Here is a 94,475-nt window from a genome sequence, read left to right as displayed (position 1 = left end):
AAATTCTTTATTTGGAATTTCAGGGTTGTCATGTTGTTAATTTTTCAAGGTTCTTTGTTTTCGCCTGTACCAGTAAAACTTAACGGAGAAGGAGGGATTTGAACCCTCGCGCCGCTATTAACGGCCTACTCCCTTTCCAGGGGAGCCCCTTCAACCGCTTGGGTACTTCTCCTAGTATCAAGCGCTTGAACTTTCCATCTTTGTTTATTGAAAAGTCAGCGGAGAGAGAGGGATTCGAACCCTCGCGCCCTTTCGGACAAACGGTTTTCAAGACCGCCTCGTTATGACCACTTCGATATCTCTCCATCCAGTTGTTTAAGTCTCCTTTTGACCGGCGACTTGTATATATTAGCACTTCTGTTTTTCTATGTCAACACATTTTTTCAAATTATTTCATTTTTTTGTGACTGGTATTTTCAAGTACTTCTTTACCCCTGTTTTTGCAGAAATTCCTGTCCAATACGCATATCTTCCGGTGTCGTAATCTTTATATTTGTATAGCTGCCCTCAATCACTTTCACCTGTATCTTACCGTATTCTTCGACCACCATCGTATCATCCGTCACTGCTATTGCTGCCCCATCTGCCCGTTTCTTCATCATCTTCTGATAACACTTCATCAGACATTTATAATCAAAGCTCTGTGGGGTCTGGATCTGCCACAGGTACTCTCTTGCAGGAGTCGCCATTCCAATCCGATTTTCATTTACGATCTTTATCGTATCCTTTACAGGCATCCCCACCGTACACGCTTTGTAATCTGCCAGTGTCTGGATCGATCTAACGACCATATCCTGTGTCACAAATGGTCTTGCGCCGTCATGGATCATGACATAATCGGTCTCCGGACATGCACACAAACCATTATATACAGAATCATACCGATTTTCACCGCCCTCTACTACAGATACAACCTTTGTAAAATGATATTTCTCTATGATCTCATGCCTGCAATATTCCACACTGTTTTTTCCTGTTACAAGAATGATGGAATCCACAGGACTTTCTTCAAAAGCTTTTAATGCATAATAAATTACAGGATAGCCTCCAAGCTCCATGAACTGTTTTTCAATTTTACTGTGCATTCGGCTGCCTTTTCCTGCCGCAAGTATGATCGCCGTTGTCTTCATGTTTTCTCTTCTATCCTTTTATCTTTTTTGCCTCTAATATTTGTTTCATATTGTATTCTTTCACCATATATTTACAAACACTCACAAAGCAGCAGAGCAATCTGCATTCACTTCTTACTGTATCCTTCTACCGCTCGCCTAATTTCAGATTTGGAACTGCATTCAGATCCAGCCCGTGTCTGGTACCTTTTATGAATTCATAATAACCAGCCGCTCCGATCATGGCTGCATTATCGGTGCAAAGGATCGGTGCCGGATAATATAACTGAATTCCTGCTTTTTCGCAGGCCGCTTTCATCGATGCACGAAGTGCTGAGTTGGATGCAACACCGCCTGCCAGCGCAACTTTATCCATGCCATATTTCCTGGCTGCATAGATGGTATGTTCTGTCAGTACATCCGTTACCGCTTTCTGGAAGGATGCCGCTACATCTGCGCGGTTGATCTCCTCATTCTTCATTTCCTTCTGATTGATATAATTTAAAACTGCAGACTTCAGACCACTGAAGCTAAAATCATATGCAGAATCGGAAATCTTTGCTCTAGGGAATTCAATTGCATCCGGATTTCCCTCTTTTGCAAGCTTATCTACCTTCGGTCCACCCGGGTATCCAAGTCCGATAGCTCTTGCTACTTTGTCAAATGCTTCACCTGCCGCATCATCTCTGGTCACACCAAGGATCTCAAACTGCCCGTAGTCTGTCACCTTTACCAGATGGGTATGCCCGCCGGATACAACCAGACACATAAATGGCGGTTCCAATGTCTTATCTTCTATAAAATTAGCAGCAATATGTCCCTCTATATGATGAACGCCTACCAATGGGATATTCTTTGCATAGCTGATCGCCTTTGCTGCTCCTACTCCAACCAGCAAAGCTCCTACTAAGCCCGGCCCATATGTAACTGCGATCGCATCTATATCATCCAGAGTACAGTCTGCTTCTTTCAGTGCAGCCCTTATTACCTGATTCACTTTCTCGATGTGTTTTCTTGACGCTATCTCAGGAACAACGCCGCCATACAGTGTGTGAATGTCAATCTGTGAATATATGATATTTGATAATACTTCCCTACCGTTTACGACGACAGCCGCTGAAGTCTCATCACAAGATGATTCAATTGCCAGAATCTTTATATCTTTTTTCTCCATTTTCATCTTCCTCTTTTTCCTGTTTTACCGTCTGTATCAGTCTGCAAATTTTAACGTTGTCTCCATCCGGTCTTTTCCTGCAACCGCAGCCGGGAATATTTTTCTTACTTCATCCATGTACTGCATCGGCTTGATCAGGGACGGACTATAATGTGTCAGCCACATCTGTTTTACTTCTGCCTCTTTCGCAATCTCCGCCGCCTCATACATTGTCATATGCTTATGGGAAACTGCCTTTTCGTATTTGTCCGGTTCACCATACATTCCTTCGCAGATAAACAAGTCTGAGCCTGCCGCATGTTTTGTAATAAGTGGTGTCGGACGAGTATCTGTACAATATGTGACCTTAAGCCCTTTCCGATCCGGTCCCATAACCATATCCGGTGTATAGAGCCTGCCGTCCAGTTCTATCGTCATGCCCTTCTGCAATGTATTCCAGATCTGCATCGGAACCTCCTGTGCACGTGCACGTTCCACATCGAATTTACCAGCACGGTCAAGCTCAAATGAATATCCATAACAGGTAACATTATGATTTACCCGGTACGCATTTGCACGTAAGCCACACACTTCAAATTCTTCTTCTTCCTCTGTCAGTTCTTTAAACTGTATCTCAAATGGAAGCTCCGGTGCGATCACGCGCAGAGAGTTCACTACCCGTTCCAACCGTTTTGGTCCAACCATCAGAACCGGATCCTTTCGTTCTGCATTTCCGATTGTCAGGAGTAGCCCAGGCAATCCGCTGATATGATCTGCATGAAAATGTGTGAACAGGATCACATCGATCGGTTTGAAGCTCCATCCCTGCTGTTTGACTGCTACCTGCGTTCCTTCACCACAATCAACTAATATAGAGCTGCCATTGTATCGTATCATCATGGATGTCAACGCTCTGTACGGAAGTGGCATCATTCCGCCTGTACCAAGCAAACATACATCTAACATATTCTATCCTCCAACTTCTGTTTCCACTCTGTCTGTAAACCATTTCTCCTGTAAGGAAAAAAGAGTCATTTTATATTCAAATGACTCTCTGGTTCTACATATATTCTGCCGTTTCGTCTCTCTGTACCGGTACTGCAAAGCTGTCTGCCAGCCGGTCATAACAATCTTCGCATATACAGATCCTGTGGGTTTCTCCATCTTTCTTTGAGAAGTATCCCCACTTTTTTGAAATTATAATTGCATCTTCCATCAAAATGTCATTTCTGACTGACAATTCTTTCCCACACATATTGCAACGTATTACATCCATCATAATTTCCTCCTGATCTTCCGGTTTCCCGGCGATCTCTGTATCTTTTCTATTGTCGATTATAATAGAAAAAATGCATCTTTTGTAGTGGGAATTCCTGTCATCTATGTATTATGAATGTGAACACTTCAGTTCCATGATAACAGCATCTTCTGTTGGTTTTTTATAATAATCTTTCCTTCTGGAAATCTCATCGAAGCCTAGTGATTCATACATTGATATTGCTGCGTCATTAGACTCACGAACCTCCAAGAAGATCTTTTCTCCATTGTCTTCTACACACATGCGGATCATTTCTTTCATCAGTCTGTGTCCGATTCCACATTTCCTGTAATCTTTATCAACAGCAATCCGAAGCAGTTCACAATCCTCACACGGTGCAGTAAAGATACAATAACCAACCACCTTGTCATCCTTCGTTGTGTCAACTGCTGTAAGCACGGTATCATACGTTCCATACATGGATGTCGCAACCATCTGCTCATTCCAGGAACTCATAAATACTTTTTCTCCCAGAGAAACAATATCAAGCAACTGTTCCTCATCGCCTTCTCTTATCTCAATGTTGTCTAAATAGGGCCCCGCCGCCCCGCCATCACTGACGCTATTACTCATTTCTTTCACCTTTCTCTTTTCTTTCTCTTTCTGCCTGAGACATTCTCAGATATTCAGGAGCAAAATCATCTCCATTTATATATTGTTCATGCGCATACCGGTAAGCGCCGGCATATGCGACTGATCCAGCCTTCTGTTTGTTCAGATGTGCCGGTGCCAGACGTGCATGCTTCATCTTTGACAGGATCTGAGATCCATACACCTGTATGCCATCACCTGTAAACTGCACTTCTTCATCTTTTTCAAGAAGCAGATCGATCAACTCATTTACATCCATCGGTATCTGATCCATCTCTGTAACCAGATTACCTGCTTCGTCAAATCTGTACAATCCAGTATAGACCTGATTTCTTCTGGCATCCATGATCGGACAGATCAGCCTGTCACTTCCCCAGAAATTGTATGCAAGTCCTTCCAGTGTCGGAACAGGCACAACCGGCTTATCAAGTGCAAGCGACAGTCCTTTTACCGTTGCTGCTCCGATACGCAGTCCGGTAAATGACCCCGGACCTGCTGCGATCGCGATCGCATCTACTGCATCAAGCTCAATACCTGCTGCGTTTACAACCTCGTCCAGCATCGGAAGCAAGGTCTGTGAATGTGTCTTTTTGTTATTTACTGTAAATTCTGCAACCAGATTGTCATTCTCTAATAAGGCAACGGATGCAACCAGCCCTGAGCTGTCCAGAGCGAGGATCTTCATATCTTTAAACCTCTTCTATCGTTATCTTTCTATAATCTGTCCCTTTTTCAAGGTCTTTTTCAATCGTTATCTTCTGATAATGATCCGGAAGGATCTCTTCGATCAGATTTGCCCATTCGATCAGGCATACTCCATCACCGTATACCATCTCATTGTAGCCGATTTCTTCCATCTCATCCACATCTCCGATCCGATAGACATCAAAATGATATAACGGAAGCCGTCCGTTATCATATTCTTTCACGATCGTAAATGTAGGGCTGTTCACAATATCATCGACTCCAAGACCTTTGGCAAATCCCTGTGAAAATATCGTCTTTCCTACGCCCAGATCTCCAAAGAAACAGAAAACCTGTCCCGGAACCGCCTGTTCGCCAAGCTCCCGTCCGATCCTGTATGTGTCTTCTCTGCTGTTGCTTTCTTTTACAATCATCATAAATCTATCGTTATCTTCTTTCCTTTTACTTCATATGGCCGATAAGTAACTCCTGCCATATCAAACATTCTCTTGGATGCCATCGTGCTGTCGGTACTGGCATATTTATCCGACAGATAGATCACCTCTTTTATCCCACACTGAATGATTGCTTTCGCACATTCATTGCAAGGGAATAAGGTCGAATAAAGTCTTGCGTCCTTTAAGCTACCGCCTCTGTAATTCAGGATGGCATTCAATTCTGCATGACACACAAAGAAATATTTATTGTTCAAAGGATCACCGATTTTTCCCCATGGCATGATATCGTCTTCACATCCGGCAGGCATACCATTATACCCTTCCGACAGAATACGATTATTATCGTCTACAATACATGCACCAACCTGAGTGGAAGGATCTTTGCTTCTCTCTGCTGACAACAGTGCAATACCCATAAAATACTGATCCCAGCTAATGTAGTCGGCTCTTTTCATCGGTGTCCTCCTTTTCTTTTCATCTGATCATCCGGTTATTTCCATATAGTGATAACCCGTTTTTACATCGGCCATCTTATGGTTATACAACTTTTTTCTCTAAAATGCTACTCTGATTATGCTGAAAATTTTATCAATTTTAGCTGTAATATCAGCAAAACTGCCCTCAGTCATGGACGAAGTGATAAATGCAAGCTCTCCGTCCACACCTTCTGCTGTTACATATGTCACATCACCAAACAGCTTCTGGATCTCATCTTTTGTGATCGCATCTGCACTTACCCGTATGAAGAAACGATTAACCGCATCTCTGAAATCACCGATCGGAAGTGCTTCTGCATCCCAACTTGCCATAATATTCTTACCCATATGTTTTACTTCGTCTACAACATCGGATACAACGGCGGATGCTGTTGGAAGCTTTCCGGCTCCTCTTCCATAGAACATGATATCATCTACAACATTTCCATGTACAAATATGCCATTGAATACATCATGGATACCGGATAATGGATGGTTCTCGTCCAGCATCATAGGTGCAACGAAGGAGTATAAGGTATCTCCTTCCTTTTTAGTCGTACCTACTAATTTGATCGATACACCAAGTGCATCTGCATATTTGAAATCTTCTGTTGAGATCTTTGTGATTCCTTCTGTATGGATCTTAGTGTAATCCAGATGCTTTCCATATACGATAGAAGTCAGGATAGCGATCTTTCTACACGCATCTCCACCTTCTACGTCTGCTTCCGGATTTCTTTCTGCATATCCCAGATCCTGTGCCTGCTTCAGCACTTCATCATAAGATGCACCTTCCTGATCCATCTTGGTCAGGATATAATTTGTTGTTCCGTTTAAGATACCTGTGATCTCTGTTACTTCATCTGCTGTGATAGAGGTATTTAATGGACGGATGATCGGAATACCACCGCCAACAGATGCCTCAAATAAGAAATTCACATTGTTCTCTTTTGCGATCGCAAGTAATTCCGGTCCGTGAGAAGCTACCAGTTCCTTATTGGATGTTGCTACACTCTTGCCTGCTGCAAGGCACTGTTTTACAAATGTATAGGCAGGATTGATTCCTCCCATTACTTCAACAACAACCTTTACTTCATCATCGTTTAAGATGTCATTGAAGTCATGTGTCAGTATCTGCTGTACAGGATCTCCCGGGAAATCTCTCAGATCAAGAACATACTTGATGTTAATCTCTTCTCCCGCTCTCTTATTAATGATCTCGTGATTTGTATTGATTACTTCAACCACGCCTGAACCAACTGTACCATAACCTAATACTGCTATATTTACCATGTGGGTGTCTCTCCTTTTTGCATTCTTTTTTGTATATTACGACTCACTCCGGCTGCACCATTTTAAATATGCATTCATAAATCCGTCGAGTTCTCCATCTAAAACTGCGGCAACATTTCCGCTTTCTTCACCTGTCCGGTGATCCTTCACCATCGTATACGGCTGCATAACATAAGACCGGATCTGGCTTCCAAATCCATTCTCCAGTATCTCACCCCGAATATCCGAAATCTTATCCAATTTCTCCTGTTTCTTGATCAGATACAGCTTAGACTTCAGCATCTGCATAGCCTTATCCTTATTCATATGCTGTGAACGCTCATTCTGGCATTGTACTACGATACCGGTCGGAATGTGCGTGATACGAACCGCCGATGATGTCTTATTGATGTGCTGTCCACCGGCTCCGCTCGATCTGTAAGTATCGATCCGGAGATCATCTTCATTGATATCCACTTCCAGGTCTTCCTCTATCTCCGGTATCACATCACAGGAAGCAAATGAAGTCTGCCGCTTGCCCGCTGCATTGAACGGTGAAATACGAACCAAACGATGTACTCCTTTTTCTGATTTCAGATATCCATAAGCATTCTGTCCACTGATCTGTATCGTAACCGACTTAATGCCAGCCTCATCACCCTCCAGATAGTCAAGCACTTCCACCTTGAAACCGTGCTTTTCCGCCCATCTGGTATACATTCTGTATAACATCGATGTCCAGTCACAGGACTCTGTCCCGCCGGCTCCTGCATGAAGCGTCATAACGGCATCGTAACCATCAAACTCATCCGACAGCAGAAGACTGATCCTGTAATTTTCGAATTCCTTCTGAAATGCTGTCAGCATCTCACCGATTTCCTCTATCATAGAGGAATCGCCCTCTTCTTCCGCCATCTGAATCAGGGTTTCAATATCTGAAAAATCCTGTTCCAGCTTCTGATATTCCTCCAGCGAATCCTGCAGCTCCTTTAACTGTCTGGAAACACTGGTTGACTTTGCTACATCATCCCAGAAGCCCGGCTGTTCCATCTCATATTGTAATTTTCCTATGCTGTCTTTTCTGCCAGCGATGTCAAAGTGAATCCCTTACTTCCATTAATGGTTGTCTGTACTGATTCAGTGTGAACTTAAACTGGTCTGTCTCTATCATTAATTTCTCACCTACTTTATCGGTTGCATCCGCAACACATTATTTCTATTCGTTCCGTCCGCAGCAGTTCTTATATTTCTTACCGCTGCCGCATGGGCACAGATCATTTCTTCCGATTTTTTTTGCTTTCTTTACAGGCCCTCTGGATACAGTATCATCCTTGTTTGTTCCTGTAACTTTATTTACTTCCTCACGTTCAACCTTCTGTTCAACCTTAACACGAAGAAGCAGTTTTACTGTATCCTCCTGAATTGCTCTTGTCATTTCATTGAACATGTCATAACCGGCAAACTTATATTCTACAACAGGATCTCTCTGACCCAGTGACTGAAGTCCGATGCCCTGCTTTAACTGTTCCATATCGTCGATATGGTCAGTCCATTTTCTATCAATTACCTTCAGAAGGATAATACGCTCGATCTCACGCATATCTTCCGGACTTGGGAATTCTTTTTCTTTCTCATGGTAGAGTTCCACAGCCTCATTATACAATCTCTCTTTGAGTTCTTCTGTGTCACCCTTTTTGATCTCATGCTCAGTAAGTGCGATTGGTTCTGTAAATGGAATGATTTCACGGATCATATTGTCAAGCTCTACAATATTCCACTCTTCCGGTGCAACTTCTGATGAGCATACAGTATCTACACATGCATTGATATCATCCTTGAGCATCTTCAGGATAACTTCATGCATATCTTCACCGTCTAAGACTCTCCGGCGCTCCTTATACATGATCTCTCTCTGTTCATTATTTACACGGTCATACTCTAACAGATTCTTTCTGATCGCGAAGTTGTTGCTTTCGATCTTCTTCTGGGCCTTCTCTACGAAGTTCGAGATTGTCTTATGCTGGATCTCTTCGCCCTCCGGGATCTTCAATGTATCATAAAGGCTCATAACTCTCTCAGAACCAAACAATCTCATCAGATCATCTTCCAGAGACAGGTAGAACTTGGATTCACCCGGATCTCCCTGACGACCGGAACGTCCACGGAGCTGATTATCGATTCGTCTGGACTCATGACGTTCTGTACCAATGATACGAAGTCCGCCAAGTTCAGCAACGCCCTCGCCAAGCTTAATATCCGTACCACGACCAGCCATGTTCGTTGCGATCGTAACTGCATTCTTCTGACCTGCTTCTGCAACGATCTCTGCCTCAAGCTCATGGAACTTTGCATTTAATACCTTATGTGGAATTTTTTTCTTGCTGAGCATGTGGCTGAGTTCCTCAGATGCATCAATATTGATTGTACCAACCAGAACAGGCTGTCCTTTTCTGTAACTCTCATTGATCTGCTCAACAATAGCGTTTAATTTCTCTTTCTTTGTCTTGAAGATAGAATCCGGGTGGTCAATTCTCTGTACCGGAAGGTTGGTTGGGATCTCTACAACATCCATACCATAGATCTCTCTAAATTCTTCTTCCTCTGTACTTGCTGTACCTGTCATACCTGCTTTCTTCTCAAACATATTAAAGAAGTTCTGGAATGTGATCGTAGCAAGTGTCTTGGACTCTCTCTTAACCTTTACATTTTCCTTTGCTTCGATCGCCTGATGCAGTCCGTCTGAGAAACGACGGCCCGGCATGATACGTCCTGTAAATTCATCAACGATCAGAACCTCGTCATCCTTTACAACATAATCACGGTCACGGAACATCAGGTTATGTGCACGAAGTGCAAGAATTATGTTATGCTGGATCTCGATATTCTCAGGATCGGACAGGTTCTCGATATGGAAGAACTGCTCTACTTCCTTCACACCGTTTGCTGTCAGCATAACGTATTTGTCTTTTTCATTTACAAGAAAATCTCCGTCTTCCTCAATTGCTGTATTCATCAGCATATCCATCTTGGAGATCTCGCCATCACCTTCACCACGCTTCATACGTCTTGCAAGGTAATCACACATCTTATAAAGCTCTGTCGATTTGCCGCTCTGTCCTGAAATGATCAGAGGTGTTCTCGCCTCATCGATCAATACAGAGTCGACCTCGTCGATTACACAATAATGAAGCCCTCTTAACACAAGCTTTTCTTTATAGATAACCATGTTATCTCTTAAGTAATCGAAACCGAGTTCGTTATTTGTTACATAAGTAATGTCACATGCATATGCGTCACGTCTTTCATCATTTGTAGATGAATTCAAAATAATACCAACTGTAAGTCCAAGGAACTCATGAACCTTACCCATCCATTCAGCATCACGCTTTGCCAGATAATCGTTGACTGTTACGACCTGAACACCTTTGCCTTCCAGTGCGTTTAAGTATACAGGAAGTGTAGACACAAGGGTCTTACCTTCACCGGTTCTCATCTCGGCGATACGTCCCTGATGTAATACAACGCCACCGATCAACTGTACTCTATAATGCTTGATGCCAAGCACTCTGTATGCAGCCTCTCTTACAACTGCAAATGCTTCTACCAGCAGATCATCAAGCGTTTCCCCATTTGCAAGTCTCTCTTTGAATTCTGCTGTCTTTGCTCTTAATTCCTCATCGGACAATGCCTGCATGTCAGAATCAAGTGCTTCTATCTTGTCCACAATAGGAGCGATCTTCTTCAGTTCTTTCTCACTATGTGTGCCAAATACTTTTTCAAATAATCCCATTCTATTATTCTCCTAACTGTTTTCTTGGTTTCATATCCAAATCTTATTACTCAGGGTACATAATACCATCATATGAAATTTATATCAAGAATGAATCTGAAAAGCTTTGGTAAAGCATTTATGAAATAATGATGAATAATCAACATTCATTCTTTAAATCTGACCACAAAAAAAGAGCCGCCAGCGTTAATTGTCTGGCGACCCTTCTTTTTATCCGAAAATCTCAGGCAGACATTCTTCAGACTATAGCTTCTGAAAATATCTGTCCCTGCTCAGCAGGTACGAGATTAAAATTCTGGTTCGATCAATCCGTATGTATTACCCTTTCTCTTGTAGACAACATTTACTTCTTCTGTCTCTGCATTTCTAAATACATAGAAGTTATGTCCAAGCAGATCCATCTGGATGCATGCATCGTCCGGATACATAGGCTTTACTGCAAATCTCTTGCTTCTAACGATCTTAATCTCATCATCTTCATCTGTTTCTTCTTCTACAAATGAATTCTGGAGATATGCTGCATTCTGCTCCTTGTCGATCAATTTCTTCTTATGCTTGTTCACCTGTCTCTCGATTACTTCTAGCACAAGATCGATCGATACATACATATCATCACTTACCTGTTCTGCACGAATGATATGTCCTTTCATAGGGATCGTAACTTCTATCTTCTGTCTGTCTTTCTCTACACTAAATGTAACCTGTGCAACAGCATCTTCTGCGAAATATTTCTCAAGCTTGGACAGCTTGTCATATACTGCATTCTTTAAACCTTCAGTAACATCGATGTTTTTTCCACTAATTATGTAATTCATGTTGCCCAACTCCTTCTTTTTCGGGTGTCCCCGAATTGATAATCTTATTATAACATAAACCACCATTTTTTCAAGTCATTTTAAACAAAAGGAAACCGTTTGTTTTTCATTTTTTAGTCAAATTAACAACTATTTTATATAATTTATGAAAACTACACAAATGCATATGTATCTTTTTTCTATCTCCCATATTTTCTTAATTTACAGTCTTGTATTCATCGAATGCAAAAAAAGAAAGCCGATACATACCGGGAGAAACAAGAACCTGTTCACTCACCATGTACCGACTTTTCTTCTATTCTGTTTATCCTTTATTGTCCAAGCAGTCTGACTGCCTTGATCGGAGTTCTGTAATTGTATACAGATGTCTTGATTCCTGTTGCTTCTGTACTTGCATGTACGATCATGCCGCCACCTGTATAGATTCCAACATGTCCGATATCTCCGTCTGTTCCGTAGAATAACAGATCACCCGGTTCCAGCTCTGAAAGACTTACTTCTGTTCCGTAATAAGACTGAGCAGTTGCGGAATGTGGAAGTGAAATTCCGAAGTGTGCATATACGGATAATGTAAATCCTGAACAGTCAGCACCATTTGTAAGGCTTGTACCGCCATATACATAAGGATTACCAACAAACTGTAATGCATAATTTGCAAGGTCTACACCAGTTGAACCGCTGGATGGCACCGGATCCTCAGAAGGTGCTTCCGTAGGAGCCTCAGTTGGTGCTTCCGTAGGGGCTTCTGTTGGTGTCTCAGTTGGTGCTTCTGTAGGAGTCTCCGTCGAAGCTTCCGTAGGGGTTTCTGTTGCCTGCTGCTCTTCCTCCTGCTGCTTCTGCTGTTCTTCCTGTTGTCTTCTCAATTCTTCCTCTTCTGCTGCTCTTGCAGCTTCAGCCTCTTCTACCGAGATAGCCTTTACTGTATTATATGAAATTTCAACATAATCCGAACTTACATAACCGGCAGTCTCATCATCAACCTTTACTTCTGTCCAGCCATCTGCCTGACCGATTACTGAATATGATTCTCCACCAGGGATCATTGTAAGACATTCACTGTCTGCATCTGCCTCGGCACGTACATTCAAGGTTTCTGTTGTAACAGTTGCCAACTTGCTGCAATGTTCTTCTGCATAAGCACCTGCATCGTCATCATATACAAGGAAATCGTTCTTTATGTATCCTTCACAGCTACCGGATGCAACCTTTGTCCACGTATCACCTTTTTCCTTTACAAGGGCAATACCATTTGCTCCAAGTGTTCCGACCAGTTCACCGTCTACACTTGCTGTAGCACGGATATTAACCTCATCCGTTACAGTTGTAAGACACTTTCCTTCAAACTGTGGATACTTACAGGTTTCCTCTGCCGCTCCCGTTTCCTCTGTCGCAGCTTCTGTTGTTTTTTCTTCTTTCTTGGTACTCTTTTTTGATGTCTTCTTTGTCTCAGTCTTTGCTGTTTCTGTCTTAACTGTTTCAGAAGAAGCATCCGTCGGTGTACTTCCATCTCCGGCTGAAGCCGTTTCAAGCTGAACAGATTCTACATATCTGTCAAGCGCTGATGAGAGTCCGATCGTTGAATCATCATATATGTTATTTGCTTTGATCACGCCAAATGCCGTTGTAGCTGCCAGACTGACTGTTACTACCGCAACGGATATCTTTCTGGTTCCTTTGGACATCTTATTACCTCCCTGACATGGAAATGCCATGTCATCAAACATTTGTTACGAAATTGTTACATTTCTGGTTCATTATAACAACAATTCAAATGCTTGTCAACATGGCATTCCCGTGTTTTTGCTTGTTTTTCAGCGTTTTTTTAAAAATTAAGATTTATTACATTTGTTACAAACTTAAGAAACAACTACTCCATCTTTGGCTTTTACTGTAACGATGGCACCTGTTTTTAATATCTGGGTCGCATTCTTTGCTCCGATGATAACCGGAACATCACGGCTGAGGCCTACGATCGCAGCATGTGAATTTTTCCCATCCTTTTCACACACGATCGCAGATGCAGTCTTTAACTGTTCCATGATATTATTGCTGGTCTCTTTCATTACAATAATATCTCCCGGATTGTAATTTTTCTGAAGATCTTCTTCTGTTTCTGCTACACATAAAGGAGCACATACCGACTTCTCGTTTACAGAAGTACCTTTTACAAGGATATGTCCAACAACATGTACCTTGATCAGGTTGGTTGTTCCGGCAACACCAAGTGGAACGCCGGCAGTGATAACAACGATCTCTCCATCCTTGATGTAATGATTTCTCTTCGCAGCTTCTACAGAATGCTCAAACAGATCATCCGTATTATTCTCCTCTGCAATCAGAAGCGGCTGAACGCCCCATGACAGATTTAACTGACGACATACCTTTTCAACCGGTGAACATCCGATGATCGGACATTTCGGTCTGTATTTAGAAATCATGCGGGCTGTTTTTCCTGATTTTGTTACGGTTACGATCGCTGCTGCGCCAAGATCGATTGCTGTTGTACAGGTTGCATGGGAGATTGCGCTGGTGATATCCGGATTCTGGATATTTCCTCTCTCATAAAAACGTTTTGTATAATCAATATCTTCTTCTGCACGTTCTGCGATCTTAATCATAGTATGGAGTGCTTCTACCGGATACTTGCCTGCGGCTGTCTCACCGGAAAGCATGATCGCGCTGGTTCCATCATAGATTGCATTTGCAACGTCTGTTGCCTCTGCTCTTGTCGGTCTTGGGTTCTTGATCATGGAATCAAGCATCTGGGTTGCTGTTACAACCTGCTTGTCTGCATTGTAAACCTTCTTGATGATCATTTTCTGGATTACAGGAACATCCTCTAACGGAATCTCTACACCCATATCGCCACGTGCTACCATGATACCATCTGATACACGGATGATCTCGTCGATATTTTCCACACCCTGCATATTCTCGATCTTGGAAATAATATTTATATTATCACAGCCATGCTCATCTAAAATCTTACGGATCTCCAATACATCATCTGCCGTTCTTACAAAGGACGCTGCAATAAAATCAAAGTCATTCTCAATACCAAATATGATATCTGCACGATCCTGCTCACTGATGTATGGCATGGACAGATTTACGCGTGGTACATTTACGCCCTTGCGATTGGATACCGGACCGCCATTTACTACACGACAGACGATCTTATTCTCGGATACCTGCTCTACCGTCATCTCGATCAGACCGTCATCGATCAGTATCGTATTCCCCGGTTTTACATCATTTACAAGATTCTTATATGTGATTGAAACCATCTTCTCATCACCTTCAACCTCATCGGTTGTAAATGTAAATGTCTGCCCCGGCTTCAGTTCAATCTTTCCATTTTTGAAATCTTTTACACGGATCTCCGGTCCCTTTGTATCCAGCAGTGTTGCAACCGGAAGGTTCAGCTCTGTTCTGAACTTCATGATACGTTCCATGTTGCGTTTATGCTGTGCATGATCTCCATGTGAAAAGTTGAATCGGGCAACATTCATTCCCTCGATCATAAGCTTTCTCAAAATATCATCATCATCTGTTGATGGCCCTAATGTACATATAATTTTAGTTTTACGCATAATGCCTCCTAATTTGTTGTTTTTATACTAAGAAACTATTATCAGTCTCCATAATACTCTTCATCCGGCACATGATCTTCCTGTTCTCCCGCTTTTGTTTCCGGTTTCTCCGGTATCCGTAGGATCTCATCTGCATATAATTTGACTGCTGCGATCAGATAGACAAATGTTATGATCACACACAGAATATACATAAATACAAACTGTCCCTTTAATACAAATCCTGCGATCAGGATCGCCGCTATAAACCACGGAGTTCTGATAAGTGTGGACGCCTTTACGATATCCGAAAAACCGATCTCATCACTGATACCAAATACATGCTTGAGTGCATTTATGATAAATCCCCATATCAGGGTTCCGACATAGTAGACAAATATCAGCAATACCGCCAGCACAAGTGTAATCCCAATCAATAACGGAGTATCATATTTTCTTGTCAGATTTAATAATGTATCCTTATCATATACATCCCGCTTCTCGATCGAACGCAGGTGCGAATAAACACTGTTCCAACTGATCCTGGTCGGTGAATCATCGCTGTACAGCAGAATCTCCTGATTGCTGACCACTACCATTGTCTTATAATGTCCAACCTCAAGAAGTTCATCGATCTCATCTGATTCCGTATCGTAATCCGTAGAATCGATTCTGATATATGCTTCTCCCGGACGTTTTAATTCATACTGCTTCTTACAATAAAATCCGTCTTCACTTACACTGAAATATGCAATTCTGTCATCGATCGCATCTGCCAGGCGGTTATATCCGATTCTCTTGCTGACCGGCATATAAAATACTAACGTCGGAAGAATCACGCATACAAGGATCACCATCAAATGGATGGAAAACCATGTTGCACTTTTTCCTGTCTTAATATATTCTGCCGGGCGGACCAGTCCTTTTAACATACCGCCTAATGCCCCAAAAAATCTTGTTTTTTTCTCCATATGATGTTCCTTTCATTTTTTATTACCGTGTTGATTATAACACGTCATCGCCTGACTTGGCACTACAAAAATGCTTTTTTTGTGCAAATTTCTGGTAAAGATTTTATCTGATCTTTTACCTGTTTTTTTCATAGTTCTTAAATTTCCCCAGATTATTGACATTTATATGTAAAAAAAATATTATAAATTAGTTAAGGATAAATAAAAATTGGAGGTTGCTTATCGTGAAAAAATTTATTACCACGGTATTGTGCAGTGCTGTCGCCGGTCTCACGATCTTCAGCGCACCTAAGATCGCCGGTCAGACCTATGCGCAGTCACAATATGCGTACACAACAGTTTCTACCCAGTCATCCAACATTTCATATGCTGACGAGATTGATGAAATGGTAGAAACAGGAACATTTGACAGTTCTTCATTAACAAAGGAACAGATTGACCTTATCAATAAAAAATACGGAGAAGATCCACAGGCAATTCAGGAGCTTCAGAAAAAATCTGACAGCATCAAGAATCCTTCTCTGGCTTCCATTGATACCAGCATCTATGCCCATGATGCACAGTTCAAGGGCTATGACATTATAAATGGTATTGATATCTCCCGCTGGCAGGGCAATATCGACTGGAAGAAGGTCAAGGCAGACGGAATTAATTTTGCTCTGATCCGTGTCGCACTCCGTACCACAGAATCCGGTGTGCTGGAAGCAGACGCATTATATAAGGAAAACATCGAAGGTGCTCTCGCCGCAGGACTGGATGTCGGCGTATATGTCTATTCCCAGGCGATCACAACGGCCGAAGCAAGAGCAGAGGCCAACTACACCATGAAGCTGATCAAAGGCTATAACATAAAGCTTCCGGTTGTTATGGACTACGAATACTACATCAATCATTCCGGCAGACTTGCACGGGCAAACTTAAGTCCTGCTGCCGCAACTACGATCTGTACTGCTTTCTGTGAAGAGGTAGAGAAGAATAATTACACCGCTATGGTCTATGCAAATAAATCTTTACTCACAGATGATGTATATGCAGATGTACTGGCAAAACGGTTCCCGATCTGGCTCGCCCAATATCCGGGATGGGATTCTGCAACCAACAGTGTGCATGCATCTTACGAAGGTAAATATTCCTACTGGCAGTACACATCTTCCGGCTCTGTAGCCGGCATCAGCGGTAATGTTGATATGAATTTCCGGTACATCAAAAAACCGGAAGCCGTTAAGAATCTGCATATCACTTCAACTTCCATGCAGAAGGCATCCTTGAAATGGAATAAAGTACCGTATGTATATGGTTATAAGATATATCGTCTTGACAAGAGCACAAATACATATAAGCATGTCGGAACGACAGTCGGCGCAAGCAATACTTCATTTACAGACAAGGGTCTGGAGGTAGAAACCTTATACAGTTACAAGGTACTTGCATTCTACGGAACAAATTCCGGTGCTTACAACGGTGGAGAGTCCAATATCGTTCATGCCGCTACACAGGAAAAGAATATTGATAAAGTTTCAATCGCCAAACGGGCAAAGGATTCTCTTACTTTAGAATGGACTCCGCAGACCGAAGTTTCCGGATACCACATTGTACGTTTTAATCCGGCAACCGGTAAATACAAAACCGTTGCTTATGTAAAAGGAGCCAAAAACAATACTTACACAGATACCAAGCTGGCAAGCGGAACAACTTACACTTATAAAGTGCGTGCTTACTTTGAAGAAGGCAGCCGCCGCGCATTTTTCAAATACTCCTCTTCCATAAACGGAAACACCCGTCCCGGACAGGCCACAGGTGTAACTGCTTCCTCTACAAAGAATACCGTAACCGTTAAATGGAATGGTCAGATAAATGTTGCCGGCTATATCGTTTACCGTTTAAACGACAATGGTAAATGGGTACGCGTTAAAACGATCACAAATAAAAACACAACCTCATATACAGATAAAAAATTAAGTGGCAATACCATTTACAAATACTGTGTTGTTGCTTACTACAAGAAATCCGGCAACAATGTCCGTACAGATCGTTCCAAAACAGTATCTATTATGACAAAACCGGCAAATGCCAGAAGCGTGTCCGTTATCCCATCCAAGAATAACTCTGTAAGTATTTCCTGGAAATCTTCTAAGAATATTTCAGGTTATCTTGTTTATATGAAAAACGGAACCACAGGTTCTTCCTGGAAACGGATTGCAAAATTATCTTCCGATAGGACTTCCTGGACACAAAAGGGACTGTCCGCAAACGGAACCTATAAATTCAAGGTTAAAACCTATTACCGCGGAAACGGTGCTACTTCGATCAGTGATGCAGCTACGATAACCGTTAAGATCCCACCGAAAAAGGTAACAGGAGTAGCTGTAAACAGCTACGGTTCCAAGCAGTTAATGACATGGAAGGCTCAGACAGATGCAGATGGGTATTATATCTATCGTTATACAAATAAAACAAAGAAGTATACAAAGCTGAAAACGATCACCAACTCCGCCGCTTCTTCCTATATTATCAATGAAGCCGGATCATCCAAATACAGCTATTGCATCGTTGCCTACAACAAGTCAAATGGAAAGGCTTACAAGGGAACCAGATCTACACTTACCGCTAGTAAGAAAGGCAGCCAGAAGATGCAGGTTATATGCAGTGTCTTAAATGTAAGAAAAGGTCCCGGAACCGGATATGATATTATTCAGACAGTTTCTTATGGAACAGAGCTTACACTCAAAGGCTTATATCAAGACTGGTATCAGATTTCCTTCACAAAGGACGGCAGAACCTACAACGGCTATGTTTCAGCCGCTTATGTAAAATTGAAATAAGCAATAACCATATATAAAACGGCAGGAATGCATTCCAAGCACTCCTGCCGTTTATTTCTATTACTGTTTTTACTTATTTGCTGAGTCCGGAACAAACATATAACCAATCCCCCGAACAGTACGGATATATGCCGAATCCTCTTCCAGCTTATCTCTCAATCGTTTGATATATACCGACAAGGTATTATCATCCACAAATGACTCATCGACATCCCACAACCGTTCGATCAACTGTCTCCGTGTCATAACCTGATTCTCATGAAGCGTCAGTTCCCGAAGCAAACGAAATTCACTTGGTGTACTGTCGATATTCCGTTCATTCCGGTAGATCTTATACTGTTTATTATCTAGTCTGGTGTGTCCGAAAATGAAATCTTCTCCTGCTTCATTTTCCAAATCTGTTTTTTTGATATTGTTATACCGCTGTCTTCTCAGGATCACAGAGATCCGTGTCAGCAGTTCCTTTACCCGATATGGTTTTGCTATATAATCATCTGCACCAAGCTCCAGTCCCTGCACCAGATTCACTTCATCTGATACTGCTGTAAGAAATATGACCGGAACATAATTATCTGCCTCACGGATCTCTCTGCAGAAATCATAACCATTTCCATCCGGCAGCATAACATCAAGCAGCACCAGATCGATATCCGGCTGCAGACACTTTCTCGCAGTCTTAAGATCCGAAGCATGCACCACTTCATAATGCTCTGTCTTTAATGTATATTCCGTCCCCATTGCCAAAGCAAAATCATCCTCAACTAACAGGATCTTCTCATTTGCCATTTCTCACACCCCTGTTCTATTTTATTCACGATCCAGTGCAAAGAAACACACCGCACTGACCAGACTGATAATGATACCTGCCAGAAACAGATAGAAGCCCAGCCGGTATCCTGCAAAGCCTTTATAGCCATTTTCCTGCATACTGCGTGTTGTTTCTTCCATAATCCCATGAATCGCCCGAATCGTCTTACTGTGTGTCAGCAGGAATAATTCAATACCGGAAAGAACAGCCGGTATAAAAAACATCAGATTGAAGATGTCCCAGGTATCCCGGTCTCCACGCAGATAGATCACAACCAGTACAATTCCCGCTATCCCGGTAAGGATTGCCAGATAAGGCAATATCCGGACAAACAGATTGATATCTCCCATCGCCTGATAACGGTCTGCAAGCTTTTTCAGATTTAAAAGCGGAAACCATTCCTTTACATCCTGATAATCCTTCATGGTAAACCGGTATCCCAGGAATGGGAAACATCCGGATATCAGGATCATAACCATCCCAGCCAGATACGTCAGGCTGAATTTATTTACCTTCATACACCCTCCATGCCAGCAATTATTTGATACGGAACGTCGCTTTTACATAACCATCTGCGAACAGCACATGATCTCTTCCGTCAAATGCCCACTTTAACTCTTCTTCTGCATAAGATGGCTCTACAAATTTAACATCAATTCTGGATACGTCCTCTGATTTTACAGCCGCTGTACGAAGAAGCAACATACCCTGAACAACCGGATGATCGGTCAGATGAATCTTATTCTGATCACCTGTCTCCTTGCTGAAGCTGTAAACCTCTTCTTTTGAAAATGTGTGGAACTCCTCTGCATTATCATATGATGCAGCCTCTACGCGCTTCAATTCCTTCTCTTTATCGGATGGCTTTACAAGTGTCACGGTAAATTTCTCTACCGGTGTCTCTACGCCATCCACATAACCGAGGATCGGAAGGATGTACATAAATGCATTCTCCTTTACAGCCCCGAATTCATAGCGGATACTGTCTGCCTGTCCAGCCTGTTCCTTCTCTGCCATATATGAGATCTTGCCGATAAATGCTCCCTGATATGTCGATGCATCCATCTCCGTCATCTTTGTTCCTATCGCCATCATTCTGTCATAAATATTCATATTGTACCTCTTTCTTTCTATAATTATTAAAATCGCCTGATTTTCAATTAAATATATCTAAATAATTTTCCTGATCACATTTAAACCTGATTCTATGTTCCAATCATATTCATAATATATGTTTCTCTCAGAAAATTCAACAACCGGTAATTTCATTTTAAAAGTCCATGCGGGTGCCGGGCTCTGGTGCTCCAATCTCGTATCCCTGTTCACGGATCATCTGCAGGTCAGTTTCAAATGTGATTCCGGTCGTTGTCAGAAAGTCACCGCTGATCACGGCATTTGCCCCGGCACGAAGAGCTGCCTTGCCATTATCCGGCAAATAGGCTCTGCCTGCCGCCAGACGGATAAAGGTATCCGGAAGGATAAAACGAAAAACAGCCACCGTCCGGAGGAACTCCTCCTGCTTCATCGGCTCCTGATGTTCAAAATACGTTCCCGGAATCGGATTCAGCATATTGATCGGAACCGAGTCCACATCCAGCTCTCTTAACGAAAATGCCAGATCGATCCGATCCAAAAGCGTCTCTCCCAGTCCGATCAGTCCACCACTGCATACTTTCATCCCAGCCGCCTTGGCTGCACGGATACTCTTTCTCTTATCATCTGATGTATGCGTCGTGCACAAGGTCTTAAAGAACGCATCCGATGCTTCCATGTTATTATGAACCATTGTCATACCAGCTTCATGAAGCTTTATGAAATCCTCCTCATCCAGCATACCAAGAGATGCGCAGACATGGATATCTGCTGTCTTCCTGATATCCTCCACATTCTGAACTGCCAGTGCTACCTCCCGTTTCGACAGCCGCCGTCCAACAGATACAAGCCCGTACCGGTAAGAACCACGGCTCTTATCCTGAACCGCTATATCGGTCAGGATCTGCTCACCCAGTACACATTCCGCCGGGACCTTCTCCTTTGCTCTGGTTGACTGTGCGCAGTACAGACAGTCCTCACCGCACTGTCCAACCTTAACAGCCGCCACAGAACAGACATCGCAGACATTTCCACAGAAATGCAGTCGGATCCGGTCTGCCGCCTCAGAAAGCTCTGACAGATCTACATCGATAAGCAGCTCTGCTTCCTCCCTTTGGATTCGATAGCCATTCAGAATCTTTTCCTCTAATTCTTTCAGTTCTTCCTTTTTCATCATTTGCTTATTGTCCTTTATTAAGAAATATTGCCCTTTTTAACCACACAGTGTATCCATTTTCATCCAATCTTTATTAATATACCATCTAAACAACATCTTGTGAACTACCCAATGTTCCGCATTGCCACGCCCGGCTTGTCCTCGCACCTACCCACTACCGGCTATGTATTACCCAACTTCGCGCCTGCCTACTACCGGCTGGATTCTTTGCATATAAACATAAAGCAATATTTTCGTTATGAACTTGTACCTTGCCAGCGAATGCGGGTGCATGTTTGAGCCGAATGCGAGTTTGCGCAGGAGCATGAGCAAATAAGACAGGTACAATTCATAGAAAATATGCGAGTTTATATGCAAAGAATCCAGCCGGAAGGGGCAGACATGAAGCGGGGCAATACACAACCGGGAGGAGCCGGGCGAAACCTTAAATCTCTTTTTTTCGGCATTATTCTCTTTCAAGTTTTTGTAAAATATAGTAGAATTACAGGGTATGGGGTCATTGGAAGGTGAACCCCTTTGGAGGTTATATCTATGATTAATATACTAGTAGTTGAAGACGAAAAACCTATTGCAAACCTGATCAAAATGAGTCTGACAAAGGCAGGCTATTCCTGTACCTGTATTTATGACGGACTTGCTGCCGCAGACATACTGGAAGAAACCCCTTTTGATCTGGTTCTGCTCGACATCATGCTTCCGGGTGCATCCGGCTATGATGTTCTTGAATATATCAAACCATTAAAAATACCGGTTATCTTTATTACAGCAAAAAACTCCCTGAACGACCGTGTCATGGGTCTGAAGATGGGAGCCGAGGATTATATTGTAAAACCATTTGAGATCGTTGAGCTTCTTGCAAGGATTGAAGTTGTTCTCCGGAGATATAATAAGCTGAATACAACGATCACCGTCCGCGATCTTGTTATTGATACAGTTGCGATGAGCGTCACAAAAAATGGAAAAGAGATTCCACTGACGAACAAAGAATATGAGCTGTTATTGTTATTTGCACAAAATCCGGGAGTTGCGCTCTATCGTGAAACGATATATGAGCGTATCTGGGGCGGTGACTATCCTTGTGACAGCCGGACGGTTGCTCTTCATGTCCAACGTATGCGAAAAAAACTCGGACTGGAAGACTGCTTAAAGACCATCAACAAGATCGGATACCGTCTGGAGATTTAAAAAGGAGTTTCTATGAAATTTAAGCATAAACTTGTATTATGTATGGTTGCACTTCTGGGACTGTCCTTCGGTCTCGGAGGAACCATGCTGATCCACCGATCATTCAAAACCTCGTTATCTTCCACCATCGACAGTGACCTGCAAAATTATGAGAGTATTCAGAGTACTCTGCTGATTGCTGTTGATACAAATTCTGTATCATCTTATATCGACATGTCTAATATCATTAACCAGCTTTCAGCTCAGGGAAACTCCAACCGTAAGAATATCATTCTTCGAAATTCGGATATGGAAGTCGTAAGCATCATGAATTCATCCTTTACATATAAAGAAATGAAACCATCGGATGAAAATACCTGTAATTCGATCATTTGGAGAGAAAATAATAACTACTATCTGCAATTATGCAGTTCCATGGATATCAATACAGAAAATCTGGACATCTCACAGATGGACATTGTCTATGACATCACTTCCGTGTATGCTGCTCGTGCGCAGGAACAGAATACATTCCGTCTGCTGTTGATCGCGATCTTCGTTGTCGGAAGTATCACATCCATGATCGCAGCCAGCCTGCTTACAAAGCCGTTGGAAAAATTATCATCACTTGCGCAGCATATCTCCCACGGTGATTACTCTGCCCGTCTGCACATCCACTCCGGCGATGAGATTGAGGCACTCGCAAATGATTTCAACAACATGGCAGATACTATCGAAGATAACATCTCAGAACTTCATTTCTCTATGGAAAAACAGGAACAGTTTATGGGAAGCTTCGCACATGAATTAAAGACCCCAATGACTTCGATCATCGGTTATGCCGATCTTCTGCGAAGCCAGAATATGAGTGAAGACGAAACAAATGAAGCAGCCAACTATATCTTCTCAGAAGGAAAACGTCTGGAGAGCTTATCTTTAAAATTACTGGATCTTCTGGTTGTAAAAAATCAGGAAACCATATTAACACCGACCGATCCTTCCCTCGCGATCCAGAATGTGATCAATGTTATGAAGCCGGAGCTGGCAAAGGAACATATAACATTAAAGTCAAGCTGCCGAAAGGGCTGCTGTATGATGGACATCGACCTCTTTCAGTCTCTGATCATCAATATCATTGATAACGCCAGAAAAGCGATCGACGACAATGGTCTTATCCATGTAGCCGGAACTGTAAGGGATGATAATTATGTAATCATTATCAAAGATAACGGACGGGGAATGCCACCGGAAGAAATCACACGAATCAGTGAAGCTTTCTACCGAATCGACAAATCCAGATCCCGTGCGCAGGGCGGAGCCGGACTCGGACTTGCTATTTGCAGCAAGATTGCAGAGATCCATCAGGCTAAGATCAAATACAAGAGTGCCGTCGGACGCGGTACGGTTGTCACTATTACATTACCAAATATAAAGGAGGCGGCACATCATGAGTAACGAAGAAAATAAAGAATCTGTCATTGCTTCCTATGAACTGACCGCTGCCCATAAGGAAGACGATGATATCTCTGAATCAGAAGTAAATGATATGATAAATGAGAGTGAAGAAGGTACTGTTCCCTCTGTCGAACATACCGGAAAAGCACGCGGTATTCTTCATTTCCTATACAAGAATCTTCTCTGGTTTATAATATGCATTGCAATTTTTGTGATCTGTATCATTGCCTCGAATCTGTATTTTCGTATTCAGGACAGGAAAACATTGAATTCCGTATCCAGCCATGAGATCAGTCCGAACAATCTCGATGTAACAAATAAACTGACACTGCTTGAGAAGATCAACATCATAAACGGAGAATGTTATTACACCGATCTGAACTTTGATTATACGGACAAACATTCCTACAGTGAGATCCATGATGTAACCGTAAATGAACTGACATCGTATTTCTCTGATTATTTCTCCTGTGATTTCACTGTAAATGGTATCTATGAGATGTATATATCCAAATATCTTGCAACGTCAGACGAAAATTCTTACCGCAGTTTTACGATATGGGTGGTTAATATCTACTATTTTGGATTTGAAATGAATTGTTTTCTGGATTATGACACGAACAAACTGATTACATTTACAATGAATCTGGACCCTAATTCTAACACTTTCTACAATAAAGAAAGTCTGGTAGAACTGGAATATTACAATGATTATATACTTCCACTGTATAACTTTTTAGGAAGCCATGTCGGTAATTCAACTACGTTCAGTGACACTTGTTTTGACACTCTATACGATATATTAGTCTCTTATTATGAGCTCAGCTTTGAGAAAGGATCCGGAAACGGTGCAGGTATGACTCCAACAGAGATACCGGATTCTGATCTGCAGTTATTTGAAAAGCTGACAGGAACACCTCTGACCGCTCATACCTATTATACTTACACTACTGAGATTAGTATGGAATTAGAAGCCGATACAACAGAAGAATACAACTTTTATATGAAAAACGGATTGTTCTTCTACCAGATGAATCGATATTTTTATAATTAACAGATGCTTAATACTTCTTTAGAAGAAATATGCAGAATAGATGCATTTTTTTGCAAATTATGATGCATCCATCCTTTATAGTAACATCATCAAGACAAGGGATGGTGCTTATGAAGTATTCAAGCAGAGAACAGAACAGGATTGAGCGCAGCACATTTTTTAAGACAGAGAGGTCTTTTACACGCTGCAATTATCTCAAAGTTAAGTTTGGTATCTTTGCCACATGTTGTTTTATTTTGTTTGTTGCCATTTTGCTCAAAGGTACCATCCTGTGATTTCTTGAGCCCCCTCATATTTCAGACTAGCTCCAGATGCGTTTCCCGGCATCTGGAGTTTTTCATTGTTTCTTATCATCTGTCTGCTCTTTTAATCTGCCCTGACGTTCCAGCTTATACTGTGTCTGCCGCCTTTTCGCAGCAATCCGTTTCTGCAGCTTTGCTGCCTCCCGTTCCGCCGAACGATCCGGCAGTATTCCACACGCTTCCAGTGCTCTTGGCCAGGGTCCAAAATAGGATTTTACCGCGGCTACCTCCTCCACCGTGAAGTCTGATTTTTTCGGATAGCGTTCCAGTTGTTTATATGTAGCACGCAGCATTTCCATACAGTTTTCTTTTGTCAGATCGTTTTCTGCCATAATCAGCTTTCCTCTTTCCTGTATTTTCCTACAGCTATATGCTGTATCTGTCTTCATAGATTATCTTCTATACCATACAATGTTTCCCGGTATATTGCAAATACCGGCTGCCATCCGTTCGTTTTACAACGCTTCCGGATAACAGCCGGTATTCCTTTTACTGACAGATCAATGTTTGTCCGTAATACATATCACCTTACGGCTTCATGTATCTTTTTTATTATTTTGTCTTTACAGATGTCTTACCACTGTAAACACTGTAGAACTTCTTTCCATTGATCTTCTTATATGCTCTTACCTTGACATAATATTTCTTACCCTTTTTCAGGTTCTTGATCACAGCACTTGACTTCTTGCTGCTTACATATGTACTCTTTGCATTCTTGAATGCTTTATTTGTTGCATATGTGATCTGGTAACCACTTGCACCTGATACCTTCTTGTAAGAAACCTTGATTGCCTTGGTCTTATATGCAGCAGCCTTCTTTACAGTCGGTGTTGCAGGTACAACAATCAAGGTGATCGTTCCTGTACTCTTCTTGTAATTTGCTGTTGCTGCGGCTGTTACTTTGATCTGTACCTTACCTGGCTTCTTTGCGGTAACAAAGCCGGTCTTCTTATTTACAGTTGCGATCTTCTTATTAGAAGATGTATAAGTAACCTTGCCCTTTGCAGAAGCCTTCATCTTCACATACTTACTGTATGCATATACTGTCTGCTTCTGGATCGTCTGTGATGCTTTCTTGATCACAAATGTGCTTTCTACTTTACCGGTATAGTTGCCCTTACCGGTAATAACTACCTTTGCGATTCCTGCATTCTTGTTATTTGAATATGCTACAGAATAATCATCGGTTGATAATGCCTTGCCGGATACTGTAACCTTTACAGCCGGTTTCTGTGCCTTACCTGTATATGTAACACTTGGAACTGTTACAACAGTGTTTTTGGCAGTCAGTGTAACCTTCTGATCCGGAGTCTCTGTAGTTGGCTCTTCTGTACTTGGTTTCTCTGTTGTCGGTTCTTCTGTAGTTGAATCAGAAGAATCTTCTGTTGTCTTATCAGGATCTTCTGTATCCGCCTTTTTCTTAACAGTCAGACGAACTACTGTTTCTGCAGCTTCGTAATTTGCTGTTCCGGCAGTCTTGACCGTAATATCTGTAAATCCTGCTGCCTTTACTGTTACAAGACCTGTATCATCGATCTCTGCAACTGCAGGTGCCGATGAAACGAATGTCAATGTACCATGACCATCGGCTGCAAGAACAAACGGATCTGTACCTTCTGTTACCTCTATGCTCTTAGATGCAACCTGGATTTCCTGTTTTGCCTTCACAATTTCAAATGTAACTGTCTGTGAACCTGCATATCTTCCATCGATTCCACGAATCGTTGCTGTAGCCTTTCCGACAGATACACGCTGTCCTGAAACCGTATAATCAACATCCTTTACAAGCTGATATGTGCCATCTGTGATTGTAAGTTCCGGTACGATCACCTTTCCGGTATATTCTACAGAAGCAACCGGAGCAATTGTTGCCTTGCTCAGATCTCCCATAACTGTAACCTTAAAGGAAGCTGTAGCTGCCAGATAATTGTCACTCTCCGGTGCTGTAATTGTAATAACTGCTGTTCCGACACCATTGATCTGAAGCTTGCCATCTTCTGTTACTGATATAACATCTTCTTTATCAGATGATAATACAGGAGTTGTCTTTGCTTCTGCTGCAACTTCGATATCTGTCTGCTGTCCGTATACGACCTTCCGGTCTTCCGGTACATTTGTGATCTGCTGTTCTGCTTTCTTAATCTCGAAGGTTGTCTGAACCTGTCCGGAGAATTCGCCCTTACCTGTTACCGTACAAGTAGCTGTTCCGGCATTCTGCGCATTTTCAAATACGACATCATAGTTTTCTTCTGTTATCAGATTACCGTTTACATATACCTTTACTTCCGGTTTTAATTCTTCTCCGGTATAAACTGCATCTGCAACTACTACCTTTGTATTTGCATCTGTCAATGCCTTTTCTGTCTCTGCTGTTGCAGTGATCTTGTACCATGCAGTTCTTCCTGCTCCGGATGTTACATGACACAGCACTCCATCTGTCAGATCCATAACATCGGAAAGTCCATCAACTGTTACATAATGTGAATCTGCCTCTGTCTTATAGCTGACTGGCAGAGCTGTAAGGTCTGTGTCCTTGAATAAATCTACGTTTACAATAAATGGATCATTCTCTGTACCGGTTCCGGCAAGTTCTTCTCCATTCATCCTATAAGTAATGATCTGATTCCACTGAGCATCGTATGTAGATGATACCTCAAAGTTCATCTGACTACTTCCAATTATAAGCTCTTTCAATGTTGGAAGACCTGAATATGCAGATGCAACATCGCCACCTGTAAGCTGATAGTGGAATTCTAATACATCTCCATCCTGGATCGTTGTAGCTGATAAGCCCATATTGGAGAAATCATCTTTGTTGTATGAGAACATCCATCCTGACATCGTATATTCAGCCTGAACTGTCAGTCCATTGATGGATTCCATATATGGTCCATATCCTGTATCTGCCAGAACATATGGAATGTTGTTCTCCTTTAACGCCTTCTCAACTGCATCCACTGCAGTCGCTGCATCAACTTCTACATCATCAAGGATCACACCATTTTCAGATGCACCCTTAATTCCCGCTGCTGTTGCTGTATAGTCATATACACCGACTTTAACATGCTTCTGATCAGCAACCGCTGCCTGTAACTCTTTATAAAGATCTACAAATGTCTGATCTTCTGCTGATAACGGAACATTTGCAAGCACATTGATAACTGGAGCTATACGATCCAGCGTATCCTTATCAGCTTTCTTTGAAACTGTTTCTGCTGTCAGCTTCTTTACTGCTGCTATATCAGCAGGAGATACATATACTGCCTGATCCTCTGTAAATGTGCTGCTTGCTTCATCTGCACATGAATAAACAGAATCAGATAATGTCATATATGCTGACTGTCCTGCAAATATTGTCTGTTCCTTTGTCTGGCTGGTGCTCAGAATTTCTCCGCCACTATAACAACCTGACATCTCTACACCTGCGTTGTTTGCTGCCTTGCCTTTAAAGCATCCGGCAATTCCACCTACATTTGTCTGACCTGATACTGAACCGGCATTATAGCAGTCAATGATCTTACCGGCAGGTGCTTTTGAACTGGCTTCATTATGAATACCAAGAATACCACCTACGTTATTCTTTGCTATAACCGTTCCATAATTTGAGGAATTCTTGATTGTAACATTTCTATTTGTCATTGCACCAAGAATACCACCTGCGCAACTGCCATTTTTAGCAGTGATCGTGCCGTAATAGCTACAGTTGTCAATCACATTTGTACTGGTATCTGAATTTGCTCCGCAATATCCAACGATACCACCTGCATAAACATAATTTGAAGTTCCTGTAAATGTGATATTAACCTTTGAAACACAATTTGAGATCAATACATTTTTTCCTGCATTTTCCTTAAGCATACCTGCAATTCCGCCGGCATGTGTTGCTGTGCTTGCAGAAATATTTCCTTCTACTGTCAGATTCTTGATCTGACCTGTTACTGATCCGAATAAACCTGCATCCTGAACATTGTCCACATACAGATTCTTGACTGTATGCCCCTGTCCATCAAATGTTCCTGCATAACCATAACTTGAACTATTCGGTTTGACAGGGATCCACTTATATCCTGCAAGATCGATATCTGCAGTCAGAACCGCATTGATCGTGTATTTTGTCTTTACTTCATTTGCGAACCAGTAAAGTTCTGCTCCGGTTCCAATCTGGTATACACCATCTGACTGTTTCGGTTCAGTCATAGTCTGTCCATCCCACGCCTGAGCATCGGCAGGTGTCAGACGGATCGTCTTTGTAATACTGTCTGTATCCTCCGGAATCTCAATCGTTCCTGTCTTATATATATAACCTGATGCACAAATGACATATGAATATGTTTTTCCTACAAATCCCTTGAAAACTCCATCCGTTACTTTTGTTTCTTTCTTATCTTCATCTAAGATCTGAATTGTATAATCTGTAACCGGTTTTTTCGTCTGACTGTCTGTTATATTCAATGTTACCGGTACGAAATCAGAAGCTACAAGCTTGAATTCTACATCCGGAAGATTACACATATAAGCGGTATGACGGCTGGCTGCCATCTGTACCGGTACACCTGTGTCATGGCGAACTGCCCGATGAGAACCGTATGGTGAACCATAAGCACTCCATCCACCTATTCCGTTTTTCAGACATCCTGTCAGACGGAATGTATCACCTGCAAAATAAGTCGGGATCGTAACCGTAATCGTCTGTGAAGCCGGTGTTGATGCAAACATATACTGGTTTAGTTTTCCAACATATTCTGTTCCTGTTGTGTCAAAAAAGCAGATTGCTGCATCCATATTATACACACCTGCTAATTTACTGGCAGGATTGTATAAACCATTATAAGAACACTTACCGTCTTCGCTTCTTTCTCCATAGCTGATCTCAATGGAATCACCTGCTGTCAATTCATCTGCGGTTATTTCATTTCCATCTGCATCTTTATATTTGTATGATACTGCAACTTCTTTTGCACGTATCACCTGATAAGTACTGACACCATTCTTTGTAACTTTAACAATATTTGGTCCTTCTGTAAGCCCTGCGACTGTATAACTGCCATCTGAATTTCTTGTGATGTTCTTTGCAGAAAATCCGCCGTATGTCAGCTTATTGTCTATAATCTCCGGACGAAGGACAGATACGGATACTCCACTCTCCGGTGTAAATGTATACTCAGCTCCATCTGTTCCTGCCTCATAATAAAGAACATCCAGCTGTGCATCCAGTCTGTCGCCAGTTACTTTTTCCTCTTTTTTATTTTTACCTTCATTTATGGTCATGTTGGTCTGAATAGCTGTGCCATCCTTATCAACAGTAACCACTACAACACCGGTATTTTCAGGCCATATTGCACTAAACTTGGTATACTTCGTATATCCCTGCATATTAATCTGTGCATCGTAGGTCACAAGCAGAATTGCTGTTCCTTCGGATTTCGCCTGAATCTCCGCTATTTCTGAATGTGCTCCCGGTGTAACTGTGATCACGTCATTTGACGGATTTCCATTCTCATCAATAACCGTGTAATGATAATCCGGTTCTGCACTTTTAGCATTCGAAGTACCTTCGATCGCCTGCCAGTTACGGAAACATTCCAGACTGTATGTCTCACCCTTCTTCATAGAAAGGTATCCACGTTCATCTGATGTAAGATAAATATCTGCTACATCATACTTATTCTGAGACATATCATGATATATAGTATCCGGATTAAACGAGTCATCCCCGATATACATATCCGCCTTACTAACCATATAATCTGCATCTTTATTGGTAGAGAACCAATCCCAGTAGGTAACACCACCGGCACCTGTCACACGATAGTAATATGTAATACCGCCTCCGACCGTAAATTCATATGTCTCATATCCCGGCTCTTTGGCTTCTATCTTTGTTCCCGGTTCATCTTTATAAATATAATATGTAGACAATGTTCCCAGTCTAAGCTCTGCTCCTTCCGGGAAAGTCACACTTACTTTTCTGGCTTCCGGTGCACTGATCGAATACCCATATGAACTGTTTGCTGTAAGTGTTTTTGAAACTGTCTTTTCTATATAATTCTGTGCATGGTCTCCCTCAGGTGTTACAGTTACAGATACCATATCCGCATAATAAAAAGGCACTGCATACTGAGCTGCTTTCTGACTTGTTCCCGCCTGCATCAAACCAAGTGTAGCATGACGATCAACATTATCAGGAGATACTACCTTTATATTAAAAGTAAAATCTTCTCCTTCTTGCCAAAATTTTCCACTGCCGGCATCCTTATTTGTACATGCAATACCTGACAGACTATATACTGCATATGACTGCTCTGCTTCATCGGTTACGATCAGGTCAATTGAACCCATATCAACTTTATTAGTACCACTCATTTTATATGTTGATAAGCGATAAGTACCTTCTGCAAGCTTCACTGTGTATACATAATTACTATCCGGATCTCCAGCCGCCACTGTATTTCCATCCGCATCTGTAAGTGTCATATATGGAACACTGCTGTTCATCTTGATCGATACCTGTTTCTCTTCTAATGCTTTGATCTTCTTTACAGCAGCTGCCACATCATCTGCTGATGCATCCAGATCTGCCATAACTGCCTGAAGTTCCGCATTTAATGAGGCATCCTTTGCGATCTTTTCTTCATTCTCTGCATAAAGTGTATATAACTCTGTCTTGTCTTGGGTTACATAATATGCTTCATAGCCTTCAAATCCACATCCAATATCTGCTCCATAACCGGCAAGTGTAAACTGCCAACGGAGAACATTGGTATTTGCTCCGGTTCCCTGATCTACAAGATATGCGCCTGCGCTTGTATTGCAAGGCACATTATCAACTGTGATCATCCAGCCGGACCATGATGTGTAATCATGTTCTGCAAGGTCTGTACCTGTCTTCTCCTCCAGTTCCAGATCATTTCCATTGTTACGTGTCTTATATGCATCCAAGAGTGCTGTTGGAACTTTTACAGTTCCTTTATCAATGCCTTTGATATTTGCCAGATAAAAGTTGCTGTCATTATAGGCACTTGATCCTGCAGGCTCTGTCTGAAGCCCTGCTTTCTTGAAAAATGCATAAGTTGCCTGTGAAACGGTCAATTTAGACAGATCAATGTCTATCCCTTCCTGTTTCCAGACATTTCCAATCTCTTCATAAGACATACGAGTCGGTGTGATATAAAATCCCTGTCCGATCGTAAAGCCCTCAAGAGACAGCACAACATATTTTGTGCTATAATCGGTCGTACTTTCATCTTCTTCCGCTGCCGCAACATTCTGAATACCATAACCTGCATTTACTGCAAATGGCACGAATAAAACTGCGCACGCAAATAAAAACGAAAGCACCAGTGTCCTGATTCGTTTCATTCGTTTCGATTCCTTTCTTCTATTGTATATTTTTTATAAGCTGGGAATTAAATCTTGCTTTTCCCTCGCCCAAAAGCTGTATGTAGAATAAATCTGCGGGTATTCTGACTGAAAGACCATCTTATGATCTTAACACAGTAATGGCGGTTGCACCGGATTCTCACCGAATTTCCCCCTGATCGGACATTTAAAGACACATCCGAGCAGATTCAATATAGAACATACATAGTTTATCTTATAGCCTTGTATGCGGAATGTCAACAAAATCCACAGGCATTGACCGGAATGTTTCTGCATATTTATAGAAAGAAGAATTCTGACAGGTGATCCTTTTATGAAACCTGAACTCCGGTCTCTTATTCCAAAACTAAATCGTTATCTTCTTCTACTCCTTGTATTTATCTGCTCTCTTTCTGTATTTTTGCTATTGTATCCAATATCGTCAAAATCACCTCAGTCCGATCTGGATAATAAAGCCACGCTGCCGGGTGTCAGAGATCCAGAGTCTGATCCAAATGACGAAACACAAAGTGACACCACAGAAACTGCATTTTCCGGCTATATTATCACACTCGATGCCGGACATGGCGGATACGATCCTGGGAAAATAGGAATTAACGATTCAAAGGAGAAGGACATCAATCTTCAGATTGCTTCTTATCTGCAAGAGCTTCTGGATTCTCTCGGTTTTGAAGTCTATATGACCAGAACGGATGACTCCTCACTGAATACAGAAACTGCCGAAAGCTTAAAGACATCCGATCTGAATCATCGGATTGAGATTGTGGCATCCCATAACTCCGACTTTTTTATCAGTATCCATCAGAACAGCTTTTCTGATTCTTCCGTACATGGAGCTCAGGTTTTTTACTATGCGAATTCTTCAGACGGTGAACAGCTTGCAAAATCAATCCAGGCCTCGATCCATGCGATCCTCGATTCTGATAATGAGCGTCCGGTCAAAGGTAATCTGGACTATCTTATTCTGAAAAAAAGCCCCTGTCCTGCTGTTATCGTTGAATGTGGCTTTTTAAGTAATCCGGATGAATGCAGCAGTTTAAATACTCCAGACTATCAAAAACAGGTTGCCGCTGCGATCGCAGATGGGCTTGTTAATCATATCCAGGCGGGCACAGAATAGGCAGGGGGCTGTAACCCCTGCCACTGTTATTTTGTGCATGAATGTAACGGTTCTTTTTTATCGATACATTTTTTCATTTTATTCCCATTTGCTTTTTTACATATTCGTGCTGTGATGTGTCAATATTAATCTTATATACAAACCAATGGCACAAATACACCATTGTTTTCGTGTTTCTTTTCATATCTATATGTAATAAGCAATATCTGTCTGCCAGAAACGGAATTATGCAGACCGGAATCTGTCTGCAGCGAACCGATGAAGGGTTCATAAGATGTCTGCTCTTATATTACATTATATTTGTACGCCTGCCAATCACTTTATGAAAAATTAATCTTTTCTGATATTTCCTGTCCTATTCTGCTCATTTGCACATTCTAATCCATATATACATAATTTATACTGTGGAATTATTTTTTATTCATATTCGACAGGATTTTATAAATTATTTTTGAATTTTTCACATTATATCCTATTTACTTGTCAGTTAAATATGGTAAACTATAGGTGCGTTTTAATACACAATTGTATGACTTATTTTCTACCCTTCATGGGTATTCTATCAGAAATGGGGTGATTCTATTGAAGATTGAACGCTTAAGTGAAAATCAGATCAGATGTACTTTGAATAAAGCAGATTTAGCAGACAAACAATTAAAGATTTCCGAGCTGGCTTATGGATCTCCAAAAGCAAAAGAACTGTTTCGTGAGATGATGCAGCAGGCATCAAACGAACTCGGATTTGAGGTTGATGATATACCACTGATGATCGAAGCTATACCGATTTCATCAGATTGTCTTATTTTAATTGTCACAAAGGTAGAAGATCCGGAAGAATTGGATACACGTTTTTCCAGATTTACCAGAAATAATGACGATGACGACACCGATTATGACGATGATATGGATGATGAATACGAAGATGAGAACTATCCCCCATCTGATGATAATGTAATATCCGGTCATATCGATATCGGTATAAATGGCGATGAATCCCAGATTCCGGAGGCAATTTTTAATGCTCTGGAAGGTTTTGTAAATAATCTGACAGGTCTTGCAGGTAAGAATATCGAGATTTCAACCGATATTCCATCCAGTGCAAAAGCACCTGTAAAACAGACACAACAGGAAGAGGATGCTCCACAGACTTTAACGAGACTGCTTGTATTTGACTCGTTAAATACCGTTATCAACGCATCCAAACAGGTTGCAAGTTTTTACTTCAGCAGCAACACACTCTATAAGAATCCGGTTAATAAACGTTTTTATCTGTTATTTACAAATGATAAGAATACTATTCCCGAATTCAACCGGGTATGTTACATTCTTGGAGAATACGGCACAGCACAGAAAATAACAGATGCCATGCCATATCATTTCAAAGAGCATTTTAAAACGATCATTGAAGAGGAAGCAGTTCAGACTCTGTCTGCTCTGTAATTTTTAAGAAAACTGATTTGACAAAACAAATACGGCGGATCCTTTTTTTCATTGGATTCCGCCGTATTTTTCGTCTGGCCAGATACATATTCTATATGAATTATGCCTGTGCCTGCTCTTCTTTCTTTGCAAGGTAGTCATTGATCTCAAGTTCAAGCTCTACCGGATCCAGACCATGAACGGCTGCTGCTTCCTCAAGAGTTTCACCTGCTGCTGCAAGACATCCGATACAATGCATACCTGCTGCCATAAGAATTGCTGCATTTCCTGCATCTACTGCTAAAATATCATTTATAAGCATATCTTTACTGATCTTTGCCATGTGTATATTTCCTCCTGTTTCCTATAATCTTTCTTAATCTGATATGACATTTTTCGATTTTAAAAATATCTTCATCATTATAGTATACACATTTTTAAATGTCTATCCCTTTATAGGAAAAAGATAGGCAGACTCAAGTTAGCAGGAACTAATTTTTTACAAATCATCTCAATTCACTTGATATAAGAAACTTTTTGATTTAAAATAGGTAACGAGATGTGATTATTATTACTAAAAGGAGGACAATCATATGGCATTCGTAATTGGTGATTCATGTATCGGTTGTGGTTCATGTGCAGGTTCATGCCCTGTTGGAGCTATTAGCGATAACGGTGGTGTTTTCGTTATTGATGGTTCACAGTGTATTTCATGTGGTGCATGTGCAGGTTCATGTCCTGTTGGAACAATTTCAGAGGAGTAATCCACACAGAACGTTGTTATCATAATATAGAAAAGCTGCCGGAATCGGCAGCTTTTCTTTTTGTCTTATACAGAAAAACAATGATGTCCTCAGACGGATCTGTTTTTCTGTATATCTTTTTATTTCTACTCCTGAACATAGGAATACAGTTCATTATTTCCCTGACTCATGGCAGCTTCATATTCTTTTCTTGATACCCGGACTTCCGTATCCAGTACCGGATCATAATAACGAACCGCTTCACTGTTATAGCTTACGACCATTACATATCTTCCATCATTGATACGACTGATAACCGGAATACCATTACTGATATATCCAAATACCAGATCCAGCGAGATTCCTGAAATATCTGCTCCCGGATATTTTCCAAGCTCTGTCAGCACCTGTACCGGATCTGTACCGGATGCTTTCATATCTTCATATGTGAGATCAGTCACACCCTCATAGATCAGTGTCATATATACACAATCCCACAAGGATGCATCCACACTGCCGGAGCTTTGGTGATAGATTGACGATGCGATCGTATTATATGCCTGCATCTCCGACTGCCTGTATACGATTTCTCCATCCTTGGAAACAACAATACCTGCGATCTGCGTTGCCCGGTTGATTGCATCTCCTGCCTTTTCATAGATTCCGGTCAGTCCCAGATTATCATATACCATATAGCCTGCATATTCATCTTCTACCGTGATCAGCATATCCGATGAACGATCTCCCACCGTGTTCTTTGTGATATTCAGATACGGAATATAGGTCAGATATATGTTTGACGGTACTGTAAAATACAGCTTCGCAATTCCTGATGTTGTTTTTGTCGTGATATCAACTCGTTTTACATCGTCGCTTTCTTTATAGGTGATAAAGTCATCCTCTGCCAACCGAAATCTGTCTGTTTTCTTGGATCCTTTGGTCATATAGATCAGATCATCCTCTACGCTGATATCTATGATATAATTGTCGTCCTTCTGATATTCTTTGATCTGGTTTCCATTTTCATCCACGATAAATAATTTGTATGATGGGATCCGGCTGTATACCTTTTCACTCAGATTCTTTTTTGCAAAGGAATCTTTATCTATAGATATATCACTGTCAGCCGTATTACAGATCCCATATATCAGATCCCGGTTCTTAAATCCATAGCAGACCAGACTCTTTCCTGCTCCCGCATCCAGCGTATAGGTCTGTCCGGTTGCAAAATTAACCAGCGTTAATGTCGCATTATCGGCTGCCTGATCCGATGAATCATATGCCATTACCTGCATATCATCGGATACATATACATGATCGAGCGATACATGATCTACATAATAGGATAACTGTTTTGCTTCCACGTTAATGCAGTTCACCTTGTTGCCAAGCATAAAATAAAAGTTTGTTCCATCATAATAGGTCAGTCTGGACACTTCATCTTTCATGGCTGCATATGGTTCATTACATTCTGCAAATACCAGCTCCGTAACCTCCTGCTCTGCTGCATCGTAAGAACACAGACTGATTCCCAGCTTTCCTTCATGAGCACCACGGTTCATATAGCCATATACTGCAAATATCATATTGCCATCGTCGTCCATGGAGATCATATTGATACCATAATTGTTGTATGTGTTTCTGACATTTTCCACGTCATCCATCCAGAATCCAAATACCATGGAGATCTGGTTTTCTGAGTAATTATACAGCCAGAGCTGTCCGTTTCTGACAAAACCGATCTTCTTATTATCCGAGCTGTAACGGTAATCCAGCTTTTTATCAAGAACAACCCCGATCTCATACACATTATTTTTATTATCGACACCTGTCCGGTTGAAATACTCGTCGATATAACGATCAAAATTCATAACGGATATTGTGCCTGCGTTATCTGCTTCCCCAGTATCCTCTGATGCTTCAGCATCCTCTGCTCCGGTGGCTGTTTCTGTATCGTCTTCTGTCCCCGGTTCTTTATAACTGACACGATAATATTCCCTGACCGAATAATAATCCGACTCACCATCGGTGTTTTCTGCCGTGGTCACATAATCCAGTTCAATTACTGCATAATTGACATCAATTTCCTTGATCTGTGGAATGATCGAAGTTATCCGGACCGGATTCACTCCACTCCAGACAAGCTCTTTGTAGCTGCTTGTCAGATTCAGATGTCCCATAGAAAGGCTGTCATCATCCTGTCCTTTGTATGCCTGCATGTATGGATAGATAAAAGAGCCTTCTTCATTTGCCTCGTAGTCAAATGTCGAAGCATTAAACTGTTCCACAAAGTCCAGAAGCTCGGACGCATGATAATTGTCATTTACAACGATACGGGTATAGTAGCGTACGGTCTGTCCATCCGCTCCATCTAATTTGAATATCAGCATGTATTCCGTATCCGGCTTGATATCCATACGGATATCAATATCAAATATCCGGTATCCATTCTCCTCTGTATCGGATGTCAGATCCCCGTTCTCGATCAGAGAATCGCTTGAGATTGACCGCAGCTCATAGCTGTAGGTCTTTGCATAACCATTTTTGTCATCTACTGCAAACGTTACTTTTTTGTCATCTGTCACCGGAGTAATACAGTCACGAAGCATAGTTGTATCGACTACGGTTGTATAGCCATGAAGGCAGTTGATATATCTGCCCTCATAGTCTACATATACTAAAGGCAAGGTGGCATTTTCCATCTCCATTGCCAGATTCTTATACTGTCTATTCTGAAATTTATCAACTAAAAAAATAGTAATCACAAAGAAAACTGCCATTACTATTATTCTTATAACAAGTGTTCCTATTTTCTTCACAGGTAAAATCGTCTCCTACATCTTCTGTAGCGTTCCCGTCTACAGTAAAATTCATTACAGATCAATGTTTCTATCAGATTCCGCATCATGCAGTTACCACAGCCTTTTCCTTTTGGAACATACGGTGGTTCAGATGGCGCAGCCTCCATATCCAGATGAATATCTACATATGGATCCGGAAGCTCTGCATAGACATCCCGTGCGATCTTACGGATCACCTCCGGATCTGGATATTCCGCAAACATCGGGCTTCCTGCATATTCTAATTTATCACATTCTTCTTCCACCATTGCACTGATACGCCGTACCCGTTCCGGATACATTTCCTTCAGATATGCCCAGTCCTTTTCTGCTCTTGACTGTTCCTCATTTGGATCATCCGGCAGCAAAAGCCCCGACATGCTCCGTGTCAGATTATATACATTTCCATTTTTTATCAATCCACGGATATTCGTATCCTTTCTGTCATATGGAATGTATTTAAATTCATTCTGCATATAAATCTCCCTGCCTGCATTCTTATTCCTATATAGTATATATGCAGACAGAGAGATTATGTTACTGCCATTTCTTATTTGAACTGAAATTAATCACCAAATGAGATACCTAATGTCTTTGCTGCAAGAACGGTATCATCGTCCGGAGATACATATTTGAGTTTTCCTGCTGACTCTGATAACGGAATCGCAGTTACTTTATTGTCCTTGAATACAACGAGTTTTCCAAAATCCTTTGCTTTGATCAGCTCGGCTGCCTTTGCCCCGAATCTGGATGAAATCACTCTGTCATATGGACATGGGCTTCCGCCTCGCTGTGTATGACCAGGAATCGCAATGCGGATATCCTGTGTTGTGAACTCCTTGAGCTTGTCCGCCATCTCATATGCAACAGATGGATACGGAGAATTTGCAATTGCTTCTTTTCTCTTCTTCTTTGGAAGCTCTGCAACCTCTTTGGAGATTGCTCCTTCTGCTACTGCAACAATCGTAAATCCTTTATTATTCTTTGTTCTCTTGTCGATTGCCTCGTATACCTTCTTGATATCATACGGAATCTCAGGGATCAGGATAACATCTGCTCCACCTGCAATACCGGCATGTAATGTGATCCAGCCAACCTTATGACCCATAATCTCTACGATAAAGATACGGTTATGGGATGCTGCTGTTGTATGGATACAGTCAATCGTCTGTGTTGCCACATCTACCGCACTCTGGAAACCAAATGTCATATCGGTTCCCCAGAGGTCATTATCGATCGTCTTTGGAAGACCAATTACATTTAAGCCCTCTTCACTTAACAGATTTGCTGTCTTCTGGGAACCATTTCCTCCTAATACACATAAACAGTCCAGTTTGAGTTTTTTATATGTGTCCTTCATGGATTTCACCTTATCAAGACCATCCTCTGTAGGCTCACCCATAAGCTTAAATGGCTGTCTGGAACTTCCAAGAATCGTTCCACCCTTTGTCATAATGCCTGAGAAGTCATCCGGCATCATCTTGATATACTGTGCTCTCATCAAGCCCTTATATCCATTCAGGAAACCATAGATCTCTACTTCATCAAATAACTCGTACAATCCTTTTGCTACACCACGCATGGTTGCATTCAGTGCCTGACAATCGCCACCACTGGTAAGTAATCCAACTCGCAACATCCCTAAACACCTCTTTCTTCTTTTTTATGTAAAATGCTATTTAATTGTCCCTATAAATATACGCGTCCTTCCAATGCCCGGAGCAGTGTCACTTCATCAATACATTCCAGATCTCCGCCAACCGGTACACCGCTTGCGATCCTACTGACCTTGATCCCTGCCGGTTTGACCAGCTTTGATATATACATCGCCGTTGCTTCTCCCTCCGGACCGGAGCCTGTTGCAATAATCAGCTCATCCACATCCCCCTGCAACCGCTTCATCAGTTCTGCGATCTTGATATCCGCAGGTCCGATTCCGAGTGCCGGATTGATCACTCCATGAAGAACATGATATACACCATCGTACTGATTCGTCCGCTCATATGCTGCAAGATCTCTCGGTGTTTCTACCACCATGATCACCTTATGATTCCGATTTGCAGATCTGCAGATCGGACAAAGATCACTGTCTGTGATCGTATAACAGTTATTGCAGTATCGAATCTTCTTCTTTGCATTTACGATTGAATCGGCAAGTGCCTGTGCTCGTTCTTCCGGCATACTGATGATATAAAATGCCAGCCTTTGTGCTGTCTTTGCTCCGATACCGGGAAGTCTGCCAAGCTCTTCGATCAGACGGTTTACTTCTCCACCATATATATCCATTAGAACGGTAAGCCTCCAAGACCCATACCGCCGGAGATCTTATTCATATTCTCCTGATAATCTTCATCCTGCATACGGAATGCTTCATTTACTGCAGAAATGATCAGATCCTCTAATGTCTCGATATCATCCGGATCAACAACCTCCGGATCCAGCTTGATCTCCATCAGTTCTTTCTTACCGGAAACCTTTGCTGTTACAACGCCGCCACCAACGGAAGATTCATAGATCTTATCCTCCAGCTCCTTGGTTGTTGTCTCCATCTGCTTCTGCATTCTCTGTGCCTGCTTCATTAAGTTGTTCATATTGCCAGGCATCATACCCATGTTATAGCCGCCTCTTTTAGCCATCTTATATATCCTCCTTGATTCTTAGCTCTTTTTTATATTTTTATTCATACTGAATAGCAAAATTAATCTTCGACAAGTCATTCGCCTCGATCTCCTGTGCCGCTTCACTATTCTTCGACACGACCTTCAGTTCGATCTTCACCTGTCTGCCGGTCACCTGTTCGATGTGCTCTCGCAATGCCGCCATCCGCTCTTTTCCTTCAAAATAAGCGATTGCCTGCTTGTTCTCTTCATTCTGGACATATGCCAGATACAGACCATCTCTGGCTTCGTTCATATTGATCCTTGCTTTTTCCAGAAACTTCTTCGTAATATTCTGATATCCTTCCATAATGATATCCCATTGTTCTACGAATTCTTTTAATTCATTGTAATTTGCTTCCGGAAGTTCTTTTTTCAGTTGCTCGGACAGCTTCTTCGATGCCGCTTCTATCTCTGCACCTCCCATCGCAGGTACATTTCCTATCTGCATTCCTTCCTGCTTCAGTCTTGCACAGATCTGATCTAGCAGTTCCTGTGATACTGCTCCGGCTCCCTGCACTGCCTCGCCTGCCAATGCTGTAACGCCTGCCGATGCCGAGCTTCCTTCACCGTTATTATTCCCGCTAACCACCGATCCGGCGGCTCCATTCTCTAACTTCTGTTCCAGAACTCTGACCCGGTCAAGAAGCGCGCTGTAATCGGTTTCCATCTCAGGCTTGCATAATTTGATCACTGCAAGTTCTAAAACAATACGCTTCTGTACTGCATATTTGATATTTGCAGAGGTATCCGAAAATATATTGATATACCGGATAAGTGCATCTGTTTCGAGCTGTGCAGCAAGCTGTCTTAACCGTTCCAGATTCTCCGCCGACATATCAAGCTTCTGATCAGCCTCCGGTGAAACCTTCACCAACAATACATTTCGAAGGAACCATGTAAATTCTGATACAAATCTGGACAATTCCCGTCCCTGCCATACTACCTCATCCACCAGATCGATGGCACCGACAACATCCAGCCGAATCACACAATCTAACAATCTGGCAAATACATCGATATCAACTGCTCCGATCGTATCCAGTACATTTTCATAAGTAAGCTCCTTGCCAATGTTGAATGCGATACACTGATCCAGAATACTGAGTGCATCACGCATTGATCCATCTGCAGCCTTGGCAACATAATCAATTGCTTTTTTCTCTGCCGCAATCTGTTCTCTTCCAAGCAGCTCCATCAGACGGTCACTGATTGTTTCCACCGAGATCCGCCGGAACTCGTATTTCTGACACCTGGAAGATATTGTGATCGGAATCTTATGGGATTCTGTTGTTGCAAGTATAAAAATGACATAAGACGGTGGTTCCTCCAATGTCTTTAACAGAGCATTAAACGCTCCCTGTGTCAGCATATGAACCTCATCTATAATGTATACCTTATATTTTCCTTCTGATGGTGAATACTGTACTTCCTCCCGGATCTGACGGATATTATCCACACCATTGTTTGATGCTGCATCAATCTCGATCACATTCATAGATGATCCATCTGCGATCGCACGACATGCCGCACATTCATTGCATGGGCTTCCGTTTACCGGATGCTCACAGTTTACTGCTTTTGCAAACAACTTTGCTATCGATGTCTTTCCGGTTCCTCTTGTTCCGCAGAAGAGAAATGCATGTCCGATCCTGTTATTTATAATCTGATTCTTTAGTGTTGTTACAACATGATCCTGGCCTTTTACTTCTTCAAAAGTATCCGGTCTCCATTTACGATATAATGCCATATAAGACATGACGGTTTCCTCCAAAATACAACTAAAGATATTATATCCGAAATGGTGATTGATAGCAATTATTAGTTTTTGTCCTCTTTTAAATAATATATCCATAATAGCGCACTTATTTACTTTACAGGGCAGCCTTTTCTATATAGTAAAAATGCCGGACGCCTCTGTTTCAGGCATCCGGCATTGGAGATGAACATGAAGTTCACGAACGAACCATATTATATAATTTTAAAAGTACCGTTTTCATTCTGTCAATGTTTCCTGTTTCCCGGTCTATCTTTTCCATGTTTTCCCTGCCGTCTTTTTATGATCACAAGAATTACTGCGCCAAGCATTGCTCCAAACCCGATATATGAAAACAGGATCACTCCTGACGAGTCACCGGTTCTGACCGGTGGTTTCTTCCTGTCCCCGGTGTCCGGTTCGGTCGTCAGCTCTGTTGTAGTTTCTGTTGTGATCTCCGTCGTCTGTTCAGTCGTCAGTTCGGTTGTAGACTCGGTTGTGGTTTCCGTTGTGTCCTCGGTCGTGATCTCAGTCGTCAGTTCGGTTGTAGACTCGGTTGTGGTTTCCGTTGTGTCCCCGGTCGTAGCTTCGGTTGTTGTCTCCGTTGTGTCACCAGTCGTGGTTTCGGTTGTCGTCTGTTCTGTTGTATCTTCCGAAGACTGATTTTCATATGTACCAAGCTCCCGGATTGTCTCTGCATTATCAATGTCCACGATCTGACGCTGCATTATTACAAATCCCCGGTTACCTTTACAAGGCAGCTCCTCGATCATGTAAGTTCCCGGCAGCAACGCTCCCAGATCCGCTTTTTCTGTTTCTGAAGCTTCTCTTATGGATGTGTTTTCTTCGCTTTTTGTAGCTCCGTCTGCCATAATATCTTCATCGAAAACTTCCCTCTGTGTACTCTCATCTCCACAAAACCAGATCCCGGCTGTCATATCATATTCCTTCCATGCACTTTCTTCCTGCGTCTGGTTGTATTCATAGATAACATCATTGATATTGAATTTACCACTTTCCTTGCGTCCGGCCGAATCAAAACGTCCATTTGCTCCGGTTACCGCAATATGGCTCTCAACAGGATTTCCTGCTTCATCCAGCAACGAAATACGAAATACGATTCCCTGCATGGATTCTCTGGTTCCTGCATTGATCTTGTCAAATGCAATATCCACCCGTTCTGCCTGCTCGTACACCTTTATCAGTTCCGCTTCTATGACATTCCCACTCTCCACAGAAAAAGTCTGCAGCTCTTTATTCGGATTTCCTGCATCCAGATGAAGTACAATTTCATTTCCGGTAATTTGCTGTTTCTCTCCTGTCAGTCCGGTTACTTCGATATACCCCTGTCCATGTCCCGGCAGCATATACCCCTTTGGTGGCTGGTATTCTGTTATGACCACGGTTCCAGCCGGAAGAATTACTGCACCTGTCTTTTTATCCGTAAATAGAGGATCACTCTGTCCGGTAAGATAAGCTGCATCCAGCTTTGCCTCATAACTTCCGGTCTGCTCGTTATATACTGTCTTAATATACCAGGTTCGGTATGCAGCAGATGCTGCCAATTCTGTTTTTTGCAGGAGTCCCTTATAATACCGCACCTGAAAGACTGCATCCGCAAGAGATGCTCCATATTTTACAGTTCCGGTTCCATTCTCTCTGTCATATTTTGTTAGTGACAGTTTTCCCTGATATACCATTTCTTTCTCTGCAAGCTGCATGGTTGCATTAATCTTGTTTTCCACCGTATCCGGGGATATACAAATATAATGCACATCCGCATCCAGTTTGTAATTTTTTGGAGCACGCTTTTCCTTTACTGCATACCAGCCAAATGGCAATCCGGTAAAACAATGCTTACTCTTATCTGCCTGAATGGAAACGACCTCTCCTGATATCATTCGGAATGCATTTCCGGTTCCGCAGGAATTCCTAATCTCCGGTATTCCGATCACGGTATTTGCCGCATTCATTTTTTCTGTCGTAAATATGCCAACCTGATTTTCTTCTTTATATGGAGCATTCTTTCCTGACACCATATAAACACTATATTCTGCATGTAATAACGAATATGCTGTATTTTCATCCGTCCATTCTTCACCGGCGCTCTTCTTTTCCAGATACAGTTCTCCGGTATTTGGCTGATCTGTAACTTCGATCACATGCTCGATCTCTTTTTTTCCTGTTTCTCTTCCGCCACTGGACAGACATTCTTTTTTTACCGGATCTGTATTCAGCCTGTAATAGCGGTTTGTTTTTGTTTCCTTTGCATAATAGCTTCCACATGGTAGTCCGGAGATCGTATCTGTCCCTTTTTTCTTAAGCGAAACGATCGTTTTATTTCCTCCGGTCGGAATAAATTTCGTGTTTATATCTGTAACAATTCCCGTTCCATCCTTTTGCACTGTAAATGTACCTACATAGAGATTTCCGGTTCCCGGCCTTCCATTCTTGTCCGCCATGTATACCTGATACTGAATATCGGCAAATGTATATCCACCCATATCGGAAATTTCTTTCATCGCACTGCTTTTATGAAGCTGAATTCCGATCGTAATCGGCGATTCCAGTACATCGATCTGCTGCTTGGGATATTTCTCCAAATTTTCTGAAACTCCGATTCCACCATCCTCCTTATCCAGATAGATCCACTTCTGATAGTAGGAAGCCGCTTTTTTATCCTCTTTATTTACAATATAACCTCCGGCATAGGAATATTCATTTCCATTCCACCCTTTCTTTTTCCCTGTTTCCGCAATGTAATACCAGCAACCAACCGGAACTCCGCGCACTTCATATATCCGGTTATCAGAACCATATACCGGATAATATCCTGCATCCGAATTATATTTTGTAACAATTCCTTTTCCGGATGCATCGGTTGTAAAGGTGCAGACATAAGCATCGGTTGATGTATCATTCTTTTTCCCAACCTTATACACATTATATCTGGCTCCCTGCAGACTATATGCATCCGTTTTGCCATCTGCTCCTGTAAGTTCCGGAGAGTCACTGGTTTTTTGAAGACTGAGCCCGCCCCGGACATTCTGAATGACAAACTCATATTCCAGCTGGTTATCTGTAATTTCATAATAATGGTCTATCGCGGGCAGATATCCTCTTGCCAGTGCCAGTTCAGCATCCTCATGCAGCATATAATAGCCCGGTGGCAGATTGTAGATATTCCGGCATGTGGATCCATCTATATCCTCTCCGGCATAATTACTTTTTGCTCCATAAAATCTGCCTTTTTCCGTAATATAAGTTGGCACACCTTTTCCTTTGGAATTAACCGTATATGTTCCGATCTTTACCGCTTTCCCCTCTGACAGATCTGCAAATGGCTCGTCCAGTTTATAAAGGTAAAATTTTATTCCTTTCAGATTATTCAAGGAACCATCACCAAGCTTTGTCAGATGCAGTTTTCCGGTTTTTAATTCACTTCCCCAGTTAATCACCATCTCCATTGCATATTCATAAAGCACACCTGCAAAGCAGGTCTGAATCTCTTTGTTGTCCGGGCAGACAGCATAAGCTGTAAACCCATCCCGTTCGGCAAAGGTCTTTGACAGTCTGCTCACACCCTTCTTATCCGTACCGGCAGTAAAGAAATATCTGCTTCCTGCCTTTAATACAGCTTCTTCTCCTGACCGGTATGCTTTCCAGTCCGTATCTGCAATCGAACCTTTCCAGTCCGTACATACCCACAGTTTAATATCTGTATCCGGCACTATGATACGAAACGCATTCTGACCTCCTGTGACCGTACGCATCTTCGTTCTTTTTGCATATACTCCATCCGGAGACACAGTGCTTAACAAACTCTCTTCTTCCATGTGTATGGTATACCGGTATTTCCATCGCGTCTCCGGCTGCCCCGGTGATATATCAATCTGCTCTGTCTTTGGAGTTTCTGTTCCGATCCGGATCTCTGCCTGTGCTCTCGTATATGGAACTTCTCCGCTCATGCTTTTTCCATGATGCCGGATAGCATTCAGATTATCCTGTAATGCGCTTTGAGACTGCCTGTTCTTATATCCCTGATACAATGCTTTCCGGATATCGGCTGTTAACAGTCCGCTGCCTGCATGTATATAACCATCTGTCGTATCATCACTGTATACAGTTGCTGCTGTTCCCTGCAAATGCTTTCCATCCGAAACATATTCTCCATACCACGGAACATCCAGCTCCTTGTCTCCACAATATACGGAAAACAGCTTCTCACAATCCGTAATACTATGATACCTGAAGATCCGGAAATCTCTGCAGGTATCTCCCGCTTTTGTTCTTCCCAGTCTGTATCCAACGACAAATTCTGAATATAACATCGGAAAGGACATTACCGTCGCCAATGCATCTATATTAAATATATACGACTTTTTCTCTTTCTTTATTTCTACTTTCATATCCGGAGTATATACATCTCTCGATATAGCATCTGAGATCGTAGCGATCTGTTTTGCCTGATCTTCATATGATAATGCTATATCCTGCGTGGTCATCGCATCTGCATCTTCCGAGGTTGCTCTGTCGGTATCTTCTGCAGCCACCCCATCTACAGCTTTCGCAGCCACCCCATCTGCATCTTCCACAGTTGCTCTGTCTGCATCCTCCGGAGTTGCCCTGTCTGCATCCGTATCCGTTGCTGTCGCATTCTTTTCAAACAACTGCGTTACCGCCTGCTCCGCATCTCCTCCCATGGATGCTGTCTGAAGGATCGCATGGAATGGCAGATTTATCAGCAGAAGAATTCCCACCAGTACGATCAGTAAAATTTTATTTCCGTATTGTTTCATATATTTCTGTCAGCTTCCCAGAAAAAGCTGTTTCCTCCTTCCTATATTTGAGCCCGCAGCTCATATTCTATATTCCCAAATGAAATAATATCTCCGGGCAATACCACTGCCGGATAGTCCACTCGCAGTGGATAACCATTTACATATGTCCCATTTGTCGAACCCATATCCTCCAGTACATATTTATGATCGACATATCGGATCCTGCTATGAACCCGACTCACAGACTTATCGGAAATACAAAAATCTGCCATATCCCCACGTCCAATCAATCTTGGAAGTGTATCCAGACAGATCACCGGATTCGATGTAGCTTCCGCTTGCCCTCCAACCGGAACTAACATGCATACCGGATCGGTTGCCGGAAGTATGGTTGTCTCCTGTTGTGTATCACCGGCTGTGGGTTGTCCATTTCCATCCGCTGCTGCCGGAAATATAGTTATATCCTGTTCCTGTATACAAGGTTCAACAACCTCCTCTTCTTTTTCAGTCTGATCTGTTAAGAACAGCTCCATCCAGACAAATAATTCCACTGCCAGTAAGATGCATACACCGAATAAAGGTTTCATATGTTGGATCCGTCCATTTGCCCGGTACTGCATCCATCCATAGCTGATCCCAAACAACGCCGTTGCAAGCATACAGGCAATAACGACCGTCTTATACACGATCGTCCGAACCGATGTCTTATCATCGTCAATGTCACTCTGTACTATCGTCCTGTTCCGGTTCGATTTCTTCCATTTATTCCGGTTTGGTTCTTTTCTCAAAAATGCAGCCAGTCCTGCTGCCTCTTCCTCTTCCTCAGTTTTGCCCGTTTCTTCCGTTCTATATATATCTGTATTTCCCGTACCATCTGTATCGCCGCTTTCTTCCGTGCGGAATTCTGTAAAAAAATCTACCAGCTTTTCAAGATCATAATTTGCATCCATGATCTTCTGATACAGATCATATACCCGGTCACTGCCCGCCCGGTCTGCATGATCCATCCTGCATATCATCTGATCTAACAGCCTCCGCATCTGCTCCCGGACCCCACTCTGATATCCCGGAAGATAGATAAAACCAAAGCATTTCTGCGCTATATCATAAAAGATACAATCTTCCACCAGGATCAGATTATTAACGGACAGCAAATATCTGCCAAGCTGGTGAAATACCATAACCAGTTCCTGAAACAGTTGTAATATAAGCACCGGAGTTATCGTGATCGTCTGCTCTATTACTGCAAATTCTGTCAGTCCGTTAACCTCATAACAAGGAATCGCATCTCCATCTATGAACATCACGTTAAATGGAAGAACATATGGGATGAAGTTGTTCTGAAGCATTTTGGTTTCATAGGAGACCTGATAATCGGTGTCGGTAAGCATCAGATATACATTTATCCCATCAGTGTCATAATGTTTTTCCATACAACTGCCACCTCCTGAGATTATTGCTGATATCCCGGATTTCTTTCTCAATCTTTACTTTTCTCTGTGTTGCCTTTTTATCTGTCAGCAGTCCAATTCCCGGGTGCAGCTCTTCATATTTGATAACTGCATCTATGGTTCCTGTTATACCGGAAAGTAACGCATTTCCAGAAGGACGAAAGCGCACGCTTGTTTCCAGTTCATCCAGATGCTGCATGGATGGCCTGACCATCTGATCTAACGCCTGATTCAATGTATCCTCTGCGCTGTTTCCACTTCCAGACATATATCGTTCCCGATTACAGACCACATGATATGCCTCGCCGGTTGCAATTCCGTTATTCAACTGCACAATCATCATATTGATAACAACAAATATAACAGTGATCACGATTGGCATAATAATGCACATTTCGATCACGATCGTTCCACGATCATCCTTTTTCCCAGAATTCATATCTTTCACCTTTCCTGTTCCTGCACCCTTACAAGAATTTCATCCGTTACCACAGTTGCTGCATGGTGGTATGTTTCCAACATTCTTTTGTTTGACACGCATAACCGTTCGTTTTAATCCAGAACAGGAAACAGAGAGATGGTATCGGTCTCCCGTCTCCGTTATATATACCGTTCCATCCGTCGTCCTGCCCTCCGCACACCGCTCACAAGGAGACAGATTCTGATACCTATCAGAAAGCTCTCCATCCGGAATCTGCCGGATCGTAAGTTTTATATGATAACAGGTTCTGCTGGTATGATAGACCTCTCCGGTCTCCGTGATATAAACGTATCTATTTTCTTCTGTCTCATTATTTTCTAATTGCATACCGATAAATGCACGCTGCCGGATCTGTTCCTGAACCTTCCAAGTCAGTTCTCCAAAAAATGGGACATTGATCTGCAGTTTATATCGCAGCTTAAGATCAATGCAGCCATCTGCTTCACTGTAAGCTGATCTTGTAACCAGAATCCCTCCGGTTCCACCCACAATACAGGAAGCATCCACCGGGGATATATCCAGATAATGCTGCAGTCTTTCTTTTGCTGTCAGAACATTGACACCGTTCCCCGGTAAATCCACTGTTTTTTCATCCTGTACATATGAATACGCATATTGATATTCCGCCAGGCACTGCGCAGTGTCCTGCATGGCATCATAGACGATCAACCGTGTCTGCAACAGATTTCCCATCCAGAAAAACACAACTGCTGCCATGATAAAAAGCGGCAGGATCAGGGCTGCCTCCACCGTGGCACTACCCTCCTGCCTGTTCCATATACAAAATATCCTCTGAAAGAAAGGAATGGTCTTATACACTCTCTTACCATACTGTCTGCTCAAATGTTTTCTGTTCAGGTCTTGGAGAGACGGAGAAATTCTTTTGATTTTATTATTTTTGGAAATGGAATATGCCACCGCATGGATAATAGACTGCAGCCAAAATATATAATAAGAGAGCATATAACACCATCCTTTCCATCTGATATTTCTATGTTTTATATTTAATAAACTGCACTGACCGAAGTTGCATACGACCGTTTCCCTTTTGTAATATCAATATCGATCGTAAATGCATCCACACAGTTTGTAATAAGAAATCCATCCTGGACAAGTGCAGTATTTAATTGGATCAGATCACACATCCGATAGTACATTCTGTTATTCTTCTCTGCTAATAACAGCATCAGAAACGCTTCATAATCCAGTCCTTTTTCTGTCTGACCGGATGCCGGCTCTACACTGGTGAGATTCCCTATATGCGCAAGATCCAGCTTCCAGTCTGCTGCCTTCTTGATCAGGGGAATCTTTCCTCCCGCCAACAATGTCCGTATCTCAAGTATCGTTTCTCCATAGGAAAAACAGGCTGCAAGCAGATATTTTGCTGCTCCATATGTAATGCCCGGTACAAGTGCAAGTGTCGCTGCCATACTGCTTATTTCCGCCATTTTCTCTGCATCCGATAACAGTACCGCCATATTAACCGGAAGTCTGTGAAGTATGATCTGGTTTACAACACAGGTCAGATTATCATAGTCATTGTCCTTCCCTGCGATCAGATATTCCACTTCACACTGGAATACGCAGTTATCCAGCTCCGCGTCCGTAACATTTTTAAAGCACTCCATCGCGTAAAGAATCCCATTGATATCCGTGCCTAATTCCGATTTTCCTGTCCCACGAACCTTTCCAAGCTCTGCTTCCAACCGGTCAATATCCGAAAAAGAAGTGTCCATGCTCTCCTGAACATTTTCCTTTCCACATGCAGTCGATGGTACATCCTGCATGGATACTTTCGTTTGTGATACAGATTTTCCGGATGGAAGAACGAGCTGTAGCAATCCGATCCCAAGCTCCTGTTCCAACAGTTTTCTGGGATCCTCTCCCTGCCAGTTACCTTCCTGTTCTGTTTCCTCGCTCTTTCCATTCCGTATCTCCTCTGCTACCTCTTCAGCATCCGCATTGTCATATGCCAGATCTTCACTTATCGTTTCCAGTGCCTTTGTTTCCAAATACAGCGTCATATATTCCTCTATCTGTTTTTTTAAGTCATAGCAATCATCAGCAACCACCGTTCTCACATCTGTCAGGCAGGCATCCTCTACAGCAAATCCATAGCCGGAGAGTGTATAGTCCATATAATCAGATACCCGTTCCTCCAGCATTCCTTCACCATAACCCATATAGCTTTTATCCAGTAATAACAAGTGATACCGATCAAATATCCGGGACTGGTACTCTGCCTGTATATGGAGGGATGCACCACGGGCAGCTTCTGCCACCCGTGCCCTGTTCATGTAGATTCCTGTAATCTCAACTGCTGCCAGAAATAATCCCAGCAGGCTGACCAGCACCAGACTTAAAAATACTGTAATCTGTCCGTTATTTTTCAAATCTGCAGAGTCTCCTTACTAATAAATCTTCTTCGCACTCTTACCGATCGAGGTCCAGATCTTGTTCACAAGACTTGTAATCTTCTCCTGAAAGATAAGTACCATGGCGATCAATACAACTGTGATCAAAAGGATCTCTACAACTCCCATTCCACTTTCATCTAATAAAAAATTCTTCACATTTCTCATACTCTTTATTGTCAGCAATGACTATTCCACTGCCGTTTCCTCCTTCTTTTTGTTCTTTTAAAATCCCAGCAATGCCGGGGCTATCACTATGATCATTACAATTCCTAACTGAAGAATCATCGGAAATAAAAGCTTTGTTCCCGCCTCTTCTCCTTTTCGTTTTGCCAGCTCCTTTTTTAACTGCAATGCAGCAGCCTCCTCTTCTGCCAGCAGATTCAGGATATCCCTTGTCCCTTTTTTGATATTCTGTGACAAAAGAGTAAATATCTTCTGATAAACCGGAAGGCCCAGCCGGTTGCTCAGCCGGTAATAGCCTTCTGTTTCCGGAATTCCCGACTGTATCTCATTCAATGTATAATTCAGCTCCTCTGCCAGAACCGGGCTGTCACTTTGCACCACAGCTCTACTCAGAGACCCCTTCACCGTTAATCCGGCTCCCATATAAAGGCTCATCAGATCCACAAAAGATGGGTACGCCATAAGCAACTCCTCATTTCTCTTTTTCTCCTTCGTCCGTATATCCGAATATTCTTTATAGACGAGCAAAATACTGAATATCCCTCCAAGAACAAATACCAGTACCGGAAGCCGCATCGTACCGGTATGCTGCAGATGATATCCCGCAACTGTCTCCGGAAGAACCAATGATGAAGTATCTGACTTACGCTGTAGCATATCTAACGCCTCCTGAATCGTCTCTATTGCCTTTTCCGTCTCATTCTTTTCCCTGCCTGCAACCTTTACAGGATAGTTTCTGGATGCCGAAAAATCTTCATAAGACAGAGTTGCCACCAGATTTACAAGAACCGGTTCATCCAGCCGATGATCAATGATCTCGCCTCGGTAATCAACAATATCGCTTTCATCTTCAATCTCCCATGAAACCCGGAGTCCCAGTTCATCAACAGAATCGATCAGCTCCAGATCCTCCGTAATATGATCTGCATTCTCGTTTGTTCCCAAATATACGGAATCAATGTAAGCAAATCCTTTATCAAAAGCCTCTTCAATGCTCTCTGCATCATAGGTCAACGGAAGCACATCCACAGATATCATCTGCTTTTCACCATTGATCTCTGTTTCCAACTGCGTGACTGTTTCATCTCCACCGTAGGATTCCCTGTTCAATACAATCGAAGTCTTTGTCCGGTTCATATATACTGCCAGACCAACGGATAAGACCAATGTTCCAAAAAATACCAGCAGACTGTTCGACAGGATTCGGATACAATATTCCTCACATAACCGAGTCAGTTCATCCTCCGGTACAACATGGATCTTTCGCATCCGTTCCCGGATCGTTCTCATATTCAAAAACCTATGTATCTTCCGGTACAGAAAGCTGCCAACCGGTCTTTTTAATTCTCTCATCATCCATCACACTCCAATATTGATCAGTTTTCTGCTCCAGAAATATGAAATGATTCCTGCCAGCAGACATAATGTCATCACGATCCGACCTGCCACTCCTTCATATAAAATACAGATATAACTCTGGTTCACCATACGAAGATATCCAATGATCAGAAAAGGAATGACCAGCATGATCCTCTGTTCATACCGTTTTGCTGCGATCATAGTCGCAATCTCCATTTCCACTTCTACCTTTCGGGCAATTCCAGCCGCAGTCGTTTTCATGATCTGTACCATATTGCCGCCTGTCCTTTTTGCCACAGCAACCAGTTGGGAAAAATTATGGATCTCGCGGATACCGGAGCGTTCTCCAAAATCCGCAAGAACATCTTCTATGTTCTTATGTAAGCGGATCTCATGCATGATCAATACAAGCTCCCGGACGATCAGCGCATCTTTTCCGTATGTCCGTGTCAGCTCCTCATGTGCTGCTATAAAAGCATTCTCAAATGAATATCCGACGCTGAGACTGGCGGCAAGTGCCTGCACCATATCCTTAAACTGAAGATATAATTCCTGCTGCCTCCTCTTCCTTTTGTATTCTTCAAACAGCCTTCGCACATATACACCCGTGGGCAGCATCAGAATCAGCGGAAGAAATGAATCATAAAATATAATGCATACCACTGCTGCCGCAACCAGATATCCCATTCCAAAAACAATGTTTTCCATCAAAGATAACCGGTATCGTGTATAATCTGTTTTCACATCCTGGCCCCTCCTTTCCTATTCCAGCCCTGCCCGTTTCAATTTCTCCTTGTTCTGCAAAGCTGCCTTCTTTTTCAAATATCCCTGAACGGTTTTCCTGCCTTTCTCTGCCTGTTCTTCAAATTCATAAAGTGACGTCAACTGAACCTGTCCATTCTCTATTCCTGTTACTTCACAGATCTCTGTTACCTTTCTGGATCCATCCCGGAGTCTTCCCAGATGAATGATAATATCCACAGCCGAAGCGATCTGCCGCCTAACAGCTTCCATCGGAAGTTCTATTCCCATCAGCACCATAGATTCCAGCCTTGTGATCATGTCATATGCTGAGTTTGCATGGCCGGTCGAAAGACTTCCATCATGCCCGGTATTCATTGCTGTCAGCATATCGATCGCTGCCGAATCCCGGACTTCACCTACGATCACCCGGTCCGGCCGCATACGAAGACTTGCCTTGATCAAATCCCGTATCGTGATCGCATTTTCGCCTTCCACATTGGAATTTCTGGTTTCCATCCGTACCAGATTCTCCACATCACGCAGCTGCAGTTCTGCCGAATCCTCGATCGTGATGATCCGTTCGGTCTTTGGTATATAATCCGACAGCGCATTCAGGAATGTCGTCTTTCCTGCTCCCGTTCCTCCTGATACAAATATGTTGTATCTTGCCTTTACCAGCAGCTTCAGGAATCCGGCAGTTTCCTCATCTAAAGCCCCAAGTTCAATCAGCCTTTCCATCGTCATTTTCTCTTTTGGGAACTTACGGATCGTCATGGTCGGTCCATCAAGGGCGACCGGTGGCAGCACCACATTCACTCTGGAACCATCCGGCAGTCTGGCATCTACGATCGGGACTGCTTCGTTCACTAAGCGGTTACATCCGGCTACGATCTGCTGAATAATCGATGCCAGACGATCTTCGCTCTCAAAGCTCTGGGAAAAGGACTGAATACGTCCATCTTTCTCTACAAAGATCTGATCGTACCCATTGATCATGATCTCCGTTATGCTGTCATCCTCTAACAAATCTGATAACACATCCATCCGTCTGACCGCATTGAACAATTCCTTTCTCAACCGAATCCGTCCTTCCAGACTGACATATCCGATATCCGGATGTTCCAGAAGCGATCGGTCGATCAGTTCCAGAACCTTCTCATCTATGATCTCCTGAGACATATCCAGTTCTTCCAGAACGTGCTCTTTTAATTTCTTTCTGTCCTCTGGGCTTATATCCCCACCAGCCTTCCCGCCAATTGCATCATCTCCGCACTGTCATATGCATGATCCGGTACAACGACCTGCTGCATCCGCATGACTACCTTCTGTAATTCCTGTTTCTCCAACAATCTTTGAAATGCCGCAACCTTTTCTTCTGCATACCCGCCATCCAGAACCGGAACAAATACATGATCGAACTCACCAAGTATCGTAATATCTCCAAGCACGCTGCCATCAATATCAAATACGATCGTTGTGTATCGTCCATATGCAATCAGCTTCTTTATGAACCAGCTCACATCCGACCGGTTCAGTTCTCTGATATCCAGATATACTTCCGGTGACGCGATCATGCTAATCCCTCCTTCCACAACCACACTTTTATCCAGATATTCAAAAATCTGCCCTGATTGTATTCGGATCAAATATGCAAGCTCAGACATACCACAAGTCTTATCCGTTACTGTCTCCGAAGTTTCCTGCTTCCTTTCTCCATATGCTTCCATCCCGATATACAGCCCACCACGTACCTCGTCCATCAGGCAGATGCTTTTTGCCAGTCTGGTCTTACCCGACCTGCCGATTGGGGAGATAACTGCATAAGTCGCAAATAACTCCCATTTTCCTTCTGCCTCCTCCGCTTTTATGATCCTCAACACCCGCTTCAGTATTTCTTCCACACTCAGATACCGGTAAATTGCTTCTTTCTCCGTCTTATCCGGTGCCTGCTCCGCCAGCTTGATCGTACAAATATTTTTTCCTTCCGGAAGTCCTACGATCACAGGCATCATGCTTTCTTCATACAACAGCGCATCTAATGTGTGCTCCTTCAGATAATTTTCCAATCGTTCTTCTGTCGAAAATGCCATTGCGAAGAATGGATTTCTTTTATCTGCATTAATGTAATTCATCAACCCGATCACATAGTTTGATTCCATTCCAACTATGCCAAGTTTTAACTGCCGCACTTTTTCCTCCTTTCCCAGCTTCTTTCTTCAAATATCAACCCCATTGGCAATACAACAGACATCCCAGTAATATTGCCATGGAAAAATGGATCTTATTCCTTCGGTGCCGTCTTCGTCTTCGATGCTTCAGCCATGGGATCCATACATTCTTTACCATATACAGCAAAGACAAAACCCCACCAAACAGAAACGAATACAGAACGATCCGCCAGACCTCCATTCCGATAAATGCACCAAGGGCTGCAAACAGCTTGATATCTCCGGCTCCCAGGAATCCAAATTGATACAGAAGGAACAGCAATGCAACCGGAAGGACAATACCAAGTACCACCTGTATGCCTCCCATTCTCCAGCCCTCTCTCTGGATCGTCACAAATATCCCGGTTTCCATCCCGATCAATACCAGCCAGTTCGGAATCCTCCATGTCTTGAAATCCAGAACTACTGCTGCACTTACCAACAGGATCATTAATGTCTTCTCAAAAACAAACGCTGTATCACTCTCCTTTTTTTCATTTTTCTGATGTCCTGCCATCAGCGTATCCATACGTTACCATCCCGAAAAAACATTGTAAATACGCAGAAAATAAACTAATTTTTACCATTCTTAACTTGACACAATCATTTAATATCTGTCAGTTTTGCACACATTTATCTATCCCTTTTCAGGCAACAAAAAAAGACCTGCCGTAACAGATCTTTTTCTGATTCTTATGTAATTTCTGAAGTTTGTGCTTCTTTTTGTCATATACGCATTTTGCAGATATTTATCTGGATTTTTGCATTTCTCTGACCTTATGCACTCACTACCGGGATACTTCTTCATTCTGCGGAACCGCTTCCGGCTGGGATGTCGGTGCAACTGCAGGTACGGATTCCTGTACAGGTCCTGCCTGTGGAGCAGGTGCAGGATTCTGCTGTGGTGGCATCTCATTCATCTGTGGTGCCATACCCTGTGGTGGCATTCCGTTCATCTGTGGTGCCATACCCTGTGGTGGCATTCCGTTCATCTGTGGTGCCATACCCTGTGGCGGCATTCCGTTCATCTGTGGATTATACATGCCCTGCTGTGGCATTCCATTCATCTGTGGTGCCATACCCTGTGGTGGCATTCCGTTCATCTGCGGTGCCATGCCCTGTGGCGGCATTCCGTTCATCTGTGGATTGTAGCCTTGTGGTGGCATTCCATTCATCTGTGGATTGTACATACCCTGTGGTGGCATTCCGTTCATCTGCGGATTATACATACCCTGTGGTGGTGTCTGCTGATACTGATTGCCACTGTTCATGATACGGTGTTCCTGTTCTTCTACTTCTCTGTATTCCTTCTCCAGAGCTGCAATATTCTCTAATCCCTTTGCAGCACTGTCAAACAGATGCTTGATCTCCTCCGGTGCTTCTTCCTTGTTCAGGTTGTAATAATATCTTCCGATCTCTGTATAGATTCTGTCAAGATTGGAATTCTCAGATGAGATCTTGCCTTTTATCTTTGTCTTCTGTGCAGCACACTTTGTGCTGTCAACTGCCTGATTAGCTAATGACTTTGTCTTTTCAAATGCATTCTGAAAAAAATTACCTGCCATTGTCAAATGACCTCCTTATGTTAATCATCAATATATTTGTTCAATGTCTCAACAACATCGTTCAGATTATATGGTTTTGCTATGTAATCATCCAGTTTATTCTCAAGAATACGTTCCTTATCACCAAACATGGCTCTTGCTGTTACTGCGATAATTGGAAGTCTCTTTCTCTTCTCTTTCTGCTCGATCTCACGGATCTCCTGTGTAGCTGCGATACCATCCATAACAGGCATCTGTACATCAAATAACGCTGCATCGTAAATCTTCTGCTTGAAGAGTTCAACTGCTTTCTGACCATTCTCTGCAATATCGTAAGAGAAGCCTGCCATACCAAGTAACTTACCGATTACCTGCTGATTAACCGGTTCATCCTCAGCTACAAGGATTCTTGCCTTGCTGTGTGCATTGATTGAAAATACAGCCGGTTCTTCTTCCTGCTCAATCTCTACTGATGCATCATCCGATGCCTTTACAACCTTCATAGGTACTTCTACGATGAACGTAGAACCAATGTCTTCCTTACTCTGAACCTGAATGTTGCCACCCATCAGTTCAACGATCTGCTTTGTGATTACAAGGCCAAGGCCGGATCCACCATATCTTCTTGTATCAGAAGAATCAACCTGGCTGAAACGGATAAACAGCTTGCTCATGTTAGCCTCTGAAATACCAATACCGGTATCTGCAACTGCCATACGGATCTTAACCTTATTTTCCCCTTCCATATCCATGGATGCGATCTTAACACGTACACTTCCCTCTGACGTAAACTTGATCGCGTTTGATAACAGGCAGTTTAATACCTGCTGAATTCTCTGTCCATCGCCCTTTACCAGCTTTGGAATATTGTTTCCAAATGAACAGTCGAGCTGTAACCCCTTATTATTTGCAAGTGGTACCTGAGCAGCAACCGTCTCCTCGATCGCCTGTTTGATATCAAATGTTTCTTCTTTGATCTTGTACTTTCCTGCTTCCAGCTTACTGATATCAAGGATATCATTGATCAGTCGGAGCAGTGTATCCGCACAGTTCTTTGCTGTTACAAGGTTATCTCTGTAATCTGCCTGAAGATCATCAGCCATCAGTGTAAGCTGGAGCATACCCAGAATACCATTGATAGGTGTACGGATCTCATGGCTCATATTTGCAAGGAACTCAGCCTGTGTCTTATAGGCTGCATTCGCATCAACAATTGCCTTGGACAATTTGTTCTCTGTATCTTTCTGATCTGTGATATCAATAACCACCATGTTAATGTAATCTGCTTCTGACTTATACATTACGGTGTTAAATACCTTCTGAAGAGATTCCATTGTGATCTCAACATCCATCAGATCTCCTTCTTTTGTTCCGGAGTTATTATATGCCGTAAACCAGGCATTGATATCCTGAAGGACCTCGATCTTGCTTTCTTTCAGGTTCTTGCCGGTGTAATCACTGACATCCAGCTTGAAATACTCACCAAAGATCTCGTTTGCATCTACGATCTGATAACTGACACCATTTACAGGATCATCTATGATCTTTGCCTGTGCAAAACCGATTGGCAGGTTCATAAATAACTTTTTATATTTATCTCCCTTTCCGCCACTTCCACTCGTACCGTCACCACAGATGATGAATACTCCTCCAAATGTTACAACTGCAGCAAGTATTCCAACGATCAGAGCACCCACTCCTACACCTGCAACACCTAAGATACCTGCCAGAAGACCAAGTACCGCACCGGCTGCTGCGACCGGTTTCCAACCCAACTCCTTAATTTTCTCCATTGATGCACCTCTATTTCTACTTTTTTGAATCTAATACTTTGACTCCACATGTTATTATATTATAAATGAATGTTAAGGTCAACGAGATGATAAAAAAACCTATAGATTTTTCATAAAATCTATAGGCCTTTTTTGATATTTTTTACTAGATATCACTAATGCACTGATTACACTATCTCCAGGAATCTGGCAGATATAAACAAATTTCAAGGTTCCATATGCCCTGTTTTTTATATATGTTATACATCTGTCAATTCCCGGCTCACAAAAGCGTACGCATTATGGTTATAATGCCTGTTTTTTATTTTGGATCGTTATCAAATACATCCTTCAAGATCTCATCTACATGCTTATAATAATCATCATCTAAAGTCTCCGGTTCTGTCTGCTCCACCGCTTCATCTACTGACAGGCTCCGGTCGTCCGGTTCTGGCAGATCACTTGTTGCATCCGACTCCGTTTCATTTATGCCGGCACTCTGTGTTCTGCGTTTTCTCCTGCCTGATGTTTTCTCCGCGTTCCGGTTCTGAAGCTGTCTTCTTCCACACAGGAAGCCAAACAGCAGCCAGCATGCAAAGGTAAGGATCAGTCCAAGTTTCAGACCAGGTGGAAAATATTTGAATTCGATCACATGATCACCCGCAGCAAGCTTCAATGCAATAAATGCATTTCCAACCTTGTCAATCTCATATTTTTCGCCATCGACATATGCTGTCCATCCGGCATCATATGGGATCGATGTGAACAGCAGTCCCGGATATGAGATCGTAATATAACCCTTCACATATCCATCTTCCATCTTTCCGATAAGAAGCTGCTGGCTCTGCAGGATATCATATGCCTGAAGGAAGGATTCCCAGTTCATATCTGCAACGATCAGCCGGGCAGTTCCTGTATTTGCCTGGGTATCGCGGAAACAATACTCAACCGTTACCTTCTGTCCCTTTACCAGATGTCCGACATGATAGGTCTGATTCTGAAGTCTTTCATAATTCTTCTCTTCATTGTCAATATAGATACGAACCTTGTTGATACCGGAGCAATTCGCCATGATATAAATATCATTCGTCTCATCCGTAATATCAAAGCTCAACTGGAAGTTACAGGTGCTGCTATCGGTACGCTTGTATGAATAATACTCACTCAGATCTCCCTGACGCGTTACCTCACAGTTATCACTGTATGTGGATACCTCCGGATATAATTCAGAGAATACTCCCGGCACACCGGTAGACAGCTTCACAAACTGGTTCAGCGTCTCAAACATATTTCCGATATCGCCATCATAATCCAACAGATCATTATTGACCATATAACCAAGGCTCAATGCATACGGATTCTCGTATAACCGTATACCATCCACCTCATTTACATAATTCACATCAAAATAATTATACTCGCCATCCCTCTGAAGCAGATATTTTATACCAAGCAGGGAATTGGATACTGTATTTCCACCATCAAACAGAAACTCATTTGCTCCTGTGTAATATCCCAGATCATGCATCATATCAACCAGATCTGCAGATACTGTCGAGCCAAACAGACAGACGCTTTTCAGATTATAAAAGGTCGGTTCGTCTACGATCTTTGTATTCATCATCTCTACCCGGTATGGCTTATCCTTGCAGTCCAGATAATCAATTGCATTCCGGATCTCCGATTCCAGACCAAAATACTGACTGATATCTACATAACCATTGCTGTCATATCCCTTAATTCCATTGATCGTTGTCTCAACCAGACAGACAATCAGAAGCACATAGGATATGATCCGTTTCCACATACCCTTCGTCAATGTGAAGCCGACCATGCATACTGCGTATGCTGTTATAAAGATCTCTGTCCATAACAAGGTTTCCTTTTCCAGTGTACACTTCTTTGTCGCCAGGATCAGGAATGCATATCCACAGGCAATTCCAAGCATAACTGACAGGATATCCTTCTTCTGAAGCTTCATCAGCACTTCACAGCACATGGCAAGCAGCAGGAAAATGAACAGAAATGAAAAACGATTCGGGATTCCATACTGATCATGGAAGCCATGCCAGATATAATTCAAAAGCTGGTTGTTAAAACTTGCAAATATAACTACAAGTATGATCACATTTTTAACCTTATCCCACAACTTGATCCTACGGTTCAGCAGATATACAAACAGCAGAACAAAACAGATCGTTCCACAGTATATATTCAGCCCGCCGTCAAATTGCTGGTTCTTGATTGGCTTTGTCAGATAAAAAAGCTGTTTGATCTGATCCCAGATGCTTCCATACCATTCTGCTTTCGGAAATACACGATTTGCCGAAGCGGTTGTATTCAGTCCAAGGTACGCCGGGATCAGAAGAAATGCTGCCATTCCGGCCGCCAATAAGGAACAGCCCGCTAAACGGAAACCATCCGTAAAGAATTTCTTTATGCTCTTATGATTGGTCAGCAGGAATTCCATAACGAGGAAAATACAGATCATGAAACAAATATAATAATTACACATCAATCCATAGAACAGGGACAGCACATATAACTTATAATTCCCGGTTTCTGTCATCCGTTCAAAGCCCGCCATAATAAGCGGAAGGATCAGGATGCAATCCATCCACATTAAGTTCCAGGAATAACCGATAATATAATTGCTTAATGCATATGCCGTTGAAAAGATCAGAATCACTGCCTGATATTTCCCCTGTTCCTTACATTTTTCCCGCATATAATAAGCAAATGACATACCGGATAAAATGATCTTGATTCCGATAAACAAGCTCATCACAATATAGATATGCTCCTGCTTGAACAATACCACAAGGAAATTGATCGGGCAGGCAATATAATAGGCAATGATCGACAGCATATTGCTTCCAAGACCGATATCCCAGGTATAAAACAGACTTCCTTCATTTTGAAGCTTATCATAATAATCAGAAAAAAACGGAAGGTACTGATGCAGGCTGTCCACCATGGTCAGACTGTTCCCGCCAAATGGTCCGATCTTTTCTGCTATCCATACTCCCAGCAGGAAACAAGCCGGAAGCAGTCCGGCAAGAAGAATAATATAGTTTTTCTTCATAAACAACCGTATAGACAGCTTTTTTTTCTTAAAGACGAAACATTTGCCAAATACATAATTGATCACAACTACAAAGAACTGAATAATGATCTTGGATAAGAATTCATTACAGCGGAAGGAATCACATAACAGATTCGTTCCAACTACTTCGACCAGCATGGCAAGAAGCCTGGTTCCGACAAAGGATATAAATTCCCGGCTTAAAGTCACGGCATCCTTCTTACTACTCTCCGTAAATACAAAAAACTTATTTGCAAAAAATGCAAACAGGATCGCCAGCGATATCGCTATGACATTCGCTCCGCTTCTGGATAAGCCGGTGAACATCCGCAGAAGATAAAATGAAACAATATTTACAACTGTCGTGGCTACACCCGCTATTACATATCTTACAATCTCTTTTTTTAATAACTTCTTTATTGTGTCCATAACTATAACTCTCTTATATCAGTGCAGCCGAACAGATACCCCTGCCGGCTGCATGTTCATGTGTGTGTATTCTTTTTTATTTTGTATTACCCAGACCTGACAGCAGATAGATCAATGGAGAATTCCAGTAGATTGTTATCTCATTACAGGAAAATGACTGTGCATTGTCTGCATAGCGGCTCTCCGGTGCTTTGCCCAGAAGAACAGCCTTCGCATATGGATCTTCCAGATTACTGTCTGCTCCGCCAACTAACATACCCGGCATTGCTACATCTAATACCTGAGATGGTCTGTGGTGTGGATGAAGCGGAGTTCTTGTACCAAAGCCTGTTACATAACAATAGCCGACTGCATTCCTTCCAAGCAGGTAATCTCTCTGATAGGAAGCATATTTTACATAGTCTGCATCTGGCTTCAGCTTGTTTGCCATCAGAAGTAACATTCCCTTATTTGCAATGTTCATATTACTTCCCCATGCAAATGTCTTAGTTGGTGATACCCATACGCCAAAACCATTGTCTTTGATCTGTTCTACCGTCTTATCTACTTCATTGAAGAACAGTTCGTTTGCCTTAGCTGAACCGCCGTCATACTTAATATAATCGTACAGGGCATAATATCCGACATCTGCCCATCCAAGTCCGTAGTTTACAATATCGTCGCCCTCAATGATCGCATCGGCTGCTTTCTTATAGGAATCATCTCCGGTTGCTGCATACAATTCTACTGCTGCCCAGATTGCTTCATCACGGAAAATGGTATCCGGATATTCACCGGTTACAATATCATCCGGATTGGAGAATCCGTGCGCATCCATGTTGCCACTCAGATATTCGTATGCTTTCTTTGATGCTTCCAGACATTTTGCTGCAAAATCTGCATCGTATTCTTTATATAGAACAGACGCCTTTGCCATAACAGCTGTAAAATCTCCGGTGGCTGTATTTGAGATCGGACATGCGATCAACTGTGCTGTTTCTTTCTCCGGCATAACCGTCTCAGGAAATACATCACAGGTTACCTTGTGATATACACCACCATTGTCATCCTGCATTTTAAGCATCCAGTCCAGTTCATATCTTGCTTCATCTAAGATATCCGGAACACCGTTTCCGCTTTCCGGAATACCAATATCATCTGCCTTGTATTCATTATCCTCGTATGTCATAAACAGATCCTGTACCGTCTTGGCACCGGATACAACATAACGGCCATAATCTCCGGCATCATGCCAGCCGCCTGTCACATCGATCTTCTTATCAGTCCCGTATACAACCGCTTCTCCTGTATGGCAGGCAGGATGTGCAAATTCGCCTGCAATGCTGCTGTCAAGTTCTACTCCACAACGCTGGTTATACAGCATCAGTACAACATCCTTATACAGGTCACCATAGATATCATCACCGATCTTGAACTCTGCGGATTCTTCTCCATCATCTGTCTTGATCTTATAGGTTCCTGCATCCTTTACGGATGAGAAATCTGCCTGCTTGCAGAACATCTCTGATGGTGGATCGTAGGTAGCTTCTTCCGGCAGATCTGCTGAATATACGGACTTGTTTGATGTTACATCTATTACTTCAAATGACTTTGCATTTTTTTCGATCACAGTAGCAACCTTGGAATCGCCGGTCAGATAACCAACCTGGTTCACATTGATAGCCATAGGATCCGGTGTTGCTTCTACCTGCTGTGCGCCGGAAGCATCAACTGCCTCTAATAAGATATTATCAAAATAAATATTATGCTCTGCTTCGTCTCCGGTCATACCTTCCTGCTTTCCCATATTAAAGCAAAGACGAGGTGCAGGATCGGAATCCTCTTCCATCGTAAACTGTGCTGTAATGTGCTGCGTCTCCGGTCCGATCGTGATCACATCACTGGTATATGCATGATAATCTCCGCCATTGATCTGTAATCTCCATTCGATCGTACGCTCAATGTCGCATCTTACATCAAAGGAATATTCATAAACGCATCCCTGATACAGACGAAAGCCATCGTAATAGATCTGGTTTGCATAATCCGCACTTCCTGTCTTTTTGATGTTGATGTGAAGCTCTCCATCCTCATTGGTCATTTCTTCATTTCCACCATTCGTATAGGTGTGGAAACCATCCGTATCCTTATCATCAAAATTGATATTGATGACTTTATCACCATCTGAAACACCCAGTGCCTCTGTTGTTGGCTCCTCTGTTTCCTCTTCGGTTGCCTTCTCCGTTGTCGTTTCTTCTTCCTCAGTGGACTCGGCTTCCGTCGTAACCTCTGTCGTCTCAGCGGTCGTTCCATCTGCATCTTTCTTTGTACCACTGCAGCCTGCAAGCAGTGACATGGTCATCGCCGCAGTCAGACAAAGAACAGCAACTTTTTTCATTTTTCTCATGTTTTATTATCCCTCCATATTTTCTTTATGTACGATACCTTCTCAACTGTACATATATTTATAACACGTCGCCTCCCGGCTCCATATGTCTTTCACTTTTATACCATAACAATTAGCCAGCTCTTACTGCTCCGGATATCGCACGACATCCTGATACCGCATATGTCCGCCAAAGATATCAAGTGCGCTTCCGATTGTAAAATCAACCCGGTTTCTGCCAAGCAGCTTCAGTTTATCCAGATCCTCAAAGGACGCGATCCCGCCTGCATAGGTCACAGGGATCCTGCCCCAGTTTCCAAGCAGCTCGGCAATATGTGTCTCGATTCCGGACGCCTTACCTTCCACATCCACCGCATGGATCAAATATTCATCGCAGTAACCGGCAAGCATATCCAGTGTTCCTTCCGTCATTTTTACCTTTGTGAACTTCTGCCAGCGATCTGTCACAATATAATAACCATCCTCGCATCGTCTGCAGCTCAGATCCAGTACCAGATGATTCTTGCCAACTGCCCGTCGGATGGCTTCCAGATTGTCATAGTTGATCTCTCCATTTTTAAATACATACGATGTAACAATCACATGGGATGCCCCCATGTCAAGAAACCGTCCGGCATTTTCCGCATTGATACCGCCACCGATCTGCAAGCCTCCCGGATATTCCGTAAGTGCCAGCTCTGCCTGATAGCAATCCTCCTCATAATACTCGCTTCCCGCCGGATTCAACAGGATAATATGTCCACCCTGTATACCCGCATCCTTATACATCCGGGCAAATGCTGCGCCATCGTACTCAGATACAAAATTCTCTTTTGCAGCATTTCCTTCATCCTGAAGGCTGCTGCCAACGATCTGTTTCACTTTTCCATTATGTATATCGATGCATGGACGAAATTTCATATTTTCTCCCAGGCAATATGCCTTTTTTCATTTTTATATCGTTACAATGTCTGCAAATACAAAGTGTCCGCAGACATTGTTTATTCTAACACAGAACCTTCTATAATCCAAGTGTCATATAAAAACCTGCGGCAGTTGTCCATCTCATGCAGACTCAGATCATGACTCATAACTTACACAAATAGAAAAGGCCGATGCAAGCTCATCGACCTTCTCCTATACATATCACTCCGACATAGACCTGTTCCACGCCAGCCTCCTGTAATGCTTCCGTACATGCCTGCACTGTCGCACCTGTCGTATAAATATCATCTATTAATAAGACCGTCTTCCATTCCGCCGGAAGTGCCCGGACCTCTAATGCCTGTTTTATATTATTTGCACGTTCAAGCGGTGATAATTCCTTCTGTGGTGTCGTATCCGACACACGGAGCAGATGTCCGTTATCTACCGGAATATCCAGTCTCCGTCCTACCACATCTGCCAACAGCTCCGCCTGATTATATCCCCGTTTCCGTAATTTACTTCTGTGAACCGGTACGGGCAAAATGATCTGCAGCCGTTCTGCAAGTCCCGCTTTCCGGATCCGTTCTGCAACAAGACTTCCATAATATTCCACATATTCCCGTTTATTGTGATATTTGATCGCGAGCACACTGGATGCGACCGGTTCCACATACCGGAAGACCGGATATGCCCGTTCAAAGCTCCGGGTATGCGTCCTGCAGTCTGCACAGTATTCCAACTCCTCGTCATCCAGACTTTTTCCACATTTCATACATGTGGGTTCTGTCACATATGGCAGCAACTCATGTTTTCCGCAGATTCCTTTTGCACCATACGGCATAACCTCATCACAGATCGGGCATCGTCTTGGAAATACCAGATCTATCATTGCCCGGTTCCATTTGTTCTGTATCTGCATATATAGCCCCCTTTATTGCTTTTCCTGTTATATCATGTGCTTCGCACATTCAATGCATTCGGAAATTATCCCTCTCCTGATTTATGCCAGTTCTACCAGTCGTTCTGCAAATGTCGTATACCGCTTCTGTTCGTCGATATTATCAATCATCGTCTTAACCAGACCTATATTGCCTACGATCACAACACCCTTTCTTGCCCTTGTAACTGCCGTATAGAGCAGATTCCTGTTCAGCAGCTTTGCCGGACCTGTAAGAAGCGGAATCACCACGACCGGATACTCACTTCCCTGTGATTTGTGTATTGTGATAGCATATGCATGTTCCAGTTCATCAAGCTGGGAGTAAAGGTAATCTACCAGTCTTCCATCATCATATTCGACAACAATCTTCTGATCAAACTCATCAATCTCTTTTACAAAACCGACATCCCCATTGAATACACCTACCCCCTCTTCCTTCACGAAGCGTCCTTTTGCATCCATGATCTTCCATTCCAGCTTGTAATTGTTCTTGATCTGCATGACCTTGTCGCCCTTACGGAATACAACGTCATTTTTCTCTTTCTCCGGTATGCTTCTGTTCGGTGGGTTCAGGATCTCCTGCAGCCGTTTATTCAGATTCTCAACACCCAGCTCATACTTCCGCATCGGAGTAAGCACCTGAATGTTCATCGGATCGACCTGGAAGAACCCAGGCAGACTGTCTAAGATCAGATGTTTCAATTCTGCGATAATATCCTGTGATCCCTGTCTTGGTATGTAGAAGAAATCCCGGCTTTTATTATTGATCGCAAGCTGTTTTCCCGCATTGATCAGATGGGCGTTCGTGATAATGTCACTGTTCTCGCCCTGTCGGAATATCTTATCCAACACTGTTACGGAAAATACTTCCGAACGAATGATGTCCTTTAATACATTTCCCGGTCCGACAGATGGAAGCTGGTTGGAATCCCCTACCAGCACCAGTCTGGTTCCCGGCATGATCGCCTGCAGTAAACTGTAAAACAGGCTGCTGTCTACCATCGACATCTCATCTATGATAATTACATCCGCTTCTAACGGATTGTTTGAATTTCTTGCAAATGTATAGGTGGAACTGTTTCCTTCTTCATCAATCCCGCCACCGGACAGTTCCAGAAGCCGGTGGATCGTCTGTGCCGTATATCCGGTTGCCTCGGTGATCCTCTTTGCCGCGCGTCCGGTCGGTGCTGCAAGCAACAGTTCCAGATTCAATTTCTCAAACATCTTGATCATGGCATTGATCGTTGTTGTTTTACCCGTACCCGGTCCACCTGTGATCACTGCCACGCCGTTATTGACTGCATTCTTGATCGCAAGTTTCTGCTTTTCTTCCAGTGTAATCTTCTCTACTTCCTCGATCTGTGCAAGCATCTTATCCAGTGGACGATCCTCTGATGTGAAATCCAGATCGATATCTGACAATATTCTTGCTGAATTCAGCTCAATATAATAATTTGCCGCAGCATAGACCGCAATTACAGCTCCGTCAAGCTCCTTTACGATCGCCTTGCCTGCCATCTGAAGCTCTATAATCTGGCTTCCGATCTCATTTTCCAGTTCTTCATTATATGGCACATTGTCATCCACCAGAAGTGAATACGTCTTTGCCACCAGCATCTGCTTCGGAAGATACATATGCCCAAGCTGGCTCGCATTTAACAATGTATATAACAATGCTGCCCTGATACGAAAATCCGAATCACTGCTGATCCCCATTCGTTCAGCGATCTCATCCGCCGTCTTAAAACCGACACCACTGATATCCTCAGCGATCTTATATGGATTTGACCGGATGATTTTATACATCTCCTGACCGTATTCATTGAAGATCTTCACTGCCAGATTGATCGATATTCCATATCCGGTCAGAAAAATGATCGCATCCTGCATCTCTTTCTTTTCATTATAAGAGACTGCGATCTCTCTTGCTTTCCGCTCCGAGATACCCTTGACCTCTGCCAGTCGTTCCGGCTCTTCTTCAATGATACGCAGAGAATCCATCTTAAATTTCTTTACGATACGTTTTGCAAGTGCCTCACCGACACCTTTAATGATACCAGAACCCAGATATCGTTCTACACTTACCATATCGTCCGGCATCTTGATTTCATAGGATGTAAATTTGAATTGGAGATCATACTGGGGATGATTGACATATTCCCCTTCTGCAGATATGTAGATTCCTTCACTGATACCGTGAAGGGTTCCGACAAAAATGTCTTCGCCGTCTTCACCTTCTACAGTGAAAACGGCGTAGCCATTGTCGTCATTTTTATAGATAACTTTTTCAACATAACCTTCTTTTATCACAACAAGTCTCCTGCGTTACTCTGTCTTACTGTTGAGTAATTCGATATATTTTCCTGTTCCGATAGCAACTGCACGAAGTGGATCTTCTGCAGTCATGGTTGTAATTCCTGTCTTTTCTTCCAGAAGCTCTTCCAGTCCATGGAGCAATGCTCCACCACCGGTCAATACGATACCTCTGTCTGCAATGTCTGCTGCCAGCTCAGGAGGTGTCCGTTCCAGAACGGAATGAACGGCTTCACAGATCTGGGATGCAGGCTCACGCAGCGCTTCTTCTGTCTCATCTGATGTTACTGTTACTGTCTTTGGAAGTCCGGTTACCAGATTCCTGCCACGGATATCCAGTGTGATGTTCTCTGGTCTTCTGAAACAGGTTCCGATCTTGATCTTAATCTCCTCTGCGGTTCTCTCACCGATCAGAAGATTGTGCTTCTTTCTCATAAAACGCACGATTGCTTCATCAAAATCATCTCCGGCAACCTTAATGGAAGCACTTACAACCGGGCCGCCAAGGGAAATAACGGCAATATCTGAAGTTCCGCCACCGATATCGACGATCATATTACCACATGGTCTGTAGATATCAATTCCTGCGCCGATTGCTGCTGCCACCGGTTCTTCTATAATCGATACATCTCTTGCACCTGCTGCATAAGTTGCATCTTCTACTGCTTTCTTCTCCACCTCCGTTACCTGCGAAGGCACACATACACTGATACGTGGACGTCTTCCAAAGTAACTTCTTCCCACTGCTTTCTGGACAAAATACTTTAACATCTTTTCTGTTATTGTGTAGTCTGATATAACACCCTGACGAAGTGGGCGGATCGCTACGATATTTCCCGGTGTTCTTCCAAGCATCAGTCTGGCTTCTTCACCGATCGCTACTATTTTATTTGTATCTCTGTCATAGGCAACTACGGACGGCTCTTTTAATACAACGCCCTTGCCTTTTACATATACCAATATACTGGCGGTACCTAAATCTATACCGATATCTGAACTTGCCATGATTGGTCCCCTTTCTGGTTACTGTTAATCCTGTACATCCCTTAATATTACAAGAGATGCCTTTCTTCCGTCAAGCCATTTCATGCTGACTTCGGATAAATCCATGATCTTATCGAACTGTCTGATATAACTTCTCCAGCTCACTTCTTTCCGTTCGGTCAGAAATGGCTTCTGCACCGTTGATACACCTTTAAATGTATCATTCAGATCACGGATCAGTGTCTTACTATCTTTTCCTGTAAAATCATATCCAAGCATATCGTTTAACGGCTGATTGGAGAACAATACCTCTCCGGTCTCTTCATCACGGATAAAGATGCCGATCTTGATATGGTTATATGTATCTACCAGAAGCTTATTTACCATTCGAATGTTGCCATCACCCTCTATTCTGGCAAGGATACCCTGAATGACGTTTCGAATATCCTTCGAAAATTCAATATCATCCTCTGACCATATCTTATCTGTATGATTGTTCGCCATAACAATACAACCGCTGATGATATTATTGATCTCTATGCTGAGTGCGACAAAACTCGTTACACCGATCTGCTCCATATTGCTCTGGAAGTTCTTAAAGTTATGGTTCTTATCTGCTACAATGCAGTCGTAAGAACGTTCCTTGCTGTGTGCAAAGAATTTCTTGCCCCGCTGCCATTCTTCCACATATTCTTCTGCAGACATGTTCTTTTCTCTTGACCAGATATGACTGCACATATACTCTTGATCTTCGTTCAGGGAATAGATCGCCATAACATCGATTCCCAGATAATCACTGGTTCTTTCCAAAATATTGCTGATTGTCTTATTATCATCACTGTCCATGGAACTGAGTGCTTCTGTCAGAATCTTCTGTCTCTGGATCTTCTCTTCTAACAACATCTCAACAGATTTGCTCCGTTCTGCTTCTTTGGACAGGACCTTGTCATTATATGCATATTCTGAGAAGATATTGCACATATTCCACTGGATCTTATAGACCTTCTTCATCTTTGTAACATCTGCTGTATCATATCCGCACAGGATCCAGGTTGCAATGTGTTTCTCTCCAATCTTAATCGGGGCTCCGCAGATAATACTTCCATCTATACCGTCATCCATCTCCATAATGACCGGAACATTGTTCTGAAGGATCACCTCATTTAACTTCACAATGATACTCTTATACTGAGGTTTTTCAAAAAGATCATAAAAGCTTCCCATATGCAGAGACGGTCCTGCCGGTTCTACAAGCTGATCTCCCGCCGGAGATACAACCGTTGAATATAGCCCGCTTAAGCTTGCAAATGCTTTTACAATACTGTTCCATTTGTCTTTATCGATACTCTCGCTCGTATATTCATTCTCATCTACAGTCGTGTTCATAATGTAAGAAAGCTTGTCTTCATACTCTTTCTTAGCCTCCTCTACACTGTTCTGCAGCTTCTTGTTTTCTGTAATATCTGTTATAAAGAACTCAATCGTATAAGAAGAATCCCCTGCCTGTGTGATACTGTTCTGGGAACGAACCCATCTGACATTTCCATAATCATCTACGATACGATACTCGTCCTCATAATCGGATCCACCACTCTTTAACACATTCTTCGCATTCTGAATAACTCTTGCGCGATCCTGTGGATGAATATAGTCTTCTGTCAGTTTATTTCCCGCCATAAGTGCATCCACATTCATTCCAAGTAATCTGGCATTCGGTGTAATGTATTTCAATGTGCTGTGTCCTCTGCTAATGGATTTTACCATCACAAGACTCTTGATCTTGTTCATAACAGATAATATATATTCACCTTTTTCCCCATCATAGGAATGCTTTTTTTCTTTTACAAATAATAATTCAATGCCATCAGCACATCCATCCGGCGACTTTACGATGTGACAGTTCAGCATCATAGTAGTGATTGCACTCTCTGCCGATACAAAACGTACCTTCATCTCAAAATCCGTATGTCCTGTATTCTCCGCCTTATAGAGATTCCCGATCAGAATATCATAGTCATTCTTAACTATAATATCGCGAATCCCTACTGCTCCACTGTAAAAGTCACCTTCTTTATATCCGAATTCCGTTATATTCTTTGTTACATAACGAGTCTGCCATCTGCTGTCCGGCTTGTAGAGATACAGTGCCAGAATGCCCGCATGGTTAATGATACGTTCCAGACTCATACTTCCGATTGCTACATCGGAGCGCAGTTCAAACAGTACCATATATGCCTTTTTCCCGTTATATTCAAACTGATTGACAAATCCACTTACAACCAGTCTTTTTTTCTTATTTATATTCAGCAGAAGCCGATGCCAGATAATCGTTTTCTTCTCATTTAAAATTGGCCAGAACTCATCACTGGACATAAACTTATCCGGCTCCATCGTGATCGAATCGATCTGGTTGCCGACCAGTTTTACTGCCGCATTATTGATACTTAAAACTTCTCCATCCTCGCAGAATACAACTGCGGGATATTCAATATGGCTCAGAAAATCTGAATAATTGCTGATTTTGCCTATCTCCAAATGTATCCCTCTTTTCTCTTATGTAACCCCATAGACACATAAAACTTTTCCATGTCAGCCATAGAAAAGTTTCATGTATGCTAAATATCGCTGTTAATATTATTCCTCTGTTTTGTCGTCTTCCGTTCCGGCAGCTTCTTTATCATCCTCGGATGACACCATTGAAGTTGCTTCACTCTTCAGACCTGTAAATGCCTTATCTGCAATATCCTTTGTTACACAACATGCATCTACAACACCATCTAAGGCAGCCAGAAGTTCTCCCATATATTTGCTGACTGCATCACATTCCTTCTTTACATTCTTTCTGAGAACGTATGCTTCGCTGGTCGCTTTGTTTGTAATAGCTTCTGCTTCCTTCTGTGCATTTTCCTTCTGGGTTCTGCACTCATAATCTGTCTTTGCACTTAAAGCTTCTGCAGCTTCATGTGCTTTATTTCTTGTACGCTCGCTGTCGTTGTAAGCCTGTTCCTTCAGACTTGCGCAAGTTGCTTCCGTCTCATCATACATCTGCTTACACTTTGCATTTGTCTCTGTCTCAAGTGCATTGCAACGATCGGTTGTATCCTTCTCCATTGCTTCACACTTTGCAGTCATCTCTGCATGCTGTGCCTCACACTCTTTATTCGTCTGGGCGATCAGCGCATCTGCGCTCTCTCTTGCCTCTAAGAGTGTTCTTGAAATGGATTCATATCTTCCTGCGGATTCGAATTCCTTCTGCTTATAAGCGTTTACCTGCTCCTTCAGAGATTCAATCTCGCTTTCATATTCTGCATTCTTTGCTTTTAAGCCATCAATTGTCTTATTTGACTCTGTCAGATTTACTTCTCTCATAGTCTTAAGGCTTAATACGGCTTCGCTGAGCTTGTTTACATTTGCCTTTAACTCATTGACTTCCTTTTCATGATCAGCCTTTAACTCTTCAATATAATAATCAACTGAATTCTTATCATATCCACCAAATGTTACTGTCTTAAATGATGCTTCTGTCTTTACTTCTTCCTCATCAAAATTATTGTCTTTTGCCACGATGATCCCTCCAAAATAATCTATTATTTAAGCATCTTCCTGTCGTCAGGGCGATCATTGCGCCTGCCATCGTCGTCTATTTCTGTGTGTTATACTTATGCATTCCAGTACAGATGCTCATTTTCTGTAAGCACTAATTGAAATGATTATAACACACCCTTATAGTTTTGCACAATTATTTTTTCTTAATTTAGTTACAAAGCACATATTTTGTGCTATATTGGACAAGGAAATCAAACCGAACTGTTAGGAGGAATTTTTATTACTATGAAACACACAAGAAAATGCCTGACCACTGCATTTATGATCCTGATCTGTCTTTTTGCTTTTACCGGCTGTGGTCAGAAAAAAGTTACCGCATACCAATCGTATGTAAAAAATCTTCTCGATGTTAATTATAAAGGTGATTACACCAATTATGTGAAACAGAATAAAGGAAATGAAACCGATGCACTTGCACTGTATCAGGACTGCCTTTCCAATCTCGCAAACCAATTGATCACACATTATAATCTGAATACCAACCAGTCTGTTGAAGTAAACCAGACTTTTACCACTGTTGCTGCCGCTATTTACAATGATGCACGATATGAAGTATCGGAAAGCTATAAAGAAAACGGGGACTACTATGTGGATGTAACCATATATCCACTGGCAATCCTTGACCAGTCCTACGATGAAATTATTGCTTATATTGAAGCCTTTAATAAAGACGTAGACGACGGTGTCTATAATGACGTTAAGAAAGAGGAATATGATAAAAAGTTTGCAAACGGTATTGCATCGATCCTTTCTTCTCATACCGAAAAACCACAGTACAAGGATCCTGTAGTCATCAAGGCACTTATCAACGATGACGGTGAATACTACAGCATCTCATCCGACAGTCTGAAGGAGATCGACCAGGCAATGATCGCCACTGAGACCGCTGACGCTACGGAAGCCGACACTTCCAAGGAATAAACGGGCGAAAGACAACAGCACCAATTTTTCATCTAAAAAAAGAACAATACCCTTTCACTACGCAGAACACTCTCGTTCTATTTCTCACGTAGCGGTACTAAACTCCCACCTAACGGTGGTTCGTTAAGGACCGACGTTCGTAACTGAGACCTTAGCGAGGCTCGCCGAGGTTAGTTCGAAGTTATACAGAGTAAAAAGGTCTGCTACATGAAAGATATTGTTCTTTTTTCTATCTATACATACTACACGCTGTTGTCTTTCTGCCTATTGATAAAATACTTACAGAATAGTTATATGAAAAGGCTTCGTCTGTCAGAAACAGGACGAAGCCTTTTGGTTTATTTCTCGCGGAATGTGAATTCCTCGTTTGCAAGTTTGAATTTGCTGCCATCGATCAGCATCATGTCTGTACCGCTGTTGATGATCTTGCCACCAAGATAGGTGTGGTTGGTTGATTTGTTATCACGCAGATAATAAACACCATTGACGTTGATGATATATGCATGACGACGGCTGACAGAATTGTTGTCTGTTACCTGATAATCAACACCCTGTGCAGACTTACCGATACAGAAGATCGGTTTGTCGATCTTAATCCGCTCACCGGTTCTGGTTCTTACGATAACAGGACCCGGTTTGCTCTTGGATGCATTCGTCAAAACAGTCGTTGATGTAATGTCTGAATCATCATCAAATCCGATATCATTACCGGAATAATCCTTAACTTCCTTTGCCAGTTTAAAACTTGGAATTGATACAACGGTTGTCTGTAATGGAACTTCCGTATCTTCTATTGCCTCTGCTTTCTGCGGTCTGACAATGAAATGCTGCTCATCCTCCGGATGAACATTGTTGTCGTTCTTCATATCTGTGATCATCTTGTAGAACTCTGACAGATAGAAAGATGGATTATGATCAAAGAATTTGATCAGTTCATATCCACAGTCTGAAGCTTTCTTATTCGCAAAGTCAAGCTTGTTTACCAGATCTCTGACAAACTTCTCCATATTGCATTTTTCCATCGGTTTATCGATTGGAAGGAATACAAGCTGAACACTCATATCTTCCAGATTCAGATACATGTATCCAATATTCAGGATAACCTTACCGAGTGGCATATCATTCGCCTTCAGGTACATCAACTGGTCAGCTATGCTGAACATAATATCCACCAGTTCGTCCCTGTGAATCTTCTTTGTAATAAACTGATTCATCGTAATCATGGCCGGAATCGAATATGTAAGCGCTCTCTGTCCGTCAATATACTCTTCATGGCAAAAGCTGTTGTTTCCTACAAATGATGTATTGTACAGCTCGACTTCATTATGAAGGATCTGGACATCATCTTCAATCTTAAAATATAATTTGTACTCATCGCACAAATATGTCTTCTCTGTGCTCATAATAACACCCTCCGCAATTATTCTCCAGCCACTCAAGTCCCATTTACTCTACAGTAACAGACTTGGCAAGATTACGCGGTTTATCTACATCCAGCCCTTTTGCATCTGATGTATAATATGCGATCAACTGCAAAATAACAGCCGCTGCAAATACAGTAAATAAACTATCCTGCTTAGGTATTCTTATATGCTTATCACATATCTGGGTGTCAGTAACTTCGTCACCCATACTAATTAGAATAACATATGCTCCCCTGGCTTTTACTTCCCTTATATTTGAAACCATCTTCTCGTATACAGCCGGCTGTGTCGCTAACGCGATAACCGGTACATTCTCTGTGATCAGAGCGATCGTACCATGTTTTAATTCACCTGCTGCGTAAGCCTCCGCATGAACATAGGATATCTCCTTCAACTTCAGAGCCCCCTCCAGTGAAAGAGTATAATCCATTCCCCTTCCGATAAAGAATGCATCCGGAGCCATCTTTATATAATTAGCAACAGTCTTGACTTCATCTGCCTGAAGCAGGGTTTCTTCTATTACCGGAATTGTTCCCAACAGTTTGCTGATAAATTCCTTTGCCTGCTCTTCTGAATAAATTCCTTTTACAAGTCCAAGCCTGCAGCCGATTAAATACATTGCCGCCATCTGAACCGAATATGCCTTTGTACTTGCAACTGCAATCTCCGGTCCGGCATGTGTATATAACACATAATCACTTTCTCTTGCGATCGTAGACCCTTTTACATTTACGATCGAAATAACCTTGGAACCACATCTTTTTGCCAGACGCATTGCTTCCAATGTGTCAATTGTCTCTCCCGACTGGGAAGTTACGATAACCAATGTCTTCTCATTGATCAGTGGTTCTTTATAACGGAATTCTGATGCGATCTCCACATTTACCGGTATACGAAGCTCTGATTCGATCATTGCTTTTCCTACGATTCCGGCATGCATAGCAGTTCCGCATGCAATGACTGTGATATTTTCACAATTTTTAAATACTTCATCATCAATCCCGTCTTCTGTAAAATCAGGGAGTGAATTCACAATTCTTGGTGTGATCGTATTTCTCAGGGATTCCGGCTGCTCATAAATCTCTTTTAACATGAAATGTGGAAATCCACCTTTCTGAGCGGCTGTAATATCCCATGTAATCTCTAACATCTGTGGTTTTACTTCATTGCCTTTCAGATCCTCAACCCGGATTCCTTCCTGTGTCATTGTAAGGATATGATATTCCGGCACAACAAAATAATCTTTTGAGAATGAAATGATCGCTGTCAGGTCTGACGCAATGATAGATCCTTCTTCGCTGTGTGCTGCTACCATCGGGCTGACATTTCTTACTGCATATATGATTCCAGGTCTGTCTGCAAACATAATGCAAAGCGCAAATGAACCCGCAATTATCTTAACCGCCTTCCGAATCGCTGCGATCGGATCACCATCATACAAAGTATCCAGCAGGGCTGCCACAACTTCAGAATCTGTTTCTGATACAAGCTTATCTGCCAGTCCATACTCTCTTATGATGTCACTGTAATTCTCAATGATACCATTGTGGATAAGAGCAACATTTCCACATCTGTGCGGATGCGCATTCGCATCTGTAACTCCACCATGTGTTGCCCATCTTGTATGTCCGATACCGCAAGTCGATGAATAATCTCCATCCTTACACAGTTCCCTGAGTTCGCTGACTCTTCCTGCCTTCTTCCGGATCGTTAATGTATCATCGTCATTTAAAAGTGCAATACCCGCACTGTCATAGCCTCTGTACTCTAACCGCTCCAGTCCATCGATCAGGATATCCTTCGCCGGCTTTCTGCCTGTAAAACCTATGATTCCACACATATATTCAATTATCTCCTTTCGGCTTATGATGCATATTTCTTTTTCTGTTCGTATATCTGTCTTTATCGTCCGCCAGATATTTTACTGCATCATCAAATTATCCGGTCATGCTGCTTTGTTTTGGAATCTCTTCCATATTTGGCATGCATGTGCGCATCCGGACTCTGCGTAGAGGCATCCGCCGAATTTTCGATAACCTCTATCCTCGTCACCCTTTTCGTCGTTGATCCAAAGGGACATGGCGCTAAGATTTCTAAATCTTTCAAAATCTGCTTTCCTCCATACTATAAGCAGACATTAAAATTTTATCATAGACCACCCAATAAATCAACGACTTCATATCTGTAGGGCTGCGTTTTCTATTAATTAGCTGATGAATGAACCACCTGGCAGATTCTTCTCGGTTGTAAGAAGGGACAGATTGCCCTCTGCATCCTCTGCACACAGCAGCATACCTTCTGATACAACTCCTGCAAGCTTGCATGGCTTCAGGTTTACGATCGCAACAACGCGCTTTCCAACCATTTCTTCCGGTGAATAGGAGCCTTTAATTCCCGATACGATCTGTTTCACATTGTTCTCACCGAATTTAACCTGAGAACATAAAAGTTTTCTGGAATTCTGTACTTCCTCACATGCAATGATCTCGCCGATCATCAACTGCATCTTCTCAAATTCTTCGATCGTGATCTGCTGTTTATTCAGAACAGACGGATCATTGTTAAGTGCAGCGACCTTAGCTTCTGCCTGTTTCATTTTCTTCTTTTCTTCGGAATTCTCTTTTTCTTCCTTCTGCTTCTTTGCTTTCTCGTAGATAGTTTCTTCTACCGGAGGTGCAAACTTGGCAACTTCTGCCATAACTTCCTTTACGTCCAGTCTTGCGAACAGGATCTCAGGAGTTTCTGTTACCTTGTTTCCGGATGGATAAAGTCCGAATCTTCCAAGCTCTGTTACCTTTCTCTTTGCAGCATTTAACTGGTTCAGGATCTTAACAGAGGTATCCGGCATATATGGCTCCAGAAGGGACGCACCGATCACGATGCTCTCAACCAGATTATATAATACGGTATTCAGACGATCCTGCTTTGTTTCATCTTTTGCAAGTGCCCAAGGCATGGTCTCGTCGATATATTTGTTGCATCTCTTGAATAAGGTGAAGATCTCTGAGATTGCATCTGCAACCTTTAACTTATCCATGCATTCTGCGACCTTGATACGGCAGTTTAATACGACATTCTTCAGATCTTCATCTACTTCTTCTATTACTCCGGTATTCGTAACTACGCCGCCAAAGTATTTGTTTGACATAGAGATCGTACGATTTACCAGATTTCCAAGTGTGTTTGCAAGCTCGGAATTGATTCTTTCTACAACCAGCTCCCATGAAATGATTCCGTCATTCTCAAACGGCATCTCATGCAGAACGAAGAAACGGACTGCATCCACACCAAACAGGCGGACCATATCATCTGCATACATTACATTTCCCTTGGACTTACTCATCTTACCGTCATTCTGGATCAGCCATGGATGTCCGAAGATCTGCTTTGGAAGCGGTACTCCAAGCGCCATCAGCATGATCGGCCAGTAGATCGTATGGAATCTTAAGATATCTTTTCCGATCAGATGTAAGTCAGCAGGCCAGTATTTTTTATATAATTCATCGTTATTACCGTCTACATCGTATCCAAGACCTGTAATATAGTTTGATAATGCATCGATCCATACATAGATAACATGCTTGTCATCAAAATCAACCGGGATACCCCATTTAAAGGATGTTCTGGATACGCACAGATCCTGAAGTCCCGGCTTGATGAAGTTATTGATCATCTCGTTCTTTCTGGACTCCGGCTGAATAAAATCAGGATTCTGCTCAATGTGCTTCATCAGTCTGTCCTGATATTTGCTGAGTTTGAAGAAATATGCTTCCTCTTTTGCTTCCTGTACCGGTCTTCCGCAGTCCGGACATTTGCCGTCTACAAGCTGTGAATCTGTAAAGAAGGATTCACATGGAGTACAATATTTTCCTACATATTCTCCCTTATATATGTCACCCTGATCGTACAGCTTCTTAAAAATCTTCTGAACCTGTCTCTCATGGTCTGCATCTGTTGTTCTGATAAATTTGTCGTAAGATGTGTTCATCAGATCCCAGATATTCTTAATCTCGCCTGAAATCTCGTCAACGAATTCCTTTGGAGTCTGCATGTTCTCAAAAGCCTTATTCTCGATCTTCTGACCATGTTCATCGGTTCCGGTCTGGAATCTTACATCATATCCTGCGAATCTCTTGTACCTTGCAATGCTGTCAGCCAACACAATCTCGTAGGTGTTGCCTATATGAGGTTTACCTGATGCATATGCAATGGCGGTTGTAATATAATACGGTTTTTTTGCCATTTCAAAAACCCTCCTTGATAAAACTACAAACACGAATGAAATGTCTGCGCTATTTTTTCTGGCAATCTTATGTGCTCAGATAACAAAAATTATATGCCTTTTTTGTGCAAATTGTCAACAGATTCCATTTGTTTTTATACAGTTTTTGCAACCTTCATCTCTAAATAAAATTATGTCTTTTTTTTCGGATTTCTTTTATGCTATAGTATGTCCGAACAGTGCGATCATGTAATACCGCACGACACATCTGTGGATCTGCCGTCATCTGTTACTGTTTAAAATTATACTTTTATTATTGAGGTTATTCTGTCATGAAAAATTTTTTAACGAAAACACCTGTTGTTATCACACTTGCACTCATCTGCTGTGCCTTATGGGGAAGCGCCTTTCCCTGCATCAAGATCGGCTACCGGATGTTTTCAATCGGCGGAAATGATACCGCATCCCAGATTCTGTTCGCCGGCATCCGTTTTCTGCTCGCCGGACTTATGGTTATCCTTATCTGCAGCTTCATATATAAAAAGCCTTTGATCCCACATAACAGGACAACGGTCAAACGTATCTTTATCCTGTCATTGTTCCAGACTATCCTGCAATACGTCTTCTTTTACATCGGTTTGGCAAATACGACCGGAAGCAAGGCAGCGATCATTGAAGCGACAAACGTCTTTCTGGCGATTCTTGTATCGGGTCTGTTATTTAAAATGGAAAAGGTTACATCCAAAAAGATGCTTGGATGTCTGATTGGATTTATCGGAGTTGTTATCATCAATCTGGGAAATGGTGTAGACGCGCATTTCTCTCTCACCGGAGAAGGCTTCATCCTGTTATCAACAGTGGCTTATGCTTTCTCTTCAGTTATCATCAAATATTTTTCCGATAAGGAGAATCCGGTTCTGCTCAGCGGCTGGCAGTTCTTTGTCGGCGGCTTCGTGATGATCCTTTGCGGACTTGCCGGAGGCGGACATATCGCAGGAGACTCCGCTCCTGCTGTCCTGCTTCTGCTCTATATGGCGTTCATCTCGGCCTGCGCCTATACATTATGGAGTCTGCTGTTAGCGCACAACCCGGTATCCCGGATCGCCGTCTACGGCTTCTCGAATCCGGTCTTTGGCGTACTGTTATCAGCTCTGCTTCTGCATGAAACATCTGCCTTAAACATCCGCTGTCTGGTCGCACTTGTTCTTGTCTGTGCCGGCATCATCCTTGCAAATAAAGAAAAAGCCGTATAAAAATACCATCTTTCATTCAACAAAACCTTACACTAAAACTTTTATAATGCTATGTTCTGTCAAATAAAAGATGGTATTTTATAAATTTTTTTATAAATTTCTCACAACGCCGAATATCAGCGCCGCCATGATCAGTATATAGATTAAAACCGTGTCCGCTGAACCCAGCCGATATGCGTCTCCTTTTATGTAGTTCAAATCTCCCCTGACTATCAGATATATGATACATGGTCCTGCAATGTACAAAAACGGATTATAGGAAAAGGATGTCCGTATCTCTCCTTTTAATAAAGACAGGCATGCTCTGGTTATCCCACAACCGGGGCACTGCCATCCGGTCAGTGTCCGGAATATGCAGGGTACTGCCAGACCGGTCAGTCTGACAAATACCGCATACAGGATTCCTGCTAAAAGAATAATGCTATCCCGATATATAATCTTTCGGACACGATTTTTCTTTTCTTCCATATATGTTTCTTACTGTCCGTTATATGGGTTGTTATTATCATTTCCATTGCTGTATGGATTATTGCCGCTCTGGTTGTAACCACCATACTGCTGGCTCTGATCATAGCCACCATACTGCTGATTCTGGTTGTATCCGCCGTTATATGGCTGCTGATTCTGGTTGTAACCGCCGTACTGCTGGTTCTGATTATAGCCGTTATACTGCTGGTTCTGATATCCACCATTATATGGCTGGCCATATCCGTTCGTGCCGCTGTACTTATTAATCGCATCCTGTGCCAGTGCGTAGTCGATAATTCCAAGTCCAAATAACTGAAGAACTACAAACAGGATACCGCTGTTGCTGGATGGCATACCGCCTCTGCTCTTAATGATATCGACCTTTTCACCCATCTTGTAAGCCCAGTACCATCCATAAATACCACAGGTAACAAGTGTAAGCAGCAGTGCCATTCCGCCACCTGCCAGTTCATTCTCACCCGACATCTCATTTGTATCGTCTGTAATACATACAAACCAGTAAAGTCCATAAATACCACAGGTAACGATCGTCAATAAGATACACATACCAATACTTCTTTGTTTCATACTTTCCTCCTTGCCGATGCTCCTTCCGCATCTCTGATTTCATATAATAAAAAGTATAAAATATTTATAAACTGCTGTCAATGAAGTCTGTACCAAAATATTGCTTATTCTGCTATATTTATGCATAATGTACCAGTATCTATCTGTTATCGTCCTGTATGTTTGCAAAATAAATACAAAAAAATTGAAAAAAAATACATATCGTGATACAATTTGTTTTTCCGTTATTATTTCAATAACAATATTATAAATATGCCCTGCTTCTCTATTTTATGTTATATGAATATATGCAATTTTTCTGTATAATTTATGCATATATGCGAAGCAGTGACGGATACATACTATTTTAAAGAAGAGGTGTCAGTTATGAAAAACATGTTAAACTTCAAGGAATTCACAGCAGATGAGCTGATGGATATCCTGAACCTTGCTCTGGATATGAAGAAGAATCCGGAGAAGTACAGCGAATCCTTAAAAGGAAAGAAACTTTATACTTTATTTGAAAAGACATCAACCAGAACCTTTCTTTCATTTGCAACCGGCATTACCGAGTTAGGTGGTACCTACTACAACCAGTTATGGAAGGACTCCAACTTTGTACTCGGCGAGCCTGTTTCCGAGATCAAATATGTCTGCCGTAATGTTGATATCATCATGGCACGTCTGATCAAAAATGAAACTGTTGAATTATTTGGCAAGAATGCTACGGTTCCATTTATCAACGGCTGTGATAATTCCTACCATCCATGCCAGATCCTTGCAGATGCCCTCACGATCCTTGAGAAGTTTGGAACTCTGGATGTCAATCTGATGTACATCGGTGCAAAGAACAATGTATTTAACTCCCATGTTGAATTCTTCTCCAAGATGAAGAAGGGTACGTTATACGGACTGACTCCACTTGTAAATGAGACAGCCTGTGGTCCTGATTTCTATGAAGAAGCAAAGAAAAGCGGCCATTATATCGAGCTTGATCCTGCCATGTCCATGGAAGAAGCAAAGGAATATGCAAATAAGATGGATGTCCTCTACACAGATACATGGGTAGATATGGAATTCTTCAACAATCCTGCTTACCAAAAGCAGAAGGAAGAAACCCTTGCAAAGATGATGCCTTACCAGTTAAACGGCGACTTCACAAAAGACAGCAAAGCGATCGTATTCCACGATATGCCAATGCATGTCGGCTTCGAAATCTCTCAGGATGTCGTAGATAAGAACCTCGATCACATCCTAGACGAGGCAGAAAACCGTCGTCATGCTGAAAAGGCCGTAATGTACACACTCTTAAATTCATAAAACCATGGAATGTTGATAACCGCCTGTGGCGATATAACAGTATGCCCCCCGGCGGTTATTTACATTCCATGGTTTTACCGGAAAAACCGGTTGCATGGCATTCAGGCAGGTGCTATAATCGGGGATAGCAAATTTGTAAGGAGGCCGCCATGAAACATCTGATAGACCCAATGGATTTAAGTTTGGAAGAGCTCGATCACATTTTAAATCTTGCTCAGGATATTATTGATCATAAAGAAAAATACAGTGAGTTATGCAAAGGCAAAAAGCTCGCTACTTTATTTTTTGAACCAAGTACAAGAACTCGTTTAAGTTTTGAAGCCGCCATGATGGAATTAGGTGGTAATGTACTTGGTTTTTCTTCTGCCAGTTCATCATCCTCATCTAAGGGTGAAAGCGTTGGTGACACAGTAAAGGTTGTAAGCTGTTATGCAGATATCATAGCCATGCGCCATTTTAAGGAAGGTGCTCCGATGCTTGCATCCATGAAATCCGATGTACCGATCATTAATGCAGGTGACGGTGGACATAACCACCCAACACAGACACTGGCTGATCTTTTAACGATCAAACGTGAAAAAGGAAGACTGGACAACCTTGTGATCGGCTTCTGCGGAGATCTGATGTTTGGACGTACCGTTCATTCTCTGATCAAAGCAATGTCCCGTTATGAAAATATCAGTTTTGTGCTTATTTCACCGGATGAATTAAAAATTCCTGATTATATCCGCACAGAAGTGATCGAGAAGAATAATATACCTTATAAGGAAGTTTCATCTATGGAGGATGTGATCGGAGAACTGGATATCCTCTATATGACAAGAGTACAGAGAGAACGTTTCTTCAACGAAGCAGACTACATACGATTAAAGGATACCTACATACTGGATAACAGTAAGATGGCACTTGCCCGTCCGGACATGTGTGTCCTGCATCCGCTGCCACGGGTAAATGAGATTGCTGTTGAAGTGGATGACGATCCAAGAGCATGTTATTTCCGTCAGGTATTAAATGGTAAATATGTCCGTATGGCATTAATTGCCACACTGCTTGGTTTAGCATAGGAGGTACAAACAGATGAACATAGACAGTATTCAAAATGGTATCGTACTTGATCACATTGCTGCAGGCAAGGCACTCCAGATCTATAATGACCTGCATCTCGACAAGCTGGACTGCTCCGTAGCAATTATCAAAAATGTCAAAAGCCAGAAAATGGGTAAAAAGGATATCTTAAAGATAGATCAGGATATCGACATCAACCTTGATGTCCTTGGATATATCGATCCGGATATCTCCGTTAATATTATCCGTGACGGAAAACTGGTGGAAAAGAAAAATATTGAGCTTCCGGAACGTCTGGTAGGTATCAAGAAATGTACCAATCCGCGCTGTATAACCTCAACCGAACAGGGAATCCAGCATATCTTTAAGCTTACAGACAGAGCACACCGGATTTATCGTTGTATTTACTGCGAAGCAGATAAATAATTTTACTTGCTATTTACTTTTCGCAAAAATATGCTATAATCTAGAAGTTATCTGTGCGGTAAAGTATCGAAAAAACGACAGAAATTTTAACCGGACTTTTTAAATATGTTTATAAATATTTAGAGGTGCAATATGGAACAATATGTGATCAAAGGCGGTCAGCCTCTTGAAGGAGAGGTAACTATTGCAGGTGCAAAGAACGCAGCTCTCGGAATCCTTGCTGCTGCCGTAATGACCGATCAGGAAGTTATAATAGAAAATGTACCAAATGTAAGAGATACCCGTGTCCTTCTTCAGGCAATTCAGGGTATTGGTGCGACAGTACGCTACATAGACGAACATACCGTATCCATCTGTGGCGCCGCTATCAATCCAAACAGTGATCTGTGCGTAGATGATGAATTCATCCGTAAGATTCGTGCATCTTACTATCTGTTAGGTGCATTACTTGGAAAATACAAGCACTCTCAGGTTGCATTACCTGGTGGCTGTGATATTGGTGCAAGACCGATCAATCTTCATATAAAAGGATTTGAAGCACTTGGTGCACAGGTTGATATTACAAATGGAACCATCTCCACTTATGCCGAAGAACTGATTGGAAGCCATATTTATATGGATGTTGCATCCGTTGGTGCAACGATCAATATTATGATGGCTGCAGTTCTCGCTGAAGGTAAAACCACCATTGAAAACGCAGCAAAAGAACCACATATTGTCGATGTTGCCAACTTCTTAAACAGTATGGGCGCAAATATCAAAGGTGCAGGAACTGATGTCATCCGTATCCGTGGTGTTAAAGAACTTCATGGTACTACTTATTCCATCATTCCGGATCAGATCGAAGCCGGTACATTTATGGTAGCCGCTGCTGCAACAAAAGGTGATATACTGATCAAGAATGTAATTCCAAAACATCTGGAAGCTATCACCTCCAAGTTGAACGAGATCGGTGCTCATGTAATTGAATATGATGACTCTGTAAGGGTTATGTCTGATAAACGTTTGAAACCAACCAATATCAAAACACTTCCTTATCCGGGATTTCCAACGGATATGCAGCCGCAGATGGCTGTCACACTGGCACTTTCAAACGGAACCAGTATTGTAACAGAAAGCATATTTGAGAATCGATTCAAATATGTTGCCGAGCTTGCCAGAATGGGCGCTCACATCCGGGTAGAAGGCAATACCGCTATCATTGATGGTGTAGAATCCTTCTCTGGTGCAAATGTAGCTGCTCCGGATCTTCGTGCCGGTGCTGCTCTTGTGATTGCTGCATTAGTTGCAGATGATTTTTCCGTTATATCAGATATTAAGTATATCCAGCGTGGATATGAGAAATTTGATGAAAAGATCCGTGGTCTGGGCGGAAAGATCGAAAAAGTTGATACTGACAAAGATATTCAGAAATTTAAATTAAAAATTGGATAATATGATACATGAAAAAAGAGATGCCTGCTCCGTTATACCGGTTGGCATCTCTTTTTATTTTCAAATCAACAATCACATTTTTATAATCAAACATTTTTGACCTGTCCCGCTCTCCTATTTTCTATTTCAATCTATATGTTTTCTATTTCAACCTATATGTTCTATATTGTACGCACATCCAATTTTTTCTGTGAAATCACTAATTTTTTGACGAAAAAGGGGTTTGTTTTTTCTGAGATTATGGTAAACTAAAATCAGTATTGTATTTTTCAGGCTTATATATTTTTATCACAAAAATCGAATCGTGCATTTATATACAAAGGAGAGCATCATATGAATAACAAACGGCTAAGTAACAGACCATACCGATCCGCCATACTGGCGATCGCAGCACTTATCTGCTGTCTTGTGGTCTGTCTTTTCATGAACAGCGGACTTTCTGATGCCGCAGGAAAATCCGGTCATATCAAAGATGGAGTAACGAATGTTTATTTCCGTGATGCCCCCGGCGGCAATCCTGTAACGGATCACGGCAGTAACATTATGTTAAATGGGGGGCACAAGCTTACAATCCTGAACACCTCAAACAGCTCCTGGTATAAAGTATCCCTTGTTTATAACAAGACAACCTATACCGGCTACGTATCCGCTTCATATGTCACTATCGACAAAACAGACTCTTCTGATAAAAACAATACAACAGCAACGACAGAATCCTCAGGGAAAAAATCCGACAAAGATTTTGAATCCTATATGAATGATCAGGGATTTCCGGAAAGCTATAAGGCGCAGCTCCGGGAACTGCATGAGGCTCATCCATCCTGGACTTTTAAAGCTGTCCAGACAGGAATCGACTGGGATGATCTTGTAGATAATGAACGAAACAAATCCGGTCAGATCAAAAATCTGGTTCAGGGAACCAGCAGTTATCCACGCTACAACTGGCGTTCCACGACGATCGGTTACAACATCAAAACCGATACATGGGCATCCTTTGATGGTAACTGCTGGTATGCCGCATCGGATAAACTGGTCTCCTATTATCTGGATCCCCGTGTTTATCTGTATGAACGGTTCGTATTTGCATTTGAGAATCTCTCTTATGAAGATTCTCAGTCCAAATCCGGCGTGGAATCCATTTTGAACGGAACCTTTATGTACAAATCCAAGCCATCCGGTTCCAACAGTACATATTCCGAACTGATCATCAAAGCCGGAAAGGCAGTCGGTGTCAGCCCATACCACATTGCCTCCCGAATCAAACAGGAGGTTGGCTCATCACTCAGTTCTGCCACAAATGGAAAGCATTCCGTATATCCGGGAATCTATAATTTCTATAACATCGGCGGTTTCGACAGCGTAACCGGAAACGCCGTTACAAATGCACTTAAATGGGCATCCTCCGGTTCTACCTACGGAAGACCGTGGAACACCGTATACAAATCCATCTATGGCGGTGCTCAATACATTGGAAATAATTACATTCTGCAGAAGCAGAATACTTTGTATACACAGAAATTCAATGTCACAAATACCTCTGCCTTATACTCCCATCAGTATATGACCAATGTTCAGGCGGCTTCCTCTGAAGCCTCTAAGGTATACGATGCCTACAGTGGCGCAGGCACACTGAACAATTCAATCACATTCTGTATCCCGGTATACAAAAATATGCCGGATACCATGGTCAGCAAACCGGCAGACAGTGGCAATCCAAACAACTATCTCAAATCACTGAGTATTGATAACTATTCCCTGACACCAACATTTGCAGTCAATACAACAACCAAGTATTCCCTGATCGTATCAGAGAAAACAAGTTCTGTTACGATTTCTGCAAGTCCGGTCAACAAAAACGCTTCCGTATCCGGAACAGGAAAAGTCAGTCTGTCAAAGGGTACGAATACAGTAAAAATTACGGTAAAAGCCCAAAGCGGCGCAAAACGCACTTATACATTAACGATCGTCCGTGGTAAATCTTCCGGTAATTCCAGCTCAGATCCTGAATTTGACGGTAACTATACTGTATCTGACGGAACCATAACCGGCGTAGCAGTATCAACCACCGTATCTGCATTTGTCTCCAATCTTGGATGTACAAACGGAACTGTCAGTGTAAGGACTTCATCCGGTGAAGAAAAGACATCTGACCGTATCGGTACCGGTGACATTGTAAAAATAACTGTTTCGGGCAATACCAGCACCTATACCGTTATTATTTTCGGTGATGTAAATGGTGACGGAATTATCAATGCACTGGATCTGTTAAAGATACAGAAGCATATTATCGGTGCTTCTACCTTAAAGGATCCATACCTGAAAGCCGCAAATATCAAACGAAGTGGTATGTTATCTGCTCTCGATCTGTTAAAAGTCCAGAAATATCTGATGGGTGCAGCACAGATCATGCAGCAGTAAATGAATAGATGATAAAATACAGGAGATATATAAAATGAAAACAAGAAAAAAATTAGCAGCATTATGTATGATCTTGGTTCTGGGATTAAGCTGTCTGGTATATGGAAACAGCATACACTCCTATGCAGCATCTACCCAGTTCTCGATCTCGCTTTCATCCTCATCCATTCAAAAGGGTGGTTCGGTTACAGTAACCGTATCGATCAGTTGTTCTGAAGCACTGGGTGCTTACAGCTATTGTCTGTCCTATGATTCCTCCTTACTGGAATATCAGTCCGGCGATGGCTATGGAGGAGGTGGAACCGTATCCTGTGCCGGATATGGTGATGGAAATATTACTTCTGCTTCCAACAGCTTTACATTTTCTGCTATAAATACAGGATCTGCCTATGTCAGTACTGGAAGCTCCGATGTCTATACATGGGGCGAAGAACATGCCGGAGCATCAGATGCAGGTGCTACGATCACAATAACAGCCGCTGGCGGCAACAGTACAACAGAAACAACGACCAGCGAACCAAATACAACAGACACCCCGGCTACAACAGAAACAAATTCTTCCGAATCTACAACAGAAGATACGACAGACACTTCTTCCGAGGACACAACGGAAGATACCACAGAGGAAATGTCTGATAACTGTTATCTGTCTTCGATCCAGATCACACCGGGTGAATTAAAGCCTGAATTTGCAAAAGATACATATACTTATGAGACAACCGTTCCCGGAGATACCACAAGCCTTGCGATCAATGCGATCCCGGAAGACAGCAAATCATCCGTTTCCATTACCGGAAATGAAGATTTTGAACCGGGAAAGACCTCTCATATCTCTATCAAGGTTACTGCGGAAACCGGCGATAATCATATCTACGACATTGCGGTTAATGTGGAAGAACTGGTAGATACAAGAGCGATCATCCAGATTGATGGAAAAGATTATTATTTTACAGAAGATTACAGCAAGCTTACTATTCCTGAAGGATTTGCCGAAATAAAAGAGAAATATAATGATACCGAAATCATTCTCTATCAGTCTCCAAACGGACTGGTTAAATGTGCTTATCTGACAGACAAGGACAGCAAAAACGGAGCATGGTATATCATTGATACTACTGCAAAATCTGCGGTTCCATTTATCAATGTTGCATCTGCTTACAAAAGCTTTATCATTCTGACAGCCGGCGAAGACGTTACAGTGCCGTCGGGTTACACAGCTTTCACCTATAAGTTTAACAAAAATTCCGTAACCGCCTATCACAAATATGAAGATGATACGATCCTCGTAGTATATGCCATGAGTCCGGACGGTGAACCTGGATGGTTCTACTATGATACCGTTGAGAAAACATTTACCCGATTTGTCGCTTCAGCAGTTCCAACAGAAGCAGTCACGACTGCTTCTGCGACAGATGCCAACAATGGCTCTTTCTTTGATCAGCACAAGGACAAGGTTATCACTATATGTATCATCGTGATCGTAGTTATGTTCTTCCTGATCATTATCCTCGGAATCATGCTGATTCGGGTGATCAAGCAGGGACTTCCTGACGATGATCCTGACGATGATCCTGACGATGATCCTGACGATGATCCTGATGGTGCTACACGCAACGGTTCCGATAACGATACCGACGACAACGCAGGCAATGATTCCGATAACGATACCGCTGACAACGCAGGCAATAATCCTGATAACAATACAAGCGGCGATGCCGAAAACGTTCCCGACGATACCAGCAATAATGCTGCCGATGATACACCAGACAACACAGATCACAACACAGGCAATGATACAGGTATCGATACTGATAATACTTCGGATGATACTGTTTCTGCAAATGATACAAAGTCAGAGGATACGATAGCCGCTGCTGTTGTTCTGAACGAAACACCAGCAGAAAATGCCGATGATACAAACAACCAAAAGCCTGCGGACATTCCGGTAACAGATGGCATGACAGAGCTTACTGCTAAGCCATCCGTAAAAGCTGAAGATGTCACTTCCACCAGATTAAGCAGCGAAACTAAAAAAGCAAAGGAAGAAAAAGAAGCAACTCCGGCAGATAAAATCATCAAAAAGGCGGCTCAGTACTCTTCCATGAATACGGCTGATCTGTCAGAGGTATTCAATATGGCAGAAGCGATCGTGAATCACGAAGAGCCAAAGAAAAACACCGGCTCCTTGCAGTTTAAGCCGATCAAGCAGAATGTACCGGATAGTAAAGAAGAAAAATAAGACCTACCAAAAGTTGTTATTTCCTGATTAAGGTTTCTAATCACGTTTGCCTACCTTTGTTTCACTCAATTTTATATGCACATGTCTCTGCCGCGATAAAAACCTTTGCGGCGACGACATGGCACAAAATTGAATGAAACTCAGTCGGCTACACTATGGATTATGAAACCTTATTCAGAAATAACAAACTCTGGTAGGTCTTATTTTTATACCACCGCTTTGTCATAATATTAAATCAATCTCATGTGGCAAAAACGTGATTATAAACCTTATTCAAGAGCTGCAAACTTCCGACAGGCTTTTAATTGTTTCTCTTATAAATATGCCTTCAACATATCAACTTTGTCGAGTCTCTCCCATGGAAGGTCGAGGTCAGTTCTTCCGAAGTGTCCATATGCTGCTGTCTGCTTGTAGATTGGTCTTCTGAGGTCAAGCATCTTGATGATTCCGGCTGGGCGAAGATCAAAATGCTCACGGATGATCTCAACCAGCTTCTCATCGGATACCTTTCCTGTTCCGAATGTGTCTACCATGATAGATGTAGGTCTGGCAACACCGATCGCATAAGACAACTGGATCTCACATTTATCAGCAAGTCCTGCCGCTACAATGTTCTTTGCTACATATCTTGCTGCATACGCTGCGGAACGGTCAACCTTTGTACAATCCTTTCCTGAGAAAGCACCGCCGCCGTGACGGGCATATCCACCATAAGTGTCTACGATGATCTTACGTCCTGTAAGTCCACTGTCACCATTTGGTCCGCCGATAACGAATCTTCCGGTTGGATTGATAAAGAACTTGGTATCTTCATCTACCATATCAGCAGGAAGAACCGGATCAAATACATACTTCTTGATATCTTCATGGATCTGTTCCTGTGATACTTCCTCGCCATGCTGAGTTGAGAGAACTACCGCATCGAGTCTCTTTGCTTTTCCATTCTCATCATACTCTACTGTTACCTGAGTCTTACCGTCTGGTCTGAGATATGGAAGTGTCCCATTCTTTCTTACTTCTGTCAGTTTTCTTGCAAGCTTATGTGCAAGTGCGATCGGATATGGCATATATTCCGGTGTTTCATTTGTTGCAAATCCAAACATCATACCCTGATCTCCGGCGCCAATTGCTT

At 42.3% G+C, this 94,475-nt stretch carries 70 protein-coding genes, 2 tRNA genes and 1 riboswitch (1 of these 73 only partly in view); of the genes, 15 read left to right on the top strand and 57 right to left on the bottom strand.

Annotation, left to right across the window (positions count from 1 at the left end):
• Positions 1-83 precede the first annotated feature (83 nt).
• The 17 genes from DWW85_RS10480 to DWW85_RS10400 form a co-directional block, all read right to left on the bottom strand.
• Positions 84-172 (bottom strand) — tRNA-Ser (locus tag DWW85_RS10480).
• A 47-nt stretch (positions 173-219) separates the two neighbouring features.
• A tRNA-Ser gene (locus DWW85_RS10475) sits at positions 220-305 on the bottom strand.
• Between the two features lie 123 nt (positions 306-428).
• Positions 429-1,130 (bottom strand): 2-C-methyl-D-erythritol 4-phosphate cytidylyltransferase, encoded by a 702-nt coding sequence (gene ispD / locus DWW85_RS10470; protein WP_021943131.1) that lies wholly within the window; start codon positions 1,128-1,130, stop codon positions 429-431.
• Between the two features lie 127 nt (positions 1,131-1,257).
• Positions 1,258-2,289 (bottom strand): tRNA (adenosine(37)-N6)-threonylcarbamoyltransferase complex transferase subunit TsaD, encoded by a 1,032-nt coding sequence (tsaD, locus tag DWW85_RS10465; protein WP_117808589.1) that lies wholly within the window; start codon positions 2,287-2,289, stop codon positions 1,258-1,260.
• A gap of 30 nt (positions 2,290-2,319) precedes the next feature.
• Entirely contained in the window at positions 2,320-3,228 is a 909-nt protein-coding gene (locus tag DWW85_RS10460; protein WP_021943129.1) for a ribonuclease Z, read from the bottom strand.
• Between the two features lie 94 nt (positions 3,229-3,322).
• On the bottom strand, positions 3,323-3,541 hold the full coding sequence (locus DWW85_RS10455) for a hypothetical protein (protein WP_021943128.1): 219 nt from the start codon (positions 3,539-3,541) through the stop codon (positions 3,323-3,325).
• Positions 3,542-3,649: 108 nt separating this feature from the next.
• Positions 3,650-4,153 carry a ribosomal protein S18-alanine N-acetyltransferase gene (gene rimI / locus DWW85_RS10450; RefSeq protein WP_021943127.1) on the bottom strand — a complete coding sequence of 168 codons (504 nt, stop codon included), beginning with the start codon at positions 4,151-4,153 and terminating at the stop codon, positions 3,650-3,652.
• Entirely contained in the window at positions 4,146-4,856 is a 711-nt protein-coding gene (gene tsaB / locus DWW85_RS10445; RefSeq protein WP_021943126.1) for a tRNA (adenosine(37)-N6)-threonylcarbamoyltransferase complex dimerization subunit type 1 TsaB, read from the bottom strand. The genes rimI and tsaB overlap by 8 nt, the downstream gene beginning before the upstream one ends.
• A gap of 4 nt (positions 4,857-4,860) precedes the next feature.
• Positions 4,861-5,292 (bottom strand): tRNA (adenosine(37)-N6)-threonylcarbamoyltransferase complex ATPase subunit type 1 TsaE, encoded by a 432-nt coding sequence (gene tsaE / locus DWW85_RS10440; RefSeq protein WP_021943125.1) that lies wholly within the window; start codon positions 5,290-5,292, stop codon positions 4,861-4,863.
• Positions 5,289-5,768: a dCMP deaminase family protein gene (locus DWW85_RS10435; RefSeq protein ID WP_021943124.1), complete on the bottom strand. Its 480-nt coding sequence runs from the start codon at positions 5,766-5,768 to the stop codon at positions 5,289-5,291. Before DWW85_RS10435 ends, tsaE begins: the two co-directional genes overlap by 4 nt.
• Positions 5,769-5,867: 99 nt before the next feature.
• A complete protein-coding gene (locus DWW85_RS10430) occupies positions 5,868-7,082 on the bottom strand; it encodes a homoserine dehydrogenase (RefSeq protein WP_021943123.1) in 1,215 nt (404 codons plus the stop codon).
• Positions 7,083-7,118: 36 nt separating this feature from the next.
• Positions 7,119-8,232 (bottom strand): peptide chain release factor 2 gene (gene prfB, locus DWW85_RS10425; RefSeq protein WP_117808588.1). Its coding sequence is split into 2 segments (ribosomal slippage): positions 7,119-8,156 and positions 8,158-8,232, totalling 1,113 coding nucleotides; the frame shifts between segments, so codons are not numbered across the junction.
• 45 nt (positions 8,233-8,277) lie between these two features.
• A complete protein-coding gene (gene secA / locus DWW85_RS10420) occupies positions 8,278-10,851 on the bottom strand; it encodes a preprotein translocase subunit SecA (protein WP_021943121.1) in 2,574 nt (857 codons plus the stop codon).
• Positions 10,852-11,138: 287 nt separating this feature from the next.
• On the bottom strand, positions 11,139-11,666 hold the full coding sequence (raiA, locus tag DWW85_RS10415) for a ribosome-associated translation inhibitor RaiA (protein ID WP_021943120.1): 528 nt from the start codon (positions 11,664-11,666) through the stop codon (positions 11,139-11,141).
• Positions 11,667-11,977: 311 nt separating this feature from the next.
• The gene (locus DWW85_RS10410; RefSeq protein WP_181986561.1) at positions 11,978-13,348 is read right to left on the bottom strand and encodes an NlpC/P60 family protein; all 1,371 of its coding nucleotides are present in this window, start codon (positions 13,346-13,348) and stop codon (positions 11,978-11,980) included.
• A gap of 174 nt (positions 13,349-13,522) precedes the next feature.
• A complete protein-coding gene (gene pyk / locus DWW85_RS10405; RefSeq protein WP_021943118.1) occupies positions 13,523-15,259 on the bottom strand; it encodes a pyruvate kinase in 1,737 nt (578 codons plus the stop codon).
• Positions 15,260-15,300: 41 nt separating this feature from the next.
• Positions 15,301-16,209, bottom strand: coding sequence for a hypothetical protein (locus DWW85_RS10400; protein WP_117808586.1), 909 nt, complete (start codon positions 16,207-16,209; stop codon positions 15,301-15,303).
• A gap of 224 nt (positions 16,210-16,433) precedes the next feature.
• Here DWW85_RS10400 and DWW85_RS10395 point away from each other — a divergent pair, with 224 nt between their 5' ends.
• Positions 16,434-19,031 carry a GH25 family lysozyme gene (locus DWW85_RS10395; protein WP_117808585.1) on the top strand — a complete coding sequence of 866 codons (2,598 nt, stop codon included), beginning with the start codon at positions 16,434-16,436 and terminating at the stop codon, positions 19,029-19,031.
• A 69-nt stretch (positions 19,032-19,100) separates the two neighbouring features.
• On the opposite strand, the gene DWW85_RS10390 is transcribed toward DWW85_RS10395, so the two are convergent.
• The 4 genes from DWW85_RS10390 to bioB all read right to left on the bottom strand — a co-directional run bounded on the left by DWW85_RS10390 (position 19,101) and on the right by bioB (position 22,108).
• Positions 19,101-19,817, bottom strand: a complete 717-nt coding sequence (locus tag DWW85_RS10390) for a response regulator transcription factor (RefSeq protein WP_117808584.1) — start codon at positions 19,815-19,817, stop codon at positions 19,101-19,103.
• Positions 19,818-19,838: 21 nt separating this feature from the next.
• Entirely contained in the window at positions 19,839-20,357 is a 519-nt protein-coding gene (locus tag DWW85_RS10385) for a hypothetical protein (RefSeq protein WP_117808583.1), read from the bottom strand.
• Positions 20,358-20,376: 19 nt separating this feature from the next.
• Positions 20,377-20,952, bottom strand: a complete 576-nt coding sequence (locus DWW85_RS10380) for a hypothetical protein (protein ID WP_021943113.1) — start codon at positions 20,950-20,952, stop codon at positions 20,377-20,379.
• A gap of 157 nt (positions 20,953-21,109) precedes the next feature.
• On the bottom strand, positions 21,110-22,108 hold the full coding sequence (gene bioB / locus DWW85_RS10375; RefSeq protein ID WP_181986560.1) for a biotin synthase BioB: 999 nt from the start codon (positions 22,106-22,108) through the stop codon (positions 21,110-21,112).
• A 531-nt stretch (positions 22,109-22,639) separates the two neighbouring features.
• Here bioB and DWW85_RS10370 point away from each other — a divergent pair.
• The 3 genes from DWW85_RS10370 to DWW85_RS10360 are packed head-to-tail and all read left to right on the top strand — an operon-like array spanning position 22,640 to position 25,781.
• Positions 22,640-23,293 (top strand): response regulator transcription factor, encoded by a 654-nt coding sequence (locus DWW85_RS10370; protein ID WP_117784708.1) that lies wholly within the window; start codon positions 22,640-22,642, stop codon positions 23,291-23,293.
• A gap of 12 nt (positions 23,294-23,305) precedes the next feature.
• Positions 23,306-24,727 carry a HAMP domain-containing sensor histidine kinase gene (locus DWW85_RS10365; RefSeq protein WP_117808582.1) on the top strand — a complete coding sequence of 474 codons (1,422 nt, stop codon included), beginning with the start codon at positions 23,306-23,308 and terminating at the stop codon, positions 24,725-24,727.
• Entirely contained in the window at positions 24,720-25,781 is a 1,062-nt protein-coding gene (locus DWW85_RS10360; protein WP_021944213.1) for a hypothetical protein, read from the top strand. Before DWW85_RS10365 ends, DWW85_RS10360 begins: the two co-directional genes overlap by 8 nt.
• A 337-nt stretch (positions 25,782-26,118) precedes the next feature.
• Here the strand turns inward: DWW85_RS10360 and DWW85_RS10355 are convergent, their stop codons facing one another.
• Both DWW85_RS10355 and DWW85_RS10350 read right to left on the bottom strand, forming a co-directional pair.
• On the bottom strand, positions 26,119-26,472 hold the full coding sequence (locus DWW85_RS10355; RefSeq protein ID WP_117808581.1) for a hypothetical protein: 354 nt from the start codon (positions 26,470-26,472) through the stop codon (positions 26,119-26,121).
• Between the two features lie 163 nt (positions 26,473-26,635).
• A complete protein-coding gene (locus DWW85_RS10350; protein WP_181986559.1) occupies positions 26,636-33,442 on the bottom strand; it encodes a DUF4430 domain-containing protein in 6,807 nt (2,268 codons plus the stop codon).
• 76 nt (positions 33,443-33,518) lie between these two features.
• Positions 33,519-33,666: riboswitch (cobalamin riboswitch) on the bottom strand.
• A gap of 110 nt (positions 33,667-33,776) precedes the next feature.
• On the opposite strand from DWW85_RS10350, the gene DWW85_RS10345 reads away from it, so the two are divergent.
• Both DWW85_RS10345 and DWW85_RS10335 read left to right on the top strand, forming a co-directional pair.
• Positions 33,777-34,583 carry an N-acetylmuramoyl-L-alanine amidase gene (locus DWW85_RS10345; protein WP_117808580.1) on the top strand — a complete coding sequence of 269 codons (807 nt, stop codon included), beginning with the start codon at positions 33,777-33,779 and terminating at the stop codon, positions 34,581-34,583.
• Between the two features lie 582 nt (positions 34,584-35,165).
• Positions 35,166-36,023 carry an adaptor protein MecA gene (locus DWW85_RS10335; protein WP_117808578.1) on the top strand — a complete coding sequence of 286 codons (858 nt, stop codon included), beginning with the start codon at positions 35,166-35,168 and terminating at the stop codon, positions 36,021-36,023.
• Positions 36,024-36,123: 100 nt separating this feature from the next.
• On the opposite strand, the gene DWW85_RS10330 is transcribed toward DWW85_RS10335, so the two are convergent.
• Positions 36,124-36,345, bottom strand: a complete 222-nt coding sequence (locus tag DWW85_RS10330; protein WP_021944218.1) for a DUF1858 domain-containing protein — start codon at positions 36,343-36,345, stop codon at positions 36,124-36,126.
• 250 nt (positions 36,346-36,595) lie between these two features.
• On the opposite strand from DWW85_RS10330, the gene DWW85_RS10325 reads away from it, so the two are divergent.
• Entirely contained in the window at positions 36,596-36,766 is a 171-nt protein-coding gene (locus DWW85_RS10325) for a 4Fe-4S binding protein (RefSeq protein ID WP_004852414.1), read from the top strand.
• 125 nt (positions 36,767-36,891) lie between these two features.
• Here DWW85_RS10325 and DWW85_RS10320 read toward each other — a convergent pair whose 3' ends face one another.
• The 27 genes from DWW85_RS10320 to DWW85_RS10190 all read right to left on the bottom strand — a co-directional run bounded on the left by DWW85_RS10320 (position 36,892) and on the right by DWW85_RS10190 (position 75,544).
• Entirely contained in the window at positions 36,892-39,564 is a 2,673-nt protein-coding gene (locus tag DWW85_RS10320) for a hypothetical protein (RefSeq protein WP_117808577.1), read from the bottom strand.
• Complete coding sequence (locus DWW85_RS10315) at positions 39,561-40,061, bottom strand: hypothetical protein (RefSeq protein WP_021944220.1); 501 nt, start codon at positions 40,059-40,061, stop codon at positions 39,561-39,563. Before DWW85_RS10315 ends, DWW85_RS10320 begins: the two co-directional genes overlap by 4 nt.
• Before the next feature lie 89 nt (positions 40,062-40,150).
• A complete protein-coding gene (locus tag DWW85_RS10310; protein WP_021944221.1) occupies positions 40,151-41,224 on the bottom strand; it encodes a 6-phosphofructokinase in 1,074 nt (357 codons plus the stop codon).
• 50 nt (positions 41,225-41,274) lie between these two features.
• A complete protein-coding gene (gene recR / locus DWW85_RS10305) occupies positions 41,275-41,871 on the bottom strand; it encodes a recombination mediator RecR (protein WP_021944222.1) in 597 nt (198 codons plus the stop codon).
• Complete coding sequence (locus DWW85_RS10300; protein ID WP_008400312.1) at positions 41,871-42,221, bottom strand: YbaB/EbfC family nucleoid-associated protein; 351 nt, start codon at positions 42,219-42,221, stop codon at positions 41,871-41,873. The genes recR and DWW85_RS10300 overlap by 1 nt, the downstream gene beginning before the upstream one ends.
• Positions 42,222-42,261: 40 nt before the next feature.
• A complete protein-coding gene (gene dnaX, locus DWW85_RS10295) occupies positions 42,262-44,001 on the bottom strand; it encodes a DNA polymerase III subunit gamma/tau (protein ID WP_117808576.1) in 1,740 nt (579 codons plus the stop codon).
• Between the two features lie 245 nt (positions 44,002-44,246).
• Complete coding sequence (locus DWW85_RS12730) at positions 44,247-48,797, bottom strand: prealbumin-like fold domain-containing protein (protein WP_181986558.1); 4,551 nt, start codon at positions 48,795-48,797, stop codon at positions 44,247-44,249.
• 41 nt (positions 48,798-48,838) lie between these two features.
• On the bottom strand, positions 48,839-50,212 hold the full coding sequence (locus DWW85_RS10285) for a DUF6382 domain-containing protein (protein WP_117808575.1): 1,374 nt from the start codon (positions 50,210-50,212) through the stop codon (positions 48,839-48,841).
• On the bottom strand, positions 50,196-50,669 hold the full coding sequence (locus tag DWW85_RS10280; protein WP_117808574.1) for a hypothetical protein: 474 nt from the start codon (positions 50,667-50,669) through the stop codon (positions 50,196-50,198). The genes DWW85_RS10285 and DWW85_RS10280 overlap by 17 nt, the downstream gene beginning before the upstream one ends.
• Positions 50,670-50,708: 39 nt before the next feature.
• The gene (locus tag DWW85_RS10275) at positions 50,709-51,461 is read right to left on the bottom strand and encodes a TadE family protein (RefSeq protein WP_118484732.1); all 753 of its coding nucleotides are present in this window, start codon (positions 51,459-51,461) and stop codon (positions 50,709-50,711) included.
• A 254-nt stretch (positions 51,462-51,715) separates the two neighbouring features.
• Positions 51,716-53,104, bottom strand: a complete 1,389-nt coding sequence (locus DWW85_RS10270) for a DUF5702 domain-containing protein (protein ID WP_021943397.1) — start codon at positions 53,102-53,104, stop codon at positions 51,716-51,718.
• Positions 53,105-53,122: 18 nt separating this feature from the next.
• Positions 53,123-53,293, bottom strand: coding sequence for a Flp1 family type IVb pilin (locus DWW85_RS10265; RefSeq protein WP_117784748.1), 171 nt, complete (start codon positions 53,291-53,293; stop codon positions 53,123-53,125).
• A gap of 57 nt (positions 53,294-53,350) precedes the next feature.
• Complete coding sequence (locus DWW85_RS10260) at positions 53,351-54,667, bottom strand: type II secretion system F family protein (protein ID WP_021943395.1); 1,317 nt, start codon at positions 54,665-54,667, stop codon at positions 53,351-53,353.
• A 3-nt stretch (positions 54,668-54,670) separates the two neighbouring features.
• Positions 54,671-55,414, bottom strand: coding sequence for a type II secretion system F family protein (locus tag DWW85_RS10255; protein WP_117808572.1), 744 nt, complete (start codon positions 55,412-55,414; stop codon positions 54,671-54,673).
• A gap of 18 nt (positions 55,415-55,432) precedes the next feature.
• Positions 55,433-56,593 (bottom strand): CpaF family protein, encoded by a 1,161-nt coding sequence (locus DWW85_RS10250; RefSeq protein WP_117808571.1) that lies wholly within the window; start codon positions 56,591-56,593, stop codon positions 55,433-55,435.
• Between the two features lie 50 nt (positions 56,594-56,643).
• Positions 56,644-57,603 carry a hypothetical protein gene (locus DWW85_RS10245; protein ID WP_117808570.1) on the bottom strand — a complete coding sequence of 320 codons (960 nt, stop codon included), beginning with the start codon at positions 57,601-57,603 and terminating at the stop codon, positions 56,644-56,646.
• 34 nt (positions 57,604-57,637) lie between these two features.
• On the bottom strand, positions 57,638-58,150 hold the full coding sequence (locus tag DWW85_RS10240) for an A24 family peptidase (protein WP_117808569.1): 513 nt from the start codon (positions 58,148-58,150) through the stop codon (positions 57,638-57,640).
• A 259-nt stretch (positions 58,151-58,409) separates the two neighbouring features.
• Entirely contained in the window at positions 58,410-59,186 is a 777-nt protein-coding gene (locus DWW85_RS10235) for a hypothetical protein (RefSeq protein ID WP_117808568.1), read from the bottom strand.
• 20 nt (positions 59,187-59,206) lie between these two features.
• Positions 59,207-60,958, bottom strand: coding sequence for an ATP-binding protein (locus DWW85_RS10230; RefSeq protein WP_117808567.1), 1,752 nt, complete (start codon positions 60,956-60,958; stop codon positions 59,207-59,209).
• A gap of 301 nt (positions 60,959-61,259) precedes the next feature.
• Positions 61,260-64,451 (bottom strand): GtrA family protein, encoded by a 3,192-nt coding sequence (locus DWW85_RS10225; RefSeq protein ID WP_117808566.1) that lies wholly within the window; start codon positions 64,449-64,451, stop codon positions 61,260-61,262.
• 76 nt (positions 64,452-64,527) lie between these two features.
• Positions 64,528-66,837, bottom strand: a complete 2,310-nt coding sequence (locus DWW85_RS10220) for a glycoside hydrolase family 9 protein (protein WP_117808565.1) — start codon at positions 66,835-66,837, stop codon at positions 64,528-64,530.
• A 123-nt stretch (positions 66,838-66,960) separates the two neighbouring features.
• On the bottom strand, positions 66,961-67,737 hold the full coding sequence (gene hisA, locus DWW85_RS10215; RefSeq protein ID WP_117808564.1) for a phosphoribosylformimino-5-aminoimidazole carboxamide ribotide isomerase: 777 nt from the start codon (positions 67,735-67,737) through the stop codon (positions 66,961-66,963).
• Between the two features lie 202 nt (positions 67,738-67,939).
• Positions 67,940-68,662 (bottom strand): ComF family protein, encoded by a 723-nt coding sequence (locus DWW85_RS10210; RefSeq protein ID WP_117808563.1) that lies wholly within the window; start codon positions 68,660-68,662, stop codon positions 67,940-67,942.
• A gap of 81 nt (positions 68,663-68,743) precedes the next feature.
• Positions 68,744-70,993, bottom strand: coding sequence for an ATP-dependent RecD-like DNA helicase (locus DWW85_RS10205; protein ID WP_117784690.1), 2,250 nt, complete (start codon positions 70,991-70,993; stop codon positions 68,744-68,746).
• A 15-nt stretch (positions 70,994-71,008) separates the two neighbouring features.
• On the bottom strand, positions 71,009-72,001 hold the full coding sequence (gene mreB, locus DWW85_RS10200; RefSeq protein WP_021944010.1) for a rod shape-determining protein MreB: 993 nt from the start codon (positions 71,999-72,001) through the stop codon (positions 71,009-71,011).
• A gap of 24 nt (positions 72,002-72,025) precedes the next feature.
• Positions 72,026-74,515 (bottom strand): PAS domain-containing protein, encoded by a 2,490-nt coding sequence (locus tag DWW85_RS10195; RefSeq protein ID WP_117808562.1) that lies wholly within the window; start codon positions 74,513-74,515, stop codon positions 72,026-72,028.
• 99 nt (positions 74,516-74,614) lie between these two features.
• Positions 74,615-75,544: a hypothetical protein gene (locus DWW85_RS10190; protein WP_021944012.1), complete on the bottom strand. Its 930-nt coding sequence runs from the start codon at positions 75,542-75,544 to the stop codon at positions 74,615-74,617.
• A 267-nt stretch (positions 75,545-75,811) separates the two neighbouring features.
• Between DWW85_RS10190 and DWW85_RS10185 the strand changes: the two genes are divergently transcribed.
• Positions 75,812-76,507 (top strand): hypothetical protein, encoded by a 696-nt coding sequence (locus DWW85_RS10185; RefSeq protein WP_117808561.1) that lies wholly within the window; start codon positions 75,812-75,814, stop codon positions 76,505-76,507.
• Between the two features lie 338 nt (positions 76,508-76,845).
• Here the strand turns inward: DWW85_RS10185 and DWW85_RS10180 are convergent, their stop codons facing one another.
• From DWW85_RS10180 to metG, 3 genes are all read right to left on the bottom strand, one after another.
• Positions 76,846-77,910, bottom strand: a complete 1,065-nt coding sequence (locus tag DWW85_RS10180; RefSeq protein WP_173784002.1) for a DUF6382 domain-containing protein — start codon at positions 77,908-77,910, stop codon at positions 76,846-76,848.
• Positions 77,911-77,953: 43 nt separating this feature from the next.
• Positions 77,954-79,771, bottom strand: a complete 1,818-nt coding sequence (gene glmS, locus DWW85_RS10175; RefSeq protein WP_021944015.1) for a glutamine--fructose-6-phosphate transaminase (isomerizing) — start codon at positions 79,769-79,771, stop codon at positions 77,954-77,956.
• Positions 79,772-80,137: 366 nt separating this feature from the next.
• Complete coding sequence (gene metG, locus DWW85_RS10170) at positions 80,138-82,174, bottom strand: methionine--tRNA ligase (protein ID WP_117808559.1); 2,037 nt, start codon at positions 82,172-82,174, stop codon at positions 80,138-80,140.
• Positions 82,175-82,485: 311 nt separating this feature from the next.
• On the opposite strand from metG, the gene DWW85_RS10165 reads away from it, so the two are divergent.
• Positions 82,486-83,406, top strand: a complete 921-nt coding sequence (locus DWW85_RS10165) for a DMT family transporter (RefSeq protein WP_117808558.1) — start codon at positions 82,486-82,488, stop codon at positions 83,404-83,406.
• Positions 83,407-83,496: 90 nt separating this feature from the next.
• On the opposite strand, the gene DWW85_RS10160 is transcribed toward DWW85_RS10165, so the two are convergent.
• Positions 83,497-83,874, bottom strand: a complete 378-nt coding sequence (locus DWW85_RS10160; protein ID WP_117808557.1) for a DUF2752 domain-containing protein — start codon at positions 83,872-83,874, stop codon at positions 83,497-83,499.
• A 9-nt stretch (positions 83,875-83,883) separates the two neighbouring features.
• Positions 83,884-84,462 (bottom strand): DUF4234 domain-containing protein, encoded by a 579-nt coding sequence (locus DWW85_RS10155; RefSeq protein ID WP_117808556.1) that lies wholly within the window; start codon positions 84,460-84,462, stop codon positions 83,884-83,886.
• A gap of 366 nt (positions 84,463-84,828) precedes the next feature.
• Between DWW85_RS10155 and DWW85_RS10150 the strand changes: the two genes are divergently transcribed.
• The 6 genes from DWW85_RS10150 to DWW85_RS10125 all read left to right on the top strand — a co-directional run bounded on the left by DWW85_RS10150 (position 84,829) and on the right by DWW85_RS10125 (position 93,343).
• The gene (locus DWW85_RS10150) at positions 84,829-85,761 is read left to right on the top strand and encodes an ornithine carbamoyltransferase (protein ID WP_021944020.1); all 933 of its coding nucleotides are present in this window, start codon (positions 84,829-84,831) and stop codon (positions 85,759-85,761) included.
• A gap of 149 nt (positions 85,762-85,910) precedes the next feature.
• Positions 85,911-86,825 (top strand): aspartate carbamoyltransferase, encoded by a 915-nt coding sequence (gene pyrB / locus DWW85_RS10145; RefSeq protein WP_117808555.1) that lies wholly within the window; start codon positions 85,911-85,913, stop codon positions 86,823-86,825.
• A 13-nt stretch (positions 86,826-86,838) separates the two neighbouring features.
• Positions 86,839-87,252, top strand: a complete 414-nt coding sequence (locus tag DWW85_RS10140) for an aspartate carbamoyltransferase regulatory subunit (RefSeq protein WP_008400467.1) — start codon at positions 86,839-86,841, stop codon at positions 87,250-87,252.
• 132 nt (positions 87,253-87,384) lie between these two features.
• On the top strand, positions 87,385-88,686 hold the full coding sequence (locus DWW85_RS10135; RefSeq protein ID WP_021944022.1) for a UDP-N-acetylglucosamine 1-carboxyvinyltransferase: 1,302 nt from the start codon (positions 87,385-87,387) through the stop codon (positions 88,684-88,686).
• Between the two features lie 333 nt (positions 88,687-89,019).
• Positions 89,020-91,104, top strand: a complete 2,085-nt coding sequence (locus DWW85_RS10130) for a dockerin type I domain-containing protein (protein WP_021944023.1) — start codon at positions 89,020-89,022, stop codon at positions 91,102-91,104.
• Positions 91,105-91,138: 34 nt separating this feature from the next.
• Positions 91,139-93,343 carry a cadherin-like beta sandwich domain-containing protein gene (locus DWW85_RS10125; RefSeq protein ID WP_117808554.1) on the top strand — a complete coding sequence of 735 codons (2,205 nt, stop codon included), beginning with the start codon at positions 91,139-91,141 and terminating at the stop codon, positions 93,341-93,343.
• Positions 93,344-93,657: 314 nt separating this feature from the next.
• Here DWW85_RS10125 and metK read toward each other — a convergent pair whose 3' ends face one another.
• Positions 93,658-94,475, bottom strand: the 3' portion of a protein-coding gene (metK, locus tag DWW85_RS10120) for a methionine adenosyltransferase (protein ID WP_117808553.1). It continues 370 nt past the right edge of the window; 818 of the gene's 1,188 nt are visible here — the last part of the coding sequence; its start codon lies off the right edge, out of view — the gene reads right to left on this strand; the stop codon is at positions 93,658-93,660.

This window comes from Clostridium sp. AF17-21AC, from assembly GCF_003461365.1.
Classification (GTDB): domain Bacteria; phylum Bacillota; class Clostridia; order Lachnospirales; family Lachnospiraceae; genus Coprococcus; species Coprococcus ammoniilyticus.
Note: the sequence above shows the minus strand (reverse complement) of the source record. Positions and strands in the feature narration are given on the sequence as shown.

Excerpts from the sequence above, each read along its gene's own strand:
- DWW85_RS10280 (WP_117808574.1), bottom strand. The coding sequence starts at position 50,669 with ATGAATTCTGGGAAAAAGGATGATCGTGGAACGATCGTGATCGAAATG.
- DWW85_RS10325 (WP_004852414.1), top strand. The coding sequence starts at position 36,596 with ATGGCATTCGTAATTGGTGATTCATGTATCGGTTGTGGTTCATGTGCA.
- glmS (WP_021944015.1), bottom strand. The coding sequence starts at position 79,771 with ATGTGTGGAATCATAGGTTTTACAGGCAGAAAGCCGGCGAAGGATATC.
- tsaB (WP_021943126.1), bottom strand. The coding sequence starts at position 4,856 with ATGAAGATCCTCGCTCTGGACAGCTCAGGGCTGGTTGCATCCGTTGCC.
- DWW85_RS10370 (WP_117784708.1), top strand. The coding sequence starts at position 22,640 with ATGATTAATATACTAGTAGTTGAAGACGAAAAACCTATTGCAAACCTG.
- tsaD (WP_117808589.1), bottom strand. The coding sequence starts at position 2,289 with ATGAAAATGGAGAAAAAAGATATAAAGATTCTGGCAATTGAATCATCT.
- DWW85_RS10350 (WP_181986559.1), bottom strand. The coding sequence starts at position 33,442 with ATGAAACGAATCAGGACACTGGTGCTTTCGTTTTTATTTGCGTGCGCA.
- DWW85_RS10385 (WP_117808583.1), bottom strand. The coding sequence starts at position 20,357 with ATGAAGGTAAATAAATTCAGCCTGACGTATCTGGCTGGGATGGTTATG.
- DWW85_RS10300 (WP_008400312.1), bottom strand. The coding sequence starts at position 42,221 with ATGGCTAAAAGAGGCGGCTATAACATGGGTATGATGCCTGGCAATATG.
- DWW85_RS10150 (WP_021944020.1), top strand. The coding sequence starts at position 84,829 with ATGAAAAACATGTTAAACTTCAAGGAATTCACAGCAGATGAGCTGATG.
- DWW85_RS10345 (WP_117808580.1), top strand. The coding sequence starts at position 33,777 with ATGAAACCTGAACTCCGGTCTCTTATTCCAAAACTAAATCGTTATCTT.
- DWW85_RS10365 (WP_117808582.1), top strand. The coding sequence starts at position 23,306 with ATGAAATTTAAGCATAAACTTGTATTATGTATGGTTGCACTTCTGGGA.
- secA (WP_021943121.1), bottom strand. The coding sequence starts at position 10,851 with ATGGGATTATTTGAAAAAGTATTTGGCACACATAGTGAGAAAGAACTG.
- DWW85_RS10380 (WP_021943113.1), bottom strand. The coding sequence starts at position 20,952 with ATGAATATTTATGACAGAATGATGGCGATAGGAACAAAGATGACGGAG.
- metG (WP_117808559.1), bottom strand. The coding sequence starts at position 82,174 with ATGGCAAAAAAACCGTATTATATTACAACCGCCATTGCATATGCATCA.
- ispD (WP_021943131.1), bottom strand. The coding sequence starts at position 1,130 with ATGAAGACAACGGCGATCATACTTGCGGCAGGAAAAGGCAGCCGAATG.
- DWW85_RS10185 (WP_117808561.1), top strand. The coding sequence starts at position 75,812 with ATGAAACACACAAGAAAATGCCTGACCACTGCATTTATGATCCTGATC.
- pyk (WP_021943118.1), bottom strand. The coding sequence starts at position 15,259 with ATGCGTAAAACTAAAATTATATGTACATTAGGGCCATCAACAGATGAT.
- pyrB (WP_117808555.1), top strand. The coding sequence starts at position 85,911 with ATGAAACATCTGATAGACCCAATGGATTTAAGTTTGGAAGAGCTCGAT.
- DWW85_RS10390 (WP_117808584.1), bottom strand. The coding sequence starts at position 19,817 with ATGGCAAATGAGAAGATCCTGTTAGTTGAGGATGATTTTGCTTTGGCA.
- DWW85_RS10130 (WP_021944023.1), top strand. The coding sequence starts at position 89,020 with ATGAATAACAAACGGCTAAGTAACAGACCATACCGATCCGCCATACTG.
- DWW85_RS10460 (WP_021943129.1), bottom strand. The coding sequence starts at position 3,228 with ATGTTAGATGTATGTTTGCTTGGTACAGGCGGAATGATGCCACTTCCG.
- DWW85_RS10155 (WP_117808556.1), bottom strand. The coding sequence starts at position 84,462 with ATGAAACAAAGAAGTATTGGTATGTGTATCTTATTGACGATCGTTACC.
- recR (WP_021944222.1), bottom strand. The coding sequence starts at position 41,871 with ATGGATATATATGGTGGAGAAGTAAACCGTCTGATCGAAGAGCTTGGC.
- DWW85_RS10265 (WP_117784748.1), bottom strand. The coding sequence starts at position 53,293 with ATGAGAAATGTGAAGAATTTTTTATTAGATGAAAGTGGAATGGGAGTT.
- DWW85_RS10220 (WP_117808565.1), bottom strand. The coding sequence starts at position 66,837 with ATGAGAAAAATGAAAAAAGTTGCTGTTCTTTGTCTGACTGCGGCGATG.
- DWW85_RS10125 (WP_117808554.1), top strand. The coding sequence starts at position 91,139 with ATGAAAACAAGAAAAAAATTAGCAGCATTATGTATGATCTTGGTTCTG.
- mreB (WP_021944010.1), bottom strand. The coding sequence starts at position 72,001 with ATGGCAAGTTCAGATATCGGTATAGATTTAGGTACCGCCAGTATATTG.
- DWW85_RS10310 (WP_021944221.1), bottom strand. The coding sequence starts at position 41,224 with ATGTTGCGAGTTGGATTACTTACCAGTGGTGGCGATTGTCAGGCACTG.
- dnaX (WP_117808576.1), bottom strand. The coding sequence starts at position 44,001 with ATGTCTTATATGGCATTATATCGTAAATGGAGACCGGATACTTTTGAA.
- DWW85_RS10165 (WP_117808558.1), top strand. The coding sequence starts at position 82,486 with ATGAAAAATTTTTTAACGAAAACACCTGTTGTTATCACACTTGCACTC.
- DWW85_RS10330 (WP_021944218.1), bottom strand. The coding sequence starts at position 36,345 with ATGGCAAAGATCAGTAAAGATATGCTTATAAATGATATTTTAGCAGTA.
- DWW85_RS10410 (WP_181986561.1), bottom strand. The coding sequence starts at position 13,348 with ATGTCCAAAGGAACCAGAAAGATATCCGTTGCGGTAGTAACAGTCAGT.
- DWW85_RS10135 (WP_021944022.1), top strand. The coding sequence starts at position 87,385 with ATGGAACAATATGTGATCAAAGGCGGTCAGCCTCTTGAAGGAGAGGTA.
- DWW85_RS10225 (WP_117808566.1), bottom strand. The coding sequence starts at position 64,451 with ATGGACACAATAAAGAAGTTATTAAAAAAAGAGATTGTAAGATATGTA.
- DWW85_RS10455 (WP_021943128.1), bottom strand. The coding sequence starts at position 3,541 with ATGATGGATGTAATACGTTGCAATATGTGTGGGAAAGAATTGTCAGTC.
- DWW85_RS10250 (WP_117808571.1), bottom strand. The coding sequence starts at position 56,593 with ATGTCTCAGGAGATCATAGATGAGAAGGTTCTGGAACTGATCGACCGA.
- DWW85_RS10430 (WP_021943123.1), bottom strand. The coding sequence starts at position 7,082 with ATGGTAAATATAGCAGTATTAGGTTATGGTACAGTTGGTTCAGGCGTG.
- DWW85_RS10160 (WP_117808557.1), bottom strand. The coding sequence starts at position 83,874 with ATGGAAGAAAAGAAAAATCGTGTCCGAAAGATTATATATCGGGATAGC.
- DWW85_RS10285 (WP_117808575.1), bottom strand. The coding sequence starts at position 50,212 with ATGGAAAAACATTATGACACTGATGGGATAAATGTATATCTGATGCTT.
- hisA (WP_117808564.1), bottom strand. The coding sequence starts at position 67,737 with ATGAAATTTCGTCCATGCATCGATATACATAATGGAAAAGTGAAACAG.
- DWW85_RS12730 (WP_181986558.1), bottom strand. The coding sequence starts at position 48,797 with ATGAAACAATACGGAAATAAAATTTTACTGATCGTACTGGTGGGAATT.
- DWW85_RS10210 (WP_117808563.1), bottom strand. The coding sequence starts at position 68,662 with ATGCAGATACAGAACAAATGGAACCGGGCAATGATAGATCTGGTATTT.
- DWW85_RS10315 (WP_021944220.1), bottom strand. The coding sequence starts at position 40,061 with ATGCAGAATGAATTTAAATACATTCCATATGACAGAAAGGATACGAAT.
- DWW85_RS10235 (WP_117808568.1), bottom strand. The coding sequence starts at position 59,186 with ATGGCAGGTAATTTTTTTCAGAATGCATTTGAAAAGACAAAGTCATTA.
- rimI (WP_021943127.1), bottom strand. The coding sequence starts at position 4,153 with ATGAGTAATAGCGTCAGTGATGGCGGGGCGGCGGGGCCCTATTTAGAC.
- DWW85_RS10180 (WP_173784002.1), bottom strand. The coding sequence starts at position 77,910 with ATGAGCACAGAGAAGACATATTTGTGCGATGAGTACAAATTATATTTT.
- DWW85_RS10230 (WP_117808567.1), bottom strand. The coding sequence starts at position 60,958 with ATGGAGAAAATTAAGGAGTTGGGTTGGAAACCGGTCGCAGCAGCCGGT.
- DWW85_RS10400 (WP_117808586.1), bottom strand. The coding sequence starts at position 16,209 with ATGGAGAAAAAAACAAGATTTTTTGGGGCATTAGGCGGTATGTTAAAA.
- DWW85_RS10360 (WP_021944213.1), top strand. The coding sequence starts at position 24,720 with ATGAGTAACGAAGAAAATAAAGAATCTGTCATTGCTTCCTATGAACTG.
- DWW85_RS10355 (WP_117808581.1), bottom strand. The coding sequence starts at position 26,472 with ATGAAGACAGATACAGCATATAGCTGTAGGAAAATACAGGAAAGAGGA.
- DWW85_RS10260 (WP_021943395.1), bottom strand. The coding sequence starts at position 54,667 with ATGATGAGAGAATTAAAAAGACCGGTTGGCAGCTTTCTGTACCGGAAG.
- bioB (WP_181986560.1), bottom strand. The coding sequence starts at position 22,108 with ATGATGAAAAAGGAAGAACTGAAAGAATTAGAGGAAAAGATTCTGAAT.
- tsaE (WP_021943125.1), bottom strand. The coding sequence starts at position 5,292 with ATGATGATTGTAAAAGAAAGCAACAGCAGAGAAGACACATACAGGATC.
- DWW85_RS10140 (WP_008400467.1), top strand. The coding sequence starts at position 86,839 with ATGAACATAGACAGTATTCAAAATGGTATCGTACTTGATCACATTGCT.
- DWW85_RS10435 (WP_021943124.1), bottom strand. The coding sequence starts at position 5,768 with ATGAAAAGAGCCGACTACATTAGCTGGGATCAGTATTTTATGGGTATT.
- raiA (WP_021943120.1), bottom strand. The coding sequence starts at position 11,666 with ATGAATTACATAATTAGTGGAAAAAACATCGATGTTACTGAAGGTTTA.
- DWW85_RS10240 (WP_117808569.1), bottom strand. The coding sequence starts at position 58,150 with ATGGATACGCTGATGGCAGGACATCAGAAAAATGAAAAAAAGGAGAGT.